The 108,034-nt window shown below is 62.5% G+C and carries 115 protein-coding genes and 1 tRNA gene (1 of these 116 cut by a window edge); 63 read left to right on the top strand and 53 right to left on the bottom strand.

Features of this window, described 5'->3' with window-relative positions; all coding sequences use genetic code 11:
- Positions 1-21: the 5' portion of a GNAT family N-acetyltransferase gene (locus tag ACN2XU_RS16380; RefSeq protein WP_419411529.1), read on the bottom strand. 513 nt of this gene lie to the left of the window's left edge; the window shows 21 of its 534 coding nt (coding positions 1-21); its start codon is at positions 19-21; the stop codon falls past the left edge of the window.
- Positions 22-1,533, bottom strand: a complete 1,512-nt coding sequence (gene ffh / locus ACN2XU_RS16375) for a signal recognition particle protein (protein ID WP_419411528.1) — start codon at positions 1,531-1,533, stop codon at positions 22-24. It abuts the gene before it with no gap.
- A 462-nt stretch (positions 1,534-1,995) separates the two neighbouring features.
- Between ffh and ACN2XU_RS16370 the strand changes: the two genes are divergently transcribed.
- From ACN2XU_RS16370 to ACN2XU_RS16360, 3 genes are all read left to right on the top strand, one after another.
- Positions 1,996-2,259, top strand: coding sequence for a hypothetical protein (locus ACN2XU_RS16370; RefSeq protein ID WP_419411527.1), 264 nt, complete (start codon positions 1,996-1,998; stop codon positions 2,257-2,259).
- 201 nt (positions 2,260-2,460) lie between these two features.
- Positions 2,461-3,342 (top strand): LysR family transcriptional regulator, encoded by an 882-nt coding sequence (locus ACN2XU_RS16365; protein WP_419411526.1) that lies wholly within the window; start codon positions 2,461-2,463, stop codon positions 3,340-3,342.
- Positions 3,327-4,214, top strand: coding sequence for a DMT family transporter (locus tag ACN2XU_RS16360; protein WP_419411525.1), 888 nt, complete (start codon positions 3,327-3,329; stop codon positions 4,212-4,214). Before ACN2XU_RS16365 ends, ACN2XU_RS16360 begins: the two co-directional genes overlap by 16 nt.
- Positions 4,215-4,234: 20 nt before the next feature.
- On the opposite strand, the gene ACN2XU_RS16355 is transcribed toward ACN2XU_RS16360, so the two are convergent.
- Positions 4,235-4,573, bottom strand: coding sequence for an ArsR/SmtB family transcription factor (locus ACN2XU_RS16355; protein ID WP_419411524.1), 339 nt, complete (start codon positions 4,571-4,573; stop codon positions 4,235-4,237).
- 251 nt (positions 4,574-4,824) lie between these two features.
- Between ACN2XU_RS16355 and ACN2XU_RS16350 the strand changes: the two genes are divergently transcribed.
- The 6 genes from ACN2XU_RS16350 to ACN2XU_RS16325 all read left to right on the top strand — a co-directional run bounded on the left by ACN2XU_RS16350 (position 4,825) and on the right by ACN2XU_RS16325 (position 8,507).
- A complete protein-coding gene (locus ACN2XU_RS16350; RefSeq protein ID WP_419411523.1) occupies positions 4,825-5,220 on the top strand; it encodes an AtpZ/AtpI family protein in 396 nt (131 codons plus the stop codon).
- On the top strand, positions 5,210-5,980 hold the full coding sequence (locus ACN2XU_RS16345; RefSeq protein WP_419411522.1) for a F0F1 ATP synthase subunit A: 771 nt from the start codon (positions 5,210-5,212) through the stop codon (positions 5,978-5,980). The genes ACN2XU_RS16350 and ACN2XU_RS16345 overlap by 11 nt, the downstream gene beginning before the upstream one ends.
- A gap of 81 nt (positions 5,981-6,061) precedes the next feature.
- The gene (locus tag ACN2XU_RS16340; protein WP_005981269.1) at positions 6,062-6,286 is read left to right on the top strand and encodes a F0F1 ATP synthase subunit C; all 225 of its coding nucleotides are present in this window, start codon (positions 6,062-6,064) and stop codon (positions 6,284-6,286) included.
- Positions 6,287-6,372: 86 nt separating this feature from the next.
- A complete protein-coding gene (locus ACN2XU_RS16335; protein WP_419411521.1) occupies positions 6,373-6,936 on the top strand; it encodes a F0F1 ATP synthase subunit B' in 564 nt (187 codons plus the stop codon).
- A gap of 5 nt (positions 6,937-6,941) precedes the next feature.
- Positions 6,942-7,505 carry a F0F1 ATP synthase subunit B gene (locus tag ACN2XU_RS16330; RefSeq protein WP_419411520.1) on the top strand — a complete coding sequence of 188 codons (564 nt, stop codon included), beginning with the start codon at positions 6,942-6,944 and terminating at the stop codon, positions 7,503-7,505.
- A gap of 192 nt (positions 7,506-7,697) precedes the next feature.
- A complete protein-coding gene (locus ACN2XU_RS16325; RefSeq protein WP_419411519.1) occupies positions 7,698-8,507 on the top strand; it encodes a division plane positioning ATPase MipZ in 810 nt (269 codons plus the stop codon).
- Between the two features lie 66 nt (positions 8,508-8,573).
- Here ACN2XU_RS16325 and ACN2XU_RS16320 read toward each other — a convergent pair whose 3' ends face one another.
- Complete coding sequence (locus ACN2XU_RS16320) at positions 8,574-9,785, bottom strand: TsoY family (seleno)protein (RefSeq protein ID WP_419411518.1); 1,212 nt, start codon at positions 9,783-9,785, stop codon at positions 8,574-8,576.
- Positions 9,786-9,924: 139 nt separating this feature from the next.
- Between ACN2XU_RS16320 and ACN2XU_RS16315 the strand changes: the two genes are divergently transcribed.
- The 3 genes from ACN2XU_RS16315 to ACN2XU_RS16305 all read left to right on the top strand — a co-directional run bounded on the left by ACN2XU_RS16315 (position 9,925) and on the right by ACN2XU_RS16305 (position 14,899).
- Positions 9,925-10,323 carry a hypothetical protein gene (locus tag ACN2XU_RS16315; RefSeq protein WP_419411517.1) on the top strand — a complete coding sequence of 133 codons (399 nt, stop codon included), beginning with the start codon at positions 9,925-9,927 and terminating at the stop codon, positions 10,321-10,323.
- Positions 10,324-10,461: 138 nt separating this feature from the next.
- Positions 10,462-13,917, top strand: a complete 3,456-nt coding sequence (smc, locus tag ACN2XU_RS16310) for a chromosome segregation protein SMC (protein ID WP_419411516.1) — start codon at positions 10,462-10,464, stop codon at positions 13,915-13,917.
- Positions 13,918-14,029: 112 nt separating this feature from the next.
- The gene (locus ACN2XU_RS16305) at positions 14,030-14,899 is read left to right on the top strand and encodes a DMT family transporter (protein ID WP_419411515.1); all 870 of its coding nucleotides are present in this window, start codon (positions 14,030-14,032) and stop codon (positions 14,897-14,899) included.
- Here ACN2XU_RS16305 and ACN2XU_RS16300 read toward each other — a convergent pair.
- Positions 14,869-15,309, bottom strand: coding sequence for an NUDIX domain-containing protein (locus tag ACN2XU_RS16300; protein WP_419411514.1), 441 nt, complete (start codon positions 15,307-15,309; stop codon positions 14,869-14,871). The genes ACN2XU_RS16305 and ACN2XU_RS16300 overlap by 31 nt on opposite strands.
- A 54-nt stretch (positions 15,310-15,363) precedes the next feature.
- Between ACN2XU_RS16300 and ACN2XU_RS16295 the strand changes: the two genes are divergently transcribed.
- Together ACN2XU_RS16295 and ACN2XU_RS16290 are read left to right on the top strand one after the other, a co-directional pair.
- Positions 15,364-16,119 (top strand): esterase/lipase family protein, encoded by a 756-nt coding sequence (locus ACN2XU_RS16295; protein ID WP_419411513.1) that lies wholly within the window; start codon positions 15,364-15,366, stop codon positions 16,117-16,119.
- A complete protein-coding gene (locus tag ACN2XU_RS16290; RefSeq protein ID WP_419411512.1) occupies positions 16,109-17,251 on the top strand; it encodes an alpha-D-ribose 1-methylphosphonate 5-triphosphate diphosphatase in 1,143 nt (380 codons plus the stop codon). Before ACN2XU_RS16295 ends, ACN2XU_RS16290 begins: the two co-directional genes overlap by 11 nt.
- A gap of 45 nt (positions 17,252-17,296) precedes the next feature.
- Here ACN2XU_RS16290 and ACN2XU_RS16285 read toward each other — a convergent pair whose 3' ends face one another.
- Both ACN2XU_RS16285 and purE read right to left on the bottom strand, forming a co-directional pair.
- A complete protein-coding gene (locus ACN2XU_RS16285; RefSeq protein ID WP_419411511.1) occupies positions 17,297-18,367 on the bottom strand; it encodes a 5-(carboxyamino)imidazole ribonucleotide synthase in 1,071 nt (356 codons plus the stop codon).
- A gap of 142 nt (positions 18,368-18,509) precedes the next feature.
- Positions 18,510-19,004, bottom strand: a complete 495-nt coding sequence (gene purE, locus ACN2XU_RS16280; RefSeq protein ID WP_419411510.1) for a 5-(carboxyamino)imidazole ribonucleotide mutase — start codon at positions 19,002-19,004, stop codon at positions 18,510-18,512.
- A 96-nt stretch (positions 19,005-19,100) separates the two neighbouring features.
- Between purE and ACN2XU_RS16275 the strand changes: the two genes are divergently transcribed.
- Complete coding sequence (locus tag ACN2XU_RS16275) at positions 19,101-20,081, top strand: hypothetical protein (protein ID WP_419411509.1); 981 nt, start codon at positions 19,101-19,103, stop codon at positions 20,079-20,081.
- Between the two features lie 3 nt (positions 20,082-20,084).
- Here ACN2XU_RS16275 and ACN2XU_RS16270 read toward each other — a convergent pair whose 3' ends face one another.
- On the bottom strand, positions 20,085-20,309 hold the full coding sequence (locus tag ACN2XU_RS16270) for a YdcH family protein (protein ID WP_419411508.1): 225 nt from the start codon (positions 20,307-20,309) through the stop codon (positions 20,085-20,087).
- Between the two features lie 160 nt (positions 20,310-20,469).
- On the opposite strand from ACN2XU_RS16270, the gene ACN2XU_RS16265 reads away from it, so the two are divergent.
- Together ACN2XU_RS16265 and ACN2XU_RS16260 are read left to right on the top strand one after the other, a co-directional pair.
- On the top strand, positions 20,470-20,880 hold the full coding sequence (locus ACN2XU_RS16265) for an Hsp20 family protein (RefSeq protein WP_419411507.1): 411 nt from the start codon (positions 20,470-20,472) through the stop codon (positions 20,878-20,880).
- Between the two features lie 4 nt (positions 20,881-20,884).
- Positions 20,885-21,112: a DUF1150 family protein gene (locus ACN2XU_RS16260; protein ID WP_419411506.1), complete on the top strand. Its 228-nt coding sequence runs from the start codon at positions 20,885-20,887 to the stop codon at positions 21,110-21,112.
- Positions 21,113-21,236: 124 nt separating this feature from the next.
- Here the strand turns inward: ACN2XU_RS16260 and ACN2XU_RS16255 are convergent, their stop codons facing one another.
- Together ACN2XU_RS16255 and ACN2XU_RS16250 are read right to left on the bottom strand one after the other, a co-directional pair.
- Positions 21,237-21,665 carry an organic hydroperoxide resistance protein gene (locus ACN2XU_RS16255; RefSeq protein WP_419411505.1) on the bottom strand — a complete coding sequence of 143 codons (429 nt, stop codon included), beginning with the start codon at positions 21,663-21,665 and terminating at the stop codon, positions 21,237-21,239.
- Positions 21,666-21,916: 251 nt separating this feature from the next.
- Positions 21,917-23,998, bottom strand: a complete 2,082-nt coding sequence (locus ACN2XU_RS16250; RefSeq protein WP_419411572.1) for a bifunctional sulfate adenylyltransferase/adenylylsulfate kinase — start codon at positions 23,996-23,998, stop codon at positions 21,917-21,919.
- A gap of 194 nt (positions 23,999-24,192) precedes the next feature.
- Here ACN2XU_RS16250 and ACN2XU_RS16245 point away from each other — a divergent pair, with 194 nt between their 5' ends.
- Positions 24,193-24,735, top strand: a complete 543-nt coding sequence (locus ACN2XU_RS16245) for a VPLPA-CTERM sorting domain-containing protein (protein WP_419411504.1) — start codon at positions 24,193-24,195, stop codon at positions 24,733-24,735.
- A gap of 13 nt (positions 24,736-24,748) precedes the next feature.
- On the opposite strand, the gene ACN2XU_RS16240 is transcribed toward ACN2XU_RS16245, so the two are convergent.
- Both ACN2XU_RS16240 and trxB read right to left on the bottom strand, forming a co-directional pair.
- The gene (locus tag ACN2XU_RS16240) at positions 24,749-25,051 is read right to left on the bottom strand and encodes a hypothetical protein (protein ID WP_419411503.1); all 303 of its coding nucleotides are present in this window, start codon (positions 25,049-25,051) and stop codon (positions 24,749-24,751) included.
- Between the two features lie 178 nt (positions 25,052-25,229).
- On the bottom strand, positions 25,230-26,219 hold the full coding sequence (gene trxB, locus ACN2XU_RS16235; RefSeq protein WP_419411502.1) for a thioredoxin-disulfide reductase: 990 nt from the start codon (positions 26,217-26,219) through the stop codon (positions 25,230-25,232).
- Positions 26,220-26,471: 252 nt separating this feature from the next.
- Here trxB and ACN2XU_RS16230 point away from each other — a divergent pair, with 252 nt between their 5' ends.
- On the top strand, positions 26,472-26,972 hold the full coding sequence (locus tag ACN2XU_RS16230) for an Lrp/AsnC family transcriptional regulator (protein ID WP_419411501.1): 501 nt from the start codon (positions 26,472-26,474) through the stop codon (positions 26,970-26,972).
- 117 nt (positions 26,973-27,089) lie between these two features.
- On the opposite strand, the gene ACN2XU_RS16225 is transcribed toward ACN2XU_RS16230, so the two are convergent.
- From ACN2XU_RS16225 to lgt, 5 genes are all read right to left on the bottom strand, one after another.
- Complete coding sequence (locus tag ACN2XU_RS16225; RefSeq protein ID WP_419411500.1) at positions 27,090-27,857, bottom strand: Hint domain-containing protein; 768 nt, start codon at positions 27,855-27,857, stop codon at positions 27,090-27,092.
- A gap of 243 nt (positions 27,858-28,100) precedes the next feature.
- Positions 28,101-28,244, bottom strand: coding sequence for a hypothetical protein (locus ACN2XU_RS16220; RefSeq protein WP_419411499.1), 144 nt, complete (start codon positions 28,242-28,244; stop codon positions 28,101-28,103).
- 117 nt (positions 28,245-28,361) lie between these two features.
- Positions 28,362-29,117: a peptidoglycan editing factor PgeF gene (gene pgeF, locus ACN2XU_RS16215; RefSeq protein WP_419411498.1), complete on the bottom strand. Its 756-nt coding sequence runs from the start codon at positions 29,115-29,117 to the stop codon at positions 28,362-28,364.
- On the bottom strand, positions 29,114-30,184 hold the full coding sequence (locus ACN2XU_RS16210; RefSeq protein ID WP_419411497.1) for a class I SAM-dependent methyltransferase: 1,071 nt from the start codon (positions 30,182-30,184) through the stop codon (positions 29,114-29,116). The genes pgeF and ACN2XU_RS16210 overlap by 4 nt, the downstream gene beginning before the upstream one ends.
- Positions 30,181-31,074, bottom strand: coding sequence for a prolipoprotein diacylglyceryl transferase (gene lgt, locus ACN2XU_RS16205; protein WP_419411496.1), 894 nt, complete (start codon positions 31,072-31,074; stop codon positions 30,181-30,183). Before lgt ends, ACN2XU_RS16210 begins: the two co-directional genes overlap by 4 nt.
- A 94-nt stretch (positions 31,075-31,168) precedes the next feature.
- Here lgt and ACN2XU_RS16200 point away from each other — a divergent pair, with 94 nt between their 5' ends.
- From ACN2XU_RS16200 to ACN2XU_RS16180, 5 genes are all read left to right on the top strand, one after another.
- A complete protein-coding gene (locus ACN2XU_RS16200; RefSeq protein ID WP_419411495.1) occupies positions 31,169-31,408 on the top strand; it encodes an accessory factor UbiK family protein in 240 nt (79 codons plus the stop codon).
- A 175-nt stretch (positions 31,409-31,583) separates the two neighbouring features.
- On the top strand, positions 31,584-33,035 hold the full coding sequence (gene xylB, locus ACN2XU_RS16195; RefSeq protein WP_419411494.1) for a xylulokinase: 1,452 nt from the start codon (positions 31,584-31,586) through the stop codon (positions 33,033-33,035).
- 144 nt (positions 33,036-33,179) lie between these two features.
- On the top strand, positions 33,180-33,632 hold the full coding sequence (locus ACN2XU_RS16190; RefSeq protein ID WP_419411493.1) for a DUF6173 family protein: 453 nt from the start codon (positions 33,180-33,182) through the stop codon (positions 33,630-33,632).
- A 101-nt stretch (positions 33,633-33,733) separates the two neighbouring features.
- Positions 33,734-33,868, top strand: a complete 135-nt coding sequence (locus ACN2XU_RS16185; RefSeq protein WP_419411492.1) for an aa3-type cytochrome c oxidase subunit IV — start codon at positions 33,734-33,736, stop codon at positions 33,866-33,868.
- 41 nt (positions 33,869-33,909) lie between these two features.
- Positions 33,910-34,566, top strand: a complete 657-nt coding sequence (locus ACN2XU_RS16180) for a hypothetical protein (RefSeq protein WP_419411491.1) — start codon at positions 33,910-33,912, stop codon at positions 34,564-34,566.
- Here ACN2XU_RS16180 and ACN2XU_RS16175 read toward each other — a convergent pair.
- Complete coding sequence (locus ACN2XU_RS16175) at positions 34,551-34,877, bottom strand: AzlD domain-containing protein (protein WP_419411490.1); 327 nt, start codon at positions 34,875-34,877, stop codon at positions 34,551-34,553. The two genes, ACN2XU_RS16180 and ACN2XU_RS16175, sit on opposite strands and share 16 nt — an antisense overlap.
- On the bottom strand, positions 34,874-35,575 hold the full coding sequence (locus ACN2XU_RS16170; protein ID WP_419411489.1) for an AzlC family ABC transporter permease: 702 nt from the start codon (positions 35,573-35,575) through the stop codon (positions 34,874-34,876). Before ACN2XU_RS16170 ends, ACN2XU_RS16175 begins: the two co-directional genes overlap by 4 nt.
- 52 nt (positions 35,576-35,627) lie before the next feature.
- On the opposite strand from ACN2XU_RS16170, the gene ACN2XU_RS16165 reads away from it, so the two are divergent.
- From ACN2XU_RS16165 to ACN2XU_RS16140, 6 genes are all read left to right on the top strand, one after another.
- Positions 35,628-36,500, top strand: a complete 873-nt coding sequence (locus ACN2XU_RS16165) for a formate dehydrogenase accessory sulfurtransferase FdhD (protein ID WP_419411488.1) — start codon at positions 35,628-35,630, stop codon at positions 36,498-36,500.
- Positions 36,497-37,036, top strand: coding sequence for a YcxB family protein (locus ACN2XU_RS16160; RefSeq protein ID WP_419411487.1), 540 nt, complete (start codon positions 36,497-36,499; stop codon positions 37,034-37,036). Before ACN2XU_RS16165 ends, ACN2XU_RS16160 begins: the two co-directional genes overlap by 4 nt.
- A gap of 106 nt (positions 37,037-37,142) precedes the next feature.
- A complete protein-coding gene (locus tag ACN2XU_RS16155) occupies positions 37,143-37,559 on the top strand; it encodes a cytidine/deoxycytidylate deaminase family protein (RefSeq protein ID WP_419411486.1) in 417 nt (138 codons plus the stop codon).
- Positions 37,556-38,182, top strand: a complete 627-nt coding sequence (gene mobA / locus ACN2XU_RS16150) for a molybdenum cofactor guanylyltransferase MobA (protein WP_419411485.1) — start codon at positions 37,556-37,558, stop codon at positions 38,180-38,182. The genes ACN2XU_RS16155 and mobA overlap by 4 nt, the downstream gene beginning before the upstream one ends.
- Entirely contained in the window at positions 38,179-38,670 is a 492-nt protein-coding gene (gene mobB / locus ACN2XU_RS16145) for a molybdopterin-guanine dinucleotide biosynthesis protein B (protein WP_419411484.1), read from the top strand. Before mobA ends, mobB begins: the two co-directional genes overlap by 4 nt.
- Positions 38,667-40,754, top strand: a complete 2,088-nt coding sequence (locus ACN2XU_RS16140; RefSeq protein ID WP_419411483.1) for a molybdenum cofactor synthesis domain-containing protein — start codon at positions 38,667-38,669, stop codon at positions 40,752-40,754. The genes mobB and ACN2XU_RS16140 overlap by 4 nt, the downstream gene beginning before the upstream one ends.
- Before the next feature lie 81 nt (positions 40,755-40,835).
- Here ACN2XU_RS16140 and ACN2XU_RS16135 read toward each other — a convergent pair whose 3' ends face one another.
- Together ACN2XU_RS16135 and greA are read right to left on the bottom strand one after the other, a co-directional pair.
- Positions 40,836-41,837 (bottom strand): hypothetical protein, encoded by a 1,002-nt coding sequence (locus ACN2XU_RS16135; protein WP_419411482.1) that lies wholly within the window; start codon positions 41,835-41,837, stop codon positions 40,836-40,838.
- Positions 41,838-41,848: 11 nt separating this feature from the next.
- Positions 41,849-42,319, bottom strand: a complete 471-nt coding sequence (gene greA / locus ACN2XU_RS16130) for a transcription elongation factor GreA (RefSeq protein WP_419411481.1) — start codon at positions 42,317-42,319, stop codon at positions 41,849-41,851.
- Positions 42,320-42,726: 407 nt separating this feature from the next.
- Between greA and ACN2XU_RS16125 the strand changes: the two genes are divergently transcribed.
- The 4 genes from ACN2XU_RS16125 (at position 42,727) to ACN2XU_RS16110 (ending at position 47,424) form a co-directional block, all read left to right on the top strand.
- Complete coding sequence (locus ACN2XU_RS16125) at positions 42,727-44,373, top strand: electron transfer flavoprotein-ubiquinone oxidoreductase (protein ID WP_419411480.1); 1,647 nt, start codon at positions 42,727-42,729, stop codon at positions 44,371-44,373.
- A 68-nt stretch (positions 44,374-44,441) separates the two neighbouring features.
- Entirely contained in the window at positions 44,442-44,720 is a 279-nt protein-coding gene (locus tag ACN2XU_RS16120; RefSeq protein WP_419411479.1) for a PilZ domain-containing protein, read from the top strand.
- A 180-nt stretch (positions 44,721-44,900) separates the two neighbouring features.
- Positions 44,901-46,616, top strand: coding sequence for a tetratricopeptide repeat protein (locus ACN2XU_RS16115; RefSeq protein ID WP_419411478.1), 1,716 nt, complete (start codon positions 44,901-44,903; stop codon positions 46,614-46,616).
- The gene (locus ACN2XU_RS16110; RefSeq protein ID WP_419411477.1) at positions 46,603-47,424 is read left to right on the top strand and encodes a 4-(cytidine 5'-diphospho)-2-C-methyl-D-erythritol kinase; all 822 of its coding nucleotides are present in this window, start codon (positions 46,603-46,605) and stop codon (positions 47,422-47,424) included. Before ACN2XU_RS16115 ends, ACN2XU_RS16110 begins: the two co-directional genes overlap by 14 nt.
- A gap of 7 nt (positions 47,425-47,431) precedes the next feature.
- Here ACN2XU_RS16110 and ACN2XU_RS16105 read toward each other — a convergent pair whose 3' ends face one another.
- Together ACN2XU_RS16105 and ACN2XU_RS16100 are read right to left on the bottom strand one after the other, a co-directional pair.
- Entirely contained in the window at positions 47,432-47,848 is a 417-nt protein-coding gene (locus tag ACN2XU_RS16105; RefSeq protein WP_419411476.1) for a c-type cytochrome, read from the bottom strand.
- Positions 47,849-47,905: 57 nt separating this feature from the next.
- Positions 47,906-48,298, bottom strand: a complete 393-nt coding sequence (locus tag ACN2XU_RS16100; RefSeq protein ID WP_419411475.1) for a c-type cytochrome — start codon at positions 48,296-48,298, stop codon at positions 47,906-47,908.
- A gap of 130 nt (positions 48,299-48,428) precedes the next feature.
- Between ACN2XU_RS16100 and ACN2XU_RS16095 the strand changes: the two genes are divergently transcribed.
- Together ACN2XU_RS16095 and ACN2XU_RS16090 are read left to right on the top strand one after the other, a co-directional pair.
- Complete coding sequence (locus ACN2XU_RS16095) at positions 48,429-48,836, top strand: PaaI family thioesterase (protein WP_419411474.1); 408 nt, start codon at positions 48,429-48,431, stop codon at positions 48,834-48,836.
- 12 nt (positions 48,837-48,848) lie between these two features.
- Positions 48,849-49,283, top strand: coding sequence for a DMT family transporter (locus ACN2XU_RS16090; protein WP_419411473.1), 435 nt, complete (start codon positions 48,849-48,851; stop codon positions 49,281-49,283).
- A 5-nt stretch (positions 49,284-49,288) separates the two neighbouring features.
- On the opposite strand, the gene ACN2XU_RS16085 is transcribed toward ACN2XU_RS16090, so the two are convergent.
- The 4 genes from ACN2XU_RS16085 to ACN2XU_RS16070 all read right to left on the bottom strand — a co-directional run bounded on the left by ACN2XU_RS16085 (position 49,289) and on the right by ACN2XU_RS16070 (position 53,424).
- Entirely contained in the window at positions 49,289-50,281 is a 993-nt protein-coding gene (locus ACN2XU_RS16085; RefSeq protein WP_419411472.1) for a calcium-binding protein, read from the bottom strand.
- 94 nt (positions 50,282-50,375) lie between these two features.
- Positions 50,376-51,059 carry an ABC transporter ATP-binding protein gene (locus ACN2XU_RS16080; protein WP_419411471.1) on the bottom strand — a complete coding sequence of 228 codons (684 nt, stop codon included), beginning with the start codon at positions 51,057-51,059 and terminating at the stop codon, positions 50,376-50,378.
- Complete coding sequence (locus ACN2XU_RS16075) at positions 51,052-52,338, bottom strand: ABC transporter permease (RefSeq protein WP_419411470.1); 1,287 nt, start codon at positions 52,336-52,338, stop codon at positions 51,052-51,054. Before ACN2XU_RS16075 ends, ACN2XU_RS16080 begins: the two co-directional genes overlap by 8 nt.
- 87 nt (positions 52,339-52,425) lie before the next feature.
- Positions 52,426-53,424 (bottom strand): polyprenyl synthetase family protein, encoded by a 999-nt coding sequence (locus ACN2XU_RS16070; protein WP_419411469.1) that lies wholly within the window; start codon positions 53,422-53,424, stop codon positions 52,426-52,428.
- Between the two features lie 55 nt (positions 53,425-53,479).
- Between ACN2XU_RS16070 and ACN2XU_RS16065 the strand changes: the two genes are divergently transcribed.
- From ACN2XU_RS16065 to ACN2XU_RS16055, 3 genes are all read left to right on the top strand, one after another.
- Positions 53,480-53,695, top strand: coding sequence for a putative signal transducing protein (locus tag ACN2XU_RS16065; RefSeq protein WP_419411468.1), 216 nt, complete (start codon positions 53,480-53,482; stop codon positions 53,693-53,695).
- The gene (locus tag ACN2XU_RS16060; RefSeq protein WP_419411467.1) at positions 53,685-54,455 is read left to right on the top strand and encodes a tRNA1(Val) (adenine(37)-N6)-methyltransferase; all 771 of its coding nucleotides are present in this window, start codon (positions 53,685-53,687) and stop codon (positions 54,453-54,455) included. The genes ACN2XU_RS16065 and ACN2XU_RS16060 overlap by 11 nt, the downstream gene beginning before the upstream one ends.
- A 116-nt stretch (positions 54,456-54,571) precedes the next feature.
- Entirely contained in the window at positions 54,572-54,748 is a 177-nt protein-coding gene (locus ACN2XU_RS16055) for a YdcH family protein (protein ID WP_419411466.1), read from the top strand.
- A gap of 95 nt (positions 54,749-54,843) precedes the next feature.
- On the opposite strand, the gene ACN2XU_RS16050 is transcribed toward ACN2XU_RS16055, so the two are convergent.
- The 4 genes from ACN2XU_RS16050 to ACN2XU_RS16035 form a co-directional block, all read right to left on the bottom strand.
- Positions 54,844-55,776 carry a VOC family protein gene (locus ACN2XU_RS16050; protein ID WP_419411465.1) on the bottom strand — a complete coding sequence of 311 codons (933 nt, stop codon included), beginning with the start codon at positions 55,774-55,776 and terminating at the stop codon, positions 54,844-54,846.
- Positions 55,777-55,925: 149 nt separating this feature from the next.
- Positions 55,926-56,648: an acetoacetyl-CoA reductase gene (gene phbB, locus ACN2XU_RS16045; protein WP_419411464.1), complete on the bottom strand. Its 723-nt coding sequence runs from the start codon at positions 56,646-56,648 to the stop codon at positions 55,926-55,928.
- 157 nt (positions 56,649-56,805) lie between these two features.
- Positions 56,806-57,981 (bottom strand): acetyl-CoA C-acetyltransferase, encoded by a 1,176-nt coding sequence (locus ACN2XU_RS16040; protein WP_419411463.1) that lies wholly within the window; start codon positions 57,979-57,981, stop codon positions 56,806-56,808.
- Positions 57,982-58,125: 144 nt separating this feature from the next.
- A complete protein-coding gene (locus ACN2XU_RS16035; protein ID WP_419411462.1) occupies positions 58,126-58,962 on the bottom strand; it encodes an EAL domain-containing protein in 837 nt (278 codons plus the stop codon).
- Positions 58,963-59,196: 234 nt separating this feature from the next.
- Between ACN2XU_RS16035 and rpsD the strand changes: the two genes are divergently transcribed.
- Positions 59,197-59,817, top strand: coding sequence for a 30S ribosomal protein S4 (rpsD, locus tag ACN2XU_RS16030; protein WP_419411461.1), 621 nt, complete (start codon positions 59,197-59,199; stop codon positions 59,815-59,817).
- A gap of 141 nt (positions 59,818-59,958) precedes the next feature.
- On the opposite strand, the gene ACN2XU_RS16025 is transcribed toward rpsD, so the two are convergent.
- Entirely contained in the window at positions 59,959-60,180 is a 222-nt protein-coding gene (locus ACN2XU_RS16025) for a DUF1127 domain-containing protein (RefSeq protein WP_419411460.1), read from the bottom strand.
- 901 nt (positions 60,181-61,081) lie between these two features.
- Positions 61,082-61,158 (bottom strand) — tRNA-Arg (locus ACN2XU_RS16020).
- A 244-nt stretch (positions 61,159-61,402) separates the two neighbouring features.
- On the opposite strand from ACN2XU_RS16020, the gene ACN2XU_RS16015 reads away from it, so the two are divergent.
- Together ACN2XU_RS16015 and ACN2XU_RS16010 are read left to right on the top strand one after the other, a co-directional pair.
- Positions 61,403-62,428, top strand: a complete 1,026-nt coding sequence (locus ACN2XU_RS16015) for a LacI family DNA-binding transcriptional regulator (protein ID WP_419411459.1) — start codon at positions 61,403-61,405, stop codon at positions 62,426-62,428.
- Positions 62,428-63,633: a winged helix-turn-helix domain-containing protein gene (locus tag ACN2XU_RS16010; protein ID WP_419411571.1), complete on the top strand. Its 1,206-nt coding sequence runs from the start codon at positions 62,428-62,430 to the stop codon at positions 63,631-63,633. The genes ACN2XU_RS16015 and ACN2XU_RS16010 overlap by 1 nt, the downstream gene beginning before the upstream one ends.
- 277 nt (positions 63,634-63,910) lie before the next feature.
- On the opposite strand, the gene ACN2XU_RS16005 is transcribed toward ACN2XU_RS16010, so the two are convergent.
- Positions 63,911-64,402, bottom strand: a complete 492-nt coding sequence (locus tag ACN2XU_RS16005; RefSeq protein ID WP_419411458.1) for a GNAT family N-acetyltransferase — start codon at positions 64,400-64,402, stop codon at positions 63,911-63,913.
- The gene (locus tag ACN2XU_RS16000) at positions 64,399-65,160 is read right to left on the bottom strand and encodes a potassium channel family protein (RefSeq protein WP_419411457.1); all 762 of its coding nucleotides are present in this window, start codon (positions 65,158-65,160) and stop codon (positions 64,399-64,401) included. The genes ACN2XU_RS16005 and ACN2XU_RS16000 overlap by 4 nt, the downstream gene beginning before the upstream one ends.
- A gap of 204 nt (positions 65,161-65,364) precedes the next feature.
- On the opposite strand from ACN2XU_RS16000, the gene ACN2XU_RS15995 reads away from it, so the two are divergent.
- On the top strand, positions 65,365-66,237 hold the full coding sequence (locus ACN2XU_RS15995; RefSeq protein ID WP_419411456.1) for a DUF1963 domain-containing protein: 873 nt from the start codon (positions 65,365-65,367) through the stop codon (positions 66,235-66,237).
- A 24-nt stretch (positions 66,238-66,261) separates the two neighbouring features.
- On the opposite strand, the gene ACN2XU_RS15990 is transcribed toward ACN2XU_RS15995, so the two are convergent.
- On the bottom strand, positions 66,262-67,389 hold the full coding sequence (locus ACN2XU_RS15990; protein WP_419411455.1) for an S-(hydroxymethyl)glutathione dehydrogenase/class III alcohol dehydrogenase: 1,128 nt from the start codon (positions 67,387-67,389) through the stop codon (positions 66,262-66,264).
- A 186-nt stretch (positions 67,390-67,575) separates the two neighbouring features.
- Here ACN2XU_RS15990 and ACN2XU_RS15985 point away from each other — a divergent pair, with 186 nt between their 5' ends.
- Both ACN2XU_RS15985 and ACN2XU_RS15980 read left to right on the top strand, forming a co-directional pair.
- Entirely contained in the window at positions 67,576-67,812 is a 237-nt protein-coding gene (locus ACN2XU_RS15985) for a hypothetical protein (protein ID WP_419411454.1), read from the top strand.
- A gap of 47 nt (positions 67,813-67,859) precedes the next feature.
- On the top strand, positions 67,860-68,771 hold the full coding sequence (locus ACN2XU_RS15980; RefSeq protein ID WP_419411453.1) for a DMT family transporter: 912 nt from the start codon (positions 67,860-67,862) through the stop codon (positions 68,769-68,771).
- 37 nt (positions 68,772-68,808) lie between these two features.
- Here the strand turns inward: ACN2XU_RS15980 and ACN2XU_RS15975 are convergent, their stop codons facing one another.
- The 5 genes from ACN2XU_RS15975 to ACN2XU_RS15955 all read right to left on the bottom strand — a co-directional run bounded on the left by ACN2XU_RS15975 (position 68,809) and on the right by ACN2XU_RS15955 (position 74,389).
- Positions 68,809-70,098 (bottom strand): NAD(P)/FAD-dependent oxidoreductase, encoded by a 1,290-nt coding sequence (locus ACN2XU_RS15975; protein ID WP_419411452.1) that lies wholly within the window; start codon positions 70,096-70,098, stop codon positions 68,809-68,811.
- Positions 70,095-70,913, bottom strand: coding sequence for an ABC transporter permease (locus tag ACN2XU_RS15970; RefSeq protein WP_419411451.1), 819 nt, complete (start codon positions 70,911-70,913; stop codon positions 70,095-70,097). Before ACN2XU_RS15970 ends, ACN2XU_RS15975 begins: the two co-directional genes overlap by 4 nt.
- Entirely contained in the window at positions 70,910-71,800 is an 891-nt protein-coding gene (locus ACN2XU_RS15965) for an ABC transporter permease subunit (protein WP_419411450.1), read from the bottom strand. Before ACN2XU_RS15965 ends, ACN2XU_RS15970 begins: the two co-directional genes overlap by 4 nt.
- Positions 71,801-71,833: 33 nt before the next feature.
- Complete coding sequence (locus ACN2XU_RS15960) at positions 71,834-73,222, bottom strand: ABC transporter ATP-binding protein (protein WP_419411449.1); 1,389 nt, start codon at positions 73,220-73,222, stop codon at positions 71,834-71,836.
- A gap of 84 nt (positions 73,223-73,306) precedes the next feature.
- The gene (locus ACN2XU_RS15955) at positions 73,307-74,389 is read right to left on the bottom strand and encodes a polyamine ABC transporter substrate-binding protein (protein ID WP_419411448.1); all 1,083 of its coding nucleotides are present in this window, start codon (positions 74,387-74,389) and stop codon (positions 73,307-73,309) included.
- Between the two features lie 156 nt (positions 74,390-74,545).
- On the opposite strand from ACN2XU_RS15955, the gene ACN2XU_RS15950 reads away from it, so the two are divergent.
- On the top strand, positions 74,546-75,217 hold the full coding sequence (locus ACN2XU_RS15950; protein ID WP_419411447.1) for a GntR family transcriptional regulator: 672 nt from the start codon (positions 74,546-74,548) through the stop codon (positions 75,215-75,217).
- Positions 75,218-75,396: 179 nt separating this feature from the next.
- The gene (locus ACN2XU_RS15945; RefSeq protein ID WP_419411446.1) at positions 75,397-76,800 is read left to right on the top strand and encodes an aspartate aminotransferase family protein; all 1,404 of its coding nucleotides are present in this window, start codon (positions 75,397-75,399) and stop codon (positions 76,798-76,800) included.
- A gap of 112 nt (positions 76,801-76,912) precedes the next feature.
- Here ACN2XU_RS15945 and ACN2XU_RS15940 read toward each other — a convergent pair whose 3' ends face one another.
- Complete coding sequence (locus ACN2XU_RS15940) at positions 76,913-77,635, bottom strand: SpoIIAA family protein (RefSeq protein ID WP_419411445.1); 723 nt, start codon at positions 77,633-77,635, stop codon at positions 76,913-76,915.
- A gap of 136 nt (positions 77,636-77,771) precedes the next feature.
- Entirely contained in the window at positions 77,772-78,146 is a 375-nt protein-coding gene (locus ACN2XU_RS15935; protein ID WP_419411444.1) for a rhodanese-like domain-containing protein, read from the bottom strand.
- Positions 78,147-78,963: 817 nt separating this feature from the next.
- Here ACN2XU_RS15935 and mutL point away from each other — a divergent pair.
- The 6 genes from mutL (at position 78,964) to lpdA (ending at position 88,859) form a co-directional block, all read left to right on the top strand.
- Entirely contained in the window at positions 78,964-80,817 is a 1,854-nt protein-coding gene (gene mutL, locus ACN2XU_RS15930; RefSeq protein WP_419411443.1) for a DNA mismatch repair endonuclease MutL, read from the top strand.
- A complete protein-coding gene (locus ACN2XU_RS15925) occupies positions 80,814-81,974 on the top strand; it encodes a DNA recombination protein RmuC (protein WP_419411442.1) in 1,161 nt (386 codons plus the stop codon). Before mutL ends, ACN2XU_RS15925 begins: the two co-directional genes overlap by 4 nt.
- Before the next feature lies 1 nt (position 81,975).
- On the top strand, positions 81,976-82,902 hold the full coding sequence (locus ACN2XU_RS15920) for an ornithine cyclodeaminase family protein (protein WP_419411441.1): 927 nt from the start codon (positions 81,976-81,978) through the stop codon (positions 82,900-82,902).
- A 262-nt stretch (positions 82,903-83,164) separates the two neighbouring features.
- Complete coding sequence (gene aceE / locus ACN2XU_RS15915) at positions 83,165-85,822, top strand: pyruvate dehydrogenase (acetyl-transferring), homodimeric type (RefSeq protein WP_419411440.1); 2,658 nt, start codon at positions 83,165-83,167, stop codon at positions 85,820-85,822.
- Positions 85,823-85,843: 21 nt separating this feature from the next.
- A complete protein-coding gene (gene aceF / locus ACN2XU_RS15910; RefSeq protein WP_419411439.1) occupies positions 85,844-87,106 on the top strand; it encodes a dihydrolipoyllysine-residue acetyltransferase in 1,263 nt (420 codons plus the stop codon).
- 10 nt (positions 87,107-87,116) lie between these two features.
- Entirely contained in the window at positions 87,117-88,859 is a 1,743-nt protein-coding gene (gene lpdA / locus ACN2XU_RS15905) for a dihydrolipoyl dehydrogenase (RefSeq protein ID WP_419411438.1), read from the top strand.
- Between the two features lie 200 nt (positions 88,860-89,059).
- Here the strand turns inward: lpdA and ACN2XU_RS15900 are convergent, their stop codons facing one another.
- Both ACN2XU_RS15900 and ACN2XU_RS15895 read right to left on the bottom strand, forming a co-directional pair.
- Positions 89,060-89,707: a ChrR family anti-sigma-E factor gene (locus ACN2XU_RS15900; RefSeq protein WP_419411437.1), complete on the bottom strand. Its 648-nt coding sequence runs from the start codon at positions 89,705-89,707 to the stop codon at positions 89,060-89,062.
- Between the two features lie 2 nt (positions 89,708-89,709).
- Complete coding sequence (locus ACN2XU_RS15895) at positions 89,710-90,378, bottom strand: sigma-70 family RNA polymerase sigma factor (protein ID WP_419411436.1); 669 nt, start codon at positions 90,376-90,378, stop codon at positions 89,710-89,712.
- A 126-nt stretch (positions 90,379-90,504) separates the two neighbouring features.
- On the opposite strand from ACN2XU_RS15895, the gene ACN2XU_RS15890 reads away from it, so the two are divergent.
- The 5 genes from ACN2XU_RS15890 to ACN2XU_RS15870 all read left to right on the top strand — a co-directional run bounded on the left by ACN2XU_RS15890 (position 90,505) and on the right by ACN2XU_RS15870 (position 94,241).
- Entirely contained in the window at positions 90,505-91,800 is a 1,296-nt protein-coding gene (locus tag ACN2XU_RS15890; RefSeq protein ID WP_419411435.1) for an NAD(P)/FAD-dependent oxidoreductase, read from the top strand.
- Positions 91,801-91,802: 2 nt separating this feature from the next.
- Entirely contained in the window at positions 91,803-92,558 is a 756-nt protein-coding gene (locus ACN2XU_RS15885) for a DUF1365 domain-containing protein (protein WP_419411570.1), read from the top strand.
- Positions 92,555-93,115 carry a DUF3833 family protein gene (locus ACN2XU_RS15880; RefSeq protein ID WP_419411434.1) on the top strand — a complete coding sequence of 187 codons (561 nt, stop codon included), beginning with the start codon at positions 92,555-92,557 and terminating at the stop codon, positions 93,113-93,115. The genes ACN2XU_RS15885 and ACN2XU_RS15880 overlap by 4 nt, the downstream gene beginning before the upstream one ends.
- Complete coding sequence (locus ACN2XU_RS15875) at positions 93,112-93,843, top strand: SDR family NAD(P)-dependent oxidoreductase (RefSeq protein ID WP_419411433.1); 732 nt, start codon at positions 93,112-93,114, stop codon at positions 93,841-93,843. Before ACN2XU_RS15880 ends, ACN2XU_RS15875 begins: the two co-directional genes overlap by 4 nt.
- An 80-nt stretch (positions 93,844-93,923) precedes the next feature.
- Positions 93,924-94,241: a DUF3775 domain-containing protein gene (locus tag ACN2XU_RS15870; protein WP_419411432.1), complete on the top strand. Its 318-nt coding sequence runs from the start codon at positions 93,924-93,926 to the stop codon at positions 94,239-94,241.
- Between the two features lie 7 nt (positions 94,242-94,248).
- Here the strand turns inward: ACN2XU_RS15870 and ACN2XU_RS15865 are convergent, their stop codons facing one another.
- Both ACN2XU_RS15865 and ACN2XU_RS15860 read right to left on the bottom strand, forming a co-directional pair.
- Positions 94,249-94,620, bottom strand: coding sequence for a CZB domain-containing protein (locus ACN2XU_RS15865; protein WP_419411431.1), 372 nt, complete (start codon positions 94,618-94,620; stop codon positions 94,249-94,251).
- Positions 94,621-94,703: 83 nt separating this feature from the next.
- The gene (locus tag ACN2XU_RS15860) at positions 94,704-95,957 is read right to left on the bottom strand and encodes a DNA polymerase IV (protein WP_419411430.1); all 1,254 of its coding nucleotides are present in this window, start codon (positions 95,955-95,957) and stop codon (positions 94,704-94,706) included.
- A gap of 34 nt (positions 95,958-95,991) precedes the next feature.
- Between ACN2XU_RS15860 and ACN2XU_RS15855 the strand changes: the two genes are divergently transcribed.
- A complete protein-coding gene (locus ACN2XU_RS15855; protein ID WP_419411429.1) occupies positions 95,992-96,414 on the top strand; it encodes an NUDIX domain-containing protein in 423 nt (140 codons plus the stop codon).
- A gap of 93 nt (positions 96,415-96,507) precedes the next feature.
- Here the strand turns inward: ACN2XU_RS15855 and ACN2XU_RS15850 are convergent, their stop codons facing one another.
- Together ACN2XU_RS15850 and pyrF are read right to left on the bottom strand one after the other, a co-directional pair.
- On the bottom strand, positions 96,508-96,807 hold the full coding sequence (locus tag ACN2XU_RS15850; protein WP_419411428.1) for a hypothetical protein: 300 nt from the start codon (positions 96,805-96,807) through the stop codon (positions 96,508-96,510).
- A gap of 154 nt (positions 96,808-96,961) precedes the next feature.
- Positions 96,962-97,690 carry an orotidine-5'-phosphate decarboxylase gene (gene pyrF, locus ACN2XU_RS15845; protein ID WP_419411427.1) on the bottom strand — a complete coding sequence of 243 codons (729 nt, stop codon included), beginning with the start codon at positions 97,688-97,690 and terminating at the stop codon, positions 96,962-96,964.
- 534 nt (positions 97,691-98,224) lie between these two features.
- On the opposite strand from pyrF, the gene clpB reads away from it, so the two are divergent.
- Positions 98,225-100,843 (top strand): ATP-dependent chaperone ClpB, encoded by a 2,619-nt coding sequence (clpB, locus tag ACN2XU_RS15840; protein ID WP_419411426.1) that lies wholly within the window; start codon positions 98,225-98,227, stop codon positions 100,841-100,843.
- Positions 100,844-100,935: 92 nt separating this feature from the next.
- Here clpB and map read toward each other — a convergent pair whose 3' ends face one another.
- The 4 genes from map to ACN2XU_RS15820 form a co-directional block, all read right to left on the bottom strand.
- Entirely contained in the window at positions 100,936-101,682 is a 747-nt protein-coding gene (gene map / locus ACN2XU_RS15835) for a type I methionyl aminopeptidase (RefSeq protein WP_419411425.1), read from the bottom strand.
- 106 nt (positions 101,683-101,788) lie between these two features.
- Positions 101,789-102,916, bottom strand: coding sequence for a calcium-binding protein (locus ACN2XU_RS15830; RefSeq protein ID WP_419411424.1), 1,128 nt, complete (start codon positions 102,914-102,916; stop codon positions 101,789-101,791).
- A gap of 199 nt (positions 102,917-103,115) precedes the next feature.
- Positions 103,116-103,595, bottom strand: coding sequence for a fasciclin domain-containing protein (locus ACN2XU_RS15825; RefSeq protein WP_419411423.1), 480 nt, complete (start codon positions 103,593-103,595; stop codon positions 103,116-103,118).
- A gap of 176 nt (positions 103,596-103,771) precedes the next feature.
- On the bottom strand, positions 103,772-104,215 hold the full coding sequence (locus tag ACN2XU_RS15820) for a DUF302 domain-containing protein (protein ID WP_419411422.1): 444 nt from the start codon (positions 104,213-104,215) through the stop codon (positions 103,772-103,774).
- 115 nt (positions 104,216-104,330) lie between these two features.
- On the opposite strand from ACN2XU_RS15820, the gene ACN2XU_RS15815 reads away from it, so the two are divergent.
- The 3 genes from ACN2XU_RS15815 (at position 104,331) to msrQ (ending at position 107,494) form a co-directional block, all read left to right on the top strand.
- The gene (locus ACN2XU_RS15815) at positions 104,331-105,869 is read left to right on the top strand and encodes an FMN-binding glutamate synthase family protein (RefSeq protein ID WP_419411421.1); all 1,539 of its coding nucleotides are present in this window, start codon (positions 104,331-104,333) and stop codon (positions 105,867-105,869) included.
- A gap of 102 nt (positions 105,870-105,971) precedes the next feature.
- Complete coding sequence (gene msrP / locus ACN2XU_RS15810) at positions 105,972-106,871, top strand: protein-methionine-sulfoxide reductase catalytic subunit MsrP (RefSeq protein ID WP_419411420.1); 900 nt, start codon at positions 105,972-105,974, stop codon at positions 106,869-106,871.
- Positions 106,871-107,494 (top strand): protein-methionine-sulfoxide reductase heme-binding subunit MsrQ, encoded by a 624-nt coding sequence (gene msrQ, locus ACN2XU_RS15805; RefSeq protein ID WP_419411419.1) that lies wholly within the window; start codon positions 106,871-106,873, stop codon positions 107,492-107,494. Before msrP ends, msrQ begins: the two co-directional genes overlap by 1 nt.
- Positions 107,495-108,034 lie beyond the last annotated feature (540 nt).

The following is a 108,034-nucleotide window of genomic DNA, read 5'->3' as shown; positions in this document are numbered from 1 at the left end:
ATGCAGAACAGGCGCGGGCATTTACTTCTTCTTGCCGAAACCCGACAGGCCCGGAGGCAGGGCCGCGCCGCCGCCAAGGCCGGGGATCTTGCCGCCCATACCCATCTGCTTGGCCGCCGCTTCGAGCGCCTTCGGGTCCATCTGCGATGGGTCCATACCGGCCATATCCGCAGGCATGCCGCCTTTTCCGAACATGCCTTTCATGGCCTGTTTCAACATGCCGCCTTTGCCCATTTTGCCCATCTTCTTCATCATGTCGGACATCTGGCGCTGCATTTTCAGCAGTTTGTTGAGATCCGAGACCTCCATGCCGGCACCGGCCGCGATCCGCTTCTTGCGGCTGGCCTGAAGAAGCTGGGGATTGGCGCGCTCCTTCTTGGTCATGGACTGGATCAGGGCGATCTGCTGTTTGAGCATCTTGTCATCAAGGCCCGAATCGCCGACCTGCTTGGCCATTTTGCCCATGCCGGGCATCATCTGCATCATGCCCTCCATGCCGCCCATCTTGATCATCTGTTCAAGCTGCATTTTCAGGTCGTTCATGTTGAACTGACCCTTCTGGAAGCGCCGCATCATGCGCTCGGCCTGCTCGACCTCCAGCGTTTGCTGCGCCTTCTCGACGAGGGAGACAATGTCACCCATGCCAAGGATGCGGCCCGCGACACGGTCCGGCTCGAAGGTTTCGAGCGCGTCCATCTTTTCGCCAAGGCCAACGAATTTGATCGGCTTGCCGGTCACGGCGCGCATCGAGAGCGCCGCACCACCGCGTCCGTCACCGTCCATCCGGGTCAGGACCACGCCGGAAATGCCGATCCGCTCGTCAAAGTTTTCCGCCGTATGCACCGCATCCTGACCGGTCAGGCCGTCAACGACAAGCAGCGTCTCGCGCGGGTTCGCCACGTCGCGCACCGCTTCGACCTGCGCCATCAGCTCTTCGTCGATGGACAAACGGCCAGCGGTATCGAGCATGTAGACGTCATAGCCGCCAAGACCGGCCTGCGTCTTTGCCCGCCTGGCAATCGCCACGGGGTCTTCGCCCTTCACGATCGGCAGGGTGTCGACCCCGATCTGGGTGCCGAGAATGGCCAGCTGCTCCATGGCGGCGGGGCGGTTTACGTCAAGCGAGGCCATAAGGACTTTCTTGCCGTCGCGCTCCTTCAGCCGCTTGGCGAGCTTGGCCGTGGTGGTTGTCTTTCCGCCGCCCTGCAGGCCGACCATCAGGATCGGCGCCGGAGGCGAATCAATGCGCAACGTTCCGGGCTCGCCCTCGCCGGCCAAGACGGCGATCAGCTCGTCATGAACAATCTTGACGACCTGCTGACCGGGGGTCACGGACTTGGTTACCGCTTGACCGGTCGCCTTTTTTTCAACCGATTTGATGAAATTTCTTGCAACGGGAAGCGAGACGTCTGCTTCCAAAAGGGCAACACGCACCTCGCGCAGGGCGATTTTTACATCGTCGGCTGACAGCGCGCCCTGTTTGGTGAGCCGGTCGAAGACACCGCCAAGGCGATCGGAAAGATTCTCAAACATGAGGGATGCCCCTCCTTTTCTGATCCTGGTGCGCCTCAGATAAGACCGCGCCGCGTGCTTCTCAAACCCAGACAGGCAAATCCGGACGCTGCGCCGAGACCGGTGCAGTGCGCTGCCTTGCGTTCAGGCCTGACAGGCCAATGGCAAAACAGCAAACGCCCCCGTGGGCGCAACGCGCTGACGGAGGGCGATCCCGGGCAAAGCCCATGGGACCGGAAGCAGATGACACTCCCGGAGGTTGCCTGCGGATTAAGCGGGCTTGGCGCGAGAGTCAAGTTTCAAGTGGATGCATGCGAAAAGGCAGGGCAGGAGAGGCATTTTCAAGGAACCGTGTAAAAGGTGATGCACTATGAGAACAATTTTGCCGGTCGTTGCGGAGACGCTGGCAATCAGAGTTTTACTTTTGTATTTTTATGTGGAAGTTGCTAGCTTGGCGACCAAACGTCTCGAATGGAGTTTACAATGAACAAGTTTATCCTGGCGACCGCAGCGGTCGCACTGTCCGCAACGACCGCTTTCGCGGGCAGCTATGGCGACGCTGTCGAAACCGACGATGACCCATACGTCCCGGTTGAAATGGCAGCGGCCAGCTCGTCCGCTCCGGGTGTTGCAACCGCAGCAGCTGTCCTCGGCGGCGTTGTCGTGGTTGGCGCTCTGGCAAACGGCGGCGGCGGCGGCCAAGGCGCGTCGACCACCGGCACAACCGGCGGAACCGCAGCTCAGTAATTCAGGCTTACGCCTTGTAATAGTGGGTGTCGGGCCATTGGTCTGGCATCTGTGCATGCCGGGGATTTCCGATCCCCGGCATTTCTTGTTTCGCCCGGACGTCCTCGCAAGCCGAGACGCATCGAGTTTTTCGGTGCTTGTCATTCCGGCGGGACGGTGGCGGTATAGCGGTCCGATCACACATTCGCCGAGGCTGGCCATATGAACAATTGGGACGAGGTGCGAACCGCCTTTCACGTGGCGCGACAAGGTACTGTCAGCGGCGCTGCCGAGACGCTGGGCGTGCACCATGCAACCGTGATTCGGCATATCGATGCACTGGAACAACGGCTGGGTGTGAAGCTGTTTCAGCGCCATGCCCGTGGCTATACGGCAACGGAGGCCGGGCAGGATCTTCTGCGCGTCGCCAAAACAACGGACGAACAGTTTCACCAGCTCGAAGGCCGCATCAAGGGGCGCGGCAGCGATGTTTCCGGTGAATTGCTTGTGACATCGCTCGTTGCCTTCGCGCCCCTCATGGTCGGCGCGTTGACGTCCTTTCGCGAAAAATACCCGGATGTGACCGTCCGCTATCTGACAGATGACCGTGTGTTCCGCCTGGAGTACGGCGAGGCGCATGTCGCCCTGCGCGCCGGCAAACAGCCGCAAGAACCGGACAACGTCGTCCAGGCGTTCGTCGGACAGGAAATCGCCCTCTACGCCAGTCAAGCCTACATCGAGCGGCACGGCTGCCCCGAGACGGAAGCCGATCTGTCCGAACACTTCTTTGTCTGTCACGACGATATCGGAAACCGCGCGCCATTCCATCTGTGGTTGTGGAGCACCGTTCCGCACGAGCGGGTCGTATTCCGCACAACTGACAGCCGGGTCACCGAGCGCGCGGTTCTGGATGGCGCGGGCATCGGGTTCCTGGGGGTACGGGAGGCGGCGATGTATCCGGATCTGGTGCAGGTGCTCCCGCCACGTGAAGAGTGGTCTTCGCCTTTGTGGCTTGTCACACATGTCGATCTGCATCGTACTGCGAAGGTTCAGGCGTTTCTCGGGCATTTGAAAGACGTTGTCGGCGGATGCCCGGAGCGCTGAGCGAGGCGGGCAAAGGCCACCTTGCCATGCTTTGCTTTTCGGCGCTGGTCGCGGGGAGCTTTTCGCTCGGCGGTATGGCTGCGCCGTTCATTGATCCGGCCGCGATGAATGCGGTGCGCTTCGCCATCGGGGCGAGCGCAATGTGGGCGCTTGCTGCGATCAACGGTGGCATTAAGCGCCCCGTGTTTGCCGCTCCCTGGCGCTATGTGCTGCTAGCCGGACTTTTTGCCTTCTATTTCGTCATGATGTTCGAAGGGCTCCAGACCGCCGAACCGGTGAGCATGGCGGCGGTCTTCACGCTCAATCCGGCTTTGACGGCGGTCTTCGGGTATTTGGTCGTGCGGCAGGTGACAACGCCGTGGATGGCTCTGGCCATTGCTGTCGGGGCTGCCGGGGCGCTTTGGGTGATTTTCGACGGAAGCTGGACGGCGTTGCGGTTGTTCGAGATCGGGCGCGGCGAGGCGATCTATTTCTGGGGCTGCCTTGGCCACGCGCTCTATTCGCCACTGCTGCGCAAGCTGAGCCGTGGCGAGCCGGGGTCGGGGTTCAACGCTGCAATCCTGACGGCGGGGGCCTTGCTGCTGGCGCTCTGGGCATGGCGGGACATCCTTGCCACCGATTGGGCGGCTTTGCCGGGCATCGTCTGGGTGACTTTGCTCTACGTGGCGCTGGCCGCGACAGCGCTTACCTTTCTCATCCTGCGCTTTGCCACTTTGCGCCTGCCCTCTGCAAAGGTCATGGCTTACAGTTATCTGACACCCTCTTGGGTGATCTTGTGGGAAATGGCGCTGGGGCAAGGTATGCCGCAGGCGATGGTATTGCCGGGCGTGGCGCTCACGGCGGCGGCGTTGTTGATGCTCTTGAGGGAGTGAAGAGGCACGGCTTGCCGTGATCAGCGATCCTCTGCACGCTCCGGCAGTTCCTGCGCCAGAAATCGCTCGAAGTCATCCAGGTTGACCGGCTCGAACTGGCCAAACCCCTGCATCCAGACCGAGGCCGACTTGAGCGCGTCGGGCTCAAGCTTGCACCACTTCAATCGACCGCGCTTTTCCTGACTGATGAGGCCCGCAGCCGCGAGAATCCCGAGGTGTTTGGAGATGGCGGCCAGGGACATGTCGAAAGGCTCGGCAACATCCGTTACGGCCATGTCGTCTTCCAGCAGCATCGACAGGATGCGGCGGCGGGTGCTGTCGGCCAGGGCGGCAAAAACCGTGTCGAGAGGTGCGCTCATGGCGTTCATAAGGCGGCTTCGATGGAGGGCGTCAAGGGCTGCATGCCAAAACTCAACCAAACCGTTGAATATTCATTTCGCGGCATGGGCGACCATGGAGAACCTGCGGCAGAATGACGACGCGGTGTCTGATGTCATGAAAGTCTTTGTATTACAGAGGCTTATACTCGTTCTAACGGGTCTTAACAGCATGTTGACTCGGAGGGCCTCAGAGCTTAGCAAGCCTCAACTCTCTGAGTGAGGTGTTCTACGTGAGCGATGACGATCCGAAGGACAAGCTGAGAGCGCTGGATGAGCGTATCAAAGCGGTCAAAAGGGCCGAAGCGGGCACGAAGGCGCATCAGGAAGAGCACTACAGTCAGGCCAACATGGCGTGGCGCATGGTGACGGAAATGGTGGCCGGTCTCGGGATCGGCTTTGGCATCGGGTACGGGCTCGACCGTGTGCTTGGAACCACGCCGTTTCTCATGGTGGTGTTTACATTGCTGGGGATCGCCGCGGGCATCAACGTGATGTTGCGCACCGCGAAGGAGTTCCAGGCGAAGGACATGGCCGCTCAGGCCGCGAATGATCTGGCCGGTTCGGTCAAGGACGATACAGGGGCCGCCCGACCGGGGGTCAACGAAGGGGACAAAAATGGCGACTGAGACGCAAGGCGCAGAAGCAGCAGCAGAAGACAGCAGCCTGGTTTTCCACCCGATGGACCAGTTCATCGTCAAGCCGCTGTTCGGCGACGGCCCTGTGGGCGCCTTCACCATCACAAACGTCACGCTGTGGCTGTTCCTGGCGATCTTGGCGATCATCGGTCTCATGGTCATCGGCACGTCGCGCCGCGCGGTTGTGCCGACCCGCAGCCAGTCCATCGCCGAACTTGCCTACGGCTTTGTCTACAAGATGGTCGAGGACGTCACCGGCAAGGACGGTCTGAAGTATTTCCCCTACATCATGACCCTGTTCCTGTTCATCGTGGCGGCCAACTTCCTTGGCCTTCTGCCGATGTCTTTCACCACGACCTCGCATTTTGCCGTGACTGTGGTGCTGGCACTGGCCGTTTTCCTGACGGTGACCATTCTTGGCTTTGTGAAGAACGGCGCGTCTTTCCTGGGGCTGTTCTGGGTCGCCTCCGCACCGCTCGCGCTGCGCCCGATCCTGGCGATTATCGAACTGATTTCCTACTTTGTGCGCCCCGTCAGTCACTCCATTCGTCTTGCCGGTAACGTCATGGCCGGTCACGCGGTGATCAAGGTGTTCGCGGGCTTTGCCGCGGTCGCTGCGATCTCGCCGCTATCGGTTGTCGCGATCACCGCAATGTACGGCCTTGAGGTCCTCGTGGCCTTCATTCAGGCCTATGTCTTCACGATCCTGACGTGCGTGTACCTCAAGGACGCACTGCATCCGCATCACTAAGGACGGTGGGCCACTCAGGTCCGCCTTATCCACCCGAACACCCAAAAGACTATCCAACTTCCAATCGTAAGGAGAATTCTCATGGAAGGCGATCTCGCACACATCGGCGCAGGCCTGGCAGCAATCGGTTCCGGCGCAGCCGCAATCGGTGTGGGCAACGTGGCAGGCAATTTCCTTGCCGGCGCTCTGCGCAACCCCTCCGCAGCTGCATCGCAGACTGCAACTCTCTTCATCGGCATCGCATTCGCGGAAGCACTGGGCATCTTTGCCTTCCTCGTTTCCCTGCTGCTGATGTTCGCCGTCTAATCCACGGAACACCGATCCTTACGCGCGGGCGGCTGAGGCTCACCTGAGCCGCCCGATGTAACGACAACGTTCCGACGGAGGACGACATGGCGACCGAAACCCACGGAGCAGAGCATGCAGCTCAGGCTGTGAGTGCCTGCGTGGACTCCCATGGCTCCGCCATCGGGATGCCGCAGCTTTGCGGCGAATGGATTCCCAATCAGGTCATCTGGCTGGTTATCACGCTTGTGGTGATCTTCTTTGTTCTCTCGCGCATCGCGCTGCCGAGGATTGCCTCGGTTCTGGCGGAACGTCAGGGAACGATCACCAATGACATCGCTGCCGCCGAACAGTTGAAGCGCAAGGCCGAAGAGGCCGAAGCCGCTTATCAAAAGGCGCTGGCCGATGCCAAGGCCGAGGCACAGGCCATCGCGCAAAAGACCCGCGATGAGATCAAGGGCGAACTTGACGCCGCTCTGGCCAAAGCTGACGAACAGATTGACGCCAAAGCTGCCGAATCTGCGAAAGCCATCGACGAAATCCGCGCATCCGCTGCGGACGCCGTTGAAGAGGTGGCCAGGGATACTGCGGCGGCCATCGTTGCCGCACTCGGTGGCAAGGCGGACGAGGCGGCCATCGCGGCAGCCGTGTCCAACCAGGTAAAGGGATAAGACCGATGCGCAAGCTGATCATTCCCACCGCCCTCGCAGGCACCCTGGCTTCCCCGGCATTGGCCGCATCCGGGCCGTTCTTTTCGCTGGGAAACACAGACTTTGTCGTGCTTCTGGGCTTCCTGCTTTTCCTTGGTGTCCTTGTTTATTTCAAGGTTCCCGGGATGCTGGGCAAGCTTCTCGACAAGCGTGCAGACGACATCAGGAGCGAGCTTGATGAAGCCCGTGCGCTGCGCGAAGAGGCCCAGGCCCTTCTGGCAAGCTACGAGCGCAAGTCGCGTGAAGTGTCCGAGCAGGCAGAGCGCATCATCGCGCATGCCCGTGAAGAAGCACAGATCGCGGCAGAGCAGGCCAAGTCGAACATCGCCGAGTCGATCGAGCGTCGTCTGGCCGGGGCCGAATCTCAGATTGCTTCCGCACAAGCCGGCGCGATCAAGGAAGTGCGCGACCGTGCGGCAACAGTGGCTGTTGCCGCTGCCCGTGACGTCGTGGCGAAACAGATGAGCGCCGCCGAGGCGAACAAGCTGATCGACGATTCGATTGCACAGGTTGGTGCCAAGCTGCACTGACAGATCGTCTGGTCACAGTGATTGAAAAGGCCCGGCGCACAAGCGGCGGGCCTTTTTCGTGGCTCTTGGTTGCGGCAGGTGGGCCACGGTAATTCATGACGTTTAGCACGTTGCTTTTCTTGACGCCGAACACAAGATACTGTTTGAGCGAAGCTCTACACCGGAACATCTGGGGCATCAGAGGGACGCGCCGTGGCACATATCATCGTTGTCGGGAACGAAAAGGGCGGGGCTGGCAAATCTACCGTGTCCATGCATGTGGCCACCGCTCTGGCGCGGCTTGGGTATCGTGTTGGCACGCTGGATCTTGACCTTAGGCAGCGCACCATGGGCCGCTACGTCGAGAACCGGCGCAAACATCTGGCCGATGTCGGAATAGATCTGCCAAGCCCGCATCATGCGGAATTGCCCGAGGTCGATCCCGCCACGCTCGCGCCCGGTGTGAACGCTCACGATCACCGGCTAAGCAAGGCCGTGGCCGATCTCGAACCCAAGTCGGACTTCATCCTGATCGATTGCCCCGGCTCTCACACCCGGCTTAGCCAGGTCGCGCATTCCCTTGCGGATACGCTGATCACGCCGCTGAACGACAGTTTCGTGGACTTCGATCTACTCGCCCGCATCGACAACGACAGCGAAAAGATCCTTGGGCCGTCGGTCTATTCCGAAATGGTCTGGGGAGCGCGGCAGCTGCGCGCTCAAGCAGGTCTCAAGCCCATTGACTGGATCGTCGTGCGCAACCGTCTGGGTGCGCAGCAGATGGTCAACAAGATGAAGATGGAAAAAGCGCTCGCCCGGCTGTCCAAACGCATCGGCTTTCGCGTTGCGCCGGGTTTTTCCGAGCGTGTTGTCTTTCGTGAACTGTTCCCGCGCGGGCTGACCCTGCTCGATCTCAAGGACGTTGGCGTCAAACAGTTGAACATTTCCAACGTCGCGGCGCGCCAGGAATTGCGGGACCTGATCAAGGCGCTGAACCTGCCCGGGGTCGAAGTGCGGTTTTGATCTGCCGGGATTGCGGCGAAAGGTCGGATCGCTGGATCCGACCTTTTTTGTTTGCAGACCTTACCTTCAGGCGGCTGGTATCGGCACAGCCGTGTTGCGGGAAAAGTGCTGGCGGTTCAGCCGCAAGATAATTGCAATGGCGATCATCTGAGAGGCGATGGCCACGGCCGTCAGGATCCAGTAGGCGGTGTCGAACTTTGCAATCACCTCTGCCGCGACGAGCCCCTTGTTGACGAAGAACTGCAGCAGCACGGCGAATGCAACGAACGGACAGACGAGCGCATAGGACCCCGCCGAGGTCTTGGAGCCGATCACGAAATCCTTGAAGTAGCCCTGCGCCCGGAGCACCACGATCCCGAGAGCGAGAAAGGCGATCTGGACTGACAGCATGCGGGCGAGGAAAACCATGGTCTGACCTGCGTTCCCATGAGCCTCGAAGGTGGTGTGCAGACCATGGCTTTGACGCATCATGAGGATCGAAAGCACGGTGACGATCGGGACGATGATCATCAACGTCGGCCCAGCCTCGCGTGCTGTACCGTAGTGCAGCATGGAACTCACGGCGGTTGTGGCGGCGAACAGGGTATAAAGCACCGAAAGGATCGCCAGCAAAGTAGAAAGAATGAGCGAGGCCGCGACGGTCGCGGGATTGGCACTCATTGCCGCCGGGGCGGCGAATCCGACAGCGATCATTGCGATGGCAAGCGCTGGGGTCAGCTGTGCGAAGGAATTGTGCGCGGTCACGTCAAAGATCCCGCCCTTTGACAAGACCCGCCCGAGAAATGCTCCGATCAAACGGAACGCCATCACCGCGATCAGACCAAAGGCACCCAGGGCCGCCGGAAAGAGGAATTCGATCACGGTCCAGAGCCTGGGGACAAAGACAAGCCCGACGATGAACAGCGCATTCACGCTCATTGCAAGGGCCAGCGGCATAGCAAGCAGCGTTGATTCCGCGTTCGACGCGCGCAGCCGGGCATATGCATCGGTACGCTTGAAGGTGCGATAGGCCGAAAGGCTCCACAGCAGCGATTTGATGTTCAGGAAAGTAAAGGCAGCGATGCCCGCCATCGCGATGGCTATGGCGATCTGCATTGGCGTTTCGCCGCTATCCCACGCCGCTGCAATGTCCTCAAAGATCGGGACAGGGCGCCCGGGGTGCGGAACCCAGAACATCAAGAACATGAAAAAGGAGACTGAAATCCCTCCGGCCCCAAGCGAGCCAAGGAAGTAGATCGGCGAAAAGATATCAGCCGGGCGGGTCTGTGTCGCAGCCATCGTGGCCTCCTGACATTATAAATTCAGTAACGTGAATGTATAAAGCATTCAAAAAGAGGAATGTAAAGGGGGAAGATGCGCCGGTGTCGGAAATGCTTGAGTTAACGCTTTGGTAACCACGTGCCCGCCATGGTGCCCTATGCGATACATCTTTCTGACAGTGTTCTTGTTGACGTCCGCCTGTGCGATGGGTGGCCCTGGCTTCCGTGGCGTTGAGGCGATCAAGACCGAATACGGCGGATCAAAATTTACACTCCGCATCCGCGACAACCTTGTCGAAGCGACGCGCACGAACCCCGAAATGTTGCCGCGCTTCGAAACCGTCGCGCGCAAGGCGGGCATAGCTGCGCAGATTCAAACCGGCTGCCGTGCGGCGTGGGTAGAGGGCGATCCGACCATGATGCTGATCGGGCTGTCCTGCAACGGCGAAACCCCCCCGAAAAAACCGAAGCGGAGGCACATGTTGTATTGTGATATTGATGCGCTGCAGGGGCGGGACGGGGTTTACTCCGGCTCGTTGGAATGTGGAAAATTCTGAGCTACCGCAATATGGACGATACGGACCAATATATTGTGGATAAGCGGCGAAAATCCCCGATATAGCTGCTGCGCCCGTTGACTCATGGCTGCTTCGCCCGCCAGACTCGGACTCCTTGGTGGAATCGGGGCGGCATTCATGCGGTTCAATAAACTCAGACTGACTGGCTTCAAAAGCTTCGTCGACCCGACCGATCTTGTCATCGCGGAGGGGTTAACCGGCGTGGTCGGTCCGAATGGGTGCGGAAAATCCAACCTGCTCGAAGCGCTGCGTTGGGTGATGGGCGAGACCCGGGCAAAGGCGATGCGCGGGGGCGGCATGGAAGATGTCATCTTCGCCGGGGCCGCATCGCGCCCCGCCCGCAATTTCGCAGAGGTCTGCCTGACCATCGACAATTCCGATCGCCTTGCTCCGGCCGGATTCAACGACAGCGATCAGCTGGAGATTACTCGCCGCATCACCCGCGATGTCGGAAGTGCCTACAAGGTGAATTCCAAGGATACCCGCGCCCGTGATGTGCAGATGCTCTTTGCCGACGCCTCCACCGGGGCGCATTCGCCGGCGCTGGTGCGGCAGGGGCAGATCAGTGAGCTGATCAATGCCAAGCCCAAGAACCGGCGCAAGGTGCTTGAGGATGCTGCCGGGATCGGCGGTCTCTATCAGCGTCGCCACGAGGCGGAACTGAAACTTAAGAATACCGAGGCCAACCTGCTGCGGGTGGATGACGTCATCGAACAGCTTGCCTCGCAACTGGGCCAACTGGCACGTCAGGCGCGGCAGGCCGCGCGGTATCGCGCGATCGGCGCGGATCTGCGGCAGGCTGAGGGCATGTTGCTATATCGCCGATGGCGCGAGGCGGATGACGCCCGAAAAGGGGCCGAGGAGCTGCTGCAGGCCCGGATCGCTCAGGCCGCGAAAGCTGAGGCGCTGGCGCGGGACGGCGCCACAGCCCGGCAATCGCGCGAAGAGCTCTTGCCGCCCCTGCGCGAGGAAGAGGCGATCGCCGGAGCGGTGTTGCAGCGGCTTCTGGTGCAGCGCGATGCGCTCTCCGATCAGGAGACGCAGGCCCGCGGCCGCATCGAAACCCTGTCTTCCCGAGTGGAGCAGCTGACACGTGACATGGAGCGTGAGGCGGGCCTCAACCGGGACGCTGGCGAAACGATTGAACGGCTTGAATGGGAAGCCCGCGAACTGGCCAAGGCGGCTGACGGCTATGATGACCGGCTTGCCGAGGCGGCCGAGGCGGCACGCGAAGCGGGGACGGTCCTGCAGGAGCGCGAAGCCGACCTGAGCCAGCAGACAGAAGACGTTGCGCGGCTTGCGGCACGGCACCAATCCGCACAGCGCTACCTAGCGGATTGTCGAAAAACGCTGGACCGCACTCAGACCGACGCGCAGCGGGCACATGAGACGGTGGCGCAGGCCAAGGAGACCTTGGAGCGCAGCGCCGCGGCCGCCGATGAGGCGCGCGAGCGTCAGGAATACGCGCATGAGATGTGCGACCGCGCCGAAGCGGTGCTGGCCGACGCCGAAGTCAATCGCGCCGAGACCCAATCGCGGGAGGCCGATGCCCGGGCAGAACGGTCCGAGGCCGAAGGGGAGACCAATGCCTTGCGGGCGGAAGTCACGGCGCTGGCACGGTTGTTGGATCGTGACACGGCAGAAGGCGGGCAGATTCTCGACCGGCTTCAGGTGCAGCAGGGCTTTGAAAAGGCGCTTGGCGCGGCGCTCGCCGATGATCTGCGCGCGCCGGAGGTCGAGGATGATGGCCCGACCGGTTGGGCCGTCCTGCCCGCCTATGACACGGAGCAGCCGTTGCCGCATGGCGTGACGTCGCTCTCTCATCATGTCTCCGTGCCGGATGTACTCAGCCGCCGTATGGGGCAGATCGGCCTTGTCTCCGCAGATGAAGGCAACCGGCTGCAGCCGCTTTTGCGGCCCGGTCAGCGCCTTGTCAGCCTTGAGGGCGATCTTTGGCGCTGGGACGGGTTCCGGGCCTGGGCCGAGGACCAGCCGTCAGCCGCGGCTTTGCGTCTGGAACAGCTGAACCGGCTCGAAGCGCTGAAGCAGGAGATGGCCGAGGCCTCCGCACGGCTGGAAGGCACGCAGGCGGCGCATGAGGCGCTTTCGGCGCGGCTCGCTGAACTGACCCGTGCCGACCGGGAGGCCCGCGACGCCCGGCGCGAAGCGGATCAGGCTTTGACCCAGGCGACCCGTGCCTTCAACCGCGCCGAGGCAGACCGCGATATGGCGGAAAGCAAGCTTGAGAGCGCGAGCCTGTCTGTGCGCCGCTTCGAGGATGAAATGGGCACCGCGCGGTCGCAGCTTCTGGAAGCGGAGCGCGCGGTCGCGGATCTTGATGATCTCGACGAGGCGCGGGCGCAGGTCGAAGACGTCAAGATGACGGTCGAGGCGGCGCGTATGACCATGATGTCCCGCCGCTCCGCCCATGACGAGCTGCGCCGCGAAGGCGAAGCCCGCAAAGGCCGCGCCCAGCAGGTGACAAAGGACCTCTCGGGATGGCGGCACCGTCTGGAAACGGCAGAAAAGCGGGCGGGCGAGCTGGCGGAGCGCAAGGCGCAAACCGAGGATGAACTGGCCGTGGCGATGGATGCGCCTGCGGACTTGGCGCAAAAGCGCGAGGAGCTGTTATACCAGATCGACTCCGCCGAGAGCCGGAAAGCCGAGGCGACCGATGCGTTGAGCGTGGCCGAACACGCCCTGCGCGAGGCGCTTGCCAATGAACGCGAAGCGGAGCGTTTGGCCGGTGAGGCCCGGGAAGCCCGTGCCGCCGCGCAGGCCCGCGCCGAGGCCGCGCAGGAGACGGTCGCCGCGGCGGCCGAGCGGATCTCCGAGGATCAGGAAACCACGCCGCAGCAGCTTCTGGAGCGGCTGGATATGGCGCCGGACTCCATGCCCGGTGCCGATCAACTCGAAGGTGATGTGGCGCGGCTGAAACGGCAGCGTGATGCGCTTGGGGCGGTCAACTTGCGGGCGGAGGAGGACGCCAGAGAGGTTCAGACCGAGCATGACGAGCTGGTCTCTGAGAAAGCGGATCTCGAAGAGGCGATCAAGACTCTGCGCAACGGCATTGCCAGCCTGAACCGCGAAGGGCGCGAGCGCCTGTTGACGGCCTTCGAGCAGGTAAACAGCAACTTCTCGATGCTGTTCACACATCTTTTCGGTGGCGGCGAGGCGAGCCTTGTCATGGTCGAAAGCGACGATCCGCTGGAAGCGGGCCTGGAGATCATGTGCCAGCCACCGGGCAAGAAGCTCTCCGCGCTCTCACTTTTGTCCGGGGGGGAGCAAACCCTGACGGCGCTTGCGCTGATCTTTGCGGTCTTCCTCGCCAATCCGGCGCCGATCTGCGTTTTGGACGAGGTGGATGCACCGTTGGACGATGCCAACGTCACGCGGTTCTGCGATATGCTGGATGAAATGTGCCGCCGGACCGACACGCGGTTCCTGTGCATTACACACCACGCGGTCACCATGGCGCGGATGGACCGATTGTTTGGCGTGACCATGCAGGAGCAAGGCGTGTCGCAGCTTGTTTCTGTTGATCTCAAGGTGGCCGAGAAGCTGGTGGCGTGAGGACGGGCACGGCGCTCGTCGGCGTTTCACGCCAACATCGCCCCGCCCACCGTCCCATTGGTCGCCTTCGGCGGTTCGGCCGCATCGTTGCCAGGGAAATGCTGGAGGTCTGATGAGATTGTTTGCCCTCGTCACGGGTGTCATGGTGGCCTTCGCGGCCAATTCTGTTCTGAACCGCGCGGCGGTTGGGGCCGACTTGATATCGCCAATGGCCTTCGGGGTCATTCGTCTGTGGGCCGGTGCCGCAACGCTCTTGCTGCTGGCGATGGTCCTGCGTGGCAGGCTGCGGTTTGCCGGAGTGGGGCGCGCCTCCGGCGTGATCGGGCTGTTGGCCTATATTTTTGGGTTTTCCTACGCCTACCTGGCCTTGGACTCGGGGCTTGGCGCGCTGATTCTGTTTGGGACCGTGCAGGTCACGATGTTCGTTGGCGCGGTGTTGGGCGGGGATCGCCCGCACGGGGTGCGTTGGATCGGCGCAGCGCTGGCGCTTGCCGGTTTGGCTTGGCTCGTCTCTCCGACGCTCGCCAGCCCGAAGAGCGGTTTCGGCCCGGCGGTTTTCATGGGCGTAGCCGGGATCGGATGGGGGATTTATTCGCTGGCCGGGCGGCAAGCGGAGGACGCACTGATGTCGACGGCTGCGAATTTTGCAATCGCCGCACCGCTTGCGCTCTTGGGCGGCATCAGCACGGTTTCCGAATGGGTGGAGATCTCTGGCGCCGGTCTCCTGCTGGCCGTGATATCCGGGGCGCTGACATCCGGGTTGGGCTATGCCCTGTGGTACGCCGTCCTGCCAAGACTTGAAGCCAGTGTTGCCGCGGTCGCCCAGCTCACTGTTCCGGTGATCGCCATGGCGGGCGGTATGGCCTTTCTCTCCGAGCCATTGACCGGGCGTTTCGTTATCGCAGCGGCGGTGATCCTTGGTGGCGTGGCGCTTTCGGTTCTGGGGCCGCGTTATTTCACCAGGGCTTCGAGCGGATCATAGAGGACCCCTTCCTGCCATGGCAGGGTGCGCAAGCTGTCCGGTTTCAGATGCAGATCGGCGACATCGCTGCGCGAGAACCAACGGCGTTTGTGCACGATTCCTTCGGGGTCGAGCCAATCGTCACGAAGCGTGCCGTCGGTTACAGTACAGCGAAAAAACAGCTCTACCTGATGGAAAGACCCGCCGGGATCGTGGAATTCGTTCACCAGGCAGGGCTGCCCCACGGCGATTCTCAGACCGGTTTCCTCAAAAACCTCCCGTGCGAGATTGTCGGGCAGGCTTGTTCCGCGCTCCACGCCGCCGCCCGGGGCGCACCACAGCATGCTCTCGTTTCCGGGCCAGGCATTGACCAGAAGCAGCTGGCCCTGATGCAGGATGACGGCGCGCGTGGCGAGGCGGGGGCAGGGCATGGCGGCTTCCTTTCCCCTCTTTCTTAGGACGCGGTCCCGGGCTATGCCAGCGCCATGCGTATCCTGACCTTTATCTTGTTTCTGTTTGCCGCGCCGATGGCGCGGGCGTCCGATTGTGTGGTTCTGCTGCATGGTCTGGCGCGGAGTGAGTATTCGCTGCTGCTGATGGAGACGGTTCTGGAGGCGCGGGGCTTCCATACGGTGTTGCCGGGGTATCCTTCAACCGAAGAGCGGGTGCAGCGATTGGCGGATGTGACCCTTCCCGAAGCGGTGTCAGCCTGCGGCGACAGAACCGTGCATTTCGTCACGCATTCCATGGGCGGGATCCTGCTGCGCTTCTGGCTGAGGGATCATCGGCCGACGCGCCTTGGCCGGGTGGTCATGCTTGCGCCGCCCAATCAGGGCAGCGAGCTGGTCGACGAGCTTGGTGGACTGGAGTTGTTTCGCTGGGTCAATGGACCTGCGGGGTTGCAGCTTGGCACCGGGCCGGAGGACCTGCCCAAATTGCTGCCGCCGGTCGACTTCGAACTGGGGGTGATCGCGGGGAGCCAATCGCTCAATCCGGTGTTTTCCGCACTGATTCCGGGGCTGGACGATGGCAAGGTTTCGGTTGAATCGACCAAGGTTGAAGGGATGCACTGGCACATCACGCTGCCGGTGACCCACACCTACATGATGCAGGCGCCTGCGGTGATGGCGCAGGTGGCGCTGTTCCTGGAAGAGGGGCGGTTCGAGCCGGGGTTGGACTGGACCGACCTGCTGGATGCGGAGCAGCTTGGATGTCTGATCGGAGAGTGCGATGGCGATTGAATGCTGCCTTACCGGCGCGCGGGTGCTGCGTCCGGATGGCTTTGACGACGGACCGCTGAGTCTTGGTGGCGGGCGGATATGCGAGCACGGTGGGCGGGTCGTTGACCTCTCCGGGTTTGATGTTCTGCCGGGTATCGTGGACGCGCACGGGGATGGTTTTGAACGGCACATGGCGCCGCGCCGGGGCGCTCTGCGCGAGCGCGATGCGGGGATGTTGGCGGTCGCGGCAGAACTGGCGGCCTGCGGGATCACCACGGGTGTGCTGGCACAATTCTGGAGTTGGGAAGGCGGCCTGCGCGGACCGGAGTTCGCCGAGGAAGTCTTTGAAAGCGTTGCCTTTGTTGCGCCGACGGTTCCGGTGGATTTGCAGCTGCAACTTCGGCTTGAAACGCATTACCTCGAAAGTCACGCGCGGGCGGAAGTCGCGATAAACCGCTTTGGCATTGGCTATGTCGTGTTCAACGATCACCTGCCCCATGACAGGCTTCGCGAGGGCCGCAAACCGCCGCGTCTGACCGGTCAGGCCTTGAAATCGGGGCGCAATCCTGATGCGCATTTTCAGCTGCTGCTGGACTTGCACGCGGCCGGCGATGGTGTTCCGGCAGCGATGGATGCGCTCTGTGAGCGGTTGGCGGCGCAGGGCGTGTTGATGGGCAGTCATGATGATCATACCGCGGCCGATCGTGCGGATTGGCGGCGACGCGGCGTGCGGATTGCAGAGTTCCCCGAGACCATGGAAGCGGCGCAGGCGGCGCGGGATGCGGGCGAGGCGGTAATCCTCGGCGCGCCGAATGTGGTGCGCGGCGCGAGCCACAAAGGCAACGCCTCGGGTCAGGATCTGATCGCGGCCGGACTGTGCGATGCCTTGGCGTCTGATTATCACTACCCGTCGCCGGCGCGGGCGGCATGGCGCTGTGTCGAGCTGGGTTTGCTTGATGAAACAGAGGCTTGGGCGCTCGTCTCTTCCGGTCCTGCGCGGCTGCTCGGGCTTGAGGATCGCGGCACGCTTGCGGTTGGCAAGCGCGCGGATCTGGTGATCGTGGAGCGAGGCAGTCGCCGGATCGCGGCGACTATCGCCGGCGGTCAGGTTGCCTATATGAGCGGGGCGGTAGCGGACCGGTTCATCCGTTGACCGCCGGTCCGGCGGGGTGCCAGGTTTGTTTGCCGCAAAGCCGGATCAGGGTTTGACGATCCGGTTGACGTGTCCCATTTTACGGCCCGGCTTGGTCTCTGCCTTGCCATAGAGGTGCAGGGCGCAACTTCCGTCGCGCGCCAGTTCAGGCACGCGGTCCATGTCGGCGCCGATCAGGTTTTCCATCACCACATCGCTGTGCCGGGCGCCATCGCCAAGCGGCCAGCCCGCAATGGCGCGGATGTGCTGCTCGAATTGACAGATGGCGCAGCCGTTCTGTGTCCAATGGCCGGAGTTGTGCACGCGCGGGGCGATTTCGTTGACGATAAGCTGCCCCGGCGTCACGAAAAGCTCGACACCCATCACGCCGACATAATCCAGCGCATTGAGGATGCGGCCGGCCAGCAGCACCGCATCGGTTTGCAGGCGTGCAGGCAGCTTGGCGGGGACGGTGGTGGTGCTGAGGATGCCGTCCTTGTGTACATTCTCGCCGGGATCGTAGGCCGAAACCTGGCCGTCCTGGCTGCGCGCGGCAATGACGGACACCTCCAGAGAGAAATCGACAAACCCTTCGAGGATCGACGGCGCGCCGTTCATGTCGTTCAGCGCCTGATCCGCGTCTTCGGGGGATTTGATGCGTGCCTGGCCCTTGCCGTCATAGCCGAAGCGACGGGTTTTCAGGATCGACGGTGTGCCAATATTTTCAATGGCTTGGGCGAGAGACGCCCCGTCGGTGACATCCGCGAAAGGCGCCGTGGCAAGGCCCAGATCAGTCAGGAAAGTCTTTTCGGTCAGGCGATCCTGACTGATGCGCAGAGCTTCGCGATTGGGATGGATCGGGCGGATCGCCTCCAGAATGTCGAGCGCGGAGGTGGGGATGTTTTCAAACTCATAGGTGATGACGTCCACGGCCCCGGCAAAGGCCTTGAGCGCGGCCTCGTCCTCATATGAGGCCGTCGTCACGGCATGGGCGACGTCGCCTGCGGGCGGGTTTGCGCTTGGCTCGAAGATGTGCGTCCTGAAGCCGAGGCGGCTTGCCGCGACACTGAGCATGCGGCCAAGCTGACCGCCGCCGAGGATTCCGATGGTCGATCCGGTGGGAAGGGGCGTGGTCATGGCGTGTCCTCAGGCAGGATTCGGTACGATTTGGGGCCTGTTTGGTACAAAATACCCTCGCGTCTCAAGCTGCAATTCGTGCCCGAATCAGCAGTTGAGTACAAAATTGCGCCAGTTTGGTACAAAAGGCAGGACGGCTTGCTCAGGGCGCGTCACGATCGGGCTCATCGGCGATGGAGGCGGACAGATCGCTGCGCCATTGGTCCAGCCGTTCGGCCAGCGCCGGGTCTTGCAAGGCAAGGATGCCCGCTGCCATCAGCCCACCGTTCTTTGCGCCCGCCGCGCCGATGGCCATGGTCGCAACCGGAAAGCCGCGCGGCATCTGCAGGATCGAATAGAGGCTGTCGACGCCCGAAAGCGCGCGCGTCTGGACCGGGATGCCGATCACCGGAACGCGGGTCTTCGACGCCATCATGCCCGGCAGGTGCGCCGCACCGCCAGCGCCGGCGATGATCACCTGAAGGCCGCGCTCGACGGCGGTCTTGCCATAGGTCCAGAGCCGATCAGGGGTGCGGTGCGCCGAGACGATCTTGGTCTCATAGGGCACGCCAAGCTCGTCCAGAACGTCCGCCGCCTCCTTCATGGTTGGCCAGTCCGACTGGCTGCCCATGATGATTCCGACCTTGATCTCTGCCATTTACGCCTCCAGCAATGAGAAGCGCGGACTATACCGGGGCCGTGGCGTGTGACAAGCGTGGGCTAAGGGATGAAACAGGCAGTGCAGCAGTTTTGCATGGGTTTGGTGTTGGCCTTGCTGGGCGGCGGCGCCATGGCCGATATTTGTGACGGGTCCGAGCCGCCGGTCTATCCTCTGGAAGAACTCCTGTTTGGCGACGGTCTGGAGATGAGCTATGCGCTTTTCCCCTTCGATCCGTCTCAGCCGCTTCCCGTGTTCAACGAGCAGGTATGGGACACAACGACAAGGATCAGGCAGCCGCTTCGTGACGTCCTGCTGTTGACCGTCGCTGATGCGACGATGGTTGGGGGCATGCCGCTGGACCGACTTGTCACGATCTGGCCGGAGCCTATGTGGCAGGCGGTCATGGAGGCCCTGGAGCGGCACGGTTTGTCGGAACAGAAGGCGGCTTTGGCGGAGATCCCGGAAATCCTGGAATTTTGGGAGGAGGGGCCCGAGGCGCGGACGGGCCGATTGATCGCGCTCTGGTCCGTCGACGGGCCGGAGCGTCGGCGTATCGAGGCTGCGCTGTCTCAGGCGATGGAGCGGTTTGTTACAGCAGAGCCGACCGTCCGCACCCATCTGGTCAATTTCATCGAGTCCGACCCGTCGCTTGCGGAAAGATATGCGGCGCGCCGGATGTCCATAACGGATGAGGAAAAGTTGCGTTGGCTAGAGCAGGAGTTGATGACCTGTTTCGACGGCCACCCTTGGACCGAGGGCGCGCCGTTGCCGTTCGGCGCTCTTGATAAGACGAGGCGCGATGTTCTGACGCTTGCCATGCTGCGCACCTATCTTGCCCAGGACATGCTGCATTTTCTGTACCGACCTGAGGACCCCGTGTTTGCAACGGTCCTGCCCATGGCTGCGGAAGCGATGGATCGCTCGGGACTGGCGCAGGATGCCGATGTTCTGGCGCGAGCCTTGTCCGCAGAAAATCGGGAGGCGGGACTCGACCTTCTGCGCGGCTTGAATGCAGGGCGCATCCAGGGTGGTCTGATCGAGATAGCCAAGGACGCGAACCTCTGGCCGCAATAGTCCTCAGGCGATGATGTCGGGCAACAGCCGGTCTTCGATCAGGGCGATCTTGTCCTTGAGGTGCAGCTTTTTCTTTTTCAGCCGCTGCAGCGTGATCTGATCGGCGGTGCCGGTTGCCTGAAGCGCACGAATGGCTTCATCGAGATCGCGGTGCTCGCGCTTGAACACTTCAAGCTCGACGCGGAGCACATCGTCCGTCTTCATCGAGATATCGGAAGGCGCGTTCATGGGGAATCCCGGTTCTGTGTCGACAGGGGTGTAACATACCGGTTCTTTACGAATCCGCAAAGCCCTTGCGTTACGCCTGCTGCCTACCCATATTTTGATCACGAGGGTCGCCGTAACGGGGCCCCTGTGTATGACGGTCGCTTGAACAGAGGACGTGTCGATGACCAAAATGACGTTGGGGTCCTACCCGCATATGCTCGGCTTTGAGCAATTGGAGCGCCTGCTGGAACGCACGGCCAAGAGCTCCGAGGGCTATCCCCCTTTTAACATTGAACAAACCGCCGAGGCGTCTTATCGCATCACGCTTGCCGTTGCGGGCTTTGCCGAGGGGGACTTGTCGATCACCGTCGAGGACCGCCAGTTGGTGATCCGGGGTCGGCAACGCGACGATGGCTCCGAGCGCATCTTTCTTCATCGTGGAATCGCAGCCCGGCAATTTCAGCGCAGCTTTGTGCTCGCCGATGGGGTCGAGGTGGGCGAGGCCGTGATGGAAAACGGATTGCTGCACGTGGATCTGACCATTCAACGCCCCGAGACCGTGGTTCAGACGATTCAGATCAGGAAGGGATAAACCTATGTATACCAAGCATGAATTGACACAGTTCGCCGATGATCGGATCGTTTATGTGCGCCCTGTGAAGATCAATGAACTTCCCAAGGAAGTGCAAACGGAGATGGCCGGGCTGGAGGAAATCTATGCCGTGCACAACGCGGATGGCGAGCGGCTTGCGCTTGTGAAGGATCGGGCGATGGCCTTCATCCTTGCCCGACAGAATGATTTCGCGCCGGTGACGGTGCACTGATTGCCGGTCGGTCGAATGACTGCAGCAACAAGGAAAAGCCCGCGATGCAATCGCGGGCTTTTTTATTGAAGGCTGTCGGCGGACGCCCCTTTGACGGAGGCGCCGACCGGCTGTCGTGCCGGCGTCAGACCACGGTTGTGGTGACGGAGATGTTGCCGTTTGTGGCATGGCTGTAGGGGCAGATTTCGTGCCCGGCGTCGGCGGTCTTCTGCGCCTCGGCGGTGTCCACACCGGGGAAATGCACCTCCAGCTCCACGGTCAGGCCAAAGCCCTTGTCGCTGCGCGGGCCAATGCCGACGGTTGCTTTGACGGTGGCGTCATCGGGCACCTTGGCCAGGCTATCGTCCTGAGTCGTCGCAAATTTCATCGCGCCGAGATAGCAGGCGGCATAGCCCGAGGCGAAAAGCTGTTCGGGGTTGTGGCCGGTGCCGGAGCCACCCATCGCCTTGGGCGGGGTCAAGGCGAGGTCGATCGCACCATCTTCGGTTTTCACGTGGCCTTCGCGGCCCCCCGTGGCGGTGGCGGCAATGGTGTATTTGACGTCGATACTCATGTGCGTCTCCTTTCGTGTTCGCTTGATAGGCAGGTAAGGCTGCGCGGGGCCGGTTCAACAGCGCTGCGGTTAACTTTTGCGTGGCGGCGCCGATGCGAGCGGGGTGCAAAGCCGGAATCGCTGTCGGCGGCGGCGATCTGCGCGCGGATGCCGGTCCGGACCGTTGTTTTCAGCGCGCACCGTGGCGCGCCACGATGCAACGCAAAAAGCCCCGCCGGGTGGCGGGGCTTTCCTGTGTCCTGGGAGGGCGCTTACTGCCCGGCGATGAGGCCGAGGCTTTCCAGCTTCAGGATCACCTGATGGGCGCAGTTGTCCACGTCCACATTCTCGGTCTCGACGCGCAGTTCCGGGTTGGCCGGCACATCGTAGGGGTCGGAAATGCCGGTGAATTCCTTGATCTTGCCTTCGCGGGCGAGCTTGTAGAGGCCTTTGCGGTCCCGGCGTTCGCACTCTTCGATCGTGGTGGCGACGTGCACTTCGATGAAGGCGCCGAACTGCTCGATATCCTCACGCACGGCACGGCGGGTGGCGGCATAGGGCGCGATGGGCGCACAGATGGCGATGCCGCCGTTCTTGGTGATTTCCGACGCGACATAGCCGATCCGGCGGATGTTGAGATCGCGGTGCTCCTTGGAGAAGCCCAGCTCGGAGCTGAGGTTCTTGCGCACGATATCGCCATCGAGCAGCGTCACCGGGCGTCCGCCCATCTCCATCAGCTTGACCATGAGCGCGTTGGCGATGGTCGATTTGCCGGAGCCGGAGAAACCGGTGAAGAAGACGGTGAAGCCCTGGTTCGAGCGCGGCGGCTTGGTGCGGCGCAGTTCCTTGACCACCTCGGGGAAGGAGAACCACTCGGGAATTTCCAGACCTTCGGACAGACGGCGGCGCAGTTCGGTGCCGGAGATGTTGAGGATGGTGATGTCGTCCTTGTCCTCGATCTCGTCGATGGCCTCGTACTGGGCGCGTTCCTGAACCCAGACCATGTGCTTGAAGTCGACCATTTCGCAGCCGATTTCGGACTGGTACTGGCGGAACAGGTCCTGTGCGTCATAGGGGCCGTAGAAGTCTTCACCGGCGGAATTCTTGCCGGGGCCGGCGTGGTCGCGGCCAACGATGAAGTGGGTGCAGCCGTGGTTGGCGCGGATCAGACCGTGCCAGACGGCTTCGCGCGGGCCCGCCATACGCATGGCGAGGTTGAGCAGCGACATGGTGGTGGTCGACTGCGGGTATTTGTCGAGGACCGCCTCGTAGCAGCGCACGCGGGTGAAGTGATCCACGTCGCCCGGCTTGGTCATGCCGACGACCGGGTGGATCAGCAGGTTGGCCTGCGCTTCCTTGGCGGCGCGGAAGGTCAGTTCCTGGTGCGCGCGGTGCAGCGGGTTGCGGGTCTGGAAGGCCACAACCTTGCGCCAGCCAAGCTTGCGAAAGTAGGCGCGCAGCTCGTTCGGGGTGTCGCGGCGGGCGCGGAAGTCATAGTGCACCGGCTGCTGGATGCCGGTGACCGGGCCGCCGAGGTAGATCTTGCCCGCGTGGTTGTGCAGGTAGTTGACCGCCGGATGCGCGAGGTCGTCGGCACCAAAGACCTTCTCGGCCTCATGCGCCTTGTTTGGCTCCCATTTGTCGGTGACGGTCATGGTGCCGAGGATCACGCCCTCCTGATCGCGCAGGGCGATGTCCTGGCCGAGTTCGATGGTGTCGGCGAATTTTTCGGACACATCGAGAGTGATCGGCATCGGCCAGAGCGTGCCATCGGCAAGCCGCATGGTGTCGACGACAGAGTTATAATCCTCTTCGGACAGGAAGCCCTTGAGCGGGTTGAAACCGCCGTTCATCAGCAGCTCGAGATCGCAGATCTGGCGCGGGGTCAGGTCATGCGAGGTCAGCTCACCGGCTTCGACTTTGAGTTTCTGGGCCGAGTCGTACGAGACGTACAGCTCCGGGATCGGGGCGAGGTTGTTCTGCATCAGGCTGCTCCTGTATTTCAGAGGTGTCAGATCGCTTACCGAGCCTGTCAGTTCGGTATAAAGCGCGGTGTATTCGGTGAATTTCCGGGCGAGAAAGGCGTCGATCAGGCGGTCTTTCTCGGCTTTCCCCGCAGGGGTCAGCACATAGGTGAACCGTTGTCTGCGATCCCGGGCGCTGGTGCGTTCCGTGATGGTAACAAGACCGGCCGCGGCGGCTGCCCGCAATTGCGTGTTGAGCTTTCCAAGCGAGACTTTCAGGGCCTCGGCGATGGTACGCTGGCTGGCTTCCGGCGCGCGGTCGAGTTGACGCAGCAGCAAAAACAGCTGGTCTTCGTCCGGGAGCGTGGGTTTGGCCGTATGCGCATTCATGGTCGGGCGACTCAAAGTGTGTTCAATGTTGAACACATGTCACTCTTTGCCCCGGTGGGAAACCCCGGAAATGGCCGTTTGGCGGTCTTTCGCCGAAACCCTGCGTTGCTGAACGCGCATGGCTGCGCGCACGTAACAGTTGCACAATCGCCGGTTTTCGAGGACGATAGCGCATATTTCATGGAGGAATTGCGATGAAACGGGTCTTGATGGCCGTGGTGTTTGCGCTTGGATTCGCGGCGCCTGTGCAGGCCTTGGTGTTTGGCGATGGCGACAGCTATAGCGCCAGTTTCAACCTTCTGGATTACGATGCGGGTGCCGGAGCGCAGGTCTTGCCGTCCTACAATCGCATCGGATCGAGCGTTGGTTTCCTTGGGTCGAATGCGCTTGATACGGGAGAGCAGGCGATCATCGACGTCACCTATGGCTCGGGCGAGACTGCGCAATTCATCTTTTCAGGCACGTCCAGCGGGCTGCTTGGCATATCGAACACGCAGATCGTCGCGCCCTATGCCGAGACAACGGGGACGGTGACGATCACGGCCATGGGCAGTTTCGATCTGAGCGCGCTGAGCGTGATTTCCAAAGGCAACCTGAGCACTGGCGGGGTCTCGCTCTTTTCCCATTCGGTGTTCGATGATCTGAGCATTGCGGCGGTGCCGCTGCCTGCGGGGACGGGGCTGTTGCTGATGGCGCTGGGTGGTCTGGGATTGGTTCGGCGACAGGCCAATACCTGAAAACGCCGGGGCTTCAGGCAACCGGGTCGTGAACGACGGTGAAGCGACGCATCGCCCACGGGCCGATGCCGTCATGAAACAACAAGGCCAGCGGTCGAATGAGGGAGGGGGTCACAATGACCGGCTCATAGTCCTCTTCGCTGGCCTCATGGACCAGACCGCCCTCCTCGTCGCAGACCATGCCCGCGTGGGGATTTCCTTGTAGCGCGGCCTCCAGGTAGTGCCGCAGCTGTGCAAAGGGGCAGTCGGGAATATCGGCCAGCGGATCGGGGGCGGGGCAGGGCGCATCCCGTGTCCAATCGACACTTTCTGCCATTAGACATGTGCACCCCAGCGTGTCGCCACGTCGTCCGCCAAGCCGGTAAACATGATGGTAAGCGGCCAGCGGCTCCGGTTTCCAACCGGCGGGCTCAAGCCCGAGCCCGCCGTCGCAAAGATTTTCGGGTTCGCGCAGTGCGTTGTTGCTGCCGATATAGACCGAAAGGCACACAGCGTCAGGCGCTTGCCGGTTCGTTTGCCGCTTCCGGGGCAGGCTCTGCGGCGTCGCCCTGTTCGGCCAGCCAGCGTTCGGCCTCCAGCGCGGCCATGCAGCCCATCCCGGCGGAGGTGACGGCCTGGCGATATTTGTGATCCGTCAGATCGCCCGCGGCGAAGACGCCGGGGATCGAGGTTTCGGTGCTGTCCGGTTTGGTCACGACATAGCCGCCCATGTGAGTTTCAAGCACGTCTTTGACCAGCTCGTTCGCCGGGGCGTGGCCGATGGCGACGAAGACGCCGGCACAGGGGATTTCGGTGATCTCGCCGGTCTTCACGTTCTTGACCTTCACGCCGGTGACGCCCTTGGGATTGTCGTCGCCGACGACCTCCTCAAGCTGATGGAACCAGAGCGGCTCGATCTTGGGGTTCTTGAACAAGCGGTCCTGCAGGATCTTCTCCGAGCGCAGTTCGTCGCGGCGGTGGATCAGCGTGACCTTCGAGGCGAAGTTGGTCAGGAACAGCGCCTCTTCGACGGCGGTGTTGCCACCCCCGATCACCACGATCTCCTTGCCGCGATAGAAAAAGCCGTCGCAGGTGGCGCAGGCGGAGACGCCGAAGCCCTTGAACGCCTCTTCGGAGGGCAGGCCGAGCCATTTGGCGCGCGCCCCTGTGGCGAGGATGATCGCATCGGCGGTATAGGTCGTGCCCGAATCGCTGTGCGCCACGAAGGGACGCTTGTCGAAGTCGACCTTTGAGATGATATCGCCGATGATCTCCGTGCCCATGGCGCGGGCGTGGGCCTCCATGCGAACCATCAGGTCGGGGCCCTGGACCTCGGTGTCGCCGGGCCAGTTCTCCACCTCGGTGGTGGTGGTGAGCTGACCGCCGGGCTCCAGACCCTGCACGAGGATCGGCTCCAGCATGGCGCGGGAGGCATAGACGCCGGCGGTGTAGCCTGCGGGGCCGGAGCCGATGATCAGAACCTTGGTGTGGCGGGTGTCGGACATGGCGGACTCCTTCCGTGAAATCGGGACTTGCCCCATATAGGAGGTCGGGCGGCGCGGGGAAAGGCCCGCCGATGGCCGGTCTGTCTCCCGGTGGCGGGGGGGCAGGGCGTTTGAAGACTGGCCGGGGGATCGTGTGCGCGGCGCCGGAGCGGTAAGATTTCGGGATGCCGCAAAAGAATGTTGCGCTTCTGTGAAACATTATTGCGCGGAGCGCGCGGCATGGTATAATAATCGCGAAAATGGGAGAGTTCTATGGCTGGGCATCGGCTGGATCCGATTGATCGCAAGATACTTGCGGAATTACAGGCTGATGGGCGAATGACCAATGTCGAATTGGCCAAGCGGGTCGGCATTTCCGCGCCGCCCTGTCTGCGCCGCGTTCGCGCGCTCGAAGAGATGGGCTTTATCAAGGGGTATCACGCCGAGGTCGACGCCCGCGAGCTGGGATTCGAGGTTCAGGTCTTTGTGATGGTCGGACTGCAAAGCCAGGCCGAGACCGATCTGCGCGCGTTTGAGGAGCGGTGCCGGGGCTGGCCGCTGGTGCGCGAGTGTCACATGCTGAATGGCGAGGTGGATTTCATTCTGAAATGCGCGGCGCCGGACCTGTCCACCTTCCAGAGCTTCCTGACCGGCGAGTTGCTGACCGCGCCCAATGTGGCGAGCGTCAAGACGTCGCTGGTGATCCGTGGAGCAAAGGACGAGCCCGGCGTGCCGTTCGATGTATTGGAGGCGCGGCTGAGCAAGTCCGCCTGACGCGAAAACCGCGCAACCCGGGGGCTGCGCGGCTTCCGCGTACTCGTAAAAGACACGTGAGCGAGAGAGAAAGAAACAGAGAGCGGCGAGCCGGTGGCCAGCCGTTTTTTTGTGAGTTCAGGTGTCGATGAGGCTGTCGATGACTTCGCGGCTGGTGCGGGTCAGGCTGACCTGCCCGAAGTCTTCGAGTTGGGCGATGTTCGGGAACATGGAGAGGAAGAGCGCGCGCAGGTTCGGGCCGAGCGCCTGTCCGGCGGATTTGCCGGGGTGGTAGGTTTCCATCTCGATACCGCCGACCTTCATCGTCGTGTGGCGGGCGGTCATCAGATTGTACATCTGCACCGGGCCTGCGGGCGTGATCTGGAGAAGGCGGTCACCGTCTGCGTAGTCACGGACCGGGGCCAGCACCGCATCCTGCCCGAGCAGCGTGCCGAGTTTTGGATGGCGGACGACCATGCGGGCGGCGGGACCGACAAGCAGATCCATGTGCGGCCGGTCCGGGCCATAGGCCCCGGCGGTGACGCGGGTCAGCGCGGTCAGGGTCGTGTCGGCCTCGTCGCGGCCCGGGATGTAGGTGGTCGACCCGATCCACATGACCGGTTCGGCGCCGCTTGCGGTTTCGATGTAGTCGCCGGGGAGGAGATCTTCGATCGCGACGGGGCCGCGCACGGTGGGAAAGAGTGTGCCGCGCGCAAAAGCGGTCGCGGTCTCCTCGAAGAGCGGTGTGGCCGGAGCGATGTGAGACTTGAAAGAGACGGTGAGGTCGGGAAGCAGGGCCGCCGCTTCGTATTTGCGCATCAGCGCGACGTTGCGCCGGGGTTCGGCGAGGCCATGCGCCACGCCAACGGGGTGGGCGACGGTCAGGTCGTGACGGAGTTGTGTCATGTGATCCCCTCGAAAGGTTGGTCACATCCGTGTTGGCCCCCACCAACAACGACAAATGGACAGTCTTGCGCTTGCTAATTCTTGTACTGAATTAGCCGCAATCTGCCCGGTTCGTCAAAATTGAAGTAAAATATGCGATGCTAGGCTCGATAATCCCGCCCTTGCCGGCGGGATTGTCTGTTTTTCGTGGACTGTCCTGCCACATTTGCCCCGAGTGCCAGGACGAATCGGGGCGAGCCGAGATCAGGCGCTTTTCAACGCGGGTTTGGCGGGCATGCGCCGGTCGATCATGGCCTGTCGCGGAGCGCCCCGGTGCCAGGGCATCGGCGGATGCTCTTGGCGGGCGGTGGCGACGATGGATTTGATGAAACGGTTTGGTTTTTTCATGCCCGGGTCCTCGTACACTCGTTCCGATCTGAAACGGTTTGACCGGATATTGGGGCGCGTCTGTGACGGTCTCGGGATAATTGCCAGGCTTCGGTGTTGATTGTTTCCGGCGCGCGCTCACAGGCGGATTGCGGAGATCAGGCGGCCGTAGTCGGCCTCCTTGGCGTGGGTGGTGCGGCGATAGCTGTAGAAGCGGTCGGGATCGGCGTAGGTGCAGTGCCGGGTCCATTCGGCGGCCACACCGGCTTCGCGCAGGCGGTGCAGACCGTATCCGGGCAGGTCGAAATGAACCCGGTCGCCATTGCCCCCGGCAAAGAAGCGGGCATTTTCCGGATCGTCGGAGAGGAAATCGTCAAGGAATTCCGGACCAACTTCATAGGCGCGCTGAGAGATGGACGGGCCGATGACGGCCTGAATGCAGTCCCGATCGGCTCCGAGGGCGATCATGGCATCCACCGTCGATTCGAGCACCCCGTCGCGCGCCCCGCGCCAGCCGGCATGGGCGGCGCCGATGACGCCGTTGTCGGCGTCGGCGAACAGCACTGGCTGGCAGTCGGCGGTGAGGATCGAGAGCGCCAGCCCCGGCTGATCGGTGACCAGCGCATCGGCCTTTGGCCGTGGATCGGGCAAGGCACCGGTGAGGGTGACAACATCGGGGGAATGCACCTGATGCACACTCATCAGCGCCTCTGGCGGAACCTCCATGGCGGCGGCGACGCGGGCGCGGTTGATCGCGACGATTTCGGATTGGTCCGAGGAACCAGGGCCGCAGTTGAGCCCGGAAAATATCCCGGAGGAGGCGCCGCCGCGACGGGTGAAGAAGCCGTGGCGCAGCGGGGCGAGGCTGTCTGCCGTGATGATTTCGAGCGTCATGAGTTCAGTCCCGGCGGCGGTGGGGCACCCTTGGGGAAGAGTGCGAGAATCTTGAACAGCGAACCCATTTCGGCGGGGTGCGTCAACCGTCGATGTGCCGCGACATGCGATTGCAGCGCGCTGCCGCTGAGGCGCTGGGCCAGGGCCTGCGCCCGCTGCGTGATGCCAAGGCGTTCGAGAAAGACCCCCTGCGGTGTCAGTTTGCTGTGTGTTTTGAAGGCCGCGGCCGCCCCGGCGAGCGCTTCGAAGTCCACATGGGCGGTCAGGTCGGCCTGACCGGGATTGGCAAAGGGATCGGCCGTTGCATGGTGTTCAAGCGCCTGCAGCGTATCCCCGAGGCTGCGCCAGTCGCCATAGTCGATCAGCAGCGCGGCCCCGCCATGCCCGCCGATGCGGGCGGCGATCGCGGCGGTGATGGCCAGTGCGGGGCTGCAGGTTTCGACGATGTCGCCATCAGTTGTGTCGGGAATGCGGTGCGCCAGAGCGTCCTGCGGGGCGGGGTCGGTGAGGCCGGGGGCGAGGGTGCCCTGCGACAAGCCGACGACGCATTCGCGCCAGCCGTCGCCGTCGCGGGTGAACTGGCGGATCGGCAGGGCGTCGAAGAATTCATTGGCGATCAGGAAAAGGGGCGCATCGTCCGGCACGGTTTCGATGCTGTCGTGCCATGTGGGCGTGTGGTCCGAAAGGCGGCTGGCCTGTTCGCGGCGCAGCGTGGGTGAGGCCTCGACAAGGTGAAGCTGCGCGGCGGCGTGAAAGCCGGGTACGGTGTGGGCGGCGCGCAGGGCGTCAGCCATGAGCGTGCCGCGACCGGGGCCGAGTTCGGCGAGGATGAAGGGGGCGGGCGCACCCTGATCGAGCCAGGTTTGCGCGAGGCAGAGGCCGATAAGCTCGCCGAACATCTGGGAGATTTCCGGTGCGGTGGTGAAGTCGCCCTGCGCCCCGAGCGGATCGCGCGTGGTGTAATAGCCATGCACGGGATGCAGCAGACAGCTCGTCATGTAGTCGGCCAGCGTCAGCGGGCCTGTGGTGGCGATCTGCCGTTTGAGGATGTCCGCGAGCGCCGTCATGCGGGGGCGGCGCGTCTGCGCACGATGGCCATGACCGCGAGGCCGCCGAAGATCATCGGCAGGCAGAGCACTTGTCCCATGGTGAGGCCATAGCCGCCGATATGCAGGGCAAGGCCGAGGGGGTTGCCATCCGAGACGAACTGCGCGTCGGGCTGGCGGACGAATTCGACGAGGAACCGCGAGAGACCATAGCCGATGAAGAAGGTGGCGGCGGTCAGGCCGGGGATCTTCAGCGCGCCACGCCGCACGAGGATCAGCAGCACAAGGCCGAGGATCAGCCCTTCGAGCGTTGCCTCATAAAGCTGGGACGGGTGGCGGGCGCAGACCTCGCCCACGGGTTGCCCACAGTCCTGCGCAGCGCTGCCGGGAAAGGCCACGGCCCAGGGCACGTCGGTGGGGCGGCCCCAAAGCTCGGCATTGACGAAATTGGACAGGCGTCCCAGCAGCAGGCCGACGGGCGTGGCGATGGCGGCAAGGTCGGCGGTGGAGGCCAGTGGCACACGCTGTTTCCAGCAGAACCACAAGATTGCCGCCATCACACCGAGCAGGCCGCCATGGAAGGACATGCCGCCGGTCCAGACCATGGGAATCTCGATCGGGTTGGCGAGGTAATAGGCGGGTTGATAGAACAGCACATACCCCAGCCGCCCGCCGAGAATGATTCCGAGGATGATCGCGGTCAGCAAATCCTCGATCTGGTTCTCCGTCATCGGCGCCAGATCCCCGGCCCAGAGCTTCGGGCGGCGGATGGCGGCGAGTGCGATGCGCCAGCCGATCAGGATGCCCGCGATATAGGCCAGCGCGTACCAGCGGAGCGCGAAGGTCATGCCGAAAAGCTCGATGCTGAAGAGCTCGGGTGAGAGGTTCGGAAAGGGGATGTATGCCTGCATGCGTCCTGTTGTCTCCGGGCCGGGCGGGAAGTCAACCTTGTGACCGCCGCCTTTGGAGACCATATAGGACGGACATGCAACGCCGGAGTGACCCATGCAGACGCGCAACAAGGTATTCGAAGACATCTCGCAGCTGATGACCAACGCCATGGGCGTGGCGCAGGGGGCGAAGGACGAGGCCGAGAATGCCATGAAAGGCATGCTGGACCGCTGGCTTGCGGATCGCGATTTCGTGACGCGCGAGGAGTTCGACGCGGTGCGGGCCATGGCCCAGAAGGCCCGTGAAGAGAACGAGGCGCTGAAGGCCCGTCTGGACGCGCTCGAAGGCAAGTAAGCGGGACGCCTGTCCGGCGCTCGTGCCTGACGGCCCTCGCCCCGCCCGCCGTCCCATCGCGCGGTCCGCTTGCCGGTTTGGTGCGGCGGTGCCTTGCGTTAGCGCGATCATTCCTGTTTGACAGCCTTCAACAGCGCGGCCCAGAGTTGCGCGCAAGGCTGACGGGAGGATTGCCATGTATCTTGGACTGGACCTTGGGACTTCGGGGCTGCGTGCCCTATTGGTTGACGATGGCGGCGTTCCGGTCGCGTCCGAGGCCGAAGCCTACGAAGCGCAGCATCCGCGGGCGGGCTGGAGCGAGCAGGATCCGGGCGCGTGGACGGCGGCGCTGGACAAGGCGATGGGTCGGCTCAAGGCTGCTCATGGGCCTGCGCTGGCGGCGGTGCGCGGGATTGGCGTGTCCGGGCACATGCACGGTGCCACCCTGCTGGATGCCGAAGGCGCCGTGCTGCGGCCCTGCATCTTGTGGAACGACACGCGCAGCTTTGAAGAAGCGGCGACGCTCGACGGCACCGAGGGCGTGCGCGCGTTGTCCGGAAATATCGTCTTTCCGGGGTTCACCGCGCCAAAGCTGCTCTGGGTCAAGGCGCATGAGCCGGAGACCTTTGCCAAAATCGCCAAGGTTCTGCTGCCTGCCGCGTATATGAACCACCACCTGACCGGCGAGTATTTTGCCGACATGTCCGACAGCGCCGGGACGGCCTGGCTCGACGTGGGCAAGCGGGCGTGGTCAGGTGCACTGCTGCAGGCGGGCGCGATGAGCGAGACACAGATGCCCCGGCTGGTCGAGGGCAGCGAGGCGGGCGCGACATTGCGCAACGATCTGGCCGCAGCCTGGGGCATGTCCAGGGATGTGATCGTCGTTGGCGGCGCCGGAGACAATGCGGCGGCGGCCTGCGGCGTCGGCGCGATGGGCGAGCGGCAGGGGTTTGTCTCGCTCGGCACCTCCGGGGTGCTGCTGACAGGGCGCGATGGCTATGCGCCCCTGCCTGCCTCGGCGGTGCACACCTTCTGTCACGCGGTGCCGGGGCAATGGTATCAGATGGGCGTGATCCTCGCGGCGACTGACAGCCTCAACTGGCTGGCGCGGGTCACCGGCTCCAAACCGGCGGAGCTGTCGCGGGAGCTCGGCGATGCCATCGCCGGCCCGGAACGCCTGCGCTTCCTGCCGTACCTGTCGGGTGAGCGCACGCCGCATAACGACAGCCACATTCGCGGGGCCTTCCTGAATCTGGGTGTCGAGAGCGATCGCAAGGCGATGACGCAGGCGGTGATGGAAGGTGTGAGCTTTGCCCTGCGCGATTGCGCCGAGGCCATCGGCCAGACCGGTGCAGACCTAGGCGGGCTGCTGGCGATTGGCGGCGGCGCGGCCTCGCGCTTCTGGGTCGAGACCATCGCGACCGTGCTGAACCTGCCACTCGATCTGCCCAAAGCGGGAGACTTCGGGGCGGCGCTGGGCGCGGCGCGTCTGGCCATGGTCGGTGCCGGTGCGGGATCGGTCGATGAGATCATGACGCGTCCGAACGTGGCCGGAACAATTGAACCGCGCGCCGATCTGGCAGCGGCCTATGAAGATGCATACCAGGCCTACCGTGCGAGTTATCCAGCGCTCAAAACCTTGCCGTGACGCACGCGTCCCGCCTCACCGGTCCGGACGTCTTCCGCAGGGATCGGGGCCGCGCCCCCGGTTCCCGGAATTTGGACGGGCGAGTTTTTTCTGGCCTCCGCGCCGCGTTTGTGGCGCGATGCGTGAAACCGATCCGGAGGCGACATGGACAACAAGATTGACACTACGGCCGAAGCGCATGAAAGCGACGCGCTGCCGCGCCGGATCGACGTGCACACCGAAGGCAAGTCGGTCGGCGGGGAGGTTCTGCCGGAAGCGGTGAAGCAGAAGCCGGTCCAGGACAAGAGTCCGGCGGAATGGGCCTACGAGCGCCTTGTGCTGTATATCCAGACCTTCGAGGAGCAGCTCGACAGCGATCATGAGGTCGCCATGGGCTTTGTCGGCGCGGAGGCCGGGGTGCTGCGGATCGAGGGTCTGGGCTATTTCGATCCGGACATGATCACCTTCTACGGCTCGGATGCGGCGGGGGTGCGCACGCAGCTGGTTCAGCATGTCAGCCAGCTTTCGGTGATCCTGCGCGCCATGCCAAAGGAGTTGCCCGAAGAGAAGCCGCGGCGCATCGGCTTTTTGCTGGCGCGGGAAATCGGCGCGGCGTGAGCCGACGGCGGGACCCGCGACATTTGTGCCCGTTTGCCGCCGTGACAGGGCTGAAAAAATACGATAAACGGCGAGGCGAACGCTAATACAGGACTGCTCACATGGCTGAACACAAGCACGGCTCGATGGACATCACCACGCAGGAAAAGACCTTTGAGGGCTTTATTACCTTCACCATCCGCACGGTGATCGTGATTCTCTGCCTCGTCATTTTCATGGCGGTCTTCAACGCCTGATCGTTGCCGCGATCCGATCCATCTGAACCGGAGGGACGCTCATGGGATTGCGTGCCATTGTTCTGGCCGTTTTTGCGGCCGTAACCCTAGCAGGCTGTGCGGCCAACACATCGGGCGTTGATTCGACGCCTGAAGAGGTGGCCGCCGCGACATATCGGCATGACGGTCCGCCGTCCCTGACGCTCTACACCATGATCAACAACCGCTCCGGTTCCGGCGCGCATACCAGTTTGCTGATCAATGCCTCGCAGCGCGTGGTGTTTGATCCGGCAGGGTCGGTGCGCCTGAAGGCGGTGCCCGAGATGGGGGATGTGCTTTATGGCATCACGCCCAGGGTGAAGGATTTCTATGAGCGCGCCCACGCGCGCAAAACGTATCACGTGCGGATTCAGAGCATCCCGGTATCGGCGGAGGTGGCCGAGCGGGCCTTGCGTCTTGCGCAGCAGAGCGGGCCGGTGGCGTCCGCCCGGTGTGCGGCCTCGACCTCGGCGCTGTTGCAGCAGTTGCCCGGATTCGAATCGATCTCCGACACCTGGTATCCCAACAAGCTGGCCGATCAGTTCGCGACTCTTCCGGGTGTCAGCGACCGCAAGCTCTATGAGGACGATGCGGATGACAAGGCCATCGCCATTGCGCAATTCGAGGCGGAGCAGCGGTCGACCTCCGAGGGGGCAGGCCGGACTCAGGGCAACCAGTAGGCCCCGATCAGCATGACCGCGGCTCCGCCGATCATCCCGGCATAGACGCTTTTCCAGACATAGGCCGCAGCGAGCCCAAGCACCGCTGCGGCAATGCGCAGCGGGTCGGGATCGCCGCCGGTGGCCGAGGGCCAGAGCACCAGCGGCGCGACGAGCGCGGGCATGATCGCCACGGCGGTATAGCGCAGGTGCCGCAGCAGCCACTCCGGCATGGCGCGGTCCCCGACGATCCCCAGGAAAACGAACCGCAGGGCGAACGAGCCGATGCCCATGCCGAAGATCACGAGCCAGAGGTCGGATTTGTCGATCATCGTGCCAGCCTCCGTTCCGTTTCAGCTCCGACCATCATCCCGCCGATCCCGGCGATGATAAGCCCAAGGTTGTAGGGCACCCAGGCAAACACCAGCGCCAGCACCGTCGCGGCGAGCGCCGCGAAGATATGCGCGCGGCTGCGCAGAGCCGGTCCGAGCATCGCAAGGAAGGCGATCGGCAGCACCATGTCGAGGCCGAGATTGGCAGGGATGATGTTGCCCATGTAGGCACCCGCAACGGTGGCGGCGTACCAGGGCGGGCAGATCGGCGAGGCGACACCAAGGAAGTAGGCGAATTTCTCCGTGACCGACATCTTTGGCACGCGTTCGTATTCCAGCATGGAGGCGGCGTAGGTCTGATCGACGAGGAAATAGCCGACGATGGCCCGCTTCCAGAAGGGCAGCGGCCCGAGATGCGGCGTAATGGAGGCGGAATACATCGCCATGCGCAGGTTCACGGCAAGGGCCGAAACCAGCACCACGATGGTCGGTGCGTTGTCGGTCATCAGCTGGATGGCGGTGAACTGCGCGGCACCGGCGATCACCACGACAGAAAAGCTCAGAGTTTCGAAAACCGTCAGCCCGGCTTCCGTTGCGATGACGCCAAACAGGATGGCGAATGGAACTACGACGAGCAGGAATGGAGTCGCGTCGCGCGCACCGCGCCAATAGCTTGACATCACTTGGCTCTGCGCCATGACTGGACCTCCGGGGATTTTCCACTTGCCCCTACACGAACGCAAAGGCCGGATGCAATTGCCCCAAGACTACATCATCGCCCCTGACCCTGCGGCAGCCCGCCTGACACGGGTTGTCTCCGGTATTGATCACACCGGTGCCGAGACGGAAATCTCGGTGGTCGAGGAGCGGCCGCTGACGATTTACCTCAATGCGCAGGAGGTGGTCACGGCAATGACCATCGGGGATTACCCCGAGTTCCTCGCCGTGGGGTTCCTGCGCAATCAGGGGATGCTCGGTGACGGAGAAGAGATCACCGGTGTCGATTACGAAGAGGAGCTGGAGGTGGTCGTGGTCCGCACGGCCTCAAAGACCACCTACGAGGAAAAGGTGAAGAAGAAGACGCGGACCAGCGGCTGTGCCGTGGGGACCGTCTTTGGCGATATGATGGAGGGGCTGGAGGGGCTTATGCTGCCTGCCGCGCCGGTGAAAACCTCTTGGCTTTATACGCTGGCGCATCGGATCAACACCACGCCGTCGCTTTATCTGGAGGCGGGGGCGATCCATGGCACGGTGCTGTGTCAGGGGGATAAGCCTTTGGTCTATATGGAGGACGTCGGGCGCCATAACGCGGTGGACAAGATTGCCGGGTGGATGTTCCTGAACGGTGTGACGGCGGAGGACAAGATCCTCTACACAACCGGACGGCTGACGTCCGAAATGGTGATCAAGACGGCCTTGATGGGCATTCCGGTGCTGGCCTCGCGCTCGGGGTTCACCGCATGGGGCGTGGAGATCGCGCGACAGGTCGGGCTGACCTGTATTGGCCGGATGCGCGGCCGGCGCTTTGTCTGTCTCAGCGGCGCGGAGCGGTTGGATTGGGACGCAGACCCCGAAAGCGTACCGGAGGAGGCGAAACGGTCGGGCCGGAAGGGCGGCGCATGAGCTATTCGATGACCTACAGTTTGACGGACAAAGAGGCGCGGCGCGGCATGGCGCTGATCTGGCGGCCCATGTTTGCCGGACCTTGGCGGGTTCTGTTGCTGGCAAATACATGTATTCGCAGCATGGGTTACATGGTTACCGGGTTCCTGGTCGCCATATTGGCGCTGCGCTGGTTTGGCATCCCCGTGGAGGACGCTGGACATGTCTACTATTTGCTCGCACTTGGTATCGCCATATCGTTCTTGTTGCTCCTCAGGGTGCAATCGGCTCGGATCCGGCGCTGCTATCTGTGCAGTCGGTCCATGTCCGGCCAGACCCTTTTTCTGGATCAGGCAGGCATAACGTTGTCTAACGGCCGCTCCCGCAATTTCACCGCCTGGCACGACATAGATGCGTTGAGCACCGGCAAGGCGATCATGGTGGCGGTTTCGGGCGTATATGGCATCATCCTGCCAGACCGGCTGCTGGCCAAAGCGGGAGAGGTGCCCGTTGTCCGCAGGCAGGTCGAAACCTGGCACGCGGCGGGGCACGCATGAGCCGTGGTTCGGGACCGATGCGCGCGGGCTTGGCGGACAAAAATCTTAAAGGATTTTTGCAATTGTCCCGTAGGACGTTTGAGCGCCTTGGGCTGGTGGGGACGATATGAGAGATCACGCGACACTGGATGCGAACATGCGCGCGGCGATCGCTGCGGCACAGGATTTCATCAAGGACCGGCAGCGCGGCGATTGGCATTCGGTGGCCTCCGTGGTGCTGACCGCGTCGGGCGCGCGCTATATCGGCATGAACCTCGACAGCACCCTGCCGCGCGCCAGCGTCTGTGCCGAGCCTGTGGCGATCGGCATGGCGATGGCGGCGGACCCGGATGACGCGGTGGTGTTCTGCGGTGCCGTGAACCGGCGCGGCGAGGTCATCCCGCCTTGCGGACCCTGCCGGGAATTGATGCTGGACTATGCGCCGGACGCGCTTGTCGCGGTGCCGGAGGGTGAAGGCATGGCGTTCTGGGCGATGGCGGACCTGATGCCGACAGCCTACAAACACGGAAGGCGCAAGACGTGAAGCAACCGTTCGGAGTGATCCTGGCCGGGGGGCTGGCCACGCGGATGGGCGGCGGCGACAAGGCCTTGCTCGATCTTGGCGGGCAGAGCCTTTTGGCGCGCGTGCGCGATCGGCTGGCGCCGCAAGTGGCCGGGCTGGCGCTCAACGCCAATGGAGAGGCTGCCCGGTTTGGCGGCGCCTTGCCGGTGGTGCCAGACAGCATCGCAGGGTTTCCCGGTCCCTTGGCGGGTGTGCTCGCAGGGCTGGATTGGGCGGCGGAGCAGGGCGCGGAGACCATCGTCACCGTTGCCGCCGATACGCCGTTCTTTCCCTGCGATCTGGTGCCGCGCCTGTTGCTGGCATCGGAAGGGCAGAGCTTTCCGCTTGTTCTGGCCGCCACACGGGGCGAGGCGCAGACGAAGTCGAAATCGAAGTCCGGCCTGATCCGGCATCCGACCTTTGGCCTCTGGCCTGTTGCCCTGCGTGATGATCTGCGGGCGGCGCTGCAGGGGGGACTCAAGAAGGTCGTGCTCTGGACCGAAGCGCACGGTGGGCGTGAATGCGTCTTTCCGGTGGACGGGATCGATCCTTTTTTCAACGTCAACACGCCCGAGGATCTGGCGCGGGCAGAGGAGCTTTTATGAGGGTTTACGGCGTGACCGGCTGGAAGAACGCGGGCAAGACCGGGTTGATGGAGCGGCTGGTGACGGAAATCACCGGGCGCGGCTTCACCGTCAGCACGGTCAAGCACGCCCATCACAGCTTTGACGTCGACCATCCGGGCAAGGATTCTCATCGGCACCGTGTGGCTGGGGCGTCGGAGGTGATTCTCGCGTCGCGCAATCGCGTGGCGCACATGAGCGAGTTGCGCGGCGCGCAGGAGCCTGTTCTGGCCGATCTGCTGGCGCGTCTCGCACCTGTCGATCTGGTGTTGATCGAAGGCTACAAACGCGACAGCCATCCGAAGGTGGAGGCGTTTCGGGCCGAAACCGGCAATCCCCTGATCGCGGCGGACGATCCGACCATCCGCGCGGTGGCCAGCGATGTGCCTTTGGAGCTGGACCGGCCGGTGTTCGATCTGAACGACACCATTGCCGTGGCCGATTTCATCCTCAAAGAGGTCGGCCTTTGAGCGGTTGGGACCGCTTTGTGATGGTCGATTGGTCAGGGGGCAACGATACGGGGCCGAGACCGCGCAAGGATGCGATCTGGATCGGGGAGGCTGGCCACGCGCCGCTGTACATGCGCAACCGCGCGACGGCCGAGGCTTTCCTCCTGGAGCGGATCGGGGCGGCGTTGAACGCAGGCGAGCGGCTGTTGATCGGCTTCGATTTTCCCTTTGCCTATCCGGCGGGGTTCGTGGCCGATGTGATCGGGCGGGACGATCCGTTGGCGTTTTGGGCCTATCTCGACGCCCATGTCGAGGATGCACCCAAGGCCAACAATCGTTTCGATCGCGCTGCGGCGTTCAATCTTCGACAGGGCGGGCACGGCCCATTCTGGGCCAATGGGTTGAAGCGCGACATTGCCGGGCTGCCGCGCACGAAAGCGAACTATGCGAACCCGTTCCCGGAGCGCCGCGCCTGCGAGCGCGCGGCCAAGGGCAGTTTCACCTGTTGGCAGATGGCGGGGGCCGGAGCGGTGGGATCGCAGGTGATCATGGGTCTGCCTGTGCTGGAGCGGCTGCGACAGCGTTTCGCAGGGCAGGTTGCGGTCTGGCCGTTTGAGGCGCTGGATGCGCCCGTGGCCTTCGTGGAGATCTGGCCGGGGCTGATCAATGATGCGGTTCGGCGGGCGACCGGCCCGGAGGATATTCGCGACGCAGTGCAGGTCCGCCTGCTGGCCCAGGCGTTGGCGGGGCTTGCGCCTGAGCGTCTGGATGCGATGCTTGACGTGGATGCGCCCGTGGAGGGCTGGATCCTTGGACTGGGGTTCGAAGAGGAGTTGATGGCCGCCGTGACACTGAAACCGCCGCCTTTGCGCAACGATTGCTTTGCCCTGCCGCCGGGGGTGGATTGGACACCGGTGGATGAGGCGCTGGCCATGCTGGAGCAACGCCTGACCTGCGTGGTCGGGAGGGAGCCGGTTCCGCTGGCTGCGGCCATGGGGCGCGTCCTGGCGGAGGATGCGGTGGCGCGGCGCGCGAACCCGCCGCTCCCGAACACGGCGGTGGATGGATACGGTTTTGCCGGGGCGAGCCTGCCCGATGGCGACGTGGTCTTGCCGCTCATCGCGGGGCGCTCGGCTGCGGGTGTGCCGTTTGACGGTGTGGTGCCGGAGGGGCGCGCGCTGCGGGTGCTCACCGGCGCGGCGCTGCCCGATGGTGTGGACACCGTTGTGCTCGATGAGGACTGCGCGGTGGAGGGCGGCAAGGTGGCCTTTCGCGGTGGCATGAAGCCGGGCGCGAACACGCGCAAGGCTGGGGAGGATGTGATGGCTGGCGCGGTGGCGCTGCGGGCGGGCCGGGTGTTGACCCCGGCGGATCTGGCGCTTGCGGCCTCGGTCGGTCTCGACACGCTGACGGTGCGGGCGCGGCTGCGCGTGGCGGTGCTCTCGACCGGCGATGAGGTGGTGGAACCGGGCTCGGCTGCCGGACCTGGACAGATTTTCGATGCGAATCGCCCCATGCTGCTGACGATGATATCGCGCTTCGGATTCGAAGCGGTGGATATGGGGCGGGTGCCCGACGACCGCGCGGCGCTTGCGGCGCGGTTGGATGAGGCGTCAGGACAGGCGGATCTCATTCTGACGTCCGGCGGCGCATCGGCAGGGGATGAAGATCACGTTTCGGCCTTGCTGCGCGAAGCGGGAGCCATGCAGGAATGGCGCATTGCTCTCAAGCCGGGACGACCGCTGGCGCTGGGCCTTTGGGGCGGCAAGCCGGTGTTCGGCTTGCCCGGCAACCCGGTGGCGGCTTTTGTCTGCACGCTGATTTTCGCGCGGCCCGCCATGGGAATGCTTGCCGGATCGGGCTGGCAGGCGCCACTGGGCTTTGACGTGCCCGCGGCCTTCACCAAGCAAAAGAAGCAGGGGCGGCGCGAATACCTGCGCGCACGGATGCGCAATGGCCGGGCGGAGGTCTTCAAGTCTGAAGGCTCTGGCCGGGTGTCGGGGCTGAGTTGGGGCGAGGGGCTCGTCGAGCTCGGCGATGGCGGTCGCGAGATCGCGCCGGGCGATCCGGTGCGCTTTATCCCCTACGGCAGTTTCGGTCTCTAACGTCGCGCACGGGGGGCTCGTGCCCCTGGCCTTGCGTCTTCCCGGTTCAAAGACCGCTGGCGCGGACAAGCCAAGGCGCAGTCAGTCGAAGGTGCCCGCCACACGTCCCAACAGCATAAAGGCGCGGGCAGAGCGTGTCCCGGCGAATTGGGTGATTTCCGTGTCCGACGCGTTCGGCTCGAAGGCGGCAAAGCTCTTGTCGAAACGGCGCAGAAAGTGGTGCGCGGCATCGCGGAAGATCGGGTCCTGCTTCATCCGGCCAAGGGCCAGGGCCAGCGAGGAGCGGTCGCGTACACCGCCAAGCGGGGCGATGGCGCGGCCCCGCGTGCCTTGGGCAAAGGTGCGCCAGACTTCGGGACGGGCCAGATCGGGACGCAGGTCGTCCATATAGATCCCGTCCTGGCTGAGCAGGGTCAGGATGTCCTGCGCGGCCTGGATCAGGTGGGCGGCGTTGCGATCCTTGAGGGCGCGGCGCAGGGCGTTGAAGCCTTCTTTGTCTTCGGCGGTTTCCGGGAAGTTCAGCGCGCGGATGAAATCCTCGTTCGACAATGGCGGTTGCAGCGCCTCCGCCGGGGTGCCGAGCGACAGGGCGGGCTGATCGTCGATGTCCGTCTGCGGCGCTGCTGCCGGGTGCGCTGGTTCGGCCATGCGGGTCGATCCGATCATGGTCAGCGTGGCTTCGAGGTTCTTTTGCCCGGCGGCGATCTCGTCCAGGCGTTTCACCAGCGTCGGGTGAGGCGGATCGTTTCGCCCCTTCTGAGCCTGCGTCACGTAAGCCTGACGAATCGCATCGATGGCCGCCTGCAGCCGGGCGCTTTCGCTGCGCATGATCCGCGCGGAGCGGGCCGAGAGCGCCGCGACCCAGATCAGCGCCACGGGCATGACGATGACCATGAACGACAACAGGAATCGCAGCCCGGCGCCGTCGCTGAACGAGCCGAAGATGAAGTAGCTTCCGGACAGCAGCACCCAGATGACCGTCGCGGCGAGCGCGGCGATTTCAACGCCTGTTACGGCGTCTGCTCCGGATCGGTCGTACAGGCCCGGAGGTGTCGGTTTGGCTTGGCTCTTGTCGTCGGACATGGCGGCCGCGGTCACTTGTATTCGATGGTGAGGATCTCGTAGCTCTTCTCGCCGCCCGGTGTGCGGACTTCGACGCTGTCGCCTGCGTCCTTGCCGATGAGCGCGCGGGCGATCGGCGATTTGACGTTGAGCAGGCCTTTTTCGATATTGGCCTCATGCTCTCCGACGATCTGCCAGACTTTCTCTTCGTCGGTATCCTCGTCGACCACCGTGACGGTGGCGCCGAATTTGACCGCGCCCTTGAGCGTTTTGGGGTCGATGACCTCGGCAAGGCCGAGAATGCCCTCGATCTCCTGAATGCGGCCTTCGATGAAGCCCTGCTTTTCCCGCGCCGAGTGATATTCGGCGTTTTCCTTCAGGTCACCGAGTTCGCGCGCCTCGGCAATCGCCTGAATCACGGCGGGACGCTCGACGGACTTGAGCTTTTTCAATTCGGTTTCGAGCGCGGTGAAGCCCGCGCGGGTGATCAGTATCTTGTCCATGGGGTCGTTCCAGTCTTTTGTCGTGCGGCGGCCGACCGAGCCGTGCACCCTTGGCGTGTCTCTTGATAGAATGGCAATCGCAGGCGTGCAGTGCAATAGCGCCGCGAAAAAGTCCAGTATTTATGATGGTCCGGTCAGTGGAATGGCTCGTCCGTTGGCAACCGGTGCCACCGATCTCGCCGGTCTGCGCCGGGTGGCCTTTGGTGCGGTGATAGGGGGTGAGCGGCCTGCAAAGCAAAGGCTGCAGGAGGTGAGGTGTTCCGCGCCGCGCGCCGGGCGAAAGCGATTATCGCTGGCAATACGTCGCAAAGAGCGGTTGTAACGCCGTGTCGTCATTGACCCATGCTGCACCGCCGCGCTAATCATGCGCGAAATAAAATTTCCAAGTCCCCCGGGAAGGAGCCGCCATGAGCGACGTGACGCGCGAGTCGATGGAATATGATGTTGTGATCGTGGGGGCAGGCCCCGCCGGCCTGTCTGCTGCGATCCGCCTCAAGCAGATCGACCCCGATCTGGAGGTCGTTGTGCTGGAGAAGGGCTCGGAAGTGGGCGCGCATATCCTGTCAGGCGCCGTTCTGGATCCCTGCGGGCTCGACAAGCTGATCCCGGATTGGAAAGAAAAGGGTGCGCCGCTTAACGTGCCGGTGACGGATGATCAGTTTTTCATGCTGGGCGAAGCCGGCCAGGTGAAAATCCCCAATTTCCCGATGCCGCCGCTGATGAACAACCACGGCAACTATATCGTGTCTATGGGCAACGTCTGCCGCTGGATGGCGGAGCAGGCAGAGGCGCTTGGCGTGGAGATCTTCCCGGGCATGGCCTGTTCGGAGCTGGTTTATGGCGATCACGGCACCATTCGCGGCGTTGTTGCCGGTGAATTTGGCAAGAACGCGGATGGTACGCCGGGCGATGGCTATGAGCCGGGGATGGAACTGCTGGGCAAGTATGTTTTCCTCGGCGAAGGTGTGCGCGGCAGCCTGTCCAAGCAGGTGATCGAGAAATACGGCCTGTCTGATGGCAAGGAGCCGCAAAAGTTCGGCCTCGGCATGAAGGAAATCTGGGAAGTCGATCCGGCCAAGCACCATGAGGGCCGCGTCACCCACACCATGGGTTGGCCACTTGGGTCAAACGCAGGCGGCGGCTCTTTCGTCTATCACCTTGAGAACAATCAGGTCTATGTCGGCTTCGTCGTGCACCTGAACTACGAAAACCCCTATCTGTACCCCTATATGGAGTTCCAGCGGTTCAAGCATCACCCGATCGTCGCGGACCTGCTGGAAGGCGGGAAGCGCATCGCATACGGCGCCCGCGCGATCTCCGAAGGCGGGTATCAGTCCATGCCGCAGATGGTGGCGCCGGGTGTTGCGATGCTTGGCTGCTCGGTGGGCATGGTCAACGTGCCGCGCATCAAGGGCAACCACAATGCCATGCTGTCGGGCATTGCCGCCGCAGAGGCCGCTGCCAAGGCGATCAAGGCAGGCCGCGCGCAGGACGAGCTGCATGATTACGAAGTGGAGGTCCGCACGGGCGCCATCGGCAAGGACCTCAAGAAGGTGCGCAACGTCAAACCGCTCTGGTCCAAGTATGGCCTGACGGCAAGCCTTGCGCTGGGTGGTCTGGATATGTGGACCAACACGATTGGCTTTTCGTTTCTTGGTACGCTGAAGCATGGCAAGACCGATGCCGAAGCCACAAAGCAGGCCGCTCTGTTCGAGCCGATCGACTACCCCAAACCCGATGGCAAGCTGTCTTTTGATCGGCTGACGAATGTATCCTTCTCTTTCACGAACCACGAAGAGAGCCAGCCCGCGCACCTCAAGCTGAAGGATCCGCATATCCCGGTGGCGATCAACCTGCCGAAATATGCCGAACCGGCGCAGCGCTACTGCCCGGCGGGTGTCTATGAGGTGGTTGAAAAGGATGGCAGCGAAGAGTTCGTCATCAACTTCCAGAACTGCGTGCACTGCAAGACCTGTGACATCAAGGATCCGTCGCAGAACATCGAATGGACGGTACCGCAGGGTGGCGACGGACCGAACTATCCGAATATGTAGGCGTATAACCGGCTATTAATATTATTTTGCAAGGCTCGCTCCGATCGAAACGGGGCGAGCCTTTTTCCATGTTGCAAGAGCGTCCTAACCGTTGGCCGAGCGCCTGGAGCATGGAGCTGTTTACCGGTTCTGCGCGGTTTACAGTGCATGTTCGCAATGTCAGCGAAACCGGACTGCGGTTTGCCGGGCCGCGTCCGCCGCGCGTCGGGGCCAAGGTCGCCTTCATTGCCATGGGCCAGAAGATTCAGGCCCGCGTCGTGCGCTGCGAGCCGACCGGCGGGGCGCTGGAATTCCGCTATCCGCTGACCCCGGCGCAACTTGCAAATCTGCGTCAGTATCGCGTTTGATGCGGCGGGTGCTGAGCCCCGGACAGGGCCGCACAGTCGCGGCGGCGCTTTCAATCCTTGGGTGTTCAAGCGGCGCTGGGGGAATCGTGACCGCAGCCTTCTTGTCATGCGCGGGCACAGCGCCTACGCTTGACGCAACGCGCAACAGGCGCCGGAAAACAAACGGAGTGCAGCAGAAATATGGCTTGGACAAATGTGATCCGCGCAGGGGTCTTGATCGCGGCTGTGGCGGGGGTTCAGCCGGCTGCGGCCAATGGGGTTTCCGGCGACTATCTTGCTGGGCGTCAGGCCAGTTTTTCCGGGGATTTCAAGGCGGCGGCGAAGTACTACGGTCGCGCGATCCAGTTTGATCCGACAAAGCCGGAGCTGCTGGAGCGGGCGTTGCTGGCCAATATATCGCTTGGCGAGATCGAAAAGGCGGCGGCGCTTGCGGACAAGCTGGTCACCGAAGGGCACCGGAGCCAGCTGGCGCAGATGGCCACGGTCGCGCGCGATGCCAAGAACGAGAATTTCGAAGCGGTGCTGCAGGCGATCAACGAGCAACGCGGCCTCGGACCACTGGCAGACGGTCTGGCCAAAGCCTGGGCGCAGCTGGGCATGGGTGACATGAGTGCGGCGCTTGTCGACTTTGATGAGGTTGGCAAGATGCAGGGGCTCGGCCCGTTTTCGGTGTATCACAAGGCGCTGGCGCTGGCCTCCGTCGGTGATTTTGAGAGCGCGGAGACGCTTTTTGCCAATGAAAGCCCCGGCGGTATGGGTATGACGCGGCGCGGCGTGATGGCCCGCACGGAGATCCTCAGCCAGCTGGACCGCAACGCCGAAGCGCTGGCGCTGCTGGATACCGCTTTTGGCAAGGATCTGGACCCTGGTCTGGAGCAGATGCGCGCGGCGCTCGAAGACGGCGAGTCGCTCAGCTTTACGCATGTGCGTTCGGCTCGTGACGGGCTGGCCGAAGTGTTCTTCACCCTTGGCAGCGCGCTTGCAAACGAGAACAACAGCGATCTGACACTGGTTTACTCCCGTCTGGCCGAGTACCTGCGCCCCGATCACGTGGATGCGCTGCTGCTGTCGGCGGAACTGCTCGACGGGATGCAGCAATACGATCTTGCCATCGAAGCCTATGAAAGCGTGCCGCAGGACAGCACCTTCAGCCACGCCGCCGAAATGGGACGGGCCGAGGCGCTGCGCGCCAAGGGTGACATGGAGGGCGCGGCAGCCGTGCTCAAGGCGCTGAGCGAAAGCCATTCGGAACTGCCGGTGGTGCATTCCGCCTACGCGGATCTGATGCGCCAGATGGAGAATTTCGAGGAAGCCATCACCGCTTATACACGGGCGCTCGACGGATTTTCCGAAGTTACCGACCGGCAGTGGTTCCTGTTCTATGCGCGGGGCATCTGCAACGAGCGCAGCGATCATTGGGAGGCCGCCGAAGCTGATTTTCGGAAGGCATTGGAGCTTAGCCCGGAGCAGCCTAATGTATTGAATTACCTCGGTTATTCTCTTGTCGAGAAGCAGGAAAAGCTGGACGAGGCATTGGACATGATCGAACGTGCTGTCGCGGCTCAGCCGAATTCGGGGTATATCGTCGACAGCCTCGGCTGGGTTCTCTACCGGCTTGGCCGTTTCGAAGAAGCGGTCGCCCCCATGGAGCGCGCGGCGGAGTTGATGCCGATCGATCCGGTGGTCAATGACCATCTGGGCGATGTCTACTGGGCCGTTGGCCGCAAGCTCGAAGCTCAGTTCATGTGGAAACGGGCCCTGTCGTTCGTTGATTGGGAAGATGCCGCCGAGGAGGCTGATCCGGAGCGTATCCGGAACAAGATCGAGTTCGGTCTGGATAAGGTGCTGAAGGACGAGGGGGCCCCGGCGCTGCAGGTCGCGGATGACTCGAACTGAGGTTTTTGCCCCGGCCAAGATCAACCTGACCTTGCATGTGACGGGCCGCCGCGAGGACGGCTATCACCTGTTGGATTCCCTGGTGGTTTTTGCCGACGTGGGCGATGTTGTTCGGGTGGCCCACGCTGCGGAGCTGAGCCTTCGGGTCCGCGGACCGATGGCTGCCGGGGTGCCGGTGGATGGGAGCAATCTCGTGCACCGGGCCGCGTCGACCTTCGGGGTTCCGGTGGCGATTGATCTGGACAAGCACCTTCCTGCGGCGGCCGGAATCGGGGGCGGTTCTTCGGATGCGGCCGCCACCTTGAAGGCCATGACGGCGCTCACCGGAGCCGCCCCACCGATTGATCCGCTGAGCCTTGGCGCGGATGTGCCGGTGTGCATGCTGGCCGGTGCGGCGCGGATGCGCGGGATTGGTGAAGAGGTCGCGCCGGTCCGGCTGCCGCCGCTGCATGCTGTGCTCGTCAATCCGGGTGTTGGCGTTTCGACTCCGGCGGTGTTCAAAATCATGGAATCGCGCGACAATCTTCCCATGCCAGGGATCCCGGACACGGCGGATGGCGGTGTCTTGATCGACTGGTTGGCCGCTCAGCGCAACGATCTTGAAGCGCCCGCCGCGCAGCTGCAGCCGGTGATCGGTGATGTGCTTGACGCGCTCAGGGCGCTGGACGGCCCGCGGCTGGTTCGCATGTCCGGATCCGGCGCAAGTTGTTTTGCGCTGTTCGACACGCGAGTCGGGGCGGAGGCAGAGGTGGGCGTGATGCGCGCCCGGCACCCGGATTGGTGGGTGCGGGCCTGCACCTTGCGTTGAAACGCGATCAGCGTTCGGCTTGAATGCTTTCCAGATATTCCAGCAGCGCAACGAGTTTGCGCGGTGTCGGCGTCTGAATGCCATCACCGGAATCGAATGGGATCAGATCGCCCTCCAGAAGCGCGCCGAATTCCGGCATGCTCGGTCCGGTCATGTCAGAGCGGGCGTAGCCGTCGATGACCGACATAATCCGGGCCCGGGGAAAGCTGTCCTTGTTCCGGACCTTGATCAGGGTCAGGTTCTTTGGCGGTTTGGCCATGCCCCGCGCCATCGGACCATCGCCCTTGGCGTCTTCACCGTGACAAACGGCGCAATTCTGCATGAACAATGCGCGCCCGTCCTGCGCTTCGGGCATGACGTTGGTGTCCTGGCAGGCGGCGAGAAAAGCCGTTGCAGCCAGTGTGATTGCGATCTTGTGCATCATGGGTTCCCCGTCTGATTGTCCTGTCTTGGTCGCAACTGCGCTGCGCCGGTGCAAGCGCTATTGCTGAAGCGTACTCAGATAATCGACCAGCGCGATGAGCCGTCGCGGCGTGCGGATGACCTCCCCCGATGGCGTTTTCCACTCCACGGCGTCGCCTTCCAGCGCAGGGCCGAACTCGGGCATCAGTCCAAGGTGATAGCGTCCGGGATAGCCGTAGATCTGGGCGAAGATGGCTTCATAGGGGAAGATCCCGCCGTTGCGGGCCTGCAGTCCCGTCAGGTCCGGCGGCGGTTTGGGCAGCTCGCTTGCCAGCGGACCGTCGCCGCGCGCCGCGCTTCCGTGGCAATCGGCGCACTGGCTGTCGAAGATGGCTTTGCCCGGCGCTGTGGTGTCCGGCGTGGGTTGGCAGGCGCAGAGCAAACCGATCAGGGCAAGTAACGCGCGATACATGGGTGACGTCCTTTGAGGTCCGGAACCAGTCTAGGCCGGTTTGACGCGGGCGGCATGATCTGGATCATTCCGCCAATAGACAGGGCCGCGCCGTGCGGGCATTGTGCGGCTGAGGACAGGAGATCCCGGAATGTTGGATTGTGAAGCAGCGCAGAGACTGCTTGAGGAGAATTTTGCCGATTGGGTTCAGGCCCTGCAGCCGCAGGTGACAGTCATCGGTCCGGAGGGGGCGACGCTGGAGATTCCGGTGACCCCGGCCATTGCGCGCGTCGGCGGTATCGTTTGCGGTCAGGCATTGGCGACCCTGGCGGATACCGCCATGGTTTTTGCCTGCGCGGGCAAGCTTGGCGCATTCAGGCTGGTGGCAACGACGAACCTTGAAACCCGGTTTCTGAGCGCCGCCCGAGGTGATGTGGTGCGTTGCGAGGCGCGGATCATTCGGGCGGGCCGCGCGCTGATCTTTGCCGAGGCGCTGCTGACATCGCTGCCCGAGGGTAAGCCCGTCGCCGCCGCGAGCGCGACGTTTTTTCAGCCGTAAAGGGAGCCAGTAATGGCGCAATACGCTTTGGTCATGTTGCTCGCCGGGATCGGAATTCCGGTCTTGGCAGCGTTGAATGCTGCACTGGGTGTGCGTCTTGGCTCGCCCGTCGCGGCGGCGATGATCCTGTTCTGCGTGGCCATGCTGGCCTCCGGCGCGGTCTGGCTTGGCACCGGGGGCGGCGGGCTGTTGCAGGTGCGCGCGGTGCCGAAACACCTCTTTCTTGGCGGCCTTCTGGTGGTGTTTTACGTGTTGTCGGTGACGATCATCGCGCCGCGCTTTGGCATTGGGAACGCGGTGTTCTTCGTGTTGCTGGGGCAGTTGATCAGCGCGGCGGCGATTGACCATTTTGGCCTGTTCGGCGCACGGCTCAGTCCGCTGACCCTGACGCGGGCCACCGGGATCGCAGTGATGGCGCTGGGCGTCTGGATCACGCAGCGGGCGTAGCGCTGTCAGGTGGCGGCGGGCAATGCTACGTAGCTGACGCTGGCGGGATCGAGCTGTTCGGTGACACCGGTCAATTGAACAACCGTGCCATCGGAGAACGTGACCGTGAGGCCAGAGCCGGTCAGCGCCTGACTGGAGATCGTCGGGGCCGTGGCGGTGGTGTGCTCAATGATCAGCATGTCCTCGCTGGCATTGAAATCGCTGATCTGCACGGTGCCGTTGGCATAGAAACTGTCCGCGCCTTCGCCGCCGATACCGATGTCGCCCGTGCCAAGATAGAGCGAGTCGTCGCCGACTTGGCCGTCCAGCACATCCCCGACGTTGTCCGCGCCGTTTTGCGAATCGCCGTCCAGCGTATCGTTGCCAAGCCCGCCGTTCAGCGTGTCCGCGCCGTCACCGCCGAGCAAGCTGTCATTATCAGAGCCGCCTTCAATGGAATCCGCGCCGTCGCCGCCCAGGATCAAATCGGCGCCATCATTGCCAAGGAGCACATCGTCGCCGCCCGAGCCAAGGATGGTGTCATCGCCCAAACCGCCGTTCAGCGTGTCGTTTCCCTCGCCGCCGTCAATGCCATCGTCGCCGTCGCCCGCATCCACGGTGTCGCTTCCGGGGCCTGCGAAAATGGTTTCCGAGTTGGTGGTCCCGGGCAGGCTGTCATCGCCTACGGTGCCGGTGATGGTGGTCGGGGTGGACGTGGTGCCCTCCTCGGGGACCGGATCGTCTTCGCTTGTGGTGGTCCCGTCGTCCGGGGTGGGCGTCCCGCTCTCGCCGTCGGTTCCCGGAACGTCGACGCCATCGGTGCCCGTCGTCTCGGTCCCGCCCACGGTTTCGGAGGTCTCTTGGGGAAAGAGAGCCTGGAGGAGCGGTTCCAGCGTCACGCCCTCCGGCATCATGTCCTCAAGTGCGTCTTCCTCGATGTCGTCGTCATCGCCGCCCGTCGTGGCGGCTGCAGCGAACGGAAGCAGACCGAGCATCATGATAATAAGGTCGAGACCCATGGCGATACCTCTGGAATTGTGTTGCGCACAGAGTATCAGGAAATTTAGCTGAAATTTTGTCTTAAAGTCGGAGAAACAGTGTTTCGCGTTCGGCTCAGTCTTCTGTCAGGTGACCGTCGGCAAGCCTGAGGCAGCGGTCCATGCGGGCGGCCAGGTCCAGGTTGTGCGTGGCAATCAGCGCCGACAGCCCGGTGTCCCGGACAAGCGCCATCAGCGCCTCAAAGACCCGATCCGAAGTGGCGGGATCAAGGTTGCCGGTCGGCTCGTCCGCAAGCAGAAGTTGCGGCGTGTTCGCCATGGCGCGGCAAAAGGCGACGCGCTGCTGTTCACCGCCGGACATTGCGGCCGGACGGTGATCGGCGCGATCGGCTATGCCGACACTGCTCAGCAGGGACCGGGCCCTTGATTCCGCCGCAGTGCGAGGCTGACCATTGGCAAGCTGCGGCAGAACGATGTTTTCCAAGGCGCTGAATTCCGGCAGCAGGTGGTGGAATTGGTAGACAAAGCCGATGCCGCCCCTGCGAACGGCAGTGCGCCTGCGGTCGGATTTGGTCTCAAGCGCCTCTCCGGCGATCTCGACCGTGCCCTTATCGGCGGTGTCGAGCAGGCCCGCGATGTGCAGCAGGGTCGATTTACCCGCGCCGGACGGGGCGACCAGCGCCACAACTTCGCCGCGCCGCACCGCCAGATCCGCGCCGCGCAGCACATGCACTTCGCCGGGCTCGCCCTGTTTGTAGATCTTCTCGACGCCCGTGAGGCGGAGCACGGGATCATTCATAGCGCAGCGCCTCCACTGGGTTCAGCCGCGCCGCCCGGCGGGCCGGGAAGATCGTCACCACGAAGGCCAGCCCCAGCGAGAGCAGGACGGTCTTGAGCAGATCGGGCAGGCGCACCTCTGCCGGGGGAAAGAAAAAGCCCTGATTTTCCAAAGAGGCGCGGCTGTTGCCGGTCAGTATATCGACGATGCCATAGATGCTTTCGATGTTCATCGCGAAGAGCACGCCGAGCAGCACGCCCAACACGGTGCCGATAACCCCGATGGAGGCGCCGACGATCAGGAAAATGCGCAGGATCGCGCCCTCGGTCAGGCCCATGGTGCGCAGGATCCCGATGTCGCCGCCCTTGTTCTTGACCAGCATGATCAGTCCGGAGGTGATGTTCATGGTGGCAATCAGCACAAGGATCGCAAGCAGGATGAACAGCGCGTCGTCCTGCATGGCAATCGCCTGAAGCGCCGCGCCGGAGGCGTCCTGCCACGTCCAGATCAGCGCCCCGACCCCGGCGGCCGTGCCAATCGCGCCGGTATAGCTATCGGCGCGTTCCGGGCTGTCTACGATGACTTCGAGCTCATCCGCCGCGCCTTCGCGATTGAAAAAGAGCTGTGCTTCTTCGAAGGGCATATAGAGGCGGGTACGGTCGATGTCGTAGCGTCCGGCACTGAAAATATAGCTGACCTGGTAGGTCTTGACGCGCGGGCTGACGCCGAAGGCGGTCTTGACCCCGTTCGGCGAGATCAGTTTGATTTGATCGCCAAGGCCCACGCCCAGCGTCATGGCCACGCCGGATCCGATTGCGACGCCGTCCTCAAAGGCATCGAGATCGCCGCGTCCGGTTTCCGGATCGGCAATGCGCGGGATTGCCTTGAGGTCGGCGGACTCGATCCCGAAGACCTCGACCCCGGCATTTCTCCCGTTGGCGGTGGCCATCACCTGCCCCTTGACGAGCGGCGTAACGCGGGTCACGCCCGGCACCTCGGCCACACGAGCGGCCATATCCATGTAGTCGGGCAGGGTGCGCGTGCTTTGGCCCTGCGCGTCCACCCGCGCGGTGTGGTAGACCGTGACATGGGCATTGGCGCCGAGGATCGTATTGACGAATTCCGCGCGGAATCCGGCCCGCACCGCCAGAGTCGCCACCAGCGCAAAAACTGCCAGCGTGATCCCGAGAAGGCTGATCCACGTCATCACGGAAACGCCGCCATCGGCGCGTTTGGCGCGCAGGTAGCGCCACGCGATCATCCATTCGAATGGGGCGAAGGGGGGCGGTGTCTTTGACATTATTTCCCGGTCCGGCTGCTCAGGCGCGAAAGTGACCTTTCGGCTGGGCGCGGTCAAGCTGTGACGGCGCGGCGGGCGCCGCACCGCTCAGTTGACGCGCGCCACCACGTAATCGGCAAGGTCAATCAGCAGATCGCGCAGATCAGAGGGCGGCAGGCTGGCCATGGCGGTCTTGGCTTTCTCGGCCCAGCCGAGCGCCTCCTGCCGCGTCTCTTCCAGCGCGCCATGCGTGTTCAGCAGCATTACCGCGCGTTCTAGATCGCCGTCACGCTGGTCACCCTTCTCGATCACACGCTGCCAGAAGGCTCGCTCCTCGTCATTGGCCTTGGCGTGGGCCTTGATCAGCGGCAGCGTCAGTTTGCGCTCCCGGAAATCATCGCCGATGTTCTTGCCCGTCGCGGTCCCGCCCCAGTAATCGAGCAGATCATCGACGATCTGAAAGGAGATGCCGAGGGCGTCGCCATAGTCGTAAAGCGCCCTGATCTCGTCTTCGGGACGTCCGGCGATCACGCCGCCCACTTCGGTGGCGGCGGAGAACAGCGCGGCGGTCTTGCCGCGCACAACTTGAAGGTAGATGTCTTCGCTGGTCTTCAGATCCTGCGCGGCGGTCAGCTGCAGCACTTCGCCCTCCGCGATTGTCGCGGCTGCATCGGACAGGATGCGCAGGACCCGAAGGTTGCCGCTTTCCGTCATCAACTGGAAGGCCCGGGCAAAGAGGTAATCACCGACCAGAACGCTGGATTTGTTGTCCCACAGCAGGTTCGCGGTTGGCCGTCCACGGCGCTTTTCGCTCTCGTCCACCACGTCGTCATGCAGCAGGGTCGCGGTGTGGATGAACTCCACTGTTGCCGCCAAATGCACGTGGTAGGGGCCTTCGTAGCCACAGAGCTTGGCAGAGGCGAGCGTCAGCATCGGACGCAGGCGCTTGCCCCCGGCCTCGACCAGATGCGCGGTCACTTCGGGAATGCGCGGCGCATGTTTTGACGCCATCCGCTCGCGGATCAGCGTGTTGACCGCATCCATCTCATCCGACAACAGGTCGGCGAGGCGTTCATGCGGCTTGGTCACAACATCCATCACGTTCATCACACCCCCGTTGCAAGGCTCGACATTTCGCACGCCTTGTCCTTAAATCCCACCCATGGAAGAGCTGCTGCGCACCAACGATATAACACTGATCCCGCTGGCGAAAACCCTACTGGACGAAGCGGGTATAGACAGCTTTGAATTGGACGTAAACATGAGCGTCCTCGAAGGGTCCATTGGCATATTGCCACGGCGCCTGATGGTGCCCACCGGCTACCTCGAAGAGGCCCGGCAGGTCCTGCGCGATTACGGGGTGCAGTTTGAAGGCTGACCCATTTGCGCCGGATGCGCTCGATCGCAGCGATTTTCTCGGCGGCAAGGTTCGGATCTGGCAACCGCGCGGCGGGTATCGTGCAGGGATCGACCCGGTTCTTCTGGCGGCGTCGGTGCCTGCGGTTCCCGGGCAATCGGTGCTGGAGCTCGGCTGCGGCGCTGCCCCGGCGCTTTGTTGCCTCGGGGTGCGTGTGCCGGGATTGTCGCTGACGGGGGTGGAACTGCAACCGGCCTATGCCGATCTGGCGCGCAGGAACCTCGCCGAGAATGACCTGGCGGGGGAGATTCGCACGGCTGATCTGCTTTTTCTGCCCGCAGATCTGCGCCAACAGGCTTTTGACCACGTTATGGCAAACCCTCCCTATTTTCACGAAGACCGACGCCGCAGCGCTGAAGATGCCGGCCGCGAGATCGGTCGGGCCGGGCCTGCGCCCCTCGAAGACTGGGTTGCCGTGGCAGCGCGCAGGCTCAAACCGGGCGGGTTTGTCAGCTTCATCCAGCGGGTCGAGCGCCTGCCGGAGTTGCTCGGCGCAATGAACAAGCATTTGGGATCGCTTGAACTAAAGCCGCTTTTGCCACGTGCAGGCCGTCCCCCTCGGCTTGTCCTGACCCGTGGGCGCAAGGGTGGGCGAGCGGATTTCCGCTTTCACCCGGGGCTCGTGCTGCACCGGGGCGCGGCGCATGAAGGTGATTGGGACCATTATTCCGAGGCAGCGCGCTCAATCTTAAGGTGTGGCGAAAATTTAACATTCTCTTAACAGTTCTGCTTTTCACTTGGACTTGTCACAATACTGTGACGGAATACTGCATCTGCGGCGTGACTTAATAGATGAGTTGTGTTGCACTGAGAGTCTGAGCAAAAAAGGAGTATGCCATGAGCTTGAGTTCGCACCTGCAGGAACTGAAGAGGAAGCATCAAACTTTGTCGGAAACTGTCGAGAAGGCGCAGGCGGCGCCGGGTATCGACGATCTCCGAGTCGCCGAACTGAAAAAGAAGAAGCTCCGCCTCAAGGAAGAAATCGCGAAACTCGAAACGCACCCCGCTCTCTAGGATCTCTCGGCTCTCGACGATGAGTTTTAAAACCGGGTCTGCCCATTTGGGCGGGCCCTTTATTTTTGATTGGCATGGCGCGGTGGCGGTGGCTCTCAGTCCACGATTGGTTCGAGCAATTCTTCGATGCGCGCGCGCAGGTGCTCATGCTGGCTTGGCAGTTTCAGGGCCTCCCCGAGATGCGCGGTATCCTCGTCGCGGTCGAACCCCGGTTCGTTTGTGGCCACTTCGAACAGGACGCCGCCGGGCGTACGGAAATAGACTGCCCAGAAGTAATCCCGGTCGATCACCGGGGTGACCTGATAGCCGGTGTCCATAAGAGCCTTGCGCACAGCCAATTGCGCTTCGCGATTGTCGACGGAAAAGGCGATGTGATGCACGCTTCCCGCCCCCTGATCGGCGCGCGGCGCGTCGGTGACCGTGACGTCGAGGACATTGGCGTCATTGCCACCCGCCACGGCATAGCGCGTCGTGGCGCCCTGCGCGCCCTGTTTTTCATAGCCCATGAAGCGCAACAGCTCGGCGCTGGCGTCCGCATCGCGGGGGCTGAGGCGCAAGTCGGCGGAGTGAAATCCCCGGATGGCCGCAGCCTCGGGAACGCCATTCGCGGTCCAGGCCGTGCGCTCGTCCTCCGCCTCGATCAGGGCAAACCCGTCCCCGTCCGGACCCCGGAACATCAGCCGGTCTTCTCCAAGGCGGGAGGTTTTCTCAATCCCGGCGATGTCAAAGACAGCCAGTCGTTCCTGCCAGAAGGGCAGCGCGCCCTTGGGCACTGTAAATCCTGTTGTGGCGACCTCGCCGGTGCCCGCGCGCCCGCGCCGGGCGTGGGGGAATGGGAAGTAGGTCATGACGGTGCCAGGAGTGCCGGTCTGGTCGCCGTAATACAGGTGATAGACGTCCGGAGCGTCGAAGTTGACGGTTTTCTTGACCCGGCGCAGGCCGAGCACCTTGGTAAAGAAATCATTGTTCGTCTGGGCGCCACTTGCCAGCGAGGTGACGTGGTGCAGGCCGTTGATCTGGGTAAGCATGGGATGTCTCCTCTGTTCGCTTCCCCTTGGATATAGTGCGCGTGGCGAGCGGAAAATGGCGGTTTGAGCGCGTATTTGGTGCGAAAATGCACAAAGCGCCCCCGAATAGGGACGCTTTGCGGGTCTTTCCGGGCCGGACCAGGAAAAGATCAGACGAAGAACTGTGCACCGTTCGCCGAGATGGTCGAGCCGTTGATAAAGCCCGCGTCATCGGAGGCGAGGAATGCCACGCAGCGCGCGATCTCTTCCGGCTCGCCGAGGCGGCCAGCGGGGATCTGTGCGACGATGCTGTCGCGAACCTTCTCGGGGATCGCCATGACCATTTCGGTAGCGATGTAACCGGGGCAAATGGCGTTGGCCGTGATCCCGGCGCGCGCGCCTTCCTGTGCCAGCGATTTCACGATCCCGAGGTCGCCGGCCTTGGTCGCGGCATAATTCACCTGCGCGAACTGACCCTTCTGCCCGTTGATCGAAGAGATCACGATGATGCGGCCGAATTTGCGCTCGCGCATGCCGGGCCAGACAGGATGCACGGTGTTGAACACGCCGGTCAGGTTGGTGTCGATCACTTCTTTCCACTGCTCCGGGGTCATCTTGTGGAAGGGCGCATCGCGGGTGATGCCCGCGTTGGCAACGACCACGTCAATCGGGCCGAGATCCGCCTCAACCTGCGCGATTCCGGTCTTGGACGAGTCGTAATCAGCAACGTTCCACTTGTAGGTCTTGATGCCGGTGGCTTCGGTAAAGGCCTTGGCCTTCTCGTCATTGCCGGCGTAGGTCGCGGCGACCTCGTAGCCTTCGGCTTTGAGTTTCTTGGAAATCGCTTCGCCGATTCCGCGGCTGCCGCCAGTGACAAGTGCAACGCGTGCCATGATGTGTTCCTCCAGTTTAGTTAGCGTTTGGTAATGTAGTTACATTTTAGAGAAATGCTGCGCAACAATATTGCGCACCCTTTGGTCTCCTCCTCGGGGCTGCCCAAAAAAAGGGGCGCTGCATGGCGCCCCTCTATTTTGCGGAACGGGGCGCCGGTTACGGGCGCTCCACGCAGAGCGCAACGCCCATGCCGCCGCCGATGCAGAGCGTGGCGAGGCCTTTCTTGGCGTCACGACGCTGCATTTCGAACAGCAGCGTGTTCAGGACGCGCGCGCCGGATGCGCCGATCGGGTGGCCAATGGCAATGGCGCCGCCATTCACGTTCACGATCGACGGATCCCAGCCCATATCCTTGTTCACGGCACAGGCCTGCGCGGCGAAAGCTTCGTTGGCTTCGACGAGGTCAAGATCGTCCACGGACCAGCCCGCCTTCTCCAGCGCCTTGCGCGAGGCGTAGATCGGGCCGACGCCCATGATCGACGGGTCAAGCCCGGCGGTGGCGTAGGACGCAATGCGCGCGAGCGGCTGGATGCCACGCTTCTCGGCATTGTCGGCGCTCATAAGCAGGACGCCCGCGGCACCATCGTTCAGACCGGAAGCGTTCGCGGCTGTTACCGAACCGTCTTTGGTGAAGGCGGGGCGCAGTTTCTGCATGGCTTCCATGGTGGCGCCGTGACGGATGTATTCGTCCTTGTCCACGATGATGTCACCCTTGCGGGTCTTGACGGTGAACGGGATCACCTCGTCGTCGAACTTGCCGGCCTTCTGTGCGGCCTCGGCTTTGTTCTGCGATGCGACGGCGAATTCGTCCTGCATCTCGCGGCTGATCTGCCACTTCTCCGCGACGTTCTCGGCGGTCTGCCCCATGTGGTACCCGTTGAAGGCGTCCCAGAGGCCGTCGCGGATCATCGTGTCGATATACTTCATGTCGCCCATCTTGTGACCGGCGCGCAGGTTCGCCGCGTGGGGCGACAGCGACATGTTTTCCTGACCACCGGCGCAGATGATGTCGGCATCGCCAAGCATGATGTGCTGAGCGCCGAGCGCGACCGCCCGGAGTCCGGATCCGCAAACCTGGTTGAGACCCCAGGCGGCGCTTTCTTGCGGCAGACCCGCGTTGATGTGTGCCTGGCGGGCAGGGTTCTGCCCCTGAGCGGCCGTCAGGACCTGACCGAGGATGGTCTCCGAAACTTCGGATTTCTCGATCCCGGCGCGGGCGACAAGCGCTTCGAGCACGGCGGCGCCGAGGTCATGCGCGGGTGTGGTGGCAAAAGAGCCGCTGAAGCTGCCTACGGCAGTTCGAGCGGCACTGGCGATAACGACATTGGTCATGTGGGGTCCTCCAGCCATGCGATTCAGCAAAGGCTTACAGGGATTCCCGGGAAGGTCAAACTGTGCCTTACTTCGCGTTATAAGGGAGGCATTAATGTTTCTGCGGTGCAGCGTAAATCGGACAGTCTGTCACGGTAAGCGCTATCAGGCCCGCAGCTGTGTTTCCTGCTGATGCCAGGGCGGCCGTACCGTGGGGGCGGCAAAGTAATAGCCTTGAAGGCAATCGAGCCCGATTTGGCGCAGGCATTCGGCATCCTCGGCGGTCTCGACGTTCTCGGCAACGGTAAACAGATCAAATTGTTGGGCAATCGCCACCATCGCGGCAACCAGAACCTGATTGTCCGGATCGTTGGCGATGCCCTGGACGAACTGGCCGTCGATTTTCAGCATGTCGAAGTTGAAATCCTTGAAATGCTTGAGCGCCGTGTACCCGGCGCCGAAGTCGTCCATGGCAAAGGAAATGCCCTTCTGTTGGAGGTCCCGCATGAAGCTGACGACCAGTTCCGGCACAGTCATTGCGGAGGTTTCGGTGATTTCGAGAATCAGCCGCTCTCCGATCGTGGGATCGCCCGACAATCCGCGCGTCAGAACGCGCATCCATTTCTTATAGCCGATAGATCGCGCAGACATGTTGATCGAAAGGCGCAGATCCGGCACGCGGGCCAACTCGGAAAGGCCCCTCTCAAGGGAAATGCAATCCAGCAGCCGCCCGTGTTCGGTGTCTTCCACGGCATCCATGAAGTCAGCGGCGGCAATAATCCGGCCGGTTTCGTCGATGACACGAATTAGGCCTTCATAAAAGGCGATCTTGCCATGATTGCCGGCCTGCACGACAGGCTGAAAGGCCAACATGGTTTCCCGGTGTTCAATCGCGCGCCGCACCATCTTGAGCGTCTCGGAATCACGAAGCGCCACCGCGTGCGCGAGTGCGTTGCTAGGGCCGCTTTCGAGCCTGGTCAGTCGCTTGTCAGTCAAAGCCATGATACTCTCCCACGCCAAGTGTTTCGCCAGCTTTGCGCCGCAAGTCTTAAGCCCCGATTAAAAGTTCAATTCACGACAATTTCTCAAGATTTCCGACTGCGCTTGACTCTGCCGGATCCGACCGTGTAAGCGCGGCTTCATTGGTGTTGGTGGCCCTCGCAAGGGGATGCCTGTCGACCTGGCCAAATCCAGGGAGAGGACAACGCCCTTCACTTTTTAGAAGGAGATCAGACGGTGACAAAACGCACCTCTGCCAAGTACAAGATCGACCGCCGCATGGGCGAAAACATCTGGGGCCGCCCGAAGTCCCCGGTCAACCGCCGCGAGTACGGCCCCGGCCAGCACGGCCAGCGCCGCAAGGGCAAGATGTCCGACTTCGGCCTGCAGCTCCGCGCCAAGCAGAAGCTCAAGGGCTACTACGGCGATCTGACCGAAAAGCAGTTCAAGAAAATCTACACCGAGGCCGCCCGGGTAAAGGGTGACACCGGCGAGAACCTGATCGGCCTGCTTGAGCGCCGTCTGGACGCCGTCGTCTACCGCGCCAAGTTCGTGCCGACCGTTTTCGCAGCGCGTCAGTTCGTGAACCACGGCCACGTTCTGGTGAACGGCAAGCGTGTCAACATTCCGTCCTACCGCGTCAAAGAGGGCGACGTTATCGAAGTCCGCGAGAAGTCGCGTCAGATGGCAGCCCTTCTGGAAGCAACGCAGCTTCCCGAGCGTGACGTTCCGGATTACATCGAAGCCGATCACACCAAGATGACCGCGTCCTTCGTGCGCACCCCCGGTCTTGCCGATGTGCCGTACCCGGTCATGATGGAACCGAACCTCGTGATCGAATACTACGCTCAGAACTAATCCTGTGTCGTATGGTTTTTCGAAAGGCCGCTCCGTTTGGGGCGGCCTTTTGCTTTAGGGGCGTGCCGTGCTGCGCTCCGGACAAAGAAAAAGCCGCGTCCCTGTGAGGCGCGGCTCTTGTCTGCTGTCATGTCTTCTGGATCAGAGGTAAAGCATATCGCGCATGACGTGGCGCACGATGTCCTCGCGCTTCAGGCCCATGGCTTTCAGCTCTGCGTCGGACTTGGCCGTCAGGCGTTCAATTTCGCACATACGCGGGTTTGACTCGGCGAGCACGACCAGCGCGTTGAGGATGCGGCGGCCAAGGCCAGAGAACGGAGCGCGTGCGGGTTCGGTGGTGTAGGGGGCAGTAATATGTGCCATCGAGAAGTGCCTCGTATCTTTGAGTATGTCAGTATCTGATACCTAAATTACGCTGCATTGCAGCATCGTGCTAGGCCTGATGCGGAATAGCTGCTTTGGAGAAAATGCATAGGTCGCGACCAGCCCATACGCAAAGAGGCGGCTTCGAGAGCCGCCTCAGATGCTACTGAAATCATTGAAACAAGGCACTTTTCAAAGATGGCCCAGCCTGGAAAGGCTTTTGTCTTTGGCCACACTCACGGGGCAGTTCTTAGGGCAGAAAACTAACAGTTTTACGAAGATTCGGGGATTAATCGCCACTGCCGCATCGTTTGGGGCATTTTCCGGCATGAGAATCCGCCCACAGTCCGTGGAATCGAACGCTGCGATGATTCTGTCCACGTTGACGCAGCCCATCGACCACATAAGGCTGGGGCAGAAGCGGCGTTGCAGGTGATGTTGGCCAATGGCGCACCCGAAGGCTGACGGATGTGATGTCGATCCCGACGACACTCTCGGCTCCTTTGTCGATGTCCAGATCTTCGGATCCGGCACCATCAAGTTGCTACCGTTTTCCCGTAAACGAGGACTTCTCAGGGGAGCAGGTCAGTTTCCGTGCCAACGCCCTGACTGAGACGATCAACGGCTTGATCAAAGCCGAGGTCATGCATCGCCTTGGGCCTTAGCGCCGCCCCGGACAGGTCAGACATGGCCGCGTCTCCAAAGCAAATAGCCATCGGCAAACCCGGAGCGGTTCCTGGCTCGCAGATCAATGCAAAAAGAGGCCAGAGCGGCCGAACCTGCAAAGGTCAAGAATTTGAAATAAAAAGAAGAATTTTACTTCTGGTCACACCTCAGGAAACGTCTAGCGGACGCTCTTGGTTCCTTTTGTGCAGATTTTGGCATGGGCCGCGGCGAAAGATGGTGACCCCGGCAGGACTTGAACCTGCAACCTATCCCTTAGGAGGGGATTGCTCTATCCAGTTGAGCCACGGGGCCGTATTTCGCCTTCAAACGGTCCGGAAACCGGCTCGCAAGCGATACCATAAATCCTAACCGGCTGTCTTTCCACCTCTTATCTAACCCAAATTCCCGCACGGAACGGGGCTGTTCCATCGCGTTGGGCTACGGGAGCGTTTGAATTTCTCCTAGCGCGACTTGCACGGTTTGTCATCCCGCAACCGCCTTGCGCCGGAGGCGGATTAGGGTAACGATTGTTGGAAAGAAAAAAGGACCTTGGCCTGTGAGCAATGACGATTCCCGCCCTTTGACCCTACGTGACGTGTCCGAAGCCTCGGGGGTTTCGGAAATGACGGTAAGCCGCGTCCTGCGCAACCGTGGGGATGTGAGCCAGGCGACGCGGGAAAAGGTGCTGGAGGCGGCCAAAACGCTTGGCTATGTGCCGAACAAGATTGCCGGGGCGCTGGCCAGTCAGCGGGTGAACCTCGTGGCGGTCATCATCCCCTCTCTGCGCAACATGGTGTTCCCCGAAGTCATGTCCGGGATCAGTGCTGTTCTGGAAGAAACCGACCTGCAGCCGGTTGTGGGCGTGACCGACTATCTTCCTGAAAAAGAAGAGAGAGTTTTGTACGAGATGCTCTCGTGGCGGCCCTCTGGCGTGATCATCGCAGGCCTGGAGCATTCCGAGGCGTCAAAGGCCATGCTCAAGGCCAGCGGCATTCCCGTGGTCGAGATCATGGACACCGACGGCACGCCGATCGACTGCGCCGTCGGGATCAGCCACCGTCGTGCCGGGCGTGAGATGGCGCGGGCAATCCTCAAGCAGGGCTATCAACGCATCGGTTTCATGGGTACGAAAATGCCGCTCGACCACCGCGCACGGAAGCGGTTCGAAGGCTTCACCGAGGCGCTCGCCAAGGAGGGCGTGGAGGTCGCGGATCAGGAATTTTATTCCGGCGGTTCGGCTCTGGCCAAGGGGCGGGAACTGACGCGGGCGATGCTGGAGCGTGATCCAGAGCTGGATTTCCTCTATTATTCCAATGATATGATTGCCGCAGGCGGGTTGATGGAAGTGATGGCGCAAGGCATCGACATTCCGGGCCAGATCGGGCTTGCGGGCTTCAACGGGGTTGAGTTGCTGCAGGGACTGCCACGGCAACTGGCGACAATGGATGCCTGCCGAACCGAGATCGGGACGCGGGCGGCACAGATCATCGCGGCGCGCGTGGCCGGCGAGGCGGAGCCTGAACAGAAGGTAATCGAACTGGCGCCGAAACTCAGCTTTGGCGACACGCTCAAACGACGTTGATACGGCTGGAGAATGGTCTCGCCCGGCGGCTTTTCCTGCACCGCCACGCCCTTGCCGAGGCCCCGGTGGGTCCGGGGAAAGGCGAGGACCTTCAGGGGCTTATAGAGCGGCTGGGCTTTGTGCAGGTGGATTCGGTGCGCACGGTCGAGCGCGCACACGACATGATCCTCTTCGCCCGCCGCCCGGCCTATCGCCCGAAACAACTCAAACCCCTGCTGGAGCAGCACAGAGGGTTGTTCGAGCATTGGACGCATGACGCATCAGTCATTCCGACCGCCTATTTTCCGCATTGGAAAATGCGGTTCGAACGCGACCGCGCTCGGCTGCATGGCCGCTGGAAGACATGGCAGAGGGCCGAGTTTTCCCAGAAATTCGAAGAGGTTATCAATCGGATCCGGGAGCGTGGCCCCTGTGGGTCGGCGGATGTCGGCGAGGATGAGACGCGCTCCAAAGGCGGCTGGTGGGAGTGGCACCCGTCGAAGACGGCGCTGGAATTCCTTTGGCGCAGCGGTGTCTTGTCGGTCACGCGGCGCGAGGGCTTTCGCAAGCTCTATGATCTGACGGAGCGGGTGATCCCCGAAGCGCACCGTCTGGCGCAGCCGTCCGAGGCCGAGACAACGGATTGGCTTTGCCGTAACGCATTGAAACGGCTAGGGTTTGCAACGCCGGGAGAGATCTCGGCCTTTTGGGACATCCTGCGCCCGCATGAGGCCAAGGCCTGGGTTGACGCCGCTTTGATGCGCGGCGAGTTGGTGCCGGTAGAGGTGCAGAGCGCCGATGGTGCGTGGCGCAAGAGCGTCGCGTTTCAAGGCATCGAGTCCGAGGCTCTGACGGCACCAGAGCCAACGAAGCGGCTGCGCGTGCTCTCACCGTTTGACCCCGCGCTGCGCGATCGCAAGCGCGCGGAGCGGTTGTTCGGATTTCACTATCGTATTGAAATCTTTGTTCCTTCTGACAAGCGTATCTATGGCTATTACGTCTTTCCCCTGCTCGAAGGCGACCGCCTGATAGGGCGCATCGACATGGCGGCGAACCGGGCGGAGGGGACGCTGGATGTCACGGCGCTTTGGCCGGAACGGGGCCTGCGGTGGGGCGCGGGACGGCAGGCGCGGCTGGAGGCGGAACTGGCGCGGGTCGCGCGTTTTACCGGGGTCGAGGCGGTTCGCTGGTCCGATGGCTGGCTGCGGGAGCCGGGGCCGCGTTAACCTGTTGACGTCAGGAGTGGTGTTAACACCGCGTACGCTGGGGTTAAGCTGGCGCGCGGTGGCGCGCAACACCAAGATGCTGTGGGTGGGCTGTAACGACCCACAAGGCTGTTACATTCATTAACCAATTTTCGGGGCGCGTTAACCATCGTTTGGTACGATTCGTGCAGAGTTTTGTACTTATTGCAAAAGCTGAATTCGAATTGTTGGCGCTACCATGGCCTGGTGCACCATGACGCTGCGTCGCAATTGGTTAACGAGCCCGCAACGCGCCAGATCACGCCAGCGACCGATACATCACCAGGGCATCCACGTAGCCTTCGGAGGGATGCAGAAAGGCCCCCGGCAGACGGCCGATCACGGCAAAGCCCGCGCGCTCCCATGTCGCAATCGCCCGCAGGTTCGTGCTGACCACGAAATTGTATTGCATGGCGCGAAAACCAAAGCCGGGCGCGGCCTCCAGGGAATGGGCCAGCATGGCGCGTGCAACGCCTTTCCCTCGGGCCCGGACCGCGGTGACATAGCCGCAGTTGCACACATGGCTGCCGCCGCCCTTCTGATTGCGCACCATGTAGTAGGTGCCGACCACCGCGCCCGCCAACTCAGCGACGAAGACGCGCCGCTCCGGTCCGAACCAATAGGACAGCGCATCCGCTTCCGGGATATCGGGGTCGATGGCGTAGGTGTCCCCGGCACGGAACACCGGTTCCAGCATGGACCAGATGGCGGCGCGGTCGGCAGGGGCGGCGGCGCGGATCGAAATGCTCATGTCTGCCCTTCGGTTTCGATGTTGATGACGGTGCCGCAATGCTTGCAATGGACAGCGTCGGAATCGTGCAGGACAAGGCCACAGACCGAACACGGCTGCCGTACCTTGCTGGGGCGAAAGAGCACCTGCACCAACCGCAGAAAGAGGGTTACCCCGGCGATCATCACGACGACGGAGATCATGCGCCCGAGCGTGCCGGGCAGGGTGATGTCGCCAAATCCCGTCGTCGTCAGCGCCGTGACGGTGAAGTAAAGCGCGTCCGCATAGTTCTGGATCTGCGGATTGAGCGGATACTGTGTGGCATAGATGATGCCGGTCATGATGAAGATGAAGACAAAGAGGTTCAGAACGGCGCTGATGACCTCCTGATTGCTCGCGAAATAGGGAAAGTCGCGGCGCAGCCGGGTTGAGAGTTGATAGGTGTGGAGCAGGCGCAGGGTGCGCATGACCCGCAGAAACCCGAGCCCTTCCCCGGCCAGCGGCGCAAGAAAGGAGGCCACGGCGATCAGATCGGCCAGTGTGGTCAGCCGGGTCATCAGTCGCCAGCGGTTCGTCGAAATCCAGATGCGTGCCGCAAAGTCGGCAAGAATGAACACCCCGAACACCATATCGATGCTCTCGACCACCCGCCCGTGATGGGTGAAGGAGGTCGCGATGACGAAGAGGATCGTTACGACGTCGAAGATCAGCAGGCCATAGCGAAACCGATGCGCCCTGTCGCTGTCCCCTGCATAGAGTTCGCGGATGCGGTTCTTCATGGCGCTGCCCCTGTGCGTCTTTCTGGCATGAATACTCAAAAAGCAGTGGCGCCGCCAGCGCGCCGCAGCGGGAGGGACCGGGACGCTCTGCCGGGGGGGGGCTATGCGCGGCGCGCGCTCCCCGAAATTGGTCCGCCATGGCCTGAAACTTGCCGGAATTGCAGGCGATGCCAAGGCAGGCAACGCAATCCAGAAAGGGCGCACATGTTTCCGCTTATCGAGTATCCGGCGAAATTGGCCGATCCTGCCGAACATCACCGCGCGCTGGATCCCGGCGAGCTTGAACAGATGCTGGCAAAGGCCACCTACCCGGCGCTGTTCTTGGTGAAGGAGCCCTTTGCCGAAATGCCGGCAAGGACGGGCTGCTGGCTTGGCGGGGCGCCGACGCTGCCGCCCGAGATCGCGTGGCCCTGGGTGGCAAGGTATACCGAGGAAGCGACGCACCCGATGCATTTCATTGCCCAGATCAATCTGGCGTCCCTTCCCTTCGGAGAGGATTTCGAATTGATGCCCCGGACCGGCACGCTGTTCTTCTTTGCCGACTACGCGGATCATCTGGAGGGGGTGCCGGGAACAGCGTCGGTGATCTGGGTCGACGGCGATGTCAGCGCCTGTCCGGAGCGTGCCATGCCCGATTTCCCGGAGGGTTGGAAAGAGCGGACGCTGCTTGATGTGTGCTGGTTCGAAGAGCCAAAGGTCTTTCGCAAATGGCCGGTCCATTTCCATAAATTTGATCAGATCGCATGGATGTTTGTCGGACAGGACTTTGCCGACGCGATGCTCGAACGGGTCATGGCGACGGATAAGACGCTCAATGACCTGGCAATTGCCCCTGTGCCTGATCTGGACCGGTCCGGGTTGGAGACAGAGCGCAGCATGCCAGCGCGGCACACGCTATTTGATTTCTATGGCGATCGGGATGAGCACTTGATGATGGCGCGTCAGATCCCGCTGTTGCGGTTGGAGTACGACCACGATTGGGGATTCGATTATTCCGAACATCTGGCCTTCTACATCGATTCCGAAGCGTTGAAGGCCCGGGATTTCTCCCGAGCCTTCGCTTGGACCATCATCTAGGGCGGGGACTGTCCCCGCGCGCTTTCAGTAGATCACGACAGAGCGGATGCTCTCGCCCTTGTGCATCAGGTCGAAGGCGTCGTTGATTTTCTCAAGCGGCATGGTGTGGGTGATCATCGAGTCGATCTCCACCTTGCCGTCCATGTACCAATCGACGATTTTCGGCACGTCGGTGCGGCCCTTGGCGCCACCGAAGGCCGTGCCTTTCCAGACGCGTCCGGTGACAAGCTGGAATGGGCGGGTGCTGATTTCGGCGCCTGCGGGGGCCACGCCGATCACAACCGACACGCCCCATCCGCGATGCGAGCATTCCAGCGCATCGCGCATGACCTTGACGTTGCCGGTGGCGTCAAAGCTGTAGTCGACGCCGCCGATATGGTCGTTGCCGCGCTGGGTCAGCTTGACGATCTCGGCGACGGTGTTCTCGACCTTGGACGGGTTGATGAAGTGCGTCATGCCGAATTTCTTCGCCATTTCCGCCTTGTCGTCATTGAGGTCGACGCCGATGATCATGTCCGCGCCCGCCATGCGCAGGCCCTGGATCACGTTGAGGCCGATGCCGCCGAGGCCGAAGACGGCGGCGGTCGATCCGATTTCGACGCCTGCGGTGTTGATCACCGCGCCGATGCCCGTGGTCACGCCGCAACCGATGTAGCAGATCTTGTCGAAGGGGGCGTCATCGCGGACCTTGGCGAGCGCGATTTCCGGCATCACGGTGTGATTGGCGAAGGTCGAGCAGCCCATGTAGTGATAGATCGGCGTGCCATCCAGCATCGAAAACCGCGTGGTGCCGTCGGGCATCAGGCCCTGACCTTGCGTGTTGCGGATGGCGGTGCACAGGTTGGTCTTGCCCGACAGGCAGGAATAGCACTCGCGGCATTCCGGCGTGTAGAGCGGGATGACATGATCACCCGGTTTCAGTGTTGTGACGCCTTCGCCAACCTCGACGACGACGCCCGCGCCCTCGTGCCCGAGGATCGCGGGGAACAGGCCTTCGGGATCGGCGCCGGAGAGGGTGAACTCATCGGTGTGACAAATGCCTGTGGCCTTGATCTCGACGAGGACCTCGCCCGCCTTCGGGCCTTCGAGCTCGACTTCCATGATTTCGAGAGGCTTGCCAGCCTCCACCGCGACAGCCGCTTTCGTGCGCATGCGTTTCTCTCCCCGTTGGAAAATGGATTGGGCTGCAACTTGCGTTATCCGCCGGGCGCTCGCAAGCGCGGATGCGCCGGTTTTGCGCCGTCCGGCGGCATGGTGCAAAAAACCTGGCGCGGTTGAGAGAATCTTCGCAATTTGGGGTCAGGCTGTGGCGAGTGTCCACCTGAAAGGCCTGACAGAATGTCTCTGCTGCTTCCCCTCAAGTCCCTGCCCGCACCCGGTGCGGATAGCGCCCTGCTGCTGCTGCGCATCCGCCGCAATGAAACCGCGCTGGCCAGCCTGCGCACAATCCACAATGGTCCGCATCCCGATGAGCGGATCATTCAGGAGAACATCTCTCGCCTGCGCGAGCGGTTGATGCATCCCGAAGTGACCTGCGAGGCGCCTCAGTCGAAGGCGGCGGGTCAGGTCTATTGACCTTCTGACGACATGGGTTCACGGTAGCGCCATCTCCGGGAGGTTCCATGTCCCCCTTGCATGGCATCGCGTTAAAGCTCAGCGCGGTCTTCATTTTCACCATCATGGCCTCGCTTATCAAGGCCACGTCCGACATCGTTCCCCCTGGGGAAGCGGTGTTCTTCCGCTCGTTCTTTGCCATGCCGATCATCATTGTGTGGTTGGCGATGCGCGGCGATCTGAAGGTCGGACTCAAGGTGAAGCGGCCCATGGGCCATGTCTGGCGCGGGCTTATCGGCGTGTCGGCCATGGGCTCGGGCTTTACCGCGCTGGGGCTTTTGCCGCTGCCGGAGGTGACGGCGCTGGGCTATGCCGCGCCGCTGCTCACGGTGATCTTTGCCGCCATGCTGCTTGGCGAGCGTCTGCGGCTGTTCCGGATGAGCGCCGTGGGCCTTGGGCTGATTGGTGTCGTGGTGGTGCTCTGGCCGCGCCTGTCGCTCGATACCCTGGACGATGCGGCGGCGCTGGGCGTGGCCTGCATCCTGGTCTCGGCGGTGTTGCGGGCGCTGGCGCAGATCCACATCCGGCGCATGGTCGCCACGGAAGAAACGGCGGCGATCGTCTTCTGGTTCTCGATGACGGCGACGCTCTTCTCGCTCCTGACACTTCCGTTCGGATGGACGTGGCCAGGGACCGTCGGTCTGTTGCAGCTGATCGGGGCCGGGCTGGTCGGCGGGGTCGGGCAGATCTTGCTGACCTCCTCCTACCGTCATGCGGAGGCGGCTCTGTTGGCGCCGTTCGACTATGCCTCGATTCTGTTCGCGATTCTGTTCGGCTATTTCTTCTTCGGCGAGGTGCCGACGGTCATGGTGCTGATCGGCTCGGCCATCGTGATGGCGGCGGGGGTGATCATCATCTGGCGCGAACGCCAACTGGGGCTGAAGCGCGGCAAGGCGCGGCCGGTGGCGGCGAAGTGGTAGGGCCGGCCTGCAGCTCCGCTCAGACCCGCACTCCGACTTACATGTCCAGACGCTCCGCCATCCAATACGCCGGGGCGAGCAGCAGGCGGCGGCGCATCCCGAGCGGGAAGCGGCGCGGCGGCTGACTGAGGAAGTTGGGCGCGGGCGTGCCCGGCTCCCGCTTCAGCAGACGGTTTGCGATGAGATGGCCGGAGTAGCTGCCCATGGCGACGCCGTTGCCGTGATAGCCCATGGCGGCAAAGAGGCCGGGGTGGTCCGGCACGGCCCCGACGAAGGGGACGAGGCCGGAGAGCAGGCAGACAAGGCCGCTCCATTCATGGGTGATGTCCACATCCCGCCACGCCGGAAACATGGCGTGAAAATCCTGCCGGATTTTCCGGGATATGGTCGCCTGTTCGCCGGGGGTCGCGCGCAAACCGCCGCGCATGCCGAAGAGGAAGCGCCCGTTCGGCATCAGGCGGAAATAATGCAGGAGCGTGCGGCTGTCGTAGGCCATCTGAGTCGCGGTGTACCCTGCGGCTTGCTGTTCGTTCGGCGTGATGGGACGGGTGACGATGACGCTCGATTGCACCGGCATGGTCCGCGCGCGGAGCCAATCGGGCAGGTCGTCAGAGGAATACCCATTGGTGGCGAGAATGACGCGGGCGGCGGTGACGATGCCGTGGGGCGTGTCGAGCTGCCAGCCCTTGGCGGTCGGCCGCAAAGCGGTGACGGGGCTGCGCGCGTGAAGCGTGGCACCGGCGGATTGTGCCGCTTTGGCGAGGCCGTCGTGGTACTTCTGCGGATTGAGGGCAAAGCCCTTGGGCGTATGAAGGCCACCGTGCCAGGGACCGTCGAGGCCCCGCGCCTGAAGCTCTTTCAGCGTGAGAAAACCGGGTTGGCCCGCCATGCGCCGCGCGGCGCGGGCGGTGTGGGCGAGGCAGATTTCGCCGTCCGAGTGGGTGTCGGCGTCGATCTCATGGGTTTGCAGGAGTCGGGCGACATGGTCGATGGCGGCGGATTCGGCCTGTGACCAAAGGTCAGCGTCCGCGCGGCCATGGCGGCGTGCGAGGACACTGTCCGTAAGTTTCGAGCCGCCGAGGCAGCAAAAACCGCCGTTTCGCCCGGACGCGCCGAAGCCGGGGCGATCGGCTTCGAAGACGTGGGCCAGCACACCGTTTTGGGCGAGGCTCAGCGCTGCGTTCAAACCGGTAAAGCCGCCCCCAATGATGGCAACGTCGGTCTGCACCGGGCCTGCAAGCGGGGGCCAGTCCGTGGCGGGGCGTGTTGTGGCCCAGTAGTTTCCCGGCTGAGGCTCATAGGCCGCCGCCTCGAAGAGTCGTTTCATTCCGCGCGGTCTGCCGCCCGTTCGTCGCGGGCCTGCTGGACGGCGGCGCGCTTGGAAATCAGCGACGCGGTGATCACGCCGACGGTGACGATGGCGATCATCAACGTGGACAGGGCGTTGATCTCCGGCGAGACGCCGAGGCGCACGGCCGAAAACACCTTGATCGGCAGGGTGGTGGCGCCCGGGCCGGTGGTGAAGCTGGCGATCACAAGATCGTCGAGCGACAGGGTGAAGGCGAGCAGCCATCCCGAGATGACGGCGGGGGCGATGATCGGCAAGGTGACAAGGCGGAAGGCTTCGAACTGCGAGCAGCCGAGGTCGAGCGCCGCCTCTTCGAGGCTTCGGTCAAAGGAGACCAGCCGCGAGGAGACCACCACCGAGACGTAGCACATCGCAAAGGTGGTGTGCGCGAGCACGACGGTGAGGATGCCGCGATCAAGCCCGATGCCGATGAAGAGCAGCAGCAGCGACAGGCCGGTGATGACCTCTGGCATGACGAGCGGCGCGTAGATCATGCCGGAAAACAGCGTCCGCCCCGGAAAGCGCCCGGCGCGGACGATGACATAGGCGGCCATGGTCCCGAGCACGGTTGCGAGGCACGAGGAGAAGAACGCGACCTTGGCCGTGACCCAGGCGGCGTTCAGGAATTCCTCGTTCTGGAGCAGCTCTCCGTACCATTTCGTCGAGAAACCGGCCCAGACCGTGACGAGGCGGCTTTCGTTGAAGCTGTAGACCACGAGGATGATCATTGGCAGGTACAGGAAGGAGAAGCCGAGGGTGAGGGAGGTGGCGTTGAACCAGGAAAAGCGCTTCATGTGTCGGCCTCCCGCGCCAGCTGTTGGTTGCGCTGGAAGAGGATGATCGGGATGATCAGGATCGCCAGAAGGATGACCGCCACGGCGGAGGCCACGGGCCAGTCGCGGTTGGAGAAGAATTCCTCCCAGAGGACTTTGCCGATCATCAGCGTGTCAGAGCCGCCGAGCAGGGAGGGGATGACGAATTCGCCGAGCGCCGGGATGAAAACGAGGAAGCAGCCAGCAATGATACCGCCCGTCGAAAGCGGGATCGTCACCAGCCAGAAGGCGGAGAGACGCGAACAGCCGAGGTCTTCGGCGGCTTCCAGCAGGCTGTCGTCCAGCTTTTCCAGCGCCGAGTAGATCGGCAGGATCATGAAGGGAAGGTAGGTGTAGACGATGCCGATATAGACGGCGGTGTTGGTGTTCATGATCTGCAGCGGTTCGGAGATCACGCCGATGGCGAGCAGGACCTGGTTCAACACGCCTTCGGTGGAGAGAATGCCCATCCACGAATAGACGCGGATCAGAAAGGAGGTCCAGAATGGCAGGATCACCAACATCAAGAGCGTCGGGCGCCATTCGGGATTGGCGCGAACCATGCCGTAGGCGATGGGATAGCCGACAAGCAGTGTGAGCAGGGTGGAGATCGCGGCGATCTGGAGCGAGGAGAGGTAGGCCTTCCAGTAGAGATCATCCTTGGTCAGGAAGGTGAAGTTCTCGAAGTCGAGCCCGGAGAGAAAGGCGCGGAGCCCTTCCCAGCCAGCGGCGAGGTCCAATTGCGGCGCGTAGGGGGGGCGGGCCAGGGCGATGTCCGAGAGCGAGATCTTCAGGACGATCAGGAAGGGCACCAGGAACAGCGCCAAGAGCCAGACGTAGGGGACGGCGATGAGGACGGCCTTACGCATCGGGGCGGTCCTTTCTTGTCTCGGGGGGCTTGGTCATTCGGTCAGCACCACCCCGGCGGTTGCGGTGAAGCTGAGCCAGACGGTGTCTTCCCAGGTGATGTCGCGGCGGGCGATGCGGCGGGTGTTGGAAACCTGGCTCTTGACCATGAGGCCGCCGGCAAGTTCGACGTGATAGGTCGAGATGTTGCCGAGATAGCCGATGTCGATGACCTTGCCTTGTACGGCATTGGCCGCGTTTTCCGGTTTTGTCTTGGAAATGTTGAGCTTTTCCGGACGCAGAGCGAGAGTGATCTCCTGTCCGGCAAGGCTCTGCTCGCCGTTGGCGACGATCAGGTCGGGCTGGCCTTCGGCCCATCGCAAGGTCAGGCCGCCCTCCGGGATCTCCGGCGCAGCGGCCGGTTCGGCGCGGCGGGCGGCTGCGGTTTCCTCAGGGCTCGGCGCGGGGAGGCGCTTTTGCTCCGGGACCTCGGTCCGTTCGCCAAGGAGCGGCGCGAGCAAAGTATCGTGCAGCCATTTGCCGTATGCGTTGGGCTGTGGCGCGCGGGCTTGTTGCTGCGGCGCCGGGTTTTCAACGGGCGCGTCGGTTGGTGCGGGGTCCGCGACGGGGGCCGTTTCGGCGGTGGACGCGGTGGCGTTGCCGCGGGCGCTCGCCGTGCCGCGGATCAGGTTCACGTCCCCGATGAAACCGGCGACATAAACAGAGTTGGGCGCTTCATAGATGACGTCTGGCGTGGCAACCTGCACCAGCTTGCCCTCGTCCATGACGGCCACGCGGGAGGCGACGGTCATCGCCTCTTCCTGATCGTGGGTCACGATGACGAAAGTGGTGCCGGTCTTTTCCTGAATATCCATCAGCTCGAACTGCGTCTCTTCGCGCAGCTTTTTGTCAAGCGCGCCAAGGGGCTCGTCGAGCAGGAGCAGCTTGGGCGCCTTGGCGAGGCTGCGGGCAAGGGCGACGCGCTGGCGCTGTCCGCCGGAAATCTGATGGGGTTTGCGTTTTGCAAATTTGGTCAAGCGGGTGAGGCGCAGCATTTCTTCGACGCGGGCGTCAATCTGGGCCTTGTCCTTTGACTCGCGCTTGAGGCCGAAGGCGATGTTTTCCCAGACCGAGAGGTGCGGAAAGAGCGCGTAGCTCTGAAACATCATGTTCACCGCGCGCTTGTTCGGTGACACGGCGTCAATGACCTGACCGTTCAGCAGGATGTTGCCTTCCGTAGGCGTCTCGAAGCCCGCAAGCATACGCATCATGGTCGTCTTGCCGCAGCCGGAGGGGCCGAGCAGGGCGAAGAACTCTTTTTCGTAGATCTTCAGGGACAGATCGTCGATCGCGGTAAAATCGCCGAACCGTTTGGTTACGTTGCGAAATTCGATCAGAGGTTTCTGGTCCTTGTCGGTCCAGGGGGCGAAAGGGGCTTCGGCCATGGTGGCTCCCGGTCATGGAAAGCCCGCGCGGACAGGCGCCCGCGCGGAACTGTCTTTACTAGATGGAGACGATAAGCCCGGGCATCAGGTGCCAGACTTGATCTTGGTCCAGAGACGGGTCAGCGTGCGCTGCTCTCTCGGGCCGAAGGGGGTCACGGTGTAAAGCTTGTCGAGCGCCGCTTCGTCCGGGTAGATCGCCGAATCGCCGATTACGTCCTCATTGAGGAACTCTTGCGAGGCCTTGTTGCCGTTGGCGTAGTAGACGTAGTTCGACGCCGCCGCCATGTTCTGTGCATCCATGATGAAGTTCAGGAAGGTGTGCGCGGCGTCCGGATTGGGTGCGTCGACCGGGATGGCCATCTGATCGAACCACATCAGCGCGCCCTCGGTTGGGGCGTTGTAGGCCACCTCGACACCATTGTCGGCCTCGGCGGCACGGTCGCGGGCCTGCAGGATGTCCCCGGACCAGCCGAAGGCGACGCAGATGTCCCCATTGGCCAGCGCGTTGATGTATTCGGAGCTGTGGAATTTGCGGATGTAGGGGCGGACAGCGGTCAGCACCTCTTCGGCCTTGGCCATGGAGGCCTCGTCCTTGCCATCCGGGTCCATGCCGGCATAGGCGAGCGCGGCGGGGACGATCTCGGTCGGAGCGTCGAGGAAATAGACGCCGCATTCAGCGAGCTTTTCCATGTTCGCCGGGTCCATGATCAACGACAGCGAATTGATCGGCGCGTCCTCGCCCAGCACTTCGGCGATCTTGGCGGTGTTCACGCCGATGCCGGTGGTGCCCCACATGTAGTTGATGGAGTACTCGTTTCCGGGATCGTAGGTGGCGGTCCGCTTGGAGATCACGTCCCACATGTTGTCCAGATTGGGCAGCTTGTCCTTGTCCAGCTTCTGGAAGGCGCCGGCCATGATCTGGCGCTGCAGGAACGTGCCTGTGGGCACGACGACGTCATAGCCGGAGCCGCCCGCAAGCATCTTGGTTTCCAGCAGTTCGTTGCTGTCGAAGACGTCGTAGATCAGGTCGATGCCGGTCTCCGTCTCGAACTTTTCCAGCAGGCTTTCGTCGATGTAGTCTGACCAGTTGTAGACGCGGACCTCATCGGCGGCGGCGATACCCGCCATGAGCGCGAGGCTGGCTGTACAGGTCATCAGGGTTTTCATGTCATAGCTCCCGTTGGACATTGGGGTCTGTCGCCCCGTTTGCCAGTGAATTTGATCAAATGCCGACTTGCTTGGCAAGCGTTTCGATGTTTCCATGCCGTGCAGCGCGGCGCAAGGTGGTGCCGCACATCTGTTTGGCAGTGATCGGGGCCAGTGATGAATAATCAGGCAGGGCGGGGCGGTGGCGCGGGACTTCCGGCGCATGAGCAGGTGTATCGCACGCTCCGGGATATGGTGCTTTTCGGCGAGCTTGCCCCGGGGCAGGCCGTTACAATTCAAGGGCTTGTTGCTGATTTGGGGACTGGAATGACACCGGTGCGTGAGGCGCTCCGGCGGTTGACGGCAGAGGGCGCGCTGGAAGCGCTGGGCAATCGGCGCATCGTGGTGCCGCAACTCACCGCGCCAGCGGTCGAAGAGATGACGCGGGCCCGTACCGCGCTGGAGCCGATGCTCGCCCGCCATGCCGCAGAGCGCGCAGGCCCGGCGGACATTGCGGCGCTTGCCGAGACGGACAGCCGGTTGGATCAGGCCATCGCGCGCGGTGACATCGGGGCATATCTGAAGGAAAACCACCAGTTTCACGCGCAATTCAACGCATTGGCGCAGGCGCCGATCATCACTGCGCTGGTCGAGAGCCTGTGGCTGCGGTTCGGGCCGTCGCTGAGAGTGGTGTGTGGGCAAGTCGGAACGCGCAACCTGCCGGACAGGCACAAGGAATTGCTGGACGCGCTTGAGCGGCGCGACGGCGCGGCGGCCGCCGTCGCAATCGAAAAGGATGTGGTGCAGGGCATGAGCCTGATCCTGCATGGGTTGGCCGGGGCGGCGTGAAACCGGGACGTCCAAGACCGCGATTCGATTGACAGCGGATAATTTGATCATATTCTGCAGCTAAAGCGGTCCTGGCCGTTTCTGACCCGGTATGCGGGCGTCGACTGCCCGCCGCAGCCGATGCAGGGCGGGTCAGAGCGTCCTTGCCCGCCGAAAGCCGCATTCGAAGGAGTTCCGAGATGCCGAATCTTTCTACCAACACCCCCACCGCAGAATTGCAGGCGGTCGATGCCGCGCACCATATGCACCCCTTCACCCACAGTGCCGATCTGGCGAAGAAGGGCGCGCGGATCATGACGCGGGCCGAGGGCGTGTGGCTGAACGACAGCGATGGCAACCGTATCCTCGACGCCATGGCGGGGCTGTGGTGCGTGAATATCGGCTACGGGCGCGATGAACTGGCCGAGGCGGCGGCGCGACAGATGCGCGAGCTTCCCTACTACAATACGTTTTTCCAGACCTCGCATGTGCCTGCGATTGCGCTGTCAGAGCGGTTGGCGGCGTTGGCGCCGGGCGATCTCAACCACGTTTTCTTTGCCAGCTCCGGGTCGGAGGCCAATGACACCAACCTGCGTCTGGTCCGGACCTATTGGGCCGAGAAAGGCCAACCGCAGAAACAATGGGTGATTTCGCGCTGGAACGCCTATCATGGCTCATCCGTGGGGTCGGGTTCGCTTGGCGGGATGAAAGGGATGCACGCGCAGGGCGGCATGCCGATTCCGGGGATCGCCTTCATTGACCAGCCGAACTGGTGGAGCGAAGGCGGTGACATGACACCGCAAGAGTTCGGGCTGGAGCGGGCGCGCCAGCTTGAGGCGAAAATCCTTGAACTCGGCCCGGAGAATGTCGCCGCCTTCATAGCAGAGCCGGTGCAGGGCGCGGGCGGCGTGATCGTGCCGCCGGAGACCTACTGGCCCGAGATCCAGCGCATTGTCGATCAATACGGCATCCTGTTGATCGCGGATGAGGTGATTTGCGGATTTGGCCGCACCGGCAATTGGTTCGGCAGCCAGACCATGGGGATCAAGCCCGACATCATGACCGTCGCCAAGGGGCTGTCGTCCGGCTATCAACCGATCGGTGGCAGCATTCTGTCGGACGAGGTGGCCGAGGTGATTTCGAACTGCGAATTCAACCATGGTTATACCTACAGCGGCCATCCGGTGGCCTGTGCCGTGGCCTTGGAGAATCTGCGGATTCTGGAGGATGAGGGGATCGTGGATCGCGTCCGCGAGGATACCGGCCCCTATCTCAAGGAGAAGTTCGCGGGTCTGGCCGAGCATCCGTTGGTCGGTGAAGCGAAGATCGTCGGCATGATGGGCAGTATCGCGCTGACCCCTGACAAGGCAGCGCGCGCGGCCTTTGCGGCGGAGGCCGGGACGGCGGGCTTTATCTGTCGGGAACGCTGTTTTGCCAACAACCTGATCATGCGCCACGTCGGGGACCGGATGATCATCTCTCCGCCTCTGGTGATTTCGAAGGCCGAGATCGACACGCTGATCGAGCGGGCGTGGCAATCGCTGGACGAAGCGCATGTGCGTTTGAAGGACGAAGGCCTGATGACGGCGGCGCCGCGAAACTGAAACATAGGCCCCTTTGATTCGCGCACGCCCCGGACACTGGTCCGGGGCGTTTGCATATTGCGGGGCGAGCACGTTGGCGGGGGTCGCCCCGATCTCCATTGAAGAAACCGGATCAGGCCTTGATCCAGGCCTTGGCGCCATTGAAGTCGTCTGCATCGAAATACTTGGTTTTCGCACCAGACACCGCGCCAAGAACCGATTGCCCCAGCTTTTGCCAGCTCTTGTCACCGACAATGGCGGCGCGGTCGATGAGGTCGTAGTGATTGCGGGCAATGGCAAAATGCGCTCGCAGCGCGGCAAGCCCCTGCCAGCCGTCGAATTCCCGCAGGTCCAGCAGCAGGCGGAAACGCTCGTTCTTGCGCACGAAAGCATTCATGTCCTGCTCTTCAGCGGCCATCACCGCCGGGTCGAGTTTGCCCAGAAGCTGGACGTGCAGCACACCGTCGCCGAGGTCCGTCTGATGCACCGCACCGAGCGATTGCGAGAGCCACCGGCGGGCGTCGTCTGTCTCGGCAGGCGTGAACACGCCCACGGGGCAGGGGAACAGGATCGCCATGCCGCGCGCCATACGGGGAATCCAGCCCGGTTTCGCAACCAGCGCCAGCCGGTCAAAACCGTTCCAGTGGCGCATTCCGAATTCCGCATCGTCGAGCACGGCGGCGAGGCTGAACGTCGTATCGTCGGCAAGGATGACGATTGCACGAATGCGCTGATGCTCTTCGATGGCACGGTCGAGGGCCGGGATGAGCACGTGCTCGTAGTCGTCATCGGTGACCTTGCCGGAAACGTGCACCTCGTAGTGCCCGGCAGTCGGAAGGGATTTGACGGTGATCATGGCTGTTCTCCTGTCAGCTGGGGCGAAAGGCCCCTTATGACTAGAGATGCGCAGCCTTGGGTGTTGTTTCAATGATCTGGAACAAGGCAAAGGCCCCGTCGCGGCGGGGCCTTCGGTGGGCTGGATCGGATTTCGCTCAGCCCATGCGTTTCGGGGCGCCGGTGGCCATGTCGGTCCCGGTGTAGGGCTTTTGTGCCGCTTTCCACGCCCCGAAGCCGCCTTCCATGTGGGCAATCTGCTCAAACCCCTCTTCGATGGCCTTGCGCGCCACCTTTTCGGAGCGCACCCCGGAGCCGCAATGAAAAACGATGCGCTTGTCGGTCTGGCCGGGCAGCGACGCGCAGTCGACGAAAGACATCGGCAGCAACAGAGAGCCGGGGATGTGTTCAAACATGTATTCTTGCGGGGTGCGCACGTCGATCAGGACAATCTTGCGCGCGTTGAGGGCCTGCTGGACCTCGTCCACGGTCCATGTTTCGAGCGTTGCGTTGTCGACAGTTTCGGTTTTCATGATCGTTCCTTTCGAGGCCGGGGCGCGGAGGGGGGTGCCAGCAGTTCTGTATAGCATCCGGTGCGGAGGAGCGAGCGGGCTGCGAGGTGCCGCTCAGGTTTTCGCTGCCCGGTCTTTGATGCGGTCCGGGTTCCCCCCGCGACGCCGATCTGAAAGACGAAATTGTCGCCGGGTGCGTCCCGATCAAAGATCGCGGTCATCACCCGCATGAATTTGAAGATCCGCGCGGCAAGGATCGCGGTTTTTGGCGCAACGCGCCCAGCCGGATCACAATCGAGGATTACAGGATGCCGTGACCGAGACTGCCGGAGAGGGTTTCCTGTGTGGAGGCGTTGGCCAAGGCTTTCCGGGAGGCAGCCTTCAGCGGCCACAACCGCACCCCGCAGCCCGATGAGATGGCGGAGCTGACGCAGTTTTTGGAAAAGGGGTCCTATGTGCGGCGCCGCTGCTCTGCGACGTCGGGACCGGCCTGGATCCGGAAGGCGGCTTGATCGGCTGTCGATGCTGAGAAGATTGTTTGGCTCAGCCCGCTTTGTTGCAGGGGGACCAGGGGCGGAACCAGGTCCTGGCGAAGGGTTCGCCGTAGATCTGCGCAATGGTTTCGAAGGTGATCAGGGGCACCAACATGGGCCGACTCCTTGGGTTGATCGAGTTTCGTTACGCATTTCTGGCGTAACAATCTTTCCATGTATATTAGACCTAAGTTTTAATATTTCGCAAACGGTATGCCAAATCGTTAACCCTCTATTTTCATCTTCTGTGGATGGCTTGAAATGGGCCGTTTTAGAATCAATGGGGGGGTGCTAGGTTTTGTGGGATGAATTCCCATGCCCCCAATATGCGCCCTGTCATTCGACAGCTGGACGATGCCGCGATCAACCGGATCGCCGCCGGTGAAGTGGTCGAACGGCCTGCTTCTGCGGTCAAGGAACTGGTCGAGAACGCCGTGGACGCGGGCGCGCGGCGGATCGGCATCGAAATTGCCGATGGTGGCAAGACCCTGATCCGGATCAGCGATGATGGCTGTGGCATGACGGCTGAGGAATTGCCGTTGGCGCTGTCACGCCATGCCACGTCAAAGATCGACGGTACGGATCTGCTGAACATTCATTCCTTTGGCTTTCGCGGCGAGGCCTTGCCGTCGCTGGGCGCGGTGGGCCGTTTGACGATCCAGAGCCGGGTGCGGGGCGAAGAGGCGTGCGAGTTGAGCGTCAGTGGCGGGACGATGAGCGCGGTAAAGCCCTGCGCGCTGAACGCCGGCACGGTGGTGACGCTGCGCGACTTGTTCTATGCGACGCCTGCGCGGCTGAAATTCCTGCGTACGGATCGCGCGGAGATGCAGGCGATTTCCGACGTGGTAAAGCGGCTGGCGATGGCGGAGCCGTCGATTGGCTTCACGCTCAAGGATGTGTCGGGCGGCAATGACCGTGTGAGCTTTCGCACCGATCCCGAAAGCGGCGATCTCTTCGATGCGCTGCGCGGGCGGCTTGGCCGGGTGATGGGCGACGCATTCATCGAGAATGCGCTGGCGATTGATGCAGAGCGGGAGGGCTTTCGGCTCACCGGCTATGCGGCATTGCCGACTTATTCGCGTGGGACGGCGGTGGCGCAGTATCTGTTCGTGAATGGCCGCCCGGTGCGGGACAAGATGCTGATTGGTGCACTGCGCGGCGCGTATCACGATTTCCTGTCGCGGGACCGGCATCCGGCGGTGGCGTTGTTTGTCGATTGCGATCCGCATAAGGTCGACGTGAACGTGCATCCGGCCAAGTCTGAGGTACGCTTTCGCGATCCTGGCGTTGTGCGGGGCCTGATCGTGTCGGCGCTGCGCCATGCGCTGGCCGAGGCTGGGCATCGCGCGTCGTCGACCGTGGCGAGCGCGACATTGGGCGCGATGCGGCCCGAGGTGACGGAACCGCGGGTCTATCAGATGGATCGGCCCAGCGGGTTTTCGCGCGGCGTATCCTATGCCATGCAAGCGCCGCAGCCTGCCTCCGAGCCCGGCTTTGCTGAGATGGCCGGGGCGTTTTCCGGCCGTGTGGTGGAGGATGTCTCCCCGCCGCAGACGACGGAGCAGACCGAGCCGGTGCATCGCCCCCTGGGCGCGGCGCGGGGGCAAGTGCATGATAATTACATTATCGCCCAGACCGAAGACGGCATAGTCATCGTCGACCAACACGCGGCGCATGAGCGGCTGGTTTACGAAAAGCTCAAAAAGCAGATGGCCGAGACAGGCGTCCCGGCGCAGGCGTTGTTGATCCCGGATGTGGTGGATCTGTCGCCCGGAGATCGCGATGCGCTGCTGGCGGTTGCCGAAGACCTGACGCGCATGGGCCTGACCATCGAGCCGTTTGGCGGCGGGGCGGTGGCGGTGCGCGAGACGCCCGCGATCCTCGGCGAGGTGAATTCCAAGGCGTTGATCGAGGATATTCTCGATGAGCTATCCGACGAGGGGCAAAGCCAGCTCGTACAGGAGAAGATCGAGGCGATCCTGAGCCGCGTGGCCTGTCATGGCTCTATCCGCTCCGGCCGCCGGATGCGCGGCGAAGAGATGGATGCGCTCCTGCGCGAGATGGAAGCAACGCCGCATTCCGGCCAATGCAACCACGGGCGGCCCACCTATGTGGAGCTGAAGCTGTCGGACATTGAACGGCTGTTTGGCCGAACATGATCCGGATCGGGGAGACGGAGATTCCGCTGGACGATCCGCTGGTTCTGGCGGGGCTGGGGCTTGGGGCATTGGTTCTCATTCTTCTGATCATGGCGGTGCGGGGCGCGGGCCGGTCCGCTGCGGCTGTTGAGCCGCTGGTTCGGCAAATGAATGCTCTGAACCAGCGGGTTGCGGGGCTGTCCGACGGGCAGGAGCGGCTGGCTGGTGGGCTCACCGGGGTGAGCGAGGCGCAGGCACACAGCCAGACGGCGATGTTGCAGCTGATGGAGCAGCGGCTGGCCGAGGTGCAGGAGAAGATGGGCGAGAGCCTGACAGGATCGGCCCGGCGCACGGCGAAATCGCTGGGCGAGCTGCAGGAACGGCTGATGGTGATCGACACGGCGCAGGCCAATATCACCAAGCTTTCGGGCGACGTGCTGTCGCTTCAGGATATTCTGTCGAACAAGCAGACGCGCGGCGCGTTCGGCGAAATTCAGCTGCGCGATATTGTCGGAAAGGCCCTCCCGTCCGACAGCTTTACCCTGCAGGCGACGCTGTCGAATGGGCGGCGGGCGGATTGCCTGATCCACCTGCCCAATCCGCCGGGGCCGATTGTGGTGGATGCCAAGTTCCCGCTTGAGGCCTACGAGGCCTTGCGTCGGGCACAAACGCCGGAAGCGCTGATCCGGGCGCAGGGGCAGATGCGGATTTCGGTGCGGCGGCACATCCGGGATATTTCCGACAAGTACATCATCGAGGGCGAGACAGCCGATGGCGCGCTGATGTTCCTGCCGTCTGAGGCGGTCTATGCGGAGCTGCACGCGAATTACCCGGAAATCGTGCGGGAGGGATTCGCGGCGCGGGTCTGGATCGTCTCTCCGACGACCTGCATGGCGACGCTGAACACAATGCGCGCGATTTTGAAGGATGCGCGGATGCGCGAGCAGGCGGGGGCGATCCGCAAGGAGCTGCACCTTTTGTATGCCGATGTGGACCGTCTTGGCGCGCGGGTGGCCAATCTGGACAGGCATTTCGGGCAGGCGTCGAAGGACATTGAGGAAATCAAGATCAGCGCCGACAAGGCCGGGAAACGCGCGCGGCGTCTGGATAACTTTGACTTTGAGGAATTGGCGGGTGATGGTGAGGAGAATTTACCGCTAACGAAGCCAGGAGGCTGACATGACCTTTGCCCCGAAAATCCTGAATGATGAGGATTTGAAGGGACTTGGTTTGACGCCATCCGATATTGTCGAGGCAATCGCGGATGCGGTGAAGGCAAAGGCGGCGGGCGCGTTGATCACCACCCCGAAAAGCGTGATCCAGCCCGGTGACGGGCGCTACATGATGACGACTCTGGCCAACGGCGATGTGACGGTGGTCAAGGCTGTGACGGTCTGTCCTGACAACCCCGGTCGCGGGCTGCCCTCGATCACAGGGGCGATCATGGTGCTCGATGCGCATACCGGCGAATGTCTGGCGCTGATGGATGCGGAATGGATCACGGCGGTGCGCACGGCGGGTTTGTCGGCGGTCGCGGCGCGGGCGCTTGCGATGCCTGATGCCAGCGTCATGAGCTTTGTCGGCTGCGGCGTGCAGGCGCGGTCGCATCTGGAGCTGTTTGCAGGGCTTTTTCCGCTGCGCGAGGTGCGTCTTTCGGGGCGCGGCCAGGCGAATATCGACGCGCTCGTTGCCATGGCCGAGGGGCTGGGGTTTCGGGCCGTGGTTTGCGAGACGCCGGAGCAGGCGCTGGACGAAACCGATATCGTGGTCAGTTCGATCCCGATCACCTACACCGGCGCGCCGTTCCTTGATGCCGGGCTGCTCAAACCTGGCGCGCTGGCCGTGATTACCGATGCAGCGAAGCCGTGGGACCGTGGCACGTTCGGCGCCTTTGGGACGGTTGTCGTGGACGATCGCGAGCAGGAGGCGGGGATGCCGGAGCCGATGGTTGCGGCGGAGCGGATCGCTGCGGATCTGACCGAAATGCTGGATCAGGGGGTGACCCTGGCACCGGGGCCGCGGGCTTTCATGTTCCGGGGAATCGCTGTTGGGGATTATGCTTTGGCGGCGCGGGCATGGACTCAGGTCCGGTCGCGCCCTAGCTGAACGAAAGACGATGATAAGAAAATTGCGTGGGAAAACCGCCGGGAAACACATCGTTTAATATTGAACAATCGTTATGCAGCCGCTGCATGGACGCTATGCGATTGATCGTCTGCCCAAGGTGAAGGCAGATTGATAGACATGACGCCAACGATGTTCAGCCATGGGAGGGGCGGGCATCAGGCCAGAACCTCCCATGAAAACTTAGAATGGTTTAGTGCTAAACCATTTTCGCGCGACTGCGACGCAGAAAGGGAAGAGGCCCATGAAAGACACCCCACAGGATATAGATCCGGTCGAAAGCCAGGAATGGCAGGAGGCCGTAGAGGATGTGATCGAACGCGACGGCGCCGACCGGGCACATTTCCTTCTGGACAAGGCTGTGCAGCGGGCCCGCGCGGCCGGGGCCAAGCTGCCGTTCTCATCGACAACACCGTATCAGAACACGATCTCGCCGGACGACGAAGTCGACATGCCGGGCGACAGCGAAATGGAATGGCGCATCCGCACGATCAACCGCTGGAACGCCATGGCCACGGTCGTGAAGCGGAACAAGGAATCGAGCGAGTACGGCGGGCATATTGCCTCCTTCGCGTCTTCCGCCGCGCTGTATGACGTTGGTCTGAACCACTTCTGGCGCTCCAAGAGCGCGATCCATGGCGGCGACCTGGTGTTTTTCCAGGGCCACGTGGTGCCGGGCATTTACGCACGCAGCTTCATGGAAGGCCGGATCAGCGAAGAGGAGCTGAAAAATTTCCGCTCCGAGGTCGCCGGTGGCGGCCTGTCCTCTTATCCGCACCCCTGGCTGATGCCGGAATACTGGCAGTTCCCGACGGTCTCCATGGGCCTTGGCCCGCTGATGGCGATCTATCAGGCGCGCTTCATGAAGTACCTCGAAAACCGGGGCCTGATCGAAAAGCAGGACCGCAAGGTCTGGGCCTTCCTCGGCGACGGCGAGATGGACGAACCCGAGAGCCTTGGCGCGATTGCGCTGGCGGCCCGCGAGGGGCTTGATAACCTGATCTTTGTGGTCAACTGCAACCTGCAGCGGCTTGATGGTCCGGTGCGCGGCAACGGCAAGATCGTGCAGGAGCTGGAAGGCAACTTCCGTGGCTCGGGCTGGGACGTGATCAAGCTGCTTTGGGGCAAGGGCTGGGACGAACTGCTGGAGCGCGACACCTCCGGCAAGCTGCGCCAGCTGATGGATGAGACCATCGACGGCGATTATCAGACGTTCAAATCCAAGGATGGCGCTTTTATCCGTGAGCATTTCTTCGGCAAGTACCCGGAGACTGCGGAGCTGGTGAAGGACTGGACCGACGATCAGATCTGGGCGCTGCGGCGCGGCGGGCATGACCCCAAGAAGGTGTACAACGCCTTCCTGCGGGCCACGAAAGCCGAAGGCCAGCCGACGGTTCTGCTGGTCAAGACGGTCAAGGGTTATGGCATGGGCACCGCTGGCGAAGGCCAGAACACCACGCACCAGCAAAAGAAGATGCAATTCGATCAGCTCAAGGCGATGCGCGACCGGTTCAAGATCCCGGTGACGGACGAAGAGCTGGAAAAGGACATCCCCTTTGTCACGCTGAACAATGCGCAGAAGGCCTATATGGCCGAGCGGCGCAAGGAGCTTGGCGGGACGTTCCCGAAGCGCGAGACGCAATCGCCGAAGTTGGAAATCCCTGGTCTCGACGCGTTCAAGAAGGAGCTGCAAAGCACCGGCGAGCGGGAAATCAGCACCACGATGGCGTTCGTGCGCATCCTGACCACGCTGCTGCGTGACAAGCAGGTGGGCAAGCGCGTCGTGCCGATCGTCCCGGACGAAAGCCGGACATTCGGCATGGAGGGTCTGTTCCGCTCCGTGGGGATTTATAACCCGCTGGGGCAGACGTACACGCCCGAAGACCGTGATCAGATGATGTACTACAAGGAGTCCAAGGACGGACAGGTCTTGCAGGAAGGCATCAACGAAGCGGGCGCGATGGCGGATTGGATCGCGGCGGCGACAGCCTATTCCAACCACGGCGTGCCGATGATCCCGTTCTTCATCTACTACTCGATGTTCGGTTTTCAGCGGATCGGCGATCTGGCCTGGGCGGCGGGCGACAGCCGTGCGCGGGGCTTCATGCTTGGCGGAACAGCGGGACGCACCACGCTGAACGGCGAGGGTCTGCAGCACGAGGACGGCCACAGCCATATCCTCGCCAGCACCGTGCCGAACTGCATCAGCTATGATCCGACCTTCTCATATGAAGTGGCGGTGATCGTTCAGAACGGCATGAAGCGGATGTATCAGGATCAGGAGGACGTGTTCTTCTATCTGACGCTGATGAACGAGAACTATCAGCATCCCGAAATGCCGATGGGCGCCGAAGAGGGCATCATCAAGGGGCTTTACCGGATGCAGAAGACATCGCGTCCGGGCAAGAAGCACGTCAACCTGATGGGGTCAGGAACGATCCTCGTGCAGGCGATCAAGGCGGCGGAGATGCTGAAGGAAGACTTTAGCGTGACGTCGGACATCTGGTCCGCCACCAGCTTCAACGAGCTGGCGCGCGATTGTCAGGATGCGGCGCGGTTCAACCGGCTCAACCCGTTTGCCGAGCAGCGCAAGGCCTATGTGTCCGAGCTGCTCGACGGCGTGAAGGGGCCGGTCATCGCGGCAACCGACTACATGAAGAACTTCGCAGAGCAGATCCGCGCCAGTGTCCCGAACCGCTACACGGTTCTGGGGACGGACGGATTTGGCCGCTCGGACAGCCGGGTGAACCTGCGGCGTCACTTCGAGGTGGATGCGAACCACATTGCGGCGGCCGCCATGGTTGACCTGTACCGGGAGGGAGCCGTCAGCGAGAAGGATCTCGAAAAGGCTCTGAAGAAATACGACATCGACGGCGGCAAGCCGAACCCGCGGCTGGCATAAGCGGGAACGAGGAGAATAAAGATGACGACAGAAGTTAAGGTTCCCGATATCGGCGATTTCGACGAAGTCCCGGTGGTGACGGTTCTGGTCTCCGTGGGCGATACGATCGCTGTGGAAGACCCGATCGTCGAGCTGGAGAGCGACAAGGCGACGATGGAGGTGCCCTCTTCGCACGCCGGTGTGGTCAAGGAAATCAAGGTTTCCGAAGGCGACAAGGTCTCTGAAGGGGCGGTGATCCTGATCATCGAAGCCGATGATGCTGGCGCTGGCGATGCGCCGAAAGAAGAGAAGGCCGAAGCGCCCAAGGCCGAGGCCCCCAAAGCGGCGCCTGCCGCAGCCCCGGCAGCGGCGCCGGTCACGGATGCGGGTTTTGGCAAGGTGCATGCCTCTCCTTCCGTGCGGGCTTTTGCCCGCCGGGTCGAGGTTGATCTCAACAAGGTGAACGGCACGGGCCGCAAGGGTCGGGTTCTGCGCGAAGACGTGGAAAAGGTGCTGAAATCTGCGGCACCTGCTGCCGCTTCTGCCGGCGGTGGCGCTCAGGGCGGCATGGGCATTCCGCCGATCCCGGCGGTGGACTTCTCCAAGTTCGGGCCGATCGAAGAAGTGGACATGCCGCGGATCAAGAAGATCTCCGGCCCTGCGTTGCACCGGTCCTGGCTCAACATCCCGCATGTCACGCACAATGACGAGGCGGACATCACCGATCTGGACAAGTACCGCAAGGAGATGGACACGCAGGCCAAGGAAGACGGCTATCGCGTGACGCTGCTGTCCTTTGTCATCAAGGCGAGTGTCTCTGCGCTGAAGGCACATTGGGAGTTCAACTCGTCCATCCACCCGGATGGAGACAAGCTGATCAAGAAGGATTTCTACAACATCGGCTTTGCAGCGGATACGCCGAACGGCCTGATGGTGCCGGTGATCAAGGACGCGGACCGCAAGGGCCTCGTTGAGATCTCCAAGGAGCTGATGACCCTGTCCAAAGCCGCCCGCGATGGCGAGCTGAAGTCCAAGGACATGCAGGGCGCGACCTTTACCATCTCCAGTCTTGGCGGCATTGGCGGGACCAGCTTTACCCCAATCGTCAACGCGCCGGAGGTGGCGATCCTTGGCCTGACCCGGTCCAAGATGGCCCCGGTCTGGAATGGCGAGGAGTTTGTGCCGCGCCTGATGCAGCCGCTGTCGCTGTCCTATGATCACCGTGCCGTCGATGGGGCCTTGGCCGCGCGTTTCTGCGTGACGCTCAAGGGCCTGCTCGGCGATATGCGCAAGCTGCTGTGGTGAGGTGAACACGATGGATGTCAAAGTACCCGATATCGGTGATTTCAAGGATGTGCCTGTCGTCACCGTGCTGGTTTCGGTCGGCGATACGGTCAGCGAGGAAGATCCGCTGATCGAAGTTGAAAGCGACAAGGCGACGATGGAGGTGCCTTCTCCCGCGGCTGGCAAGGTCGTGGAGATCAAGGTGAGCGAAGGCGACAAGGTGTCCGAAGGCACCTTGATCCTCGTGCTCGAAGGCGCGGATGCGAAGGCCGGGGACAGCGCCCCGAAGGAGGCACCCGCAGCGGAGACGGACGCGCCGAAAAGCGTGGCGGCGACCGGAACGGCCTCCGGCCCCGGTGACGTGCATGCCGAGGTGGTTGTTCTGGGCTCCGGTCCGGGCGGTTATTCGGCGGCGTTCCGGGCTGCGGATCTTGGCAAATCGGTCGTGATGATCGAACGCAACCCGACACTGGGCGGCGTGTGCCTGAACGTGGGGTGTATCCCGTCCAAGGCGCTGCTGCACGTGGCCAAGGTGATCACCGAAGCAGAAGAGATGGCGTCCCACGGGATCAGCTTCTCCAAGCCCAAGATCGACCTCGATGAGCTGCGTGGCTTCAAGAACAGCGTTGTGGGCCAACTGACCGGTGGTCTGGACGGGCTGTCGAAAGGCCGCAAAGTGAAGATCGTGCGCGGAACCGGCACGTTCACCGGCCCGAACATGATCGAAGTGACCGGCGACGAGGGCAAAACCACCGTCAGCTTTGACCAGTGCATCATCGCGGCGGGCTCCGAGCCGGTGGCGCTGCCGTTCATCCCGGAAGATGACCGGGTGATCGACAGCACCGGCGCGCTGGAACTCAAGGATATTCCGAAGCGGATGCTGGTTCTGGGCGGCGGGATCATCGGGCTGGAGATGGCGTGTGTCTATGACGCACTGGGTTCCAAGGTCACGGTGGTCGAGTTGATGGATCAGATCATCCCCGGCGCTGACAAGGACATTGTCAAACCGTTGATGACCCGGATCAAGGGCCGCTACGAGAACATCTTCCTCAAGACGAAGGTGACCGCTGTCGAGGCGCTCAAGGGTGGCATGAAAGTCACCTTCGAGGACGACAAAGGTGAGAGCTTTTCTGATACCTTCGACAAGGTTCTGGTGGCTGTGGGGCGCAAGCCGAACGGCAAGCTGATCGGGGCCGAAGCCGCGGGTGTGGCGGTGGATGATCGCGGTTTCATCGCCGTGGACCGTCAGCAGCGCACCGGGGTTCCGCATATCTTCGCCATTGGCGACGTCGTGGGCCAGCCGATGCTGGCGCATAAGGCGGTGCACGAGGGCAAGGTTGCGGCAGAGGTTTGCGCCGGAGAAAAGCGCTTCTTCGATGCCAAGCTGATCCCTTCTGTCGCCTACACCGACCCGGAAGTGGCGTGGTGTGGCTTGACGGAGACCGAGGCGAAAGCCAAGGGCGTGAAGTACGAAAAGGGTGTGTTCCCCTGGGCCGCGTCGGGCAAATCGTTGTCCAATGGGCGCAGCGAGGGCATTACCAAGCTGTTGTTCGACCCGGAAGATGACCGCGTGATCGGCGCCTGCATCGTGGGCAGCAACGCGGGGGATCTGATCTCCGAATGTGCGTTGGCGATCGAGATGGGAGCGGACGCGGTGGACCTTGGCCACACGATCCACCCGCATCCGACACTGTCGGAGACGGTGAACTTTGCCGCCGAAATGTTCGAGGGCACGATCACCGACCTGATGCCGCCAAAGAAGAAAAAGCACTGAGTTTCGGGGCTGTGAGGTGAACAAGCAAAATGCGCGGGGCGAAGGCTCCGCGCATTTTTTTGAGTATTTACAAGAGGAGAAGCGGGGCGCTGCGCGGTACTTAGAGCCTTTGCCCTGCTGTGCTTGTCGGTCGTCGTCCGTGTCGCCATAACAGCGCAAGGCCGGAGCAGAGACGCCGCGGCCTTGCCAGGAAGATTGGGTCAGATCCCGACGAAGGGCTGGGCGAGGCGCGGCAGCCAGCCTTTGAACTTCAAAGGCGCATCCGTCACGGCGAGGCAGATGCAATCGGCGGAAATGTCGGCGATGGGCGTGTGTTCGAGATCATCGGTCGCGACCTCGATATCGCCCGGGCCGAAGGTTCCGTCCTCATCGCTGAAAGCCCCTTGCAACACCAGTGTCAGTTCCAGCCCGTTGTGACCGTGGTCCGGCACGGCGGTGCCTGCGGGAATGTACAGCAGGCGGGCGGTCGCCTCAGGGGATGTCTTCAGGACCGCCTGTTTCACGCCGAGTCCTACAGATCGCCATTTGACATCCGACAGTGATCCGCCGACGTAATCCGCAAGCGGTGCCGGCACGTCCGACGTGCGAGGGATTTCGGACTGAGGTTCCGGCGTGCCGGCGTGGATGCGGGCCAGGACATTCGACAGGCTGTCCGCCTGTACCCGGGCGGGCGATGCCGCCTCGACCAGAGCCCCGCCGACAGCATCGTGGGCGGCGAGAGCAGCGCGGCAGTTGTCACACATGCTTATGTGTGTTGCGACCACGAGGTTCACGGCCTCCGGCAGGGTTCCGGCGGAATAGCCAAGGATCAGGTCATCGGTGAGGTGGTGGGTTATCATGTCAGTCATAGTCACATCTGGCTCATGGCGTGGCGTAAACGGTCGAGGGCGAGCCGGATTCGGGATTTGATCGTCCCGAGCGGCAATCCGGTGGCTTCTGCAATTTCCGAATGGCTGAGTTCGCCGAAGTACGCTTTTTCGATCAGGTCTCTTTGCTTGTCGGGCAGGGCTGCGATCGCGGCCCCGAGGTGTTCGGTTTCCTGTTGCAGGCCAAGCACGTCGGCCTGGTCCGGTTCGGCCTCGGGACCCCAGGTCAGGTCCTCTGGCTCTGGTCTGCGCTGCTTGCGCAGGACGTCGATCCGGCGGTTTCGGGCGATGGTGAAGATCCAGGTCGCCGCCGAAGCGCGGCTCGGATCGAATTGCGCCGCCTTGCGCCAGATCGTGGTCATCACATCCTGCATGACCTCTTCGGCCAGAGCCTCGTCCGCGCCGGAGCGGATGAGATACCCTTTGACCCGCGGCGCAAAATGCTCGAACAGCGCGACGAAAGCTTGTTCGTCACGGCTGTCGCGGATCCGGGTGATCAAGGTTACCCACCCAGCCGCCGCCTCGCTTGTATCTCTTCTCACGAGCCTGCTCTTGCCCCTCCGTTCGTTTCGGGAAGACTTACGGCCCTGCGTCCGGATTTCAACCGGAACGGGGTCATCGCAGGCGGTGAGGAGGTCGGTTTGGCCAAACATGAAAACGATACGTGGGCAATGCCGGGGCGGATCAGTTATTTTTCGGATGTTTTGCGCGCTGTTTTGCATCCAAACCGGGATGCGCTCCGTAAACAAGGAGAACACAACAAAATTTGGTGATGCCTGATGCCTTTCGAAGCCCGCCCGACCGCCCCGCGCGACGTTGCCGTGATCGGTGCCGGAATTTCCGGCCTTGGGGCCGCTCACATGCTGTCCGGCGAGCATCGCGTGACCTTGATCGAGGCAGAGGGGCGGCTGGGTGGCCATGCGCGCACGATCGTTGCGGGCAAGCGGGGCGATCAACCGGTTGATACCGGGTTTATCGTGTTCAATCGGGCCAACTATCCGCACATGTGCGCGCTCTTCGAATCGCTCGACGTTCCGGTGGTAAAATCGGACATGAGCTTTGGCGCGAGTCTGCGTGGTGGCGCGATGGAATACGGGCTGCGCGATCTGCGCGCGATTTTCGCGCAGAAGCGAAACGCGCTGAATCCGAAATTCCTCGGCATGTTGCGGGACGTGATGCGCTTCAACGCCGGAGCGGTTGCGGCGTCCCGGGATCGCAGCCTGCCGCTTGGAGAATTCCTCGACCAGATGAAAATGGGGGCGTGGTTCAGAAAGTACTATTTGCTTCCGCTCTCTGGTGCGATCTGGTCCACCCCGGTGGAGAAAATCCTCGACTTTCCGGCGCACGCTCTTGTCCAGTTCTTCGAGAACCACGCGTTGCTCCATCACTCGGGGCAACATCAATGGTATACGGTGCAGGGCGGCTCCCGCGCTTACGTGACACGGCTGGAAGCGGCGTTGCGGGCGCAGGGTGTCACGATCCGGACCGGTTGCCCCGTCGACGCGGTGCGGCGTGATGCGGATGCGGTATTCGTCAAGGCGGGCGCCGATTGGGAACGCTTTGACGAGGTGATCTTTGCCACGCATTCCGACGACAGTCTGCGCCTGCTGAGTGACGCCAGTGCGGCGGAACAGGCCGCGCTTGGCGCGGTGCGCTACCAGCCTAATCGCATCGTGCTGCATGCCGATGAGCGCGTGATGCCGCAGCGCAAGGCGGTCTGGTCGTCGTGGAACTATACCGAGACCGCGCAGAAGGAGATGAACCAGATCGACCTTACCTACTGGATGAACTGTTTGCAGCCGATCCCGCAGGATGATCCGATGTTCGTGACGCTCAATTCGACGCGGCCGATCCGGGAGGAGCTGATTTACGACGAGGTGACGTTGCGCCATCCGGTCTATGATCTTGCCGCGCTCGACGGTCAGCAGCGGGTGGGCGCTTTGAATGGCACCCGAAACACATGGTTTTGCGGCGCATGGATGAAAAATGGCTTCCACGAGGACGGATTGAGCAGTGCGGTGGAGGTCGTTGAAACGCTGAAGGCGCGGCTGGCGGAGCCGGTGCGGGCGGCATGACTATGGCGGTCGATCATATCGCCGGGCATACCTATCACGGGCGCAAGGGCACGGTTCAAAACGGATTTCGCTATTCCATCGACTACGTTTTGCTGGATGCGGAAGGAGACGCAGACGTCATGTTCCGGCGCTGGCCTTTTTCGGTGCTGCGCCGGGATCATGGCGGGCCACCCAAAAGCGGGCGCGGCGCTGAATGGGCGCTGGAGGTCCTGGCGGCGCAGCGGATCCGCGCGCCCAAGCTGTCGCTGCTGACGCAACCCCGCGTGTTGGGGTATGTTTTCAACCCGGTGTCTTTCTGGCTGGCGCAGGATGAGGCCGGGGATCTGGTGGCGGTGATTGCGGAGGTGACGAACACCTTCGGTGACCGGCACTCCTATCTTTGCCGCAAGCCCGATGGCAGCGCGATCAAGGCAGACGATCATATCGCGGCCAGCAAGATTTTCCACGTCTCGCCGTTCCAGCCGGTTGATGGGGGCTATGTCTTTCGCTTCGATATCCGCCGGGACCGGATCGGAATCTGGATCGATTTTGAACATGGCGCCGGAGGTGTCATCGCGACGCTCGTGGGCAAACGTGTGCCGTTGACGCGCGGCGGGATGCTGCGGGCGCTGTGGCGCAGGCCCTTAGGGGCGCGGCGGGTGATGGCGTTGATCCACTGGCAGGCCATCAAACTGAAACTGAAGGGCGCCCGTTATCGCAGGCGGCCGGAACCCCCGACCCAAGCGGTCAGCGGGCCAATAGAGGAGGTACGCGGATGACCGTGTTCTATATCGCTTTGGGGATGGTCCTGACCCTGGCCGTGCTCTGGCTCGGACGACGGTTTTCCGGGTTTACGGCCCAGACGCCGGATGATTACGCGCAGGACACGCAGCAGTTCGACATTCGTCGTGATCTCAATGGCCCGTTGATTTGTGACGGGGTGATTTATGGCCCGATGGGCCGCGTCGTCTCACGGTTTACCGGGGACTTCGATGTGCGCTGGGATGGCAATCGAGGCGTGATGACCGAGCATTTCAAGTACGAAAGCGGCGGCGAGCAGCACCGGTACTGGGAGCTGACCGTCGGGAATGATGGGGCGATCCGCGCCAGCGCGCCGGACCTCGTGGGCGAGGGGACCGGAGCACAGCGGGGCGGTGCCGTGTGCTTGCGCTACCGCATTCGCCTTCCGGAGGACAGCGGCGGGCACGTTCTGGATACAACCGATTGGATGTATTTGACGCCGAATGGAACCATCGTAAACCGCAGTCAGTTCCGCAAATACGGACTGAAGGTCGCCGAACTGGTGGCGACCATGCGAAAGGTGGAGCCGGCGTGAGAGAGTGGAGCGGGAAACGATATTGGCTGGTGGGTGCGTCCGAAGGGCTGGGCGCGGCGCTGGCGCACAAGTTGAGCAAGGTCGGAGTCGAGCTGATCCTGTCGGCACGCGGCGAAGAAGGGTTGCAGAAACTGGCCGACGCGTTGCCGGGCAAAGCCACCATTGCGCCGGTTGATGTGACTGATCACGCGGCTCTGGCGCGCGTGGCCGCAGACATCGGAGAGATCGACGGCATGATCCAGATGGCGGGTGTCTACTGGCCATTCGGTGCCAAGGCATGGGATGCCGAGCAGGCGAACACCATGGCGCAGGTCAATTTCGGCGGGGCCATGGCGCTGGTCGGCACGGTTCTGCCGACCTTCGTCAAGCGGGATTGCGGGCATATCGTGATGACCGGCTCGCTGTCCGGCTTTCGTGGCTTGCCGGATTCGGCCCCCTATTCCTCGTCGAAAGCGGGTGTCATGGTTTTGGCCGAATCGCTTTACGCGGATCTGCGCAAGACCGGTGTGGAGGTGCAGCTTTTGAATCCGGGGTTCATCAAGACGCGGCTCACTGACAAGAATGACTTCAAGATGCCGTTTCTCATGGAGCCGGAAGAGGCCGCACAGCAGTGCTTCGAGCATCTGACGGCAGGGGGGTTTAAGCGCTCTTTCCCCTTTGGATTCAGCCTGTTCTTCCGGCTGTCTCAGTTTCTGCCGGACTGGCTCTACTACCGTATCGTCAGCTGATCCCCGGTTTGCGCAAGATCAAGGTCCGTGTGCGGCCTCCGTCGTAATGATGGGTCGCGACGCGGAACAGGAGAGGCGCGATGGACAAGATCAGTGTGAGAAAGGTGGCGGCGGTCATCGTCATGGCGCGGGAATTGAGCCGCGCCGAGGGCGAATTGCGCGCGTTGATCGACCGTATGGACGAGGAAGAGCAGGCGGCGCTCGTGGCGGTCATGTGGATCGGACGCGGCGCTTTCGAGCCGGAGGAGTGGGCCGATGCCTACGCCACCGCCTATGCCGAAGCGTCCACACCGACCGCCGATTACCTGATTGGTACGCCGCATCTTGCCGACAACCTTGAGGCCGGGTTGGAAGCGCTGGGTTTCGATGCACAGGATGAGGAAGACGCGGTGATGTGAGCTATGCTCAACGCACCTCGGAACGCCAGAGCGTGAGCGCGCGCGACAGTTTGTCCGCACGCTCTGCATAAGCGCCTTCCATGACTTGTTCCGCGATATCGGGGTGACCGTGAAGCGCGTAGTTCAGCACCGAAGCGGCAGCTTCGTGGAATTCCTTGTGAAGGCGTCTTGTCACCTTGTAGGGGCGTCCCTCGATTGTATCCGCGTCGAAATTCCCGCCGTTTTCAATCCACTTTCCAAACTCGCAAAGATCACAGCGCTTTACGTCTGAGACGTCCTGATCGAATTTCCCGACCGTGATGGCGGTCTTCAGACGCAGCTTCCATTTCGAATGTGCTGCCAGTGCGTTGGTCAGTTCGGATTCCAGTTTCTTGCTCATTGCGACTCCACGGAATGGTTTCAGCGATTATTTCAGAACTTTCCTAAGTGAAGCTGAAACCTGCATGGCATTTCTTGGGGGGGCTAACGTAGCGCCCGGCCTTTCAGGATCACGCCCTCCCCGAATTTGGCCCTGAGCGTATCGGTGGCCTTCTCGGCCCGGGCGCGCTGTGCGGCTTGCGGATCAAGCAGGTCGGGAAGGCGGTCGGCCTGATCTTCGGGCACAAGGTCGGAGATGCCGCAACCGATGAGCCGGAACGGGCCTTGGTCCTGGATCTGCTCGAACATGGGCCTGGCCGTGCGATAGATCCTGTCGGCGATCTGCGTCGGCTCGGGCAGGGCGTGGCGGCGGGTGATCAGCTTGAAATCACGACGTTTTATCTTGAGTGTGACCACACGGCCCGCAAGACCCTTGGCCTTGGCGCGGTCGGAGACCTTCTCGGCCATCCGCCATAGATGCCCGTCGAGGATGTCGGGATCGGCAGTGTCATCGGAGAATGTGGTCTCGTTCGAGATGCTTTTCATCGGTGCGTTGCGCGTAACGCGGCGCTGGTCCTCTCCGCGCGCCAGGTGCCACAGGCGGTCGCCCATGGAGCCGAAGCGCGCGGCGAGATCGCGTTGCTCCCAACGCAGCAGGTCGTCAAACGTGCGAATGCCCGCCTTTTCAAGCTGGCTTTGCGTCGCCGCCCCGACCCCCCAGATCAGGCGAACCGGTTTCGGGCGCAGGAACGCCTGGGTTTCCGCGACGCCAATGATGGAAAAGCCACGCGGCTTGTCGAGGTCGCTGGCGATCTTGGCGAGAAACTTGTTGTGCGACAGGCCGATGGACCCCGTCAGGCCAAGCTCCGCCTTCATGCGCTTGACCAGTTGCGCCAGCATGACAGCGGGCGGCGCGCCATGCAGGCGGGCGGTCCCGGTCAGGTCGAGAAAGGCCTCGTCCAGCGACAGAGGCTCGATCGCGGGCGTCAGCTCTTCCATCATGGCGCGAATGGCGCGCGAGGCTTCGGCATAGACGCTCATCCGCGGTTTGATCACCACGGCATCGGGGCAAACCTGCAGCGCCTTGAACATTGGCATGGCAGATCGTACGCCCCGGATCCGGGCAACATAGCAGGCGGTCGAGACCACGCCCCGCCGCCCGCCGCCGATGATCACGGGTTTGTCCGCGAGTTCCGGGTTGTCGCGTTTTTCGACGCTGGCATAAAAGGCATCGCAATCCATATGGGCTATGGAGAGGTCCCAAAGTTCGTCGTGCGACAGCACCCGGGGACGGCCGCAGGCGGGGCAGCGGCGTCCGGAAGCAAATGTGGTGAGGCAATCGCGACAAAGAGCGGGCATGGCTGGATCATACAGCGGGAAGGAAAGGCTGGAAATGCCAGATGCGAGGCAGCGATTCACCGGGGCGAAACTGATGCTCTTTGCCGGTTCGCGGGTGATCGTGCTGCGGCGGGATCGGAAACCGGGACTCGTCTGGCCGGGATGTCTCGATTTCCCGGGCGGTGGTCGCGAGGAGGGCGAGACCCCGGAGGCTTGCGCGTTGCGGGAAACCCGTGAGGAGCTTGGCCTGACCGTGCCTTCGGAAGCGCTGCGCCTCGCCCATTTGCGCGTGGCGGAAAATGGCAGGCATTGGTTCTTTGCCGCGCATCTGCAGGATCGGATCGTGCAAGACGTGCGTTTTGGCGACGAGGGGACAGGGTGGGGGGCGATGGAGCCGGAGGCGTTTGTCGCCGACCGATTGGCGATCCCGCATTTCCGCGCAATCTTGCGGGCTTATTTGGTGCGCCTTGCCCGATAAGGCGTGCCGGACCGGGGAAAATGTCCCCGGCCCGTAGACCGCCGCGTTTCGGGGGACGGTGAAAGCGGCGGTATTCCGATAAAGCGGCTACGCTCAGGCGGCGCGGGTCGCGTGCAGAAAGGCCTGCCAGTCAAAGGCGCTCGGCTGCGGCTTGGGCAGGGGTGCAGGGGCTTTCTCAAGCCGCGACCTGATCTGTTCCGGGCGGTTGATTCGGGTCATGGCGGTCTGGAGCAATGCCTTGCCTACAGTTTCGAACTCGGTGTCGAGGGGGGCGTGAAAGCTGCTCGGCACACGGCGGGTGCCGGTGGTGCCATGAAATGTGACCAGCGCCTCAAAGCACTGTTCTACGGCATTATAGCGGATTTCTCCGATTTCCGTTTTGCTGCGCGACATGTGATTCTGCCTCCTGAAAGGTTACCCACGCGGGACGCGGTGTCCTGTGGATAACTTTCAATTGGGCATAAGGTTCCGGCAAAGCCAGAGCCTGTCACGAAGCTGTGTCCGGAGCGTTGGTGGTTGAGCGGACTTTGGCCGAGGTCTCGGCGGGTCAGCCCCGGTTTGGACGCTGTGCCTGCGGCGAACGCAGTTCGGCGACAATGGCTTCCGCTGCGCTACGCGGGTCGGGCGCGGTATGAATCGGACGGCCCACCACGATATGATCAGCGCCGTTCGCCGCAGCGCTGGCCGGGGTGGCGATGCGCTTTTGATCGCCGGACTCGGCGCCGACCGGGCGCACACCGGGCGTTACGATCAGTTTGCCTTCTGCTTCGGGCAGGGCGCGGATCAGCGCGGCCTCGTTGGGAGACGCAATCACACCATCGGCCCCGGCCTCGAAAGCACGTGCGGCACGCAGGGTGACAAGTTCGGGAATGTCGCCTGGCTGGATCAGTGCCCCGTCGAGATCGGCCCGGTCGAGCGAGGTCAGGATCGTGACGGCGAGGATCTTCATATCCTTGCCGCCCGCGCCTTCCTTGGCGGCGCGAACGACGTAAGGGTCGCCATGCACGGTCAGGAAGTCGAGATCGAACTGGGCCAGCCCTCGGACCGCGCTTTCGACGGTTGCGCCGATATCGAAGAGTTTCATGTCGAGGAAAATGCGCTTGCCGTAATCCTGTTTGAGCTCGTTGGCGAGCGCCAGTCCGCCGCCGGTCAGCATACCGAGCCCGATCTTGTAAAAGGACACCGCATCGCCCAGCGTGCTCGCCATCTGCAGGCCCTGCAGAGCGTTCGGGACGTCGAGTGCGACGATCAGGCGGTCGTCTGAGGCGGAGGACATGGCGGCACCTTTCTGCGGCGGAAGGGAGTTCGCCCGCTTTTGGGTGCAGGCGGCGACGGCGTCAAGTCCACGCGTGTCAGGCCAAAGGGAAGAAGGCCCGGCGCGAAGCGAAATTCCTCTTCCGACTGGTATTCGGGCATGCGGGGCGCCCGTTTCAGCGCCATTGCCAGCAGCCGCAGGCGATGACGGCGTTTCTGGATTTCAATGCGATACGGAAGTGTCAGCGGGAATTGCAAAGGTATTCCCTCTCCGATCAGCACGACAAAGCCCACCCCCGGACCGCACCGCAGATCCTCCTGAAAACCGGAAATCTCGATGCGTTTGACGTACATGGTGGCTCCTCCCGAAGGCGCATCGGTCTAACGCCTTTCGCTTAATATGCGGTGCAGTGGAGAAAGTTGCATTTTTGCAACGCGACACTCTTGAACCGGAGCGTTGGTGACGCCATCTTGGGTAGGAGGCCCCATCGGCCGCGTGCCGCCAAGTCGGGCGCGAGCCAAATCCCAAGGGGCGCTTTATGGAAGGAGAGACACCATGAACTTGGAGAAGTTCACGGAACGGTCGCGCGGGTTCATTCAGGCCGCGCAGACCATTGCGATGCGGGAAAGCCATCAGAAACTGGCGCCCGAACATCTGCTCAAGGCCCTGATGGACGACGATCAGGGCATGGCTAGCAATCTGATCAAAAGGGCGGGTGGCGATCCGGCCCGCGTGGTGCAGGTACTGGACACCAAGCTTGCGCGCATTCCCAAGGTGACGGGCGACGCCGGTCAGATCTACATGGATGCAGCGACTGGCAAGGTGCTGGACGAGGCGGAAAAACTGGCCAAGAAGGCCGGTGACAGCTTTGTACCTGTGGAGCGGATGCTCATGGCGCTTGGCATGGTGAAAAGTCCGGCGAAAGAAGCGCTGGACGCGGGTAAGGTCTCGCCGCAGGCGCTGAACACGGCGATCAATGATCTTCGCAAGGGGCGCACGGCCGACAGTGCCAGTGCCGAAGAGGGCTATGACGCGCTGAAGAAATACGCGGCCGACCTGACGGAGCGGGCGCGCGAGGGCAAGATCGACCCGATCATCGGCCGCGACGAGGAAATTCGCCGCACGATGCAGGTGCTGAGCCGCCGGACCAAGAACAACCCGGTGCTGATCGGTGAGCCCGGCGTGGGCAAGACGGCGATTGCCGAGGGTCTCGCGCTGCGCATCATCAATGGTGACGTGCCGGAGAGCCTGCAGAACAAGCGTCTGCTGTCGCTCGACATGGGCGCGCTGATTGCCGGTGCGAAATATCGCGGCGAGTTCGAAGAACGTCTGAAGGCCGTGCTGTCCGAAGTGACGGCGGCGGCCGGTGAGGTGATCCTGTTCATCGACGAGATGCACACGCTGGTCGGCGCGGGCAAGGCGGATGGCGCAATGGACGCGTCCAACCTGCTCAAGCCTGCGTTGGCGCGGGGCGAGTTGCACTGCGTCGGCGCCACCACGCTCGACGAGTATCGCAAGCACGTTGAAAAGGACGCGGCCCTTGCGCGGCGGTTCCAGCCGGTGATGGTGCAGGAGCCGACGGTTGAGGACACGATTTCGATCCTGCGCGGCATCAAGGAAAAGTACGAGCTGCACCACGGCGTGCGGATCGCGGACAGTGCCCTTGTGGCGGCCGCGACACTGTCGCACCGCTATATCACTGACCGCTTTCTGCCCGACAAGGCCATCGACCTGATGGACGAGGCCGCCAGCCGTCTGCGGATGGAAGTGGACAGCAAGCCCGAAGAGCTGGACGCGCTCGATCGCGACATTCTGCAAAAGCAGATCGAGGTGGAGGCGCTGCGGCTTGAGGACGATCAGGCGTCGAAGGACCGTCTGGCCAAGCTGGAGAAGGATCTGGCCGATCTGCAGGAGCAGAGCGCCGAGATGACCGCCAAATGGCAGGCCGAGCGTGACAAGCTGGCCGGTGCGCGCGACATCAAGGAGCAGCTCGATCATGCAAGGGCGCAACTCGATCAAGCCAAGCGTCAGGGCGATCTGGCCAAGGCAGGTGAGCTGTCCTACGGCGTCATTCCGCAGCTGGAAAAGAAGCTGGCGGAGGCTGAATCGCAGGAAGACAGTGACGTGATGGTCGAAGAGGCTGTGCGTCCGGATCAGATCGCGAGCGTGGTCGAACGGTGGACCGGTATCCCGGCGGGCAAGATGCTCGAAGGGGAGCGTGAGAAGCTGCTGGCGATGGAAGAGGGCCTGCACAGGCGGGTGATCGGCCAAAACCAGGCTGTGACGGCTGTTGCCAACGCTGTCCGCCGGGCGCGCGCGGGTCTGAACGATGAGAACCGGCCGCTTGGCTCGTTCCTCTTCCTCGGGCCGACCGGCGTGGGGAAAACCGAGCTGACCAAGGCAGTGGCCGAGTTCCTCTTTGACGACGACAACGCGATGGTTCGCATCGACATGTCCGAGTTCATGGAGAAGCATGCGGTGGCCCGTCTGATCGGCGCGCCTCCGGGCTATGTTGGCTATGACGAGGGCGGTGTTCTGACCGAAGCGGTGCGTCGTCGGCCCTATCAGGTCGTGCTGTTCGACGAGGTCGAAAAGGCGCATCCGGATGTGTTCAACGTGCTGTTGCAGGTGTTGGACGATGGTGTGCTGACCGATGGTCAGGGCCGCACGGTGGACTTCAAGCAGACGCTGATCGTGCTGACCTCCAACCTCGGCTCGCAAGCGCTCAGCCAGATGCCGGAAGGCGCTGACGCGGCGCAGGCCAAGCGGGACGTGATGGATGCGGTGCGGGCACATTTCCGGCCCGAGTTCCTGAACCGTCTGGACGAGACGATCATCTTCGACCGGCTTGCCCGGAAGGACATGGACGGGATTGTCGATATTCAGATGGCGCGGCTGCTCAAGCGGCTGGCAGCTCGGAAAATCCGGCTGGAACTGGATGCCTCTGCGCACGAGTGGCTGGCCAACGAAGGCTACGACCCGGTGTTTGGCGCCCGTCCCTTGAAGCGCGTGATCCAGCGCGCCTTGCAGAACCCGCTGGCAGAGATGCTGCTTTCGGGGGATGTGAAGGACGGCGACGTGGTGCCGGTAAGCGCCGGGGCCGATGGCCTGATCATTGGCGATCGGATCGGGGCCACCAATCGGCCAAAACCGGACGATGCCGTGCTGCACTGAGGCCTGATGCCTGACAGAAATGAAGCCCGGCTTCCTTTGCGGAGGCCGGGCTTTTTTGATCTCTTGCGCGGCAGTTCAGGCCCGGGGCGAATTCAACCGGGCATGGTGACGATCAGCGCGCCCTTGTCCGTGGCGACAACGGTGTGTTCGTACTGGACCACCGGCGCGGCGGGGCTGCTGTAGAGCGTCCAGCCATCGTCCCCCTGATCGGCCCAGAGACCGCCCCGGGACAGGAAAGGTTCGACCGTCAGAACCAGTCCGCGCGCCATGCGCCGCCGGTCACGATTGGGCCATGTGGCGATCTCCGTGGGGTCCTCGTGCAGCGACCGGCCGACACCGTGGCTGGCGAGGTTGCGGATCAGGGTGTAGCCGCGCTTGCTCGCGAACTGGCCGACAGCTCGGCCGATATTCGCCAGCGGTTTGCCTGCGCCGACCTGTGCGATGCCAATCTGCATGGCCCGTCTGCCATCGCGGCACAACGCATCGAGAGAAGGCTTCACCGAACCGGTGCGAAAGGTTGCGCCGGTGTCGGCAAAATACCCGTTCTTGGAGGCGGAAACGTCGATGTTTACCAAATCGCCCGCCTCGATCACGCGCGCGCCGGGAATGCCATGGGCTATCTCTTCATTGACGCTGATGCAGGTGGCGCCGGGGAAGTCGTAAGCGCTTTGCGGAGCGGACAGAGCGCCTTCGGCCTCCAGCATGGCCGCGCCGATCTCGTCGAGCTCTCGCGTGGTCATGCCTGGCTCGATGGCCTTGGCCATGGTCTGCATGGTGTTGGCGACGATCCGGCCGATCTCTTTCAGCCCGTCCAGCTCGTCTTCCTGCGTGATGGTCATGCCGGAGTCCTTTCGCGGTTTTCGGCGCTCTATTGCAAAGTCCGCAGGAAGGCGACATCCCGGCGGGGCCAGGATGCCGGTCCTGGCAGACGCTCTGGCTCCGGTGTCAGTAATATACCGTCAGATCGTTGAAATCCGCGACAGTCAGTCCATCGAGAATGATCGTGTCCGTGGGGCCAATCGAAATTTCCAGACCCTCCGGACCGTCGAAAAGACCAAGCGCGCCCGCCCCGCCAAGGTCCAGTGCGGAGAGGTCGATCACATCGCTGTAGGGATTGAAGTCCAGAATGATGTCCGTGCCGAAGGCCGGATCGAAGACAAACACGTCTTCGCCGCTGCTGCCGTGCAAGGTGTCGTCGCCTTCGCCACCATTCAGTGTATCGTCGCCCATGCCGCCGCGCAGGGTGTCCGCGCCGTCGCCGCCGTTCAGCATGTCATCGCCGGTGCTGCCCCAGAGGATGTCATCCCCGGCGTCACCAAAAACCACATCGTCGCCACTGCTGGCATAGACCGTGTCGTCTGCGCCGCCGCCATGGATCGTGTCGTGCCCGTCTTCACCAAACAGCAGATCCCCGTCGGCGCCGCCAAAGAGCAGATCGTTGAGGCTGCCGCCCCAAAGGGTGTCGGCGCCGTCACCCCCGAACAGGGCATCATGCCCGGCATTGCCGCGCAGGGCGTCGTCGCCTGCGCCGCCGGTCAGGGTGTCATGGCCGCTTCCGCCATACATCAGGTCATTGCCATCGCCGCCGTCCAGCGAGTCGTTGCCGGCATTGCCGTACAGGCTGTCATCGTCCGCCCCGCCCAGCAGCGTGTCGTTGCCGCTGCCGCCGATGAGCGTGTCAAAACCCATGCCGCCAAGCAGGAGGTCCAGTCCGGTGCCTCCGATGAGGAGATCGTTGCCGACCTCTCCGAAAATCAGATCATTGCCGCTGCCGCCGTTCAGGCTGTCATTGCCGTCACCACCGTGCAGCAGATCTTGCCCGCCGCCGCCGCGCAGCGTATCGCCGCCCTCGTCGCCGAACAGCGAGTCATTGCCCGACCCGCCTTGCAGGAAGTCAAAGCCGAGACCTCCGATCAGGCTGTCATCGCCATGGTTGCCAAACAGGCTGTCATTGCCGGCAAGGCCGCTCAGAGTGTCATGACCATAGCCGCCGCGCAGGAGGTCGGCGATCTGGCTGCCAAGGGTGTTGTCGTCCCCGTCGGTGTAGAAGAGGTAGGTGGGTTGGCCCGGCATGGCTGTCTCACGAAAAGGTTAATGAACAATCCGAGGAATTCTCTGAAATTGTGGTCAAATTAAGACCAATAGCGCACCGCTTTAAGATGACTTCGGGGCTGTGCAGGACGAATGCGCAGTCACGCGCAAGCACATCGAAAAACCCGCCGCACGGATGTGCGGCGGGCCAGGGAAGGAGTTCAGAAGGAAAGAAGCCGGATTATTCCGGCATGATGACTGCGTCGATGACGTGGATCACGCCGTTGGAGGCTTCGATGTCGGCCTGTACGACGTTGGCATCGTCAACTTTGACGCCGCCTTCGGTCATGATCATGACGGTGTCGCCTTCAACGGTGGCAGCGGTCATGCCGTTGGTCAGGTCCGTGGACATCACCTTGCCCGGCACCACGTGGTAGGTGAGGATGGCGGTCAGCTTGTCCTTGTTCTCGGGCAGAAGCAGCGATTCAACGGTGCCCTCCGGCAGAGCGGCAAACGCGTCGTCAGTCGGTGCGAAGACGGTGAAGGGGCCTTCGCTCTTGAGGGTATCGACAAGACCGGCTGCGTCGGCGGCGGCAAGCAGCGTGGTGAAGCTGCCAGCGTTGGAGGCCGTGTCCACGATGTCCATGGAATGGCCGCCCGCATAGGCGGGGCCCGCCATCATCACGGCGGCGGTCAGGGCGAGGTACGTTCTGCGAAGCATAGTATGTCTCCAGTTGGTTGCGCCGATGTGTCTTGCACATCTTGCCAAGGTCTACGGAGCATACGGGACAATGGATCAGGCGAATTTATTGGCCTTGCTCGCTTGACGGAGCGGGCTAGCGGCCTAAGCCGCGCACCCCTGATTTTTCCAATCGAATTCTCGTGATCAGACGTTACCTAATCGAGGCCAATGGCGTTGCGCGCGATGCCATCCAGCATATCCTGAACCGCCTTCATCGGGCCATCGGGAAAGGTCCGGAAGCCGATTGTCGTCGTCTCCGGCGCCTCGGGCGAAACGAGGACAAAGATGTGGTAGGGGCAGAACACGATGTTCATCGGATCGGCTTCCATCACCTCGCGGCTCACCTTGGCGGAGCAGAAGCTGTAGATGTCCGCCTGCTCGAAGAGGACAACATCCGACCCGACGGCCTCCCGGGTGCGCTCCAGCATTTCGCCCGTATGGCTGATGTGATCGACCACGAGGCCCTCATCGAGGATCGCATTCTCAAGCCCGAAGATCACATCGTCAAAGCTTTGGCCGGTGTCATAGGTGATCATGTCCTGCGCCGAGACCCCTCCGGCGGTCAGCGCGAGGGCGGCGGCGAAAAAAATATGATTCATGTCTCTCCCTTTCACGATTTTCGCAGAAAGTCTGTTTAATCGTTCTCGATATGGCACAGTACGCCATGAAGCCTGATTTGCATCGCGACAAATCTACACATTCCTGGAGGTGAATATGGTCTTCGCCATGATTGCACTGCAATATCTTGCTCTGCTCTTCGTATTTTTGATCGGGGTCGCGGTTCTGCTGGGGGTGGTCTATTTTATCATCGACAGGATGCAGACCGGCGATGCCATCCGGCGCAATTATCCCGTCATCGGCCGATTCCGACACCTGTTCAGTACACTTGGCGAGTTTTTTCGGCAGTATTTCTTTGCCATGGATCGCGAGGAAATGCCCTTCAACCGGGCACAGCGCAACTGGGTCGATGATGCCTCCAAGGGGACAAGCAATTCGGTCGCTTTCGGCTCCACGCGGAACCTGAACGTGCCGGGCACGCCGATTTTCATGAACGCGGTGTTTCCGCCGCTGGACGATCAATACGGCGCAACGGAACCGATGGTCATCGGGCCGACCGCGCGGGAGCCCTTTGCGGCGCCGTCGATCTTCAACATCTCCGGCATGTCTTACGGCGCGCTGTCGAAACCGGCGGTACGGGCCCTGAGCCGGGGGGCAAAGAAGGCCGGGATCTGGATGAATACAGGGGAGGGGGGGCTGTCGCCGTTCCACCTCGAAGGCGGATGCGACATCGTCTTCCAGATTGGAACGGCGAAATACGGTGTGCGCGACAAGGACGGCAACCTCTCGGACGAAAAACTGCGGGAAATGGCGGCCCATCCGCAGGTCAGAATGTTCGAGATCAAGTTGAGCCAGGGCGCAAAGCCAGGCAAGGGCGGCATTCTTCCGGCGGCCAAGGTGTCAAAGGAAATCGCTGAGATCCGGGGTATCGAGGAGGGCAAAGCCAGCATTTCCCCGAACCGGCATAAGGAAGTGGACGATTTTGCCGATCTGCTGGATCTGATCCACCACATCCGTGAAGTCACCGGCAAACCGGTGGGTTTCAAGACCTGCATGGGCTCTGCCGATCCGTGGTTCGACCTGTTCCGTCTGATCAGGGAGCGCGGGACGGATTATGCGCCGGATTTCATCACCGTCGATGGCGGCGAGGGCGGCACGGGTGCCGCGCCCATGCCTCTGATGGATCTGGTCGGCATGCCACTGCGCGAGGCATTGATCCGTATGGTCGACCTGCGCGACCTGGCCGGGCTGCATGACCGCATCCGCATTATCGCCAGTGGCAAGCTGACCCAGCCCGGCGATGTTGCCTGGGCGATCTGCGCCGGGGCCGATATCGTGACCTCCGCCCGGGGCTTCATGTTCTCGCTGGGCTGCATTCAGGCGTTGAAGTGCAACAAGAACACCTGCCCAACCGGGATCACCACCCATGACAAGGGCCTGCAACAGGGGCTTGTCGTGGAGGAAAAGGACAAGCGCGTCGCCCGTTACGCCAAAGCGGTCATCCATGAGGTGGAGACCATCGCCCATTCCGTTGGCGTGGCCGAACCGCGTCTGATGCGGCGGCGGCATGTACGTCTGGTCCGGGATGATGGCTCGTCCGAGCAGATGAATGTCATGTTCCCTTCGGTGAAGCTGCAGGGCGATCCGACGGGCGGTCACCCAATTTTCCAGGAGGCTCTGAAGCGGATGGGCTGACCGGGATTTGTTACAGCGGCAGAACGCAAGTGTGAGAGGATGTGGTTTGGTCCGCAGCGTGGCCTGTCTTATGTGTTGGGCAACGATACGAAGGAGATCCCGATGGCCAGACGCTGGACCAATGACCTGACCCACACAGATGTCACGCCCGAGCGCGTTTTCCTGAACCGCCGCCAGTTGATTGCCGGTCTTGGGGCGGGGTCCATCATGGCCGCGGCGGGCCGGGTGCGGGCGCAGGAGACGCTGGACCCGAACGACTACGAGGATATCACCAACTACTGCAATTACTATGAGTTCGGAACGGGCAAGACCGACCCCGCCGAGAATGCCCATATGCTCACCACCGAGCCGTGGTCCGTGACCATCGACGGCATGGTCGAGCGCCCAGGTGAGTACGCGCTGCAGGATATCCTGGATAAAATGACGATCGAGGAGCGTATCTACCGGTTCCGCTGTGTCGAGGCGTGGTCGATGGTGGTGCCTTGGAACGGCTTCGAACTGGCTGATCTGATTCAGATGGCCGGGGTCCGGGAGGGCGCGAAGTATGTCGCCTTTGAAACCGTGCTGCGCCGCGATGAGATGCCCGGCGTCAAATACCCTGTACTTGAGTGGCCCTATGTCGAAGGTCTGCGTCTTGATGAGGCGATGCATCCGCTGACGCTCATGGCGACGGGTCTCTATGGCAAGCCGCTCCCCAATCAGAATGGCGCGCCGCTGCGTCTCGTGGTGCCGTGGAAATATGGCTTCAAGTCGATCAAGTCGATCGTCCGCATCACGCTGACCGATCAGGAACCGCCGACCTCATGGAACAAAGCCAACGCCCGCGAATACGGCTTTTACAGCAACGTGAATCCGGAGGTGGATCATCCGCGCTGGTCACAGGCCACGGAACGTCCGCTTGGCGGCGGGCTGTTTTCGCGCCGCAAGCCGACGCTGATGTTCAACGGCTACGATGAGGTGGCCAGCCTCTATGATGGCATGGATCTCAAGGCGAATTTCTGATGATCAATGACCGGATCAATGCGGCTGCGCGCAAAGTGCCGACGTGGCTTGTCTATATACTGTGTGCGCTGCCCGCGCCTTGGATGTTCTATCAGGGGCTGACCGGTGGGCTTGGAGTTGAGCCGATCAAGGCTCTGGAACACGAATATGGTCAGTTGGCGCTGCAGTTCCTGATCGCGGGCCTCGTCATCACGCCGCTGCGCCGCTTCGCCGGGGTGAACCTGCTGCGCTTTCGCCGGGCGATTGGGCTCATGGCCTTCTTCTATGTCACGGCGCATCTTGCGGTTTGGCTTGTTCTGGATGTGCAGGTGCCCGCACAAATCTGGGCCGATATCGTCAAACGCCCCTATATCACCATCGGGATGGCTGGCTTCCTTTTGCTCGTTCCCCTGGCAGTGACATCGAACATGGTCTCAATTCGTCGGCTGGGTCGCACGTGGCAAAAGCTGCACAAGCTTGTCTATTCCGCCGCGCTGCTCGGGGCGCTGCACTTTGTTCTGCTGGTCAAAGGGTTCCAGATCGAACCGCTGCTGTACATGGGCGCGGTTCTGGTCCTGCTGGCGATGCGGGTCAAATGGCGGTCCCTCCGCTTGCCTCGCGCGCCGTTCATTTCCATGGGTTGACCCGGAAAGAATCCCGCAAGGATTCACCCCCGCCCGCCCTGAGAGATGGCAGACCAGCGAAACGGCGCCCTATCGGGCGCCGTTTCGCGTCTTGCGTTCCTCTTCTGTCGAAAAAATGGGCAAGTTAGAGGGGGGGGGGGAATGCCCGATCTGGAGCGTTTTACAAACCGACGCCTGCGCCGAATTGGCTGAACTAACCGCTGACGGCCTCCGGATTTGGCTTGAACGGGCCGATGCGACCATGGGCCTGTACCTTCGCCTCCGCAGAAAACCGCTGGAGCCGCCTCATCCGACTCGGCGTGAATCGCCAGCGCGGCCTCTCTATGGGGGGTGGCACGCTCTGAACGTCAGGATGTTGAACCTACGGATGCTGCGCTGCGGAATTCTCTAGCTTTGGTTGCGCGAACAGTGTCGGCGGGGTTTGATCAAGTGCTTGAAAGTAAAAGGATAAGAAGAAAAATGAAGGAAAAATGACATTTCCTGAAAAAACTGCTTGCGGAGCAGTTGGTCTAACCTTAGAACCCCCTTCACCGGCGGCGC

It is taken from the genome of Pacificoceanicola niger, from assembly GCF_048553275.1.
GTDB lineage: Bacteria > Pseudomonadota > Alphaproteobacteria > Rhodobacterales > Rhodobacteraceae > Pacificoceanicola.
Note: the sequence above shows the minus strand (reverse complement) of the source record. Positions and strands in the feature narration are given on the sequence as shown.

Excerpts from the sequence above, each read along its gene's own strand:
- ACN2XU_RS15975 (WP_419411452.1), bottom strand. The coding sequence starts at position 70,098 with ATGAAACGACTCTTCGAGGCGGCGGCCTATGAGCCTCAGCCGGGAAAC.
- xylB (WP_419411494.1), top strand. The coding sequence starts at position 31,584 with ATGTATCTTGGACTGGACCTTGGGACTTCGGGGCTGCGTGCCCTATTG.
- ACN2XU_RS16175 (WP_419411490.1), bottom strand. The coding sequence starts at position 34,877 with ATGATCGACAAATCCGACCTCTGGCTCGTGATCTTCGGCATGGGCATC.
- trxB (WP_419411502.1), bottom strand. The coding sequence starts at position 26,219 with ATGTCCGACACCCGCCACACCAAGGTTCTGATCATCGGCTCCGGCCCC.
- greA (WP_419411481.1), bottom strand. The coding sequence starts at position 42,319 with ATGGACAAGATACTGATCACCCGCGCGGGCTTCACCGCGCTCGAAACC.
- ACN2XU_RS16155 (WP_419411486.1), top strand. The coding sequence starts at position 37,143 with ATGAGAGATCACGCGACACTGGATGCGAACATGCGCGCGGCGATCGCT.
- ACN2XU_RS16285 (WP_419411511.1), bottom strand. The coding sequence starts at position 18,367 with ATGACCACGCCCCTTCCCACCGGATCGACCATCGGAATCCTCGGCGGC.
- ACN2XU_RS15925 (WP_419411442.1), top strand. The coding sequence starts at position 80,814 with ATGATCCGGATCGGGGAGACGGAGATTCCGCTGGACGATCCGCTGGTT.
- pyrF (WP_419411427.1), bottom strand. The coding sequence starts at position 97,690 with ATGTCCTCCGCCTCAGACGACCGCCTGATCGTCGCACTCGACGTCCCG.
- ACN2XU_RS15825 (WP_419411423.1), bottom strand. The coding sequence starts at position 103,595 with ATGCTTCGCAGAACGTACCTCGCCCTGACCGCCGCCGTGATGATGGCG.
- aceE (WP_419411440.1), top strand. The coding sequence starts at position 83,165 with ATGAAAGACACCCCACAGGATATAGATCCGGTCGAAAGCCAGGAATGG.
- ACN2XU_RS16185 (WP_419411492.1), top strand. The coding sequence starts at position 33,734 with ATGGCTGAACACAAGCACGGCTCGATGGACATCACCACGCAGGAAAAG.
- ACN2XU_RS15815 (WP_419411421.1), top strand. The coding sequence starts at position 104,331 with ATGGTCTTCGCCATGATTGCACTGCAATATCTTGCTCTGCTCTTCGTA.
- ACN2XU_RS15870 (WP_419411432.1), top strand. The coding sequence starts at position 93,924 with ATGGACAAGATCAGTGTGAGAAAGGTGGCGGCGGTCATCGTCATGGCG.
- ACN2XU_RS16270 (WP_419411508.1), bottom strand. The coding sequence starts at position 20,309 with ATGAACGCGCCTTCCGATATCTCGATGAAGACGGACGATGTGCTCCGC.
- ACN2XU_RS15900 (WP_419411437.1), bottom strand. The coding sequence starts at position 89,707 with ATGACTGACATGATAACCCACCACCTCACCGATGACCTGATCCTTGGC.
- ACN2XU_RS16135 (WP_419411482.1), bottom strand. The coding sequence starts at position 41,837 with ATGTCCGACGACAAGAGCCAAGCCAAACCGACACCTCCGGGCCTGTAC.
- ACN2XU_RS16160 (WP_419411487.1), top strand. The coding sequence starts at position 36,497 with ATGAGCTATTCGATGACCTACAGTTTGACGGACAAAGAGGCGCGGCGC.
- ACN2XU_RS15980 (WP_419411453.1), top strand. The coding sequence starts at position 67,860 with ATGTCCCCCTTGCATGGCATCGCGTTAAAGCTCAGCGCGGTCTTCATT.
- ACN2XU_RS16005 (WP_419411458.1), bottom strand. The coding sequence starts at position 64,402 with ATGAGCATTTCGATCCGCGCCGCCGCCCCTGCCGACCGCGCCGCCATC.
- ACN2XU_RS16320 (WP_419411518.1), bottom strand. The coding sequence starts at position 9,785 with ATGGCTGCGACACAGACCCGCCCGGCTGATATCTTTTCGCCGATCTAC.
- ACN2XU_RS16035 (WP_419411462.1), bottom strand. The coding sequence starts at position 58,962 with ATGGCTTTGACTGACAAGCGACTGACCAGGCTCGAAAGCGGCCCTAGC.
- msrP (WP_419411420.1), top strand. The coding sequence starts at position 105,972 with ATGGCCAGACGCTGGACCAATGACCTGACCCACACAGATGTCACGCCC.
- aceF (WP_419411439.1), top strand. The coding sequence starts at position 85,844 with ATGACGACAGAAGTTAAGGTTCCCGATATCGGCGATTTCGACGAAGTC.
- ACN2XU_RS15895 (WP_419411436.1), bottom strand. The coding sequence starts at position 90,378 with ATGTTTGGCCAAACCGACCTCCTCACCGCCTGCGATGACCCCGTTCCG.
- ACN2XU_RS16260 (WP_419411506.1), top strand. The coding sequence starts at position 20,885 with ATGTATACCAAGCATGAATTGACACAGTTCGCCGATGATCGGATCGTT.
- ACN2XU_RS16220 (WP_419411499.1), bottom strand. The coding sequence starts at position 28,244 with ATGAAAAAACCAAACCGTTTCATCAAATCCATCGTCGCCACCGCCCGC.
- ACN2XU_RS15955 (WP_419411448.1), bottom strand. The coding sequence starts at position 74,389 with ATGAAAACCCTGATGACCTGTACAGCCAGCCTCGCGCTCATGGCGGGT.
- ACN2XU_RS16305 (WP_419411515.1), top strand. The coding sequence starts at position 14,030 with ATGAGATTGTTTGCCCTCGTCACGGGTGTCATGGTGGCCTTCGCGGCC.
- ACN2XU_RS15890 (WP_419411435.1), top strand. The coding sequence starts at position 90,505 with ATGCCTTTCGAAGCCCGCCCGACCGCCCCGCGCGACGTTGCCGTGATC.
- ACN2XU_RS15965 (WP_419411450.1), bottom strand. The coding sequence starts at position 71,800 with ATGCGTAAGGCCGTCCTCATCGCCGTCCCCTACGTCTGGCTCTTGGCG.
- ACN2XU_RS16090 (WP_419411473.1), top strand. The coding sequence starts at position 48,849 with ATGGCGCAATACGCTTTGGTCATGTTGCTCGCCGGGATCGGAATTCCG.
- ACN2XU_RS15855 (WP_419411429.1), top strand. The coding sequence starts at position 95,992 with ATGCCAGATGCGAGGCAGCGATTCACCGGGGCGAAACTGATGCTCTTT.
- ACN2XU_RS16115 (WP_419411478.1), top strand. The coding sequence starts at position 44,901 with ATGGCTTGGACAAATGTGATCCGCGCAGGGGTCTTGATCGCGGCTGTG.
- ACN2XU_RS16200 (WP_419411495.1), top strand. The coding sequence starts at position 31,169 with ATGCAGACGCGCAACAAGGTATTCGAAGACATCTCGCAGCTGATGACC.
- ACN2XU_RS15960 (WP_419411449.1), bottom strand. The coding sequence starts at position 73,222 with ATGGCCGAAGCCCCTTTCGCCCCCTGGACCGACAAGGACCAGAAACCT.
- ACN2XU_RS15985 (WP_419411454.1), top strand. The coding sequence starts at position 67,576 with ATGTCTCTGCTGCTTCCCCTCAAGTCCCTGCCCGCACCCGGTGCGGAT.
- ACN2XU_RS16300 (WP_419411514.1), bottom strand. The coding sequence starts at position 15,309 with ATGCCCTGCCCCCGCCTCGCCACGCGCGCCGTCATCCTGCATCAGGGC.
- ACN2XU_RS16315 (WP_419411517.1), top strand. The coding sequence starts at position 9,925 with ATGCGATACATCTTTCTGACAGTGTTCTTGTTGACGTCCGCCTGTGCG.
- map (WP_419411425.1), bottom strand. The coding sequence starts at position 101,682 with ATGACCATCACGCAGGAAGACGAGCTGGACGGGCTGAAAGAGATCGGC.
- ACN2XU_RS15860 (WP_419411430.1), bottom strand. The coding sequence starts at position 95,957 with ATGCCCGCTCTTTGTCGCGATTGCCTCACCACATTTGCTTCCGGACGC.
- ACN2XU_RS16075 (WP_419411470.1), bottom strand. The coding sequence starts at position 52,338 with ATGTCAAAGACACCGCCCCCCTTCGCCCCATTCGAATGGATGATCGCG.
- ACN2XU_RS16080 (WP_419411471.1), bottom strand. The coding sequence starts at position 51,059 with ATGAATGATCCCGTGCTCCGCCTCACGGGCGTCGAGAAGATCTACAAA.
- ACN2XU_RS16250 (WP_419411572.1), bottom strand. The coding sequence starts at position 23,998 with ATGAATGCGCATACGGCCAAACCCACGCTCCCGGACGAAGACCAGCTG.
- ACN2XU_RS15995 (WP_419411456.1), top strand. The coding sequence starts at position 65,365 with ATGTTTCCGCTTATCGAGTATCCGGCGAAATTGGCCGATCCTGCCGAA.
- ACN2XU_RS16210 (WP_419411497.1), bottom strand. The coding sequence starts at position 30,184 with ATGACGGCGCTCGCGGACATCCTCAAACGGCAGATCGCCACCACAGGC.
- ACN2XU_RS16190 (WP_419411493.1), top strand. The coding sequence starts at position 33,180 with ATGGACAACAAGATTGACACTACGGCCGAAGCGCATGAAAGCGACGCG.
- ACN2XU_RS16245 (WP_419411504.1), top strand. The coding sequence starts at position 24,193 with ATGAAACGGGTCTTGATGGCCGTGGTGTTTGCGCTTGGATTCGCGGCG.
- msrQ (WP_419411419.1), top strand. The coding sequence starts at position 106,871 with ATGATCAATGACCGGATCAATGCGGCTGCGCGCAAAGTGCCGACGTGG.
- ACN2XU_RS16165 (WP_419411488.1), top strand. The coding sequence starts at position 35,628 with ATGCAATTGCCCCAAGACTACATCATCGCCCCTGACCCTGCGGCAGCC.
- pgeF (WP_419411498.1), bottom strand. The coding sequence starts at position 29,117 with ATGACGCTCGAAATCATCACGGCAGACAGCCTCGCCCCGCTGCGCCAC.
- ACN2XU_RS16055 (WP_419411466.1), top strand. The coding sequence starts at position 54,572 with ATGAGCTTGAGTTCGCACCTGCAGGAACTGAAGAGGAAGCATCAAACT.
- ACN2XU_RS16295 (WP_419411513.1), top strand. The coding sequence starts at position 15,364 with ATGCGTATCCTGACCTTTATCTTGTTTCTGTTTGCCGCGCCGATGGCG.
- ACN2XU_RS16360 (WP_419411525.1), top strand. The coding sequence starts at position 3,327 with ATGCCCGGAGCGCTGAGCGAGGCGGGCAAAGGCCACCTTGCCATGCTT.
- ACN2XU_RS16370 (WP_419411527.1), top strand. The coding sequence starts at position 1,996 with ATGAACAAGTTTATCCTGGCGACCGCAGCGGTCGCACTGTCCGCAACG.
- ACN2XU_RS16355 (WP_419411524.1), bottom strand. The coding sequence starts at position 4,573 with ATGAGCGCACCTCTCGACACGGTTTTTGCCGCCCTGGCCGACAGCACC.
- ACN2XU_RS16085 (WP_419411472.1), bottom strand. The coding sequence starts at position 50,281 with ATGGGTCTCGACCTTATTATCATGATGCTCGGTCTGCTTCCGTTCGCT.
- ACN2XU_RS16100 (WP_419411475.1), bottom strand. The coding sequence starts at position 48,298 with ATGTATCGCGCGTTACTTGCCCTGATCGGTTTGCTCTGCGCCTGCCAA.
- mutL (WP_419411443.1), top strand. The coding sequence starts at position 78,964 with ATGAATTCCCATGCCCCCAATATGCGCCCTGTCATTCGACAGCTGGAC.
- clpB (WP_419411426.1), top strand. The coding sequence starts at position 98,225 with ATGAACTTGGAGAAGTTCACGGAACGGTCGCGCGGGTTCATTCAGGCC.
- ACN2XU_RS16105 (WP_419411476.1), bottom strand. The coding sequence starts at position 47,848 with ATGATGCACAAGATCGCAATCACACTGGCTGCAACGGCTTTTCTCGCC.
- ACN2XU_RS15880 (WP_419411434.1), top strand. The coding sequence starts at position 92,555 with ATGACCGTGTTCTATATCGCTTTGGGGATGGTCCTGACCCTGGCCGTG.
- ACN2XU_RS16065 (WP_419411468.1), top strand. The coding sequence starts at position 53,480 with ATGGAAGAGCTGCTGCGCACCAACGATATAACACTGATCCCGCTGGCG.
- ACN2XU_RS16040 (WP_419411463.1), bottom strand. The coding sequence starts at position 57,981 with ATGACCAATGTCGTTATCGCCAGTGCCGCTCGAACTGCCGTAGGCAGC.
- ACN2XU_RS16225 (WP_419411500.1), bottom strand. The coding sequence starts at position 27,857 with ATGACACAACTCCGTCACGACCTGACCGTCGCCCACCCCGTTGGCGTG.
- ffh (WP_419411528.1), bottom strand. The coding sequence starts at position 1,533 with ATGTTTGAGAATCTTTCCGATCGCCTTGGCGGTGTCTTCGACCGGCTC.
- ACN2XU_RS16330 (WP_419411520.1), top strand. The coding sequence starts at position 6,942 with ATGCGCAAGCTGATCATTCCCACCGCCCTCGCAGGCACCCTGGCTTCC.
- phbB (WP_419411464.1), bottom strand. The coding sequence starts at position 56,648 with ATGGCACGCGTTGCACTTGTCACTGGCGGCAGCCGCGGAATCGGCGAA.
- ACN2XU_RS16050 (WP_419411465.1), bottom strand. The coding sequence starts at position 55,776 with ATGCTTACCCAGATCAACGGCCTGCACCACGTCACCTCGCTGGCAAGT.
- ACN2XU_RS15990 (WP_419411455.1), bottom strand. The coding sequence starts at position 67,389 with ATGCGCACGAAAGCGGCTGTCGCGGTGGAGGCTGGCAAGCCTCTCGAA.
- mobB (WP_419411484.1), top strand. The coding sequence starts at position 38,179 with ATGAGGGTTTACGGCGTGACCGGCTGGAAGAACGCGGGCAAGACCGGG.
- smc (WP_419411516.1), top strand. The coding sequence starts at position 10,462 with ATGCGGTTCAATAAACTCAGACTGACTGGCTTCAAAAGCTTCGTCGAC.
- ACN2XU_RS16095 (WP_419411474.1), top strand. The coding sequence starts at position 48,429 with ATGTTGGATTGTGAAGCAGCGCAGAGACTGCTTGAGGAGAATTTTGCC.
- ACN2XU_RS15885 (WP_419411570.1), top strand. The coding sequence starts at position 91,803 with ATGGCGGTCGATCATATCGCCGGGCATACCTATCACGGGCGCAAGGGC.
- ACN2XU_RS15865 (WP_419411431.1), bottom strand. The coding sequence starts at position 94,620 with ATGAGCAAGAAACTGGAATCCGAACTGACCAACGCACTGGCAGCACAT.
- ACN2XU_RS16290 (WP_419411512.1), top strand. The coding sequence starts at position 16,109 with ATGGCGATTGAATGCTGCCTTACCGGCGCGCGGGTGCTGCGTCCGGAT.
- ACN2XU_RS16025 (WP_419411460.1), bottom strand. The coding sequence starts at position 60,180 with ATGGCACATATTACTGCCCCCTACACCACCGAACCCGCACGCGCTCCG.
- lgt (WP_419411496.1), bottom strand. The coding sequence starts at position 31,074 with ATGCAGGCATACATCCCCTTTCCGAACCTCTCACCCGAGCTCTTCAGC.
- ACN2XU_RS16255 (WP_419411505.1), bottom strand. The coding sequence starts at position 21,665 with ATGAGTATCGACGTCAAATACACCATTGCCGCCACCGCCACGGGGGGC.
- lpdA (WP_419411438.1), top strand. The coding sequence starts at position 87,117 with ATGGATGTCAAAGTACCCGATATCGGTGATTTCAAGGATGTGCCTGTC.
- ACN2XU_RS16180 (WP_419411491.1), top strand. The coding sequence starts at position 33,910 with ATGGGATTGCGTGCCATTGTTCTGGCCGTTTTTGCGGCCGTAACCCTA.
- ACN2XU_RS16345 (WP_419411522.1), top strand. The coding sequence starts at position 5,210 with ATGGCGACTGAGACGCAAGGCGCAGAAGCAGCAGCAGAAGACAGCAGC.
- ACN2XU_RS15820 (WP_419411422.1), bottom strand. The coding sequence starts at position 104,215 with ATGAATCATATTTTTTTCGCCGCCGCCCTCGCGCTGACCGCCGGAGGG.
- ACN2XU_RS15830 (WP_419411424.1), bottom strand. The coding sequence starts at position 102,916 with ATGCCGGGCCAACCCACCTACCTCTTCTACACCGACGGGGACGACAAC.
- ACN2XU_RS16000 (WP_419411457.1), bottom strand. The coding sequence starts at position 65,160 with ATGAAGAACCGCATCCGCGAACTCTATGCAGGGGACAGCGACAGGGCG.
- ACN2XU_RS16275 (WP_419411509.1), top strand. The coding sequence starts at position 19,101 with ATGGGTTTGGTGTTGGCCTTGCTGGGCGGCGGCGCCATGGCCGATATT.
- ACN2XU_RS16120 (WP_419411479.1), top strand. The coding sequence starts at position 44,442 with ATGTTGCAAGAGCGTCCTAACCGTTGGCCGAGCGCCTGGAGCATGGAG.
- ACN2XU_RS15970 (WP_419411451.1), bottom strand. The coding sequence starts at position 70,913 with ATGAAGCGCTTTTCCTGGTTCAACGCCACCTCCCTCACCCTCGGCTTC.
- ACN2XU_RS15950 (WP_419411447.1), top strand. The coding sequence starts at position 74,546 with ATGAATAATCAGGCAGGGCGGGGCGGTGGCGCGGGACTTCCGGCGCAT.
- ACN2XU_RS16125 (WP_419411480.1), top strand. The coding sequence starts at position 42,727 with ATGAGCGACGTGACGCGCGAGTCGATGGAATATGATGTTGTGATCGTG.
- purE (WP_419411510.1), bottom strand. The coding sequence starts at position 19,004 with ATGGCAGAGATCAAGGTCGGAATCATCATGGGCAGCCAGTCGGACTGG.
- ACN2XU_RS16335 (WP_419411521.1), top strand. The coding sequence starts at position 6,373 with ATGGCGACCGAAACCCACGGAGCAGAGCATGCAGCTCAGGCTGTGAGT.
- ACN2XU_RS16340 (WP_005981269.1), top strand. The coding sequence starts at position 6,062 with ATGGAAGGCGATCTCGCACACATCGGCGCAGGCCTGGCAGCAATCGGT.
- ACN2XU_RS15940 (WP_419411445.1), bottom strand. The coding sequence starts at position 77,635 with ATGATCACCGTCAAATCCCTTCCGACTGCCGGGCACTACGAGGTGCAC.
- ACN2XU_RS16240 (WP_419411503.1), bottom strand. The coding sequence starts at position 25,051 with ATGGCAGAAAGTGTCGATTGGACACGGGATGCGCCCTGCCCCGCCCCC.
- ACN2XU_RS16070 (WP_419411469.1), bottom strand. The coding sequence starts at position 53,424 with ATGAACGTGATGGATGTTGTGACCAAGCCGCATGAACGCCTCGCCGAC.
- ACN2XU_RS16230 (WP_419411501.1), top strand. The coding sequence starts at position 26,472 with ATGGCTGGGCATCGGCTGGATCCGATTGATCGCAAGATACTTGCGGAA.
- ACN2XU_RS16265 (WP_419411507.1), top strand. The coding sequence starts at position 20,470 with ATGACCAAAATGACGTTGGGGTCCTACCCGCATATGCTCGGCTTTGAG.
- ACN2XU_RS15920 (WP_419411441.1), top strand. The coding sequence starts at position 81,976 with ATGACCTTTGCCCCGAAAATCCTGAATGATGAGGATTTGAAGGGACTT.
- ACN2XU_RS16170 (WP_419411489.1), bottom strand. The coding sequence starts at position 35,575 with ATGGCGCAGAGCCAAGTGATGTCAAGCTATTGGCGCGGTGCGCGCGAC.
- ACN2XU_RS16110 (WP_419411477.1), top strand. The coding sequence starts at position 46,603 with ATGACTCGAACTGAGGTTTTTGCCCCGGCCAAGATCAACCTGACCTTG.
- ACN2XU_RS15935 (WP_419411444.1), bottom strand. The coding sequence starts at position 78,146 with ATGAAAACCGAAACTGTCGACAACGCAACGCTCGAAACATGGACCGTG.
- ACN2XU_RS16365 (WP_419411526.1), top strand. The coding sequence starts at position 2,461 with ATGAACAATTGGGACGAGGTGCGAACCGCCTTTCACGTGGCGCGACAA.
- ACN2XU_RS15850 (WP_419411428.1), bottom strand. The coding sequence starts at position 96,807 with ATGTCGCGCAGCAAAACGGAAATCGGAGAAATCCGCTATAATGCCGTA.
- ACN2XU_RS15945 (WP_419411446.1), top strand. The coding sequence starts at position 75,397 with ATGCCGAATCTTTCTACCAACACCCCCACCGCAGAATTGCAGGCGGTC.